Source organism: Xanthomonas sp. 3307, assembly GCF_014199735.1.
GTDB lineage: Bacteria > Pseudomonadota > Gammaproteobacteria > Xanthomonadales > Xanthomonadaceae > Xanthomonas_A > Xanthomonas_A rydalmerensis.
In genome coordinates this window covers 782668-874132 of the sequence record NZ_JACHOG010000002.1, presented here as the reverse complement: position 1 = coordinate 874132, position 91465 = coordinate 782668, and the positions used below count along the sequence as shown (strand labels likewise).

Annotated in this window: 69 protein-coding genes and 1 pseudogene; 39 read left to right on the top strand and 31 right to left on the bottom strand. The window is 69.8% G+C overall.

Annotation, left to right across the window (positions count from 1 at the left end; genetic code table 11):
• Nucleotides 1–476 precede the first annotated feature (476 nt).
• Entirely contained in the window at nucleotides 477–2291 is a 1815-nt protein-coding gene (locus GGR64_RS08695; protein ID WP_184645165.1) for a DUF885 family protein, read from the top strand.
• 57 nt (nucleotides 2292–2348) lie between these two features.
• Here the strand turns inward: GGR64_RS08695 and GGR64_RS08690 are convergent, their stop codons facing one another.
• Genes GGR64_RS08690 through GGR64_RS08675 form a run of 4 tightly spaced genes read right to left on the bottom strand, consistent with a single transcriptional unit; the run spans nucleotide 2349 to nucleotide 8413 of the window.
• Nucleotides 2349–5558: a CusA/CzcA family heavy metal efflux RND transporter gene (locus tag GGR64_RS08690; RefSeq protein WP_184645163.1), complete on the bottom strand. Its 3210-nt coding sequence runs from the start codon at nucleotides 5556–5558 to the stop codon at nucleotides 2349–2351.
• A gap of 10 nt (nucleotides 5559–5568) precedes the next feature.
• Nucleotides 5569–6771: an efflux RND transporter periplasmic adaptor subunit gene (locus GGR64_RS08685; RefSeq protein WP_184645161.1), complete on the bottom strand. Its 1203-nt coding sequence runs from the start codon at nucleotides 6769–6771 to the stop codon at nucleotides 5569–5571.
• On the bottom strand, nucleotides 6768–8021 hold the full coding sequence (locus GGR64_RS08680; protein WP_184645159.1) for a TolC family protein: 1254 nt from the start codon (nucleotides 8019–8021) through the stop codon (nucleotides 6768–6770). The genes GGR64_RS08685 and GGR64_RS08680 overlap by 4 nt, the downstream gene beginning before the upstream one ends.
• Before the next feature lie 56 nt (nucleotides 8022–8077).
• Nucleotides 8078–8413, bottom strand: coding sequence for a hypothetical protein (locus GGR64_RS08675; protein WP_184645157.1), 336 nt, complete (start codon nucleotides 8411–8413; stop codon nucleotides 8078–8080).
• Between the two features lie 301 nt (nucleotides 8414–8714).
• Between GGR64_RS08675 and rpmB the strand changes: the two genes are divergently transcribed.
• The 4 genes from rpmB (at nucleotide 8715) to GGR64_RS08655 (ending at nucleotide 12246) form a co-directional block, all read left to right on the top strand.
• Nucleotides 8715–8951 (top strand): 50S ribosomal protein L28, encoded by a 237-nt coding sequence (rpmB, locus tag GGR64_RS08670; RefSeq protein ID WP_160969509.1) that lies wholly within the window; start codon nucleotides 8715–8717, stop codon nucleotides 8949–8951.
• A 10-nt stretch (nucleotides 8952–8961) separates the two neighbouring features.
• Nucleotides 8962–9129, top strand: coding sequence for a 50S ribosomal protein L33 (gene rpmG / locus GGR64_RS08665; protein WP_169411268.1), 168 nt, complete (start codon nucleotides 8962–8964; stop codon nucleotides 9127–9129).
• A gap of 160 nt (nucleotides 9130–9289) precedes the next feature.
• A complete protein-coding gene (gene cls / locus GGR64_RS08660; RefSeq protein WP_160969507.1) occupies nucleotides 9290–10708 on the top strand; it encodes a cardiolipin synthase in 1419 nt (472 codons plus the stop codon).
• 113 nt (nucleotides 10709–10821) lie between these two features.
• Nucleotides 10822–12246 (top strand): FAD/NAD(P)-binding protein, encoded by a 1425-nt coding sequence (locus GGR64_RS08655; protein WP_184645155.1) that lies wholly within the window; start codon nucleotides 10822–10824, stop codon nucleotides 12244–12246.
• 185 nt (nucleotides 12247–12431) lie between these two features.
• On the opposite strand, the gene GGR64_RS08650 is transcribed toward GGR64_RS08655, so the two are convergent.
• Nucleotides 12432–13925: an MFS transporter gene (locus GGR64_RS08650; RefSeq protein ID WP_326520319.1), complete on the bottom strand. Its 1494-nt coding sequence runs from the start codon at nucleotides 13923–13925 to the stop codon at nucleotides 12432–12434.
• 171 nt (nucleotides 13926–14096) lie between these two features.
• Between GGR64_RS08650 and GGR64_RS08645 the strand changes: the two genes are divergently transcribed.
• Both GGR64_RS08645 and uvrD read left to right on the top strand, forming a co-directional pair.
• Nucleotides 14097–14978, top strand: a complete 882-nt coding sequence (locus GGR64_RS08645) for a LysR substrate-binding domain-containing protein (protein WP_184645152.1) — start codon at nucleotides 14097–14099, stop codon at nucleotides 14976–14978.
• A gap of 70 nt (nucleotides 14979–15048) precedes the next feature.
• Nucleotides 15049–17250, top strand: coding sequence for a DNA helicase II (gene uvrD, locus GGR64_RS08640; RefSeq protein WP_160969499.1), 2202 nt, complete (start codon nucleotides 15049–15051; stop codon nucleotides 17248–17250).
• A gap of 262 nt (nucleotides 17251–17512) precedes the next feature.
• Here the strand turns inward: uvrD and GGR64_RS08635 are convergent, their stop codons facing one another.
• The 5 genes from GGR64_RS08635 to GGR64_RS08615 form a co-directional block, all read right to left on the bottom strand.
• Entirely contained in the window at nucleotides 17513–18475 is a 963-nt protein-coding gene (locus tag GGR64_RS08635) for a UPF0104 family protein (RefSeq protein WP_202394914.1), read from the bottom strand.
• Complete coding sequence (clsB, locus tag GGR64_RS08630; protein ID WP_184645148.1) at nucleotides 18472–19677, bottom strand: cardiolipin synthase ClsB; 1206 nt, start codon at nucleotides 19675–19677, stop codon at nucleotides 18472–18474. Before clsB ends, GGR64_RS08635 begins: the two co-directional genes overlap by 4 nt.
• Nucleotides 19674–20414, bottom strand: a complete 741-nt coding sequence (locus GGR64_RS08625) for an endonuclease/exonuclease/phosphatase family protein (RefSeq protein WP_160969493.1) — start codon at nucleotides 20412–20414, stop codon at nucleotides 19674–19676. Before GGR64_RS08625 ends, clsB begins: the two co-directional genes overlap by 4 nt.
• Before the next feature lie 119 nt (nucleotides 20415–20533).
• Entirely contained in the window at nucleotides 20534–22471 is a 1938-nt protein-coding gene (locus tag GGR64_RS08620) for a M61 family metallopeptidase (RefSeq protein ID WP_184645146.1), read from the bottom strand.
• Between the two features lie 471 nt (nucleotides 22472–22942).
• A complete protein-coding gene (locus GGR64_RS08615; protein WP_260302953.1) occupies nucleotides 22943–23239 on the bottom strand; it encodes a hypothetical protein in 297 nt (98 codons plus the stop codon).
• Nucleotides 23240–23445: 206 nt separating this feature from the next.
• Here GGR64_RS08615 and GGR64_RS08610 point away from each other — a divergent pair, with 206 nt between their 5' ends.
• From GGR64_RS08610 to GGR64_RS08600, 3 genes are all read left to right on the top strand, one after another.
• A complete protein-coding gene (locus tag GGR64_RS08610) occupies nucleotides 23446–24006 on the top strand; it encodes a sugar O-acetyltransferase (RefSeq protein ID WP_184645144.1) in 561 nt (186 codons plus the stop codon).
• 84 nt (nucleotides 24007–24090) lie between these two features.
• The gene (locus tag GGR64_RS08605; RefSeq protein WP_184645142.1) at nucleotides 24091–24537 is read left to right on the top strand and encodes a universal stress protein; all 447 of its coding nucleotides are present in this window, start codon (nucleotides 24091–24093) and stop codon (nucleotides 24535–24537) included.
• Between the two features lie 600 nt (nucleotides 24538–25137).
• Nucleotides 25138–25527 (top strand): hypothetical protein, encoded by a 390-nt coding sequence (locus GGR64_RS08600; RefSeq protein ID WP_160969485.1) that lies wholly within the window; start codon nucleotides 25138–25140, stop codon nucleotides 25525–25527.
• Between the two features lie 155 nt (nucleotides 25528–25682).
• Here the strand turns inward: GGR64_RS08600 and GGR64_RS08595 are convergent, their stop codons facing one another.
• The gene (locus GGR64_RS08595; protein WP_160946949.1) at nucleotides 25683–25976 is read right to left on the bottom strand and encodes a DUF2782 domain-containing protein; all 294 of its coding nucleotides are present in this window, start codon (nucleotides 25974–25976) and stop codon (nucleotides 25683–25685) included.
• A gap of 875 nt (nucleotides 25977–26851) precedes the next feature.
• Here GGR64_RS08595 and polA point away from each other — a divergent pair.
• Nucleotides 26852–29623 carry a DNA polymerase I gene (polA, locus tag GGR64_RS08590; protein WP_184645140.1) on the top strand — a complete coding sequence of 924 codons (2772 nt, stop codon included), beginning with the start codon at nucleotides 26852–26854 and terminating at the stop codon, nucleotides 29621–29623.
• A gap of 520 nt (nucleotides 29624–30143) precedes the next feature.
• Here polA and GGR64_RS08585 read toward each other — a convergent pair.
• The 5 genes from GGR64_RS08585 to GGR64_RS08565 form a co-directional block, all read right to left on the bottom strand.
• The gene (locus tag GGR64_RS08585) at nucleotides 30144–30410 is read right to left on the bottom strand and encodes a DUF2164 domain-containing protein (RefSeq protein ID WP_160969481.1); all 267 of its coding nucleotides are present in this window, start codon (nucleotides 30408–30410) and stop codon (nucleotides 30144–30146) included.
• The gene (hemF, locus tag GGR64_RS08580; protein WP_160969479.1) at nucleotides 30407–31306 is read right to left on the bottom strand and encodes an oxygen-dependent coproporphyrinogen oxidase; all 900 of its coding nucleotides are present in this window, start codon (nucleotides 31304–31306) and stop codon (nucleotides 30407–30409) included. Before hemF ends, GGR64_RS08585 begins: the two co-directional genes overlap by 4 nt.
• A 75-nt stretch (nucleotides 31307–31381) precedes the next feature.
• Nucleotides 31382–31942 carry a hypothetical protein gene (locus GGR64_RS08575; RefSeq protein WP_184645138.1) on the bottom strand — a complete coding sequence of 187 codons (561 nt, stop codon included), beginning with the start codon at nucleotides 31940–31942 and terminating at the stop codon, nucleotides 31382–31384.
• A 528-nt stretch (nucleotides 31943–32470) separates the two neighbouring features.
• A complete protein-coding gene (locus tag GGR64_RS08570; protein WP_184645136.1) occupies nucleotides 32471–34855 on the bottom strand; it encodes a S9 family peptidase in 2385 nt (794 codons plus the stop codon).
• A gap of 403 nt (nucleotides 34856–35258) precedes the next feature.
• A complete protein-coding gene (locus GGR64_RS08565) occupies nucleotides 35259–36983 on the bottom strand; it encodes a wall associated protein (protein WP_184645134.1) in 1725 nt (574 codons plus the stop codon).
• 386 nt (nucleotides 36984–37369) lie between these two features.
• Here GGR64_RS08565 and GGR64_RS08560 point away from each other — a divergent pair, with 386 nt between their 5' ends.
• The 7 genes from GGR64_RS08560 (at nucleotide 37370) to GGR64_RS08530 (ending at nucleotide 46308) form a co-directional block, all read left to right on the top strand.
• The gene (locus tag GGR64_RS08560; protein WP_184645132.1) at nucleotides 37370–39874 is read left to right on the top strand and encodes an RHS repeat protein; all 2505 of its coding nucleotides are present in this window, start codon (nucleotides 37370–37372) and stop codon (nucleotides 39872–39874) included.
• 95 nt (nucleotides 39875–39969) lie between these two features.
• Complete coding sequence (locus tag GGR64_RS08555) at nucleotides 39970–40314, top strand: hypothetical protein (protein WP_184645130.1); 345 nt, start codon at nucleotides 39970–39972, stop codon at nucleotides 40312–40314.
• Nucleotides 40315–40344: 30 nt separating this feature from the next.
• Nucleotides 40345–40689 (top strand): hypothetical protein, encoded by a 345-nt coding sequence (locus tag GGR64_RS08550; protein WP_184645128.1) that lies wholly within the window; start codon nucleotides 40345–40347, stop codon nucleotides 40687–40689.
• A 144-nt stretch (nucleotides 40690–40833) separates the two neighbouring features.
• Nucleotides 40834–41742: an RHS repeat-associated core domain-containing protein gene (locus GGR64_RS08545; protein ID WP_184645126.1), complete on the top strand. Its 909-nt coding sequence runs from the start codon at nucleotides 40834–40836 to the stop codon at nucleotides 41740–41742.
• Nucleotides 41743–42420: 678 nt separating this feature from the next.
• Nucleotides 42421–43821: a cytochrome ubiquinol oxidase subunit I gene (locus tag GGR64_RS08540; RefSeq protein WP_184645124.1), complete on the top strand. Its 1401-nt coding sequence runs from the start codon at nucleotides 42421–42423 to the stop codon at nucleotides 43819–43821.
• Nucleotides 43821–44837: a cytochrome d ubiquinol oxidase subunit II gene (gene cydB, locus GGR64_RS08535; RefSeq protein WP_184645122.1), complete on the top strand. Its 1017-nt coding sequence runs from the start codon at nucleotides 43821–43823 to the stop codon at nucleotides 44835–44837. The genes GGR64_RS08540 and cydB overlap by 1 nt, the downstream gene beginning before the upstream one ends.
• Before the next feature lie 106 nt (nucleotides 44838–44943).
• The gene (locus GGR64_RS08530) at nucleotides 44944–46308 is read left to right on the top strand and encodes an AMP-binding protein (RefSeq protein WP_184645120.1); all 1365 of its coding nucleotides are present in this window, start codon (nucleotides 44944–44946) and stop codon (nucleotides 46306–46308) included.
• Nucleotides 46309–46427: 119 nt separating this feature from the next.
• Here GGR64_RS08530 and GGR64_RS08525 read toward each other — a convergent pair whose 3' ends face one another.
• The 3 genes from GGR64_RS08525 to GGR64_RS08515 form a co-directional block, all read right to left on the bottom strand.
• Nucleotides 46428–46964 (bottom strand): AAA family ATPase, encoded by a 537-nt coding sequence (locus tag GGR64_RS08525; RefSeq protein ID WP_184645118.1) that lies wholly within the window; start codon nucleotides 46962–46964, stop codon nucleotides 46428–46430.
• Nucleotides 46965–47161: 197 nt separating this feature from the next.
• Nucleotides 47162–48178, bottom strand: a complete 1017-nt coding sequence (locus tag GGR64_RS08520; RefSeq protein ID WP_184645116.1) for a pteridine-dependent deoxygenase — start codon at nucleotides 48176–48178, stop codon at nucleotides 47162–47164.
• Nucleotides 48175–49536 (bottom strand): NAD(P)/FAD-dependent oxidoreductase, encoded by a 1362-nt coding sequence (locus tag GGR64_RS08515; RefSeq protein ID WP_184645114.1) that lies wholly within the window; start codon nucleotides 49534–49536, stop codon nucleotides 48175–48177. The genes GGR64_RS08520 and GGR64_RS08515 overlap by 4 nt, the downstream gene beginning before the upstream one ends.
• A 131-nt stretch (nucleotides 49537–49667) precedes the next feature.
• Between GGR64_RS08515 and xanC the strand changes: the two genes are divergently transcribed.
• The 10 genes from xanC (at nucleotide 49668) to fabG (ending at nucleotide 57922) form a co-directional block, all read left to right on the top strand.
• Nucleotides 49668–49937: a xanthomonadin biosynthesis acyl carrier protein XanC gene (gene xanC, locus GGR64_RS08510; RefSeq protein ID WP_003470209.1), complete on the top strand. Its 270-nt coding sequence runs from the start codon at nucleotides 49668–49670 to the stop codon at nucleotides 49935–49937.
• Nucleotides 49912–50643, top strand: coding sequence for a ketosynthase (locus GGR64_RS08505; RefSeq protein ID WP_184645113.1), 732 nt, complete (start codon nucleotides 49912–49914; stop codon nucleotides 50641–50643). Before xanC ends, GGR64_RS08505 begins: the two co-directional genes overlap by 26 nt.
• A 55-nt stretch (nucleotides 50644–50698) precedes the next feature.
• A complete protein-coding gene (locus GGR64_RS08500) occupies nucleotides 50699–51448 on the top strand; it encodes a lysophospholipid acyltransferase family protein (protein ID WP_184645262.1) in 750 nt (249 codons plus the stop codon).
• Between the two features lie 9 nt (nucleotides 51449–51457).
• Complete coding sequence (locus GGR64_RS08495; RefSeq protein WP_184645111.1) at nucleotides 51458–51745, top strand: hypothetical protein; 288 nt, start codon at nucleotides 51458–51460, stop codon at nucleotides 51743–51745.
• Nucleotides 51742–52716 (top strand): acyltransferase, encoded by a 975-nt coding sequence (locus GGR64_RS08490; RefSeq protein ID WP_160970505.1) that lies wholly within the window; start codon nucleotides 51742–51744, stop codon nucleotides 52714–52716. Before GGR64_RS08495 ends, GGR64_RS08490 begins: the two co-directional genes overlap by 4 nt.
• Nucleotides 52640–53287: a LolA-related protein gene (locus GGR64_RS08485; RefSeq protein WP_326520318.1), complete on the top strand. Its 648-nt coding sequence runs from the start codon at nucleotides 52640–52642 to the stop codon at nucleotides 53285–53287. The genes GGR64_RS08490 and GGR64_RS08485 overlap by 77 nt, the downstream gene beginning before the upstream one ends.
• A 100-nt stretch (nucleotides 53288–53387) precedes the next feature.
• Nucleotides 53388–55745 carry an MMPL family transporter gene (locus GGR64_RS08480; RefSeq protein ID WP_184448958.1) on the top strand — a complete coding sequence of 786 codons (2358 nt, stop codon included), beginning with the start codon at nucleotides 53388–53390 and terminating at the stop codon, nucleotides 55743–55745.
• A 4-nt stretch (nucleotides 55746–55749) separates the two neighbouring features.
• A complete protein-coding gene (locus GGR64_RS08475) occupies nucleotides 55750–56184 on the top strand; it encodes a phosphotransferase (RefSeq protein ID WP_184449021.1) in 435 nt (144 codons plus the stop codon).
• 96 nt (nucleotides 56185–56280) lie between these two features.
• A complete protein-coding gene (locus GGR64_RS08470; protein WP_184645109.1) occupies nucleotides 56281–56997 on the top strand; it encodes an MgtC/SapB family protein in 717 nt (238 codons plus the stop codon).
• Nucleotides 56998–57184: 187 nt separating this feature from the next.
• Nucleotides 57185–57922: a 3-oxoacyl-ACP reductase FabG gene (gene fabG / locus GGR64_RS08465; protein WP_184645107.1), complete on the top strand. Its 738-nt coding sequence runs from the start codon at nucleotides 57185–57187 to the stop codon at nucleotides 57920–57922.
• Between the two features lie 61 nt (nucleotides 57923–57983).
• Here fabG and GGR64_RS08460 read toward each other — a convergent pair whose 3' ends face one another.
• From GGR64_RS08460 to GGR64_RS08440, 5 genes and pseudogenes are all read right to left on the bottom strand, one after another.
• A complete protein-coding gene (locus tag GGR64_RS08460; RefSeq protein ID WP_184645105.1) occupies nucleotides 57984–59660 on the bottom strand; it encodes a tannase/feruloyl esterase family alpha/beta hydrolase in 1677 nt (558 codons plus the stop codon).
• A 281-nt stretch (nucleotides 59661–59941) separates the two neighbouring features.
• Nucleotides 59942–61492 (bottom strand): annotated as a pseudogene (locus tag GGR64_RS08455) (tryptophan 7-halogenase); the annotation flags it as partial.
• A complete protein-coding gene (locus tag GGR64_RS08450) occupies nucleotides 61489–62310 on the bottom strand; it encodes a glycosyltransferase family 2 protein (protein ID WP_184645103.1) in 822 nt (273 codons plus the stop codon). The gene GGR64_RS08450 and the pseudogene GGR64_RS08455, both read right to left, overlap by 4 nt.
• Nucleotides 62307–63083, bottom strand: a complete 777-nt coding sequence (locus tag GGR64_RS08445) for a beta-ketoacyl synthase chain length factor (protein ID WP_160970534.1) — start codon at nucleotides 63081–63083, stop codon at nucleotides 62307–62309. Before GGR64_RS08445 ends, GGR64_RS08450 begins: the two co-directional genes overlap by 4 nt.
• An 8-nt stretch (nucleotides 63084–63091) precedes the next feature.
• Nucleotides 63092–64291 carry a beta-ketoacyl-[acyl-carrier-protein] synthase family protein gene (locus GGR64_RS08440; RefSeq protein ID WP_184645101.1) on the bottom strand — a complete coding sequence of 400 codons (1200 nt, stop codon included), beginning with the start codon at nucleotides 64289–64291 and terminating at the stop codon, nucleotides 63092–63094.
• Nucleotides 64292–64508: 217 nt separating this feature from the next.
• Between GGR64_RS08440 and GGR64_RS08435 the strand changes: the two genes are divergently transcribed.
• Together GGR64_RS08435 and GGR64_RS08430 are read left to right on the top strand one after the other, a co-directional pair.
• The gene (locus GGR64_RS08435) at nucleotides 64509–64769 is read left to right on the top strand and encodes a YcgL domain-containing protein (protein ID WP_160970521.1); all 261 of its coding nucleotides are present in this window, start codon (nucleotides 64509–64511) and stop codon (nucleotides 64767–64769) included.
• A complete protein-coding gene (locus GGR64_RS08430; protein WP_184645099.1) occupies nucleotides 64762–68079 on the top strand; it encodes an ankyrin repeat domain-containing protein in 3318 nt (1105 codons plus the stop codon). Before GGR64_RS08435 ends, GGR64_RS08430 begins: the two co-directional genes overlap by 8 nt.
• 290 nt (nucleotides 68080–68369) lie before the next feature.
• On the opposite strand, the gene GGR64_RS08425 is transcribed toward GGR64_RS08430, so the two are convergent.
• Both GGR64_RS08425 and GGR64_RS08420 read right to left on the bottom strand, forming a co-directional pair.
• Complete coding sequence (locus GGR64_RS08425) at nucleotides 68370–70259, bottom strand: S8 family peptidase (RefSeq protein WP_184645098.1); 1890 nt, start codon at nucleotides 70257–70259, stop codon at nucleotides 68370–68372.
• Nucleotides 70260–70323: 64 nt separating this feature from the next.
• Nucleotides 70324–72678: a YadA-like family protein gene (locus tag GGR64_RS08420; RefSeq protein ID WP_184645097.1), complete on the bottom strand. Its 2355-nt coding sequence runs from the start codon at nucleotides 72676–72678 to the stop codon at nucleotides 70324–70326.
• Nucleotides 72679–72888: 210 nt separating this feature from the next.
• Between GGR64_RS08420 and GGR64_RS08415 the strand changes: the two genes are divergently transcribed.
• Nucleotides 72889–74244 carry a HAMP domain-containing sensor histidine kinase gene (locus tag GGR64_RS08415; RefSeq protein WP_184448978.1) on the top strand — a complete coding sequence of 452 codons (1356 nt, stop codon included), beginning with the start codon at nucleotides 72889–72891 and terminating at the stop codon, nucleotides 74242–74244.
• Between the two features lie 51 nt (nucleotides 74245–74295).
• On the opposite strand, the gene GGR64_RS08410 is transcribed toward GGR64_RS08415, so the two are convergent.
• The gene (locus GGR64_RS08410) at nucleotides 74296–75006 is read right to left on the bottom strand and encodes a response regulator transcription factor (protein ID WP_160968389.1); all 711 of its coding nucleotides are present in this window, start codon (nucleotides 75004–75006) and stop codon (nucleotides 74296–74298) included.
• A 121-nt stretch (nucleotides 75007–75127) separates the two neighbouring features.
• On the opposite strand from GGR64_RS08410, the gene GGR64_RS08405 reads away from it, so the two are divergent.
• Both GGR64_RS08405 and zwf read left to right on the top strand, forming a co-directional pair.
• Nucleotides 75128–76918, top strand: coding sequence for a glycoside hydrolase family 15 protein (locus tag GGR64_RS08405; RefSeq protein ID WP_184645096.1), 1791 nt, complete (start codon nucleotides 75128–75130; stop codon nucleotides 76916–76918).
• Nucleotides 76915–78693, top strand: a complete 1779-nt coding sequence (gene zwf / locus GGR64_RS08400; protein ID WP_184645095.1) for a glucose-6-phosphate dehydrogenase — start codon at nucleotides 76915–76917, stop codon at nucleotides 78691–78693. Before GGR64_RS08405 ends, zwf begins: the two co-directional genes overlap by 4 nt.
• 471 nt (nucleotides 78694–79164) lie before the next feature.
• Here zwf and GGR64_RS08395 read toward each other — a convergent pair whose 3' ends face one another.
• Nucleotides 79165–80994, bottom strand: coding sequence for a monovalent cation:proton antiporter-2 (CPA2) family protein (locus GGR64_RS08395; protein WP_160968395.1), 1830 nt, complete (start codon nucleotides 80992–80994; stop codon nucleotides 79165–79167).
• 614 nt (nucleotides 80995–81608) lie between these two features.
• On the opposite strand from GGR64_RS08395, the gene GGR64_RS08390 reads away from it, so the two are divergent.
• The 4 genes from GGR64_RS08390 (at nucleotide 81609) to GGR64_RS08375 (ending at nucleotide 85744) form a co-directional block, all read left to right on the top strand.
• Entirely contained in the window at nucleotides 81609–84305 is a 2697-nt protein-coding gene (locus GGR64_RS08390) for a bifunctional acetate--CoA ligase family protein/GNAT family N-acetyltransferase (RefSeq protein ID WP_184645094.1), read from the top strand.
• A gap of 12 nt (nucleotides 84306–84317) precedes the next feature.
• On the top strand, nucleotides 84318–84728 hold the full coding sequence (locus GGR64_RS08385) for a hypothetical protein (RefSeq protein WP_184645093.1): 411 nt from the start codon (nucleotides 84318–84320) through the stop codon (nucleotides 84726–84728).
• A 199-nt stretch (nucleotides 84729–84927) separates the two neighbouring features.
• Complete coding sequence (locus GGR64_RS20825) at nucleotides 84928–85221, top strand: VOC family protein (protein ID WP_326520317.1); 294 nt, start codon at nucleotides 84928–84930, stop codon at nucleotides 85219–85221.
• A gap of 172 nt (nucleotides 85222–85393) precedes the next feature.
• Nucleotides 85394–85744: a hypothetical protein gene (locus GGR64_RS08375; RefSeq protein ID WP_184645092.1), complete on the top strand. Its 351-nt coding sequence runs from the start codon at nucleotides 85394–85396 to the stop codon at nucleotides 85742–85744.
• Nucleotides 85745–85837: 93 nt separating this feature from the next.
• Here the strand turns inward: GGR64_RS08375 and GGR64_RS08370 are convergent, their stop codons facing one another.
• Entirely contained in the window at nucleotides 85838–86089 is a 252-nt protein-coding gene (locus GGR64_RS08370; RefSeq protein ID WP_260302952.1) for a hypothetical protein, read from the bottom strand.
• 642 nt (nucleotides 86090–86731) lie between these two features.
• Here GGR64_RS08370 and GGR64_RS08365 point away from each other — a divergent pair.
• Complete coding sequence (locus GGR64_RS08365; protein WP_184645091.1) at nucleotides 86732–87295, top strand: excalibur calcium-binding domain-containing protein; 564 nt, start codon at nucleotides 86732–86734, stop codon at nucleotides 87293–87295.
• 85 nt (nucleotides 87296–87380) lie between these two features.
• A complete protein-coding gene (locus GGR64_RS08360) occupies nucleotides 87381–87761 on the top strand; it encodes a hypothetical protein (protein WP_160968402.1) in 381 nt (126 codons plus the stop codon).
• Between the two features lie 7 nt (nucleotides 87762–87768).
• On the opposite strand, the gene GGR64_RS08355 is transcribed toward GGR64_RS08360, so the two are convergent.
• Nucleotides 87769–88509, bottom strand: a complete 741-nt coding sequence (locus GGR64_RS08355) for a DUF6065 family protein (protein ID WP_184645090.1) — start codon at nucleotides 88507–88509, stop codon at nucleotides 87769–87771.
• 79 nt (nucleotides 88510–88588) lie between these two features.
• On the bottom strand, nucleotides 88589–90598 hold the full coding sequence (locus GGR64_RS08350; RefSeq protein WP_184645089.1) for an acetyl/propionyl/methylcrotonyl-CoA carboxylase subunit alpha: 2010 nt from the start codon (nucleotides 90596–90598) through the stop codon (nucleotides 88589–88591).
• Nucleotides 90599–91465: the final 867 nt, after the last annotated feature.

The following is a 91465-nucleotide window of genomic DNA, read 5'->3' as shown; positions in this document are numbered from 1 at the left end:
GATGACGGGAGACATACGCGATTCCTCCATCGTGTCAGGGTCATGATCGGCGCTGTGCCCGGTCCTGCCTTGTCGATGCGAGTTCACGCCGGGGGCGGACTCTGGATACCGTTCGGACACCCAAGGGCCAGCATGTGGAGAGGGGAGCCGATCTACGATGCAAGCTCTAAGCTTCAGGAGCGACTGGACTTCCCACACCTCCTCCGATGATCAGTCGGAAGACATGACGCCTGTTTAAGGGCGCCAGGTCCAGATACAAGGAGCGGCTTCAGCCGCGACCGGCATTGTCGGTAACGCCCGTCGCGGCTGAAGCCGCTCCTACGAATGACGACATGCCACGTTGGTTCCGGCAAAGAGCGGGTTATCAGATACCTTACGCCGTCACTGCATCATCGCTCCACACAGGACTTCCGGCCCACCCGCCAAGCAGGGTGGGGATGCGATGATCGACGATCCGTTCCTGCCGTGTGCCGCCCATGCCGATGTTCGCCAAGACCCCACTGGCCGCTTCCCTGCTGCTCGCGCTCGCCGTCGCTGCGCCCGCGCTGGCCGCACCGCCGGCGTCGCCGACGTCCGGCGCAGCGCCGGCCACGGCCGCTGCCAGCGCCGCCGATGCACGCTTCCAGGCCATCTACGAGAAGGAGTGGGCCTGGCGCCAGGCGCAGCTCGGCCAGGCCGACGAGGACAGCGACAGCAGCGGCGACAACCGCCGTCTGCCCGACGTCGGCGCCGCCGCGCAGGCAGCGCGCTTGAAGGTGTGGGAGGACGTGCTGCGGCAGCTGGATACGCTCGATGCGGCCCAGCTTTCGCCGGAGAACCAGGTGAACCTGGCGGTGTACCGGCCGCAGGTGGAGAACCTGGCCGCCTCGGTGCGGCTGCGCGCCTACGAGATGCCGTTCAACTCCGACAGCGCGTTCTGGTCGGACCTGGCGTTCATGGCCCGACGCAATCTGCGCACTGCAGACGAGTACCGCGCCTACATCGCGCGGCTGGAGGACGTGCCGCGCTACTTCGCGCAGCAGACCGACAACATGCGCGCCGGGCTCAAGCGCGGCTTCAGCGTGCCGCGTGCGGTGCTCGATGGCCGCGACGGCGCCATCGCCAATGTGGCCGAACTGAAGGATCCGACCGCGGCGGTGCTGTACACGCCGTTCAAGCAGATGCCGGCGCAGATTCCCGCCGCCGAGCAGGCGCAGCTGCGCGCGCAGGCGCAGGCGGCGCTGCGCGACAAGGTGATCCCGGCCTACGCGCAGCTGCTGACCTTCTATCGCCAGGAGTACATGCCGCAGGCGCGCACCACGCTGGCCGCCGAAGCCCTGCCCGACGGCAAGGCCTTCTACCGCCAGCAGATCCGCGAGTACACCACGCTGGACATGGATCCCGAGCAGATCCACCAGCTCGGCCTGCGCGAGGTGGCGCGGATCCAGAAGGAGATGGACGCGATCATCCAGCAGGTCGGCTTCCAGGCGCCGGCCGGGCAGAAGACCTTCCCGGCGTTCCTGCAGTTCCTGCGCACCGATTCGCAGTTCTACGTGAAGACCCCGCAGGAGCTGCTCGATCGCGCCGCGTGGATCGCCAAGCGGGTGGATGGCGAGGTCGGCAAGTTCATCGGCACGCTGCCGCGCGGGCGCTTCACCATCGTGCCGGTGCCGGCGGACATCGCCCCGTTCTGGACCGCCGGCCGCGGTGGTGTCGGCACCTACTGGCTCAACACCTACGACCTGCCGTCGCGGCCGCTGTACAACCTGCCGGCGCTGACCCTGCACGAATCCTCGCCGGGCCATTCGCTGCAGGGCGCGCTGGCCGAGGAACAGGGCGCGCAGCCGGCGTTCCGCCGCGAGAACTACATCTCCGCCTACGGCGAGGGCTGGGCGCTGTACACCGAGAAGCTGGGCAAGGAGATGGGCATCTACGCCACGCCCTACGAGGACTTCGGCCGGCTCAGCTACGAGATGTGGCGCGCCTGCCGCCTGGTGATCGATACCGGCGTGCACCACAAGGGCTGGACCCGCGCGCAGGCGCAGGCCTATCTGCGCGAGCGCACCGCGCTCAGCGAGCACGAGGTCACCACCGAGGTCGACCGCTACATCTCCTGGCCGGGCCAGGCGCTGAGCTACAAGCTCGGCGAGCTGACCATCCTCGACCTGCGCGCCGAGGCCGAGCGCGAACTCGGCCCGGACTTCGACATCAAGTCCTTCCACGACGCGGTGCTGCAGCAGGGTTCGGTGCCGCTGCCGGTGTTGCAGCAGCAGATCCGCGCCTACATCGCCGCGCGCAAGAAGAAGGCCTGACGGCCGCCGCGCGGGCCGGCGCCGCTTCCCGCGGGAAGCGCGCCAGCCTGTGCGGGATCAGCCGGCCACGCGCGGCCCGGCGATGCGCGCGGCGAACGTCGGCAGCACCAGCAGGGTCAGCGCGGTGGCGGTGAGCAGTCCACCGATCACCACCGTCGCCAGCGGTTTCTGCACCTCCGCCCCGGCGCCGCTGGCGATGGCCATCGGCAGGAAGCCGACGATCGCCACCAGCGCGGTGGTCAGCACCGCGCGCAGGCGGCTGGCCGCGCCGTCGATCGCCGCCTGCCACGGCGCCTCGCCGGCCTGGCGGCGCTCGCCGATGGCCTGCATCAACACCAGCCCGTTCAAGGTCGCCACGCCGGACACGGCAATGAAGCCGACCGCCGCCGAGACCGAGAACGGCATGCCGCGCAGCAGCAGGGCGAGGATGCCGCCGACCAGCGCCAGCGGCACGCAGCCGAACACCAGCAACGCTTCCCTGGCGTTGCGCAGAGCCATGAACAGCAGGCTGCCGATCAGCAGGAACACCACCGGCACCACCATCGCCAGGCGACGTTCGGCGCGCTGCAGGTTCTCGAACTGCCCGCCCCAGCGCAGGTAGGCGCCCGGCGGCAGCGCTACTTCGGCCACCGCCGCCTGCGCTGCGGCGACGAAGCCGCCCAGGTCGCGACCGCGCACGTTGGCCTGCACCACCACGCGGCGGCTGCCGTTGTCGCGGCTGATCTGGTTCGGTCCTTCGCTGACGTCGATCCGCGCCACCGAGGACAACGGAATCACCTGCCCGGCCGGCGTGGCGATCGGCAGTGCGGCCAGCTGGTCCGGATCGTTGCGCGCGGCGTCGTCCAGCCGCACCACCACGTCGAAGCGGCGGTCGCCCTCGAAGATCCGCCCGGCCGCGGCGCCGCCGATGCCGGTGCTCACCGCCTCGCTGACGTCGGCCGCGGTCAGCCCGAGTTGCGCGGCCGCGACGTGGTCGATGCGCACGTTGAGCGTGGGCAGGCCGGCGACCTGTTCCACCCGCACGTCGGCGGCGCCGGGCACCGCACGCAGTTTCAGCGCCACCTGGTCGGCGGTGGCGCGCAGGCGCTGCATGTCGTCGCCGAACACCATCACCGCCAGGTCGGTACGCACGCCGGAGATCAACTCGTTGAAACGCAATTCGATCGGCTGGCTGAATTCCACGCCGTTGCCCAGCTGCTGCCCCGCCAGTTGTTCCAGGCGTTCCACCAGCGCTTCCTTGTGCAATGCCGGATCGGGCCACTGCGCGCGTGGCTTCAGCATGATCACGCTGTCGGAGATGTTGGTCGGCATCGGGTCGATCGCCGCCTCGGCGGTGCCGGTGCGCGAGAACACCGCCGCCACCTCAGGCTGCTGGGCGATGGCCGTCTCCAGTGCCAGCTGCATCGCCAGCGACTGCTCCAGCGAGGTCGAGGGTACGCGCAACGCCTGCATCGCCACGTTGCCTTCGTCCAGCGTCGGCATGAACTCGCGGCCCAGTAGCGTGAATGCGCCGACGCCGAGCACGCCCATCAGCGCCACGCCAGCGGCCACCGTGCGCGGACGCGCGACCGCGCCGCCGATCAGCGGTTGCAGGCGCCGCCGCAGCCGGCCGATCAACCAGGTCTCGTGCTCGCCGGCGTGGTCCGGGGCTGCATCGGCGCGCGGGGTCGGCTCGCGCACCAGCAGCGCGGCCATCGCCGGCACGAAGGTGAAGGAGAACAGGAACGCGCCGACCAGGGCCAGCATGAAGGTCGCCGCCATCGGCTGGAACGTCTTGCCCTCCACGCCCTCCAGGGTGAGGATCGGCGCGAACACCAGCAGGATGATCAACTGCCCGAACGCCGCCGGCCGCGCCATCTTGCGTGCCGCCTCGGCCGCCACGCCCAGGCGCTCGGCCGCGGTGAGGGCGCGGCCCAGCGCGGCGCGGCGCTGGCCCAACAGCAGCAGCGTCGACTCGACCACGATCACCGCGCCGTCGACCAGGATGCCGAAGTCCAGCGCGCCCAGGCTCATCAGGTTGCCGCTGATGCTGAAGCGCTGCATGCCGATCACCGCGAACAGGAACGACAACGGGATCACCAGCGCGGCGATCGCCGCCGCGCGCAGGTTGCCCAGCAGCAGGAACAGCACCACCACCACCAGCAACGCGCCTTCGGTGAGGTTCTTGGCCACCGTGCGGATGGTGGCGTTGACCAGCACGCTGCGGTCCAGCACCGGCATGGCGACGATGTCCGGCGGCAGCGTGGCGTTGACCTGCTGCAAGCGCGCGGCCGCGGCCTGCGCCACGGTGCGGCTGTTGTCGCCGGCGAGCATCAACGCCGTGCCCAGCACCGCCTCGTGGCCGTTGCGGCTGGCCGCGCCCAGGCGCGGTGCGCGGCCGGTTGCGACCTCGGCCACGTCGGCCACACGGATCACCACGCCATTGCGGGTGGCCACCGGCGCCTGCGCGAGATCGTCGGCGCCCAGCGCCAGGCCGTCGGCACGCACCACCAGGCCTTCGCCGGCGCGCTGCACGAAGCCGGCGCCGGCCTGCACGTTGGCGCGCTGCAGGGCCGTCACCAGATCGGCCAGGCCCAGGCCATGCGCGGCCAGCCGCGCGGTGTCCGGATGCACGGCGTATTCCTTGACGTAGCCGCCGATCGTGTCGACCCCGGCCAGGCCCGGGCTGGAGCGCATCTGTGGCGCGATGATCCAGTCCTGTACGGTGCGCAGGTAGGTGGCGCGTTCCTGCGGCGTACGCAGCAGTTCGCCTTCCGGCGTGCAGTAGATTCCGCCGGCCTGCCAGCCCGCGGCGCCCGGCCGCGCCAGCCGGGCCGGGTCGAACGCGGTGAAGTCCACCGTCCACATCAGCACCTCGCCCAGGCCGGTGGTCACCGGCGACAGCCGCGGCGTCACGCCGTCGGGCAGATCCTCGGCCGCCTCGCGCATGCGCTCGGCCACCTGCTGGCGGGCGAAGTACAGATCGGTGGCGTCGCTGAAGATCGCGGTGACCTGCGAGAAGCCGTTGCGCGACAGCGAGCGCGTGGTGACCAAGCCGGGAATGCCGGCCAGCGCCGTCTCCAGCGGATAGGTCACCTGGCGTTCGATCTGCTCGGGGGTCAGCGCCGGGGCGACGGTGTTGAGCTGCACCTGGCGGTTGGTGATGTCCGGGACCGCGTCGATCGGCAGCCGGCCCAACTGGTACAGGCCCCAGCCGGCGATCAGCGCGGCCAGGAACAGCACCAGCCAGCGCAGGCGCACCGCGGTGTCGATGATGAGAGTGAACATGGTCGCCTCCTCAGTGGCCGTGCTCGGCGTCGCCCTTGGCCAGTTCGGCCTTGAGCAGGAAGGCGTTGCGGCCGGCGATGCGTTCGCTGCCGAGCAACCCGTCGAGGATCTCGATGCGGTCGCCGGCGCGGCGTCCGGTCAGCACCGGCTGGGCGCGGAAGCCCTCGGCGACGGCGACGAACACCGCGCTGCGGCCTTCCACGGTCTGCACCGCGTCGGCCGGCACGCTCAGCGCGGTGTCCTGGCCTTCGGTGACGACCACCGCCGACACCGGCGACCCCGCCGGCGGCAGCGGCGCGGTGACCGGCATGGCGCGGATCACCGCGGCACCGCCCGGGGCGCGCAGGTCGGCGGTCGCCGCAGTGACCGTGGCGGCGAAACTGGCGCCTGGCGCGCTCACCTCCAGCGTCGTCCCCGGTGCGACCTGCGCCGCCAGTGCCGGCGGCGCGGCGAACACCAGTTCGTTCATGGCCGGATCGGTGACCTCGGCCACCACGCTGCCGGCCGCGACCACGCTGCCCGGGGTGACCTGCACCGCGCCGACCCGCCCGTCCAGCGGGCTGACGATGCGCACGCGGCCGCTGGCGTCGGGCGCGCCGTTGGCCGCAGCCTGCGCCTGTGCCGCCGCGGCCTGCGCACGCGCCGCCACGGCCCGCGCATGCGAGCTTTCCAGCTCCTGGCGGGCGACCACGCCCTGCGCGACTAAGGTCTGGTCGCGCGCATGCGCCAGCCGCGCGGCCTCGGCCTCGGCGCTGGCGGCCAGCGCATTGGCGCGGAACACCGCGGCCTCGCCGCTGACCACGATCGCCAGCGGCTGCCCACGGCGCACCGTGCTGCCGGGCGCGACCAGCACGCGCTCGACGCGGCCGGTGATGCTCGCCGCCACCGCGGCGCGCGCGCCCACCGCCGGTTCGACCCGGCCGGCCAGGCGGGTCGATGCGCCACCGCCGCGGCCGACCGCGACCACCTCGATCCCGGATGCGGCGCGTTGCTGCGGGGTCAGCCCTACCGTATCGCCGGCATCGGCATCGGCATCGGCATCGGGCGTGTCGGCGCGCTCGCGCGCGGCGTCCTCGCGTTCAGTGCCATGGCCGTGGGCATCGTCGGCCGCCGGGGCGGCCTGCTTGTCGCCGGCGCACGCGGCCAGCAGCAGTGCCAGCAGGAGCCCCAGCAGCAGGCAGCCGGCGCGGAAGATCGGACTGGACAGGTTCATTGGACCTCCATGAACGGCGCGCGCCCTTCCAGGCGGGCCAGCTCGATTTCTGCCGTGACCCGCGCCAGGCGGGCGTCCACGGCGATGCCGCGGGCGGCGATGAGCGCAGCACGGGTGCTGCGCAGTTCCAGTTGTGCGATGCGCCCGGCATCGAAGCCGATGCGGGCCAGGCGATAGGCCTCCTCCGCGGCCGCCACGCCGTCGTCGGCCGCGCGCGTGCGGCTACCGGCGGCCTTCAGCGTGGCGAGCGCGGCCAGGCGGTCGGCGGCGCTGGCGCGGCGTTGCTGGTCCAGCCGCGCCTCGGCCGCGCGCTGTTCGGCGCTGGCGGCACGGATGCCGCCGCGGTTGCGGTCGAACAGCGGCACGCTGAGGCTGACGCCGAGCGTGTAGGCGTGGGCGCGGTCCTCGCGGAAGCGGGTCTGCCCGGCGGTCAGGCTCAGGTCGGGCAGGGCGCGCTTGCGCTCCACCTCGACCAGGCGTGCGGCGGCCTCGGCCTCGGCGCTGGCGATGCGCACCGGCAGCGCCGCCGCCTCACGCGCGCGCGGCAGTGGGGGCGCGCGGTCGAGCAGGCCGGCGTCGATGGACTGCACCGGCGTCTCCAGCAGGGCGATCGCGGCCAGGCGCGCCAGCGCCGCGTCGCGGAATGCCTGCGCCTCGTCCACGGCGGCGCTGGCATCGGCCACCTCGCTGCGCGCCTGCACCGCACGCAGTTGCGGCTCGCGGCCCTGCGCGACCATCGCGGCCATCGCCGCCGCATCGTCGCGGGTCAGCGCCAGCGCCTGTTCGGCCAGGGCGGCGCGGCGCAACGCGGCCTCCGCCTGCGCGTAGGCCAGCGCCAGTTCGCCGGCGGCATCGCTGCGGCTCTGCGCGCCGCGCAACGCAGCGCTGTCGGCCTCGGCGCGTGCCGCGCGCACGCGTGCGCCGCGCTGGCCCCAGAGCTCCAGCGGCTGCGACAGGCTGAGCGTGGTTTCGGCCCGGCCCGTGCCGGCATAGGCGCCGGTGCCCCAGGCGTTTTCGGTGGAGTAGGACAGCGACGGGTTGGGCAGCGCACGGGCCTGTTCGGCGCGTGCGTCTGCGGCCTCGGCCAGCGCCGCGCCCACGCGGGTGCCGGGCAACTGGTCGAGGCGTTCGAGCAAGGTGTCGTAGGAAGGGGCGGTCTGCGCCATCGCCAGCGCGGCCGGGGCCAGGCCCAGCAGCACGGCGACGACCCGCCCGGCCGCGCGCGGCGGCCGACGTGTCGGAGTCGACATGAAGAAATTCCAGAGGTGAGGGAAACGGAAACCCGCGATCGCGGGACACGCTCAACTCACGCCCGGGGAGGTCGCTTCAATCCGTCCTGGACGAGACCGTCGGGTGCGGCCTCGCCGGCCTGCATCCAGCGCGCCGGTCGTGGCGCGCCGAGCATGGCGAGGGTGCTCGCCGGCAGGCTCAGATTCGAGTGGTGGCAATGATTGTGGCTGCAGCTGCCGGCGTGCTTGCCGTCGCTGTCGTCGCCATCGGCATGCGCCGCGGCGGGCGTGTGCACGGCGTCGGCGGACTCCGGCTCCAGCGCGCAGGCCAGCGCATCGGCCACCGGCACGACCACGAATGCCGCCAGCAGCAGCAGCAGGGAGGTACGCAGTGGTCGGAACAGGCGGCGCATGACCGGGGCAGGCTAGCAAGCCGATTCGGCCGGATACAATAGCAACGCCTGCTCGGTCCAGCGGCCCGGACCCGCACATCGTGCCCGGCCCCTGTGGACAACTTGCACAAGTGCTTGATCGCCTGCATAATGCGCGGCTCGCTGTGCCCGGCTCCGGTCGGAACGGCGGCCGGATGCGCGATCTCCGGCCGGCCTCTTGCAGCGTAACCGCTTGATTTCCCACGTCGCGTGGTGGCCGCAAGGCTGCCGGGGCCGCCGTCTCCCAGGCTATGGGCGACTCAAACTACTATCGAGGTGCGCAATGTCCCGCGTATGCCAAGTGTCCGGCAAGCGTGTGCAGACGGGTAACAACGTCTCCCACGCCAACAACAGAACCCGTCGTCGCTTCCTGCCCAACCTGCACGAGCGCCGCTTCTGGGTCGCCAGCGAGAACCGCTGGGTCAAGCTGAAGGTTTCCGCGCACGCGCTGCGCACCATCGACAAGAACGGCATCGACAGCGTTCTGGCTGAGCTGCGTGCGCGCGGCGAAAAGGTCTGAGGAGTAGAGCATCATGGCAGGCAAGCGCGATAAGGTCCGTATGATTTCCTCGGCCGGTACTGGCCACTTCTACACCACGGACAAGAACAAGAAGAACACCCCGGGGAAGATGGAATTCCTCAAGTACGATCCGGTCGTGCGCAAGCACGTCCTGTACAAGGAAGGCAAGATTAAGTGATCGGCTGATCCTCGGATCGCTGCTCACGCTGGACACGGAACCCGCCGCAAGGCGGGTTTCGTGCGTCTGGGGGCATGGAAAAACCCGCCGTTGATGCGGCCATGGTTGCGTTTGTCGGCGCAGTCCGCAGAATCGGGCGACCTGGGTTGCGAGGATCGCGATGCTGCCGGTCTGGTTGGAAGGCACGTGGCTGCTGGCGCTGGACTGGTTGATCCGGCTGGTGGCGCTGTTGTGGATCCCCACCCGCACCACGCCGGGCGCGGCGCGCAGCTGGCTGCTGCTGGTGGGCTTCGTGCCGTTGCTGGGGCTGCCGCTGTACCTGTTGCTCGGTCACCCCTGGCTGTCGCGCGAGCGCATCCGCCGCCAGGCGCTGGCCTCGCAGGTCATCCGCGAGCAGCAGGTGCCGCTGACCGCGCTGCGCTGGGCGCCGCCGGCCGACACCGTGGTCGCCGAGGTGGTGCCGCTGGTCGAGCGCCAGGGCGACTTCATGCCGACCCACGGCAACAGCGTCGAGCTGCTCGACCGCTATGCGTCCTCGCTGCAGGCGCTGATCGACGACATCGACGCGGCGGTCGAGCGCGTGCACCTGCTGTACTACCTGATGTTCGACGACGCGGTCGGCGATGCGGTGAGCGCCGCGTTGCTGCGCGCCGCCGCGCGTGGCGTGCACTGCCGGTTGCTGCTGGATGCGCGCGGCGGTCGTCGTGGCCTGTGCCGCTACCGCAGGCGCCTGCACGCGGCCGGGGTCGAGGTGCAGGCGCTGTTGCCGGGCGGGCTGCGCTGGCGCCGTAGCGGCCGCATGGATCTGCGCAACCATCGCAAGATCGCGGTGATCGACAACCGCGTCGGCTACATCGGTTCGCAGAACCTGGCCGAGCCGCAGTTCGTCCCCGGCCATCCCAATCGCGAACTGGTGGCGCGGGTGCAGGGGCCGGTGGTGGCGCATCTGGAAGCGGTGTTCGCCAGCGACTGGTTCATCGAGACCGGGCAGCGCCTGAGCGTGGTCGCCCCGGCCTCCATCCACGGCGGCGGCGTCGCCACGCAATTGTTGCCCAGCGGGCCGGCGTACCCGTTCGAGAACGCGCGCGACACGGTCAACGCGCTGATCCACCTGGCGCGGCGGCGCATCGTCATGGTCACGCCGTACTTCGTGCCGGACGAGGCCACGCTCAGCGCGCTGCGCATCGCCGCGCTGTCCGGGGTGGACGTGCAATTGATCGTGTCCGAGAGCAACAACCAGCGGCTCACCGCCTGGGCGCAGGAGGCCTATTACGACGAGTTGCTGCGCAGCGGGGTCAAGATCGCGCTGTACCGGCCGTGCTTCCTGCACGCCAAGCACCTGAGCGTGGACGAGGGCATCGCCCTGGTCGGGTCGATTAACCTGGACATCCGTTCGTTCGCGTTGAACGCCGAGGTCGGCATGCTCTGCTACAGCGCCGCGGTGGTGCAGCGGCTGCGCGCGGTGGAAGCCGACTACCTGGCCGATGCGCGGGTGCTGACGCTGCAGGACTGGCGCAAGCGGCCGGCCTGGCGACGCAGCCGCGAAGGTATCGCGCGCCTGGCCGATGCGCTGATGTGAAGCGCATGCCGATGACAGGCGCATGACGCGCTCATGCGCGATCGGTGCCGGCACATGCGCGACGGTTCTCAGCCACGGGCCGGGCCGGTGGGGGCTTCCCTTACAATCGCCGCATGAATGAGCTTGTGCCCAGCGAACCGGCCGACGCCGACTGCGATATCGCCATCGTCGGCGGCGGCGCGGCCGGCGTACTGGTCGCGTTGCAGTTGCTGCGCCGGGCCGGCACCGCGCTGCGCGTGCAACTGATCGAGTCGCAGCCGGCGCTGGCGCAGGGCGTGGCCTATGCGACGCCCTGCGCCGAGCACCTGCTGAACGTGACGGCCGGGCGCATGAGCGCCTTCGTCGAGGCGCCCGACGATTTCCTCGACTGGCTGCAGCAGCAGGCGCTGTATCCGCAGCTGTCGCGCGCCGCACTGGCCGAGGCCTACGTGCAGCGCCGCCATTACGCCGCCTATCTGCGCGCGCGCCTGCTGCAGGCGCAGGCCGCCGGGCCGGCGCGTCTGCAATGGCGCCAGGCGCGGGTGCTGGCGTTGCACCCGCAGCCGACGGGCGGACAACGCCTGCAGTTGCACGAGGGTGGCCAGTTGCATGCCGGCGCCACCGTGCTGGCGCTGGGCAACAGCCTGCGCCCGCTGCCGGCGCGCGGCGCCCCCAGTCTCGATGCGCCGGCGCGAGTGGAGGCGTGGGATTACGCGCAGTTGCAGGCGATTCCGCGTGAGGCGACGGTGTGCATCGTCGGCTCCGGGCTGAGCATGGCCGACAGCGTGCTGACCCTGCTGGCCAACGCGCACCGTGGCCCGGTGCACGTGGTGTCGCGGCATGCGTTGCTGCCGTTGCCGCACGCTGCGCATGGCGCGCCAGCCGACTTCGATGCGCAGGCGCTGCTGGCGATGCCGCTGCGCCAGCGGATGCGCGCGCTGCGCCGCCACGCCGCCGCGGCGCAGGCGCAAGGCCAGCCCTGGCAGAGCGTGATGGACCGGGTGCGGCCGCTGAGCCAGGCGCTGTGGCAATCGCTGTCGGTGGCCGAGCAGCGCCGCTTCCTGCGCCACGTGGTGCGCTACTGGGACGTGCACCGCCATCGCATCGCCGCACCGGTCTTCGCGCAACTGCAGGCGATGCGCCAAGTCGGCCAGTTGCGCCTGCACCGCGCGCGGCTGGACACGGTGTTCCCGGTCGGCGCCTGCGTGCAGGTCAACGGCATGGGCGCCGATGGCGCGCCGCTGCAGCTCGATGCGCACTGCGTGATCAACGCCACTGGCGTGGAACTGCGCGCGCAGACCATGCGCAATCCGCTGCTGCATCAGTTGCTCGGCTGCGGCCATGCGCAGCCGGGGCCGCACGGCATCGGCGTGGGCAGCGCCGCCGACGGGGCGCTGCTCGACGCTGACGGCCGCGCCACGCCACGCATCCGCGTGCTCGGCAGCCTGCGCATCGGCAGCTTGTGGGAAAGCCTGGCGATCCCCGAGCTGCGGGTGCAGGCGCAGCAGACCGCGCAAGCCTTGCTGACGTTGGAGTTGCCGGTCGCCGCCGTGCATTGAGCGCCGCGGCGCATGCCGGCCGCGGTTGCGCGCGGCGCAGCCGCGACCTCCTTTTGTAGGAGCGGCTTCAGCCGCGACCCGGGATTTCGGGAAAGCCCGTCGCGGCTGAAGCCGCTCCTACAGGGACAGGACCTTCGCGTCGTTTCTAGCCGCGACCGGCATTGCCGGTCCTGCAGGCGGGGCTCCTATCGCGATCCGCGGCTTCCCTCCACCGCGTCCTGCGGCGTGCGCCCGAGCAGCCCGCAGATCGCGATCGCCGCCAGCGCGGTGATCGCCGCCAGCACCCGGGTGAGCGTGCCGAAGGCCGCGGCGTAGGCCAAGCGCAGTTGCGCTGCGGACAACGCGCCTTCCTGTAAGGATGCCGGTAGATCGCCGGCGACCAGCCGCTGTGCGGTGTCCGCCAGGGCCGCGTGCGGCAGCAGCGGCGCAAGCGCGGCCAGCCGCACTTGCAGCAACGCCGCCAGCAAGGCCGCCACGCTGGCCAGCGCGATGCCTTCGCCGGCCACGCGCAAGGTGCCGAACAGGCCGGCGGCCATGCCGGCGCGTTCGGTCGGCACCACGCTGACCGACAGTGCATCCATCAGGCCCCAGGGCAGGGCGGTGCCGGCGCCGATCAACAGCAGCGCCGGCAGCGCCTGCGCCGGTGGCCGCGCGCCCAGCCAGCACAGGCCGGCCGCGGCCACCGCCAACCCGGCCGCGGACAGCCAGGCCGGGGCGATGCGCTGCGCCAGTGCGGCGGCCAGGCTCGGCACCAGCAGCATCGGCGCCGACAGCGCCAGCAGCGTCAGGCCGGCGCTGGCGGCCGGCGCGCCATCCACGCCGATCATGCGCAGCGGCAGCAGCACCAACAGCACCACATAGCTGTAGCAGGTGGCGACCGGCAGCAGCTGCACGCCGACGAAGCGCCGGTAGCGGAACAGGCTCAGGTCCAGCAGCGGATGGCGGCGGCGCCGTTCGATCCGCACGAAAGCGAGCAGCAGCAGTGCGGCGGCACCGAGCAGGGCCAGTGTCGCGGCGCTGCCCCAGCCGCTGTGCGGGCCCTGGATCAGGCCAGCGGTGAACAGCGCCAGCGCCGCGCTGAAACACAGCGCGCCGGCACGGTCGGGCGGCCCGGCGGCCGGAGCGCGCGAGGCGGGCAGCCAACGCGCGGCCAGTGCCCACGCCAGCGCCGCGACCACGGCCACGCCGAAGAAGATCGCGCGCCAGCCCAGCCGTTCGCTCAGGGCGCCGGCGGCCAGCGGGCCGAACGCCAGGCCGGTGCCGAAGGTGGTGCCAAGCAGGCTGAACGCGCGCGTGCGCGCCGCGCCGGTGTACAGCTGCGCCAGCGCCGCGGTGCCGGCGGCGAGCGCAGCGGCGGCACCGACGCCTTGCAGCGCCCGCCACAGGTCGATCGCCGCGACCGAGCCGGCCATGGCCACGCCCAGGCTGGCCGTGGCGAACAGCGCCAGGCCGCCGAGGAACACCCGACGACGTCCATGCCGATCGGCGAGCGCGCCGGCGGCCAGCAGCAGGCTGCCGAAGCTGAGCATGAACGCGTTGGTGATCCAGGCCAGGGCCAGCGCGCTGCCGCCCAGGGCCGCGCCGATCGCCGGGCTGGCGACGGCGCCGCCGGAGAAGTTCAGCGGCAGTGCCAGGGCGGCCAGGCACACCGCGGCCAGGGCGGCGCCGCGGCGCGGCACGGGAGTGGAGCGGGAGGGCGAAGCGGAGGTTGAAGCGGAGGTTGAAGCGGAGGTCATCGGAGCGACTCTTGCGGCGAGATCGGGATGCCACTAGAGATACCGATGCGGCAATCCGCGAAAAAGGCTGCAATCCTCCGCGCTTTGCGGAATGGAACGCTCTAATATCCCGGCATGGACCGCCTCACCGGCATCGTTGCCTTCGTCCGCACCGCCGAACAGCGCAGTTTCGTCGGCGCCGGCCGCGTGCTCGGCATCTCGGCCTCGGCGGTGGGCAAGAGCGTGGCCGCGCTGGAGCGCGCGCTCGGCGTGCGCCTGCTGCAGCGAACCACCCGGCGCATCGCGTTGACCGCCGAGGGCGCGCTGTTCCTGGAGCATTGCCAGCGCGTGCTGGCCGAGCTGCGCGAGGCCGAGGACGCGCTGGCGCAGACCCGGCAGGCGCCGCGCGGACGGCTGCGGGTCGGCCTGCCGACCATCGGCTACCGCTTCCTGGTGCCGCTGCTGCCCGAGTTCCGCCAGCGCTATCCGGACGTGGAACTGGACCTGGCGTTCGACGACCGCGTGGTCGACCTGCTCGAACACGGCCTGGACGCGGTGATCCGCAGCGGCGTGCAGGCCGACTCGCGGCTGCTGGCGCGGCGCCTGGGGTCGTTCCGTTTCCACCTGTGTGCCGCGCCGGAGTACCTGCGCCGCCGTGGCGTGCCGCAGACCCCGGCGCAGTTGGCCGCGCACGACGGCGTGCTATTCCGCGTTCCCGGCACCGGCAAGCCGCAGGACTGGCCACTGGCGGAACCGGCGCCGCTGCCGCCGGGGGTGCTCACCTGCAACAACATGGAAGCGGTGCGCGCGGCGGCGATCGCCGGCATGGGCATCGCCTGCATGCCGGCGTTCCTTGCGCAAGATGCACTGGCCGACGGCCGCCTGCAGTCGGTCCTGGACGCGCACCTGGCCGACGGGGGCGCGTTCTTCGTGGTGTGGCCCTCGAGCCGGCAACTGTCGCCGAAGCTGCGCGTGTTCGTGGATTTCCTCGCCGAGCGGCTGTTCCGCGCCGACTGAGGCGATGCCGCACGCCGATCGGCGCGCGCTGTCGCAGCCGCTGCGCCGCCGCACCGGCTAAAATGCGCGGGTGGATGTCTCTCATTTGCTCGACGATCTGAACCCCGCCCAGCGCGAGGCCGTTTCCGCACCGCCCGGCCATTACCTGGTCCTGGCCGGCGCCGGGTCCGGCAAGACGCGCGTGCTCATTCACCGCATCGCCTGGCTCAACGAAGTCCAGCGCGTGCCGGTGCACGGCATCTTTGCGGTCACCTTCACCAACAAAGCGGCCGGCGAGATGCGCCAGCGCACCGACCTGCAATTGCGCAACGGCAGCCGCGGCATGTGGATCGGCACCTTCCACGGCCTGGCGCACCGGCTGCTGCGCCTGCACTGGCAGGACGCGAAGCTGCCCGAGAGCTTCCAGGTGCTCGATTCGGATGACCAGCTGCGGCTAGTCAAGCGCGTGGTGCAGCAGCTGGAACTGGACGAGGGCAAGTTCCCGCCCAAGCAGATCGTGTGGTGGATCAACCAGCAGAAGGACGAGGGCCGCCGCGCCCAGCACATCCAGCCGGAGCCGCGCGACGAGTGGGTCACCACCCTGCGCAGCGCCTACGCGCTGTACCAGGAGCGCTGCGACCGTGCCGGCCTGGTCGACTTCGCCGAACTGCTGCTGCGCGCGCACGAACTGCTGCGCGACACCCCGGCGCTGCTGGCGCACTACCGCGCCCGCTTCGGCGAGATCCTGGTCGACGAGTTCCAGGACACCAACGCCATCCAGTACGCGTTCGTGCGCGTGCTTGCCGGCGACAGCGGCCACGTGTTCGTGGTCGGCGACGACGACCAGGCGATCTATGGCTGGCGCGGCGCCAAGGTCGAGAACGTGCAGCGCTTCCTCACCGATTTCCCCAGCGCGCAGACCATCCGCCTGGAGCAGAACTACCGCTCCAGCGCCAACATCCTCAACGCCGCCAATGCGGTGATCGCGCACAACCCCGACCGCATCGGCAAGCAGCTGTGGACCGATTCGGGCGACGGCGAGCCGATCGACCTGTACGCGGCCTACAACGAGGTGGACGAGGCGCGTTACGTGGTCGAGCGCGTGCGCCAGTGGGTACGCGACGGCGGCAGCTACAGCGAGGCGGCGGTGCTCTACCGCAGCAACGCGCAGTCGCGCGCGTTCGAAGAGGCGCTGATCGCCGAACAGGTGCCGTACCGCGTCTATGGCGGCATGCGCTTCTTCGAGCGCGCCGAAATCAAGGACACCCTGGCCTACCTGCGCCTGGTCGCCAACCGTGCCGACGATGCGGCGTTCGAGCGCGCGGTGAACACGCCGGCGCGCGGCATCGGCGACCGCACGCTCGACGAGGTGCGGCGGCTGGCGCGCGCGCAGTCGCTGTCGCTGTGGGCGGCGGCGCAACAGGCCGCGCAGCAGGGCGGCGAACTGGCCGCACGCGCGCGCAACGCGCTGGGCCAGTTCCTGGGCCTGATCGAGCAACTGGCCGCGGAAGTGGCCGGGCTACCGCTGCCCGAGCAGATCGACCAGGTGCTGGCGCGCTCCACCCTGCGCGAGCACTGGAGCAAGGAGAGCCGCGGCGGGCTGGATTCGGAATCGCGCACCGACAACCTCGACGAACTGGTGTCGGTGGCCTCGCGCTTCGTCCGCGCCGACGGCGACGAGGACGCCGACGAAGGCCGCCAGGCGATGACCGAACTGGTCGCGTTCCTGGCCTACGCCTCGCTGGAGGCCGGCGAAGGCCAGGCCCAGGCCGGCGAGGAGGGCGTGCAGCTGATGACCCTGCACTCGGCCAAGGGCCTGGAATTCCCGATCGTGTTCCTGGCCGGCATGGAAGACGGCCTGTTCCCCAGTGCGCGTTCGCTGGAAGAGAGCGGGCGCCTGGAGGAAGAGCGGCGCCTGGCCTACGTCGGCATCACCCGCGCCCGCCACAAGCTGGTGCTGAGCTATGCCGAATCGCGGCGCATCCACGGCCAGGACAACTACAACGTGCCCTCGCGCTTCCTGCGCGAGATCCCGCGCGAGCTGCTGCACGAAGTACGGCCGAAGGTGCAGGTCTCGCGCAGCGCATCGCTGGGCGCGCCGCGCAGCATGGGGCATGGCGTGATCGAGGCGCCGGCGGTCAAGCTCGGTGCCAACGTGCAGCATCCCAAGTTCGGCGGCGGCGTGGTCATCGACTACGAAGGCAGCGGCGCCCACGCCCGCGTGCAGGTGCAGTTCGACGAGGCCGGCGCCAAGTGGCTGGTGATGGCGTACGCCAATCTGACGGTGCTGTAGGCCGCGGCGATGGTGGTATGCCGGGGGGCGGCGTGGTGCGCAGGTCGCCCGCCGACCGCTCCGGCGCGGACTGCATCATCCCAACGTCGCGGCAGCCACCACGAACTGCGGTGCAGTCTCGAACTGCGCGATGTGGTCGGAAAGGTGCAGATGATCGTAATCGGCACCCACGCGCTCCATCTCCGCGGCACAGTCGAGAAGGAACTGCGCGATCGCCTTCAGCTCGCCGGGGCCGCCGCTAACGCGATTGGCCGCAGCCGTGTCAGTCGGTGCCCGCTGCGTGTGGTGGCGCCTGAGCGCCGCGCCGTCGCCGCGCCTCCAACACTGCGTAGCCGGCGCAGGCGAGCAGCAACGGGCCGAGGTAGTAGAAGGCGCGGTAGGCCAGCAACGCCGCCAGCAGTTCCGCTTGCGGCGCTTGCGACCCCAGCAGCGGCAGCACCACCGCTTCCAGCACGCCGATACCGGCCGGCACGTGCGCGATGGCGGTGGCCACGGCCGCCGCCAGCAGTGCGCCGAGCACCGAGGTATAGCCGACACCGGCCGGCATCAGCACGTACAGCAGGGCGCCCATCAGCGCCCAGTTGCCCGTGCCCAGGCCGAGTTGCAGCAGGGCCAGCGGCAACGGCGGCAGGTGCAGGACATGGCCGCGCACCTGCAGGGTGTGCCCATGCGCACGCTGGCAGCCGATCAGATACGCCAGCACTGCGGCCAGCATCGCCGCGCCGATCCACGGCAGCGCCGCACCACTCAGTGACCACTGCGCTGGCATGCGCAGGCGGCCACTGACCAGCAGCACACCAGTCAGCAGCAGATAGCCCATCCAGTTGGTGGCGATGGCGAAGCCGATGACGCGACTGATCGTCGCCAGGCCCAACCCGGCGCGGCCGTACAGGCGGTAGCGGATCGCGGTGCCGCCGATCAGCGCACCGATGTTCAGGCTGAAGGCGTAGGCGATGTCCGCGATCGCCATGACCCGCGGCGTCGCCACCGCATGCGCCGCGTAGCGACGCGCGGCCAGGTCGTAGCCGCCGTACAGCAGGTAGCTGGCCAGGCTCAGGCCGGCCGCGGCGGCCAGGGTGCCGGTACCGTAGCCGGCCAGGGTGGTGCCGACCTGCGCCCAGTCCACCGTGCGCGCCGCGCGGACCAGCAATACCGTCACCAGCACCAGGAAGGCCAGATAGGCGAAGCGGCGCAGCATGCGCCAGCGCGGACGCGCACGGCTCATGGTGCGTGCCGATTGCGTCGCAGCACCGCGGTGCGCGGCGTGCGCGCTGGCAATCGGCTGGCCCACTGCGGCACGTTGCGCAGCACGTGGAACAGCAGCGGCCGCAGCAGCGGTTGCCAGAAGCGCCCGCGCGGTACCTGTGCCGGCACGACTTGCCGGCAATGCCGCTGCATCAGCCGCTGCAGGCGCCCATGCAGGTCGCGCGCGAAGGCGGCGTCGCGGATCACCAGGTTGGCCTCCAGGTTCAGCGCCAGGCTCAGCGGATCCAGGTTGCTCGATCCCACCGTGCTCCAGTGGCCGTCGATCACCGCGACCTTGCCGTGGAACGGGCGCTCGCAGTATTCGAAGATCTGCACGCCGGCGTCGACCAGATGCCGGTACAGCGCGCGTGCGGCGAACAGCGCCAGCGGCGTGTCCGGTTGTCCCTGGAAGATCAGTTTCACCGCCACCCCGCGGCGCGCGGCCGCGCACAGGTCGCGCAGGAAGCCGTAGCCGGGGAAGAAGTACGCATTTGCGACCACGATCTCCTGCCGGGCGCCGCGGAACGCCTGCCGGTAAGCGCGCTCGATGCTACGCGAGCGGCCGGCATTGTCGCGCGGCAGGAAGCACACTTCGGCCTCGCCGGCGGGCGGCACATCGACCTGCGCCTGCGGCGCCCAGCCCGCGCCGGTGCCGTGGGTGGCCAGAGTCCGGCGCACGAACGCGACCATGTCCGCCACCACCGGGCCGTGCACCTCCACCGCGTAGTCCTGCTTGGCCTCCGGTCCGAAATCGGCCAGGTGATCGGCCGACCAGTTGATGCCGCCGATCATGCCGATCCGCCCGTCCACCACCAGCAGCTTGCGGTGCATGCGCCGGAACACGTTCAGGCGCACGCCGAGCAGGGTCGGCTGATGGTCGAACAGGCGCAGCTCGGCGCCGGCTTCGGTCAGTTCGCGCACGAACCCGGGCGAGAGATCCGGCGAGCCGAACGCGTCCACCAGCAGGTGCACGCGCACGCCGCGGCGTGCGGCGGCGACCAGGTGGTCCTTCAGCGCCAGGCCGACCTTGTCCTCGAACCAGATGAAGGTCTCCAGCAACACCTCGCGCCGGGCCGCGTCGATCGCGGCGAAGGCGCGCGGGAAATACGCATCGCCGTTCTCCAGCAACTGCAGGCGGTGGCCCTGGCGCCAGCACGTGTCGCGGTTCGCCGCGCGGTTCACAGCACGATCCTGGCATGCAGTGGGGCGTGGTCGGACAGGTGCGACCACGGGCGGCCGGTCAGCACCCGCGCGGCCTCGATGCGCACATTGCGCAGGTAGATGCGGTCCAGCGGCAGCAGCGGCCAACGCGCCGGGAAGCTGCGCGCCACGCGTCCGTGCAGGTGCGCGAAGGCCTCGGTCAGGCCATGCCGCTGCAGCAGCGGATGCCCGCGCTGGCGCCAGTCGTTGAAGTCGCCGGCGACGATCAGCGGCGCCTGTGCCGGCAGTTCGGCGATCAGCGCGCCGAGCAGGCCGATCTGCCGACGCCGGTGCGCCTCGCGCAGGCCCAGGTGCACGCAGATCGCATGCAGCGCCACGGCATGCCCGGGGATTTCCAGCACCGCATGCAGCAGTCCGCGGTGCTCGTGGCCGGCGATGGAGACATCGCGGTTGACGAAGGAGGCGATCGGGAAGCGCGACAGCAGCGCGTTGCCGTGGTGCCCGTGCGGATACACCGCATTGCGGCCGTAGGCGAACTGCGGCCACAGCGTATCGGCGAGGAATTCGTACTGGCTCTGCGCCGGCCAGTCGGCGTGGCGGCCAGCATGCACCTGATGCTCGCCCAGCACCTCCTGCAGGAACACCAGGTCCGCGGGCAGGGCACGGATCGCCGCGCGCAACTCCGGCAGCATGAAGCGCTGCTTCAGCACGCTGAAGCCCATGTGCGCATTGATGGTCAGCAACTCGATCGCAGGCATGCCGGGGCAGGACGGAAATTACGCCTGCCATTGTCGCCAGCGTCCGCGTGCGGCGTGTGACGGTGTCACCTCGCGCACCTGCCGCCGCTGCATTGCCAGCAGCGGCGGCGAGCGTGTGCTCAGCGCCGTGCGGCGATGATCTTGCTCAGGTAGTCCGGCGTGCCCTCGACCCGCACCAGGTGCGGATACTGCAGGCCGTCGTGATAGTTCACCGGCACGTCGCGCACGCCGCCCTGGTACTTGAGCGTCAGCACGATCGGCGCGCTGCCGCCCTTGGCGTCGGCGATGGCCTGCTTGAGCGTGTCGCGGGAGTAGTCCTGGCCGTTGACCGCGAGCACCGTGGCGCCACTGCTGACCCCGGCCTTGAACGCCGGGCCGTCCCACAGCACGTCGTTGATGCTGGCGTCGTCGTTCATCACCAGGCCGATCGACCAGGCGAAGTTGTAGCGGTGCCGCGCCGACTGGTGGCGGCCGTCGTACTGCTTCTCGAATACGCTGGGCTGGTCGGTGTACACCAGCTTCCAACCGCTGGCCTGCAGGCCTTCCAGCAGCGGCGGATCCACCTGGTACACGCGTCGGTTGATGTAGTCGGCCCAGTCGTAGTGGACCACGCCGTCGAGCGCGGCGACGACGTCGTCGAAGGTATAGGTCTTGACCGCGAAGCTGCCGTCGTCGACGCCGAAGAACGCCTTGGCCACGTCGTCCAGCGACTTGCGCCCGCCGCTTATCGCGCGCAGCTTGGCGTCCACCGCCAGCCACACCATCTGCCCGCCGCTGTAGTAGTCCTCGCTCATCTGCCAGCTGCGGTAGGGCAGCGGTGCGCGGTGCGCGGCGGTGGGATCGTTGGTGGTGTCCTCCAGCGAGCGCCAGCGGAAGCCGGCGCGGTTGCGGTCGTAGTTGGCCGCGGTCATCGCCAGCGCGTCGCGGAACTGCTGCGGCGTCCACATCCCGGCGCGCGCGGTCAGCACATAGCCCCAGTATTGGGTCTGGCCCTCGTACACCCACAGCAGCGAGTCGCCCATCGGCACGTTGAAGGTGGGCGTCCACAGGTCGGCCGGGCGCCGGAACTTGCCGTTCCACGAGTGCGTGTACTCGTGCGCCAGCAGGTCGCGGTCGGGTGCGTTCTCGTCCCAGGCGCTGAAGTAATCGTCGCCCAGCCCGTTCTCGCTGGACTGGTGGTGCTCCAGGCCGTTGCCGCCGAGCACGTCGGACAGCGAGAACAGGAAGTCGTAATGCGCGTAGTGGTGCGAGCCGAACAGCTTGATCGCCTGCACCGGCAGGTTGCGGTGCACCTGCAGCTGCTCGGCGCTGATGTCCAGGAACCGCGGCGCGTCGGCGACCACGTCCAGATGCACCGGCGCGCCGCCGGCCGGGGTCAGGTCCACGCGCTTGAAGTAGCGCCCGGCGTAGATCGGCGAGTCGACCAGCGTGGTGAAGTCCACCGGCTTGAAGGTGGTGGTGGCGCCGTCGCGGCTGGCGGTCTCCAGCGCCGTGCCGAACTCCCAGCCGGCCGGCAGGGTCACGCTGGGCGCCACGGTGATGCCGCGGGTGTCGTGGCCGGCCGGGTACAGCGCCACCTTGTTCCACTCCAGCTGCAGCATCTTGTCGGTCATCTCGAAACCGTCGTCGCGCGGCGACAGATACTGGAAGCTGGCGTCGATCGCGCTCACGCCCTGCGGCACGTCGACGTGGAAGCTGTACACGTCGAAGGTGTCGCGGCGCCACGGCAGGGGCTTGCCGTTGGCGGTGAGGGTGAGGCCGGCCAGCATCGCCACCGGGCCGCTCGGCGAATGATCGCCGGGGATCCACTGCGGGTACTGCAGGGTCAGCCGCCCGGCGCTGACCGGGATGGTCTCGTGCACGCGGTAGATGCCCTGGCGCACGTCGCCGGCGTCCACCTGCAAGGTCAGGGTGCCGGAGTAGGGCGTGTCCTGCGGCGTCGGCACGTCGGGCGCGCGCACCACCTGCGCCTGCGCGGCGCCGGCGAGCGCCAGGCCGATGCCGAGGACCAGCGCCCGATCGGCGCGACGGGAGGCGGGGAAAGCGGTGGCGGACATGCGCGGCTCCGAAGGCAAGATGAGGTACGGAAGCGCGGAACGTTAGCACTTGCCGGCATCGCCGGCGTACCGGGTCTGCCTGGCCGCGGAAGCGCCAGGCGATGCCGTTCATGCGGGCACCGGGTGGGCTGATGGCGGTCGGGGCGCGGGGTGCAAAAATGACCTCGGCGACCTGTTGCATCGCCAGCGACTGAGTTGTTCTTGATCCGCCGCGGCCACAGCGGCGCCCGCGGGCGATCGGTCGTCCGGATCGCGCCGAAAGGCGTCCTCCATGCCGACCGTGGTCTTGTGAGAGCGGCTGCAGCCGCGCCGCGCGGTGATTGAACCTGCGATCAGGCCCTCAGCGATCACACCCTCAATGGAACCGGCGTTTTGCTCGAGGACACAGGCATGCCCCGGCAAGGGCATGCGTTCGATGCCAGGCGGCGCGGTCGATCGTCTGTACGCCGCCGTGTCCGTGTCGCCGCACGACTAGTCCTTCAGCGCCCCGTCGCTCGGATCGCTGGCGGCATAGGTCGAGGTCGGCAGTTCCGCAGCGTGCGGATGCCGCAGCGCCTCGCGCAGCGGCGCCGGCAGATGTTCGACCGCCAGGATCACCTTGCCGAAATGCACGTCGCGCACCGCGCTCGACGGCACCACGAAATCGCCGCCATTCTCGATGTTGACGACGAACGTCGCACCGCCGTCGCGCACTTCGCGCACCGCGCCGACACCGACCTCGCCGTCGGCGACGAAGACCATCTGACCTGCTTCCACACGCTCGGACATCGCGCACCGCCTTGTCTGGGAGAGAGCCCGCGCGGCCAGGCATGGGCGGCACGGTCGTTCGATGATCGGCCGCGTATGTGTTGCTGGACGGTGAATGCGGCGTGGCCTGCAGGTCACGACGTCGCCGCGGCCCGTGTGACCAGGCTACGCGCCGTTACGCAGCGCGATGCGATCATGCCGGCTCGACCGATGCCTGGGAGGGCAGGATGCGAAGCGAGAAAGAGAAGATGCTGGCCGGCGAGGCCTATCGGCCTAACGATGCGCAGCTGCAGGCCGAGCAGGACGCGGCCAGTGCCTGGATGCTGCGCTACAACGCGGCGTTGGCCGAGCCGCCGGCGCGTCGGCACGCGCTGCTGGTCGAGGGGCTGGGTTCGGTCGGACACGGCGCGGTGGTCCGGCCACCGTTCCATTGCGACTACGGCTACAACATCCATCTCGGCGAGGACGTGTTCCTCAACTTCAACTGTGTGATCCTGGACGTGGCGCCGGTGCACATCGGTGCCGGCACCCAGATCGGGCCGGCGGTGCAATTCTATGCCGCCGATCACCCGCGCGATGCCGCGCAGCGCGCCGAGGGGCTGGAACTGGGGCGGTCGGTGACGATCGGGCGCAACGTCTGGATCGGTGGCGGCGCGATCGTACTGCCGGGCGTGCGCATCGGCGACGACGCGGTGATCGGCGCCGGCAGCGTGGTCACCCGCGACGTGCCCGCCGGCGCGCGCGTGGCCGGCAATCCGGCACGCCTGCTGAAGCCGCACAGCGACTGAATTTGATCCGGGTCAAGGAAGGCGCTGCGGATCGGGTGTGCAATGCTCTCCCAGCCGCCGCGCGCGGCGTCACCGGAGCATCCCATGTACCAGCGCATCCTGATCGCCATCGATGGTTCCGAGTTGTCCGCCAAGGGCTTGCAGCAGGGACTGGCGCTCGCCGCCACGCTCGGCGCGCAGGTGGATATCGTCACCGTGTCCGAGCCGTGGGCGATGGGCATGTACGACGCCATGGGCTGGAGCGTGGGCTACGAGGCCAGCCCCGAATACCGCCAGGACCGCGAAGCCGGCGCGCAGAAGATCCTGGCGCCGGCGCTGGCCGCCGCCGCGGCCACCGGAGTGACCGCGCACGGCCGCCACGTGCTCGACCGCTACGCCGCCGAGGGCATCATCGACATGGCCGTGGCCTGCAAGAGCGACCTGATCGTGATGACCTCGCACGGCCGCCGCGGCATGAGCCGGGTCCTGCTCGGCAGCCAGACCGCGGAAGTGCTCGCCAACAGCCAGGTGCCGGTGCTGGTGATCCGCTGAGGCATTGACCGGCCCACGCCGGGGGCGGTGCGGGCGCTGAAAGTTCGAGGCCCGCGTTCGGTGGTTGCCGGCACGGCGCGCTGCGGCGCCGTCGCGCACCGTGCACAGCGATCAGGTGGTGGTTGACCAGGCCGGCGACCGCTACCGCGAATGACGCCTCGCGGCGTGGCGCAAGCCGCCGCGATGCAATTGCCCACGCATGGCTTCCGCCGCGTCCGGCCTCCTGTCGTCGCCGAGCACCGATCGCGTTGCTTCCGGCGCGCATCATGCTGCTGCCCAGGGACGTCGATTGCGTGCGTCGCGGCCATGGCGCGACCGCGACCCAGTCGCGCCGTAGCGCGTCTTCTCTCGGCCGCGTTTCCCTGCGAGCGCGTGTCATCGCGCCCTCCCCGCAGGATCAGGCTTGCGCCGATGGTCCGCTGTGCCGCGCGCGGCGACGCTGTTCCCGCCGGTTCCGCCGCGACCATTCACAGGCCTGGATCCGCACGCGTTCGAAGGGAAGCGTGGCGGTTGTCATGCGCCCACGAACGCGGCGGACGACGGCGCATGGATCGGCGCGGCGCCGCCGGCGCTCACCACACACGACTGAGGAGAACGTGCATGACCATCAACACCGAAGGCTATTACGTCAACGGCGGCAAGTGGAAACTCGGCGCCGAAGGCCAGATCACCGGCCAGGGCAAGCAGCAGCATTCGGAGATCGGCGTCTACAACGCGCTCGGCAAGAAGGCGGCCGCGGGCCCGTACCTGATCGTGCAGGATGCGTTTCCCTGCGCCGTCTGCGATGCCACCTTCAAGAAGCAGGCGCTGCCGGTGCTGGTCAAGGTGACAGCCAACAACGGTTCCTACTCGGCCGACCAGGGCCTGGGCCTGAGCCCGCCGGCCAGCATCTATCCGTACTACCTCTGGTACCACAAGGGCACCAAGACCGCCGGCACCGCGACCGCACCGGCCGGGTTCCCGGCGATTCCGGCCTTCGCCGACGTCTAGGAGGCGGCTGTCGGGCTGCGGCCAGCGCATACGCCTGGCCGCGCCGGGTTTGGGCTGTCGGCGGGCTTGCGACGTGTGCGGTTGTCATCCGGCCGTTCGTCGGATGCGCACGCATGCCGCCTCGCGCTGTCGTTCTGCAGCGCGCTTGGCATGTGTCACCAGCTGTAGAGCTTCCAGTACACCGGCGATACGTTGTCCTTGCTGCCGTCCACTTCCATATGGCCGTCGCCGTTGCGGTCGTACAGGTAATAGGCCGGGCCGCGCGCCGGGGTCACCTTGACCATGCGCAACTGGCCGCCCACCCGGTACTCGTCGACGGTGTCGCCGTTCTCCATCTTGCGTTGGGTCGTCTCCGCGCCGCGTACGTCCACCGGCGCGCCATCCGGGCCAAGGCCGGTGGAGGCGCAGCCCGCCAGCAGCAACAACGGGACCAGGATCAGGGCTTTCATGACGGTGTTCTCCACGGGCAGGACATGACGCAGAGTATGCGCCGAGTAGTCGCATGCGGTGTGCGAATGGCAAGGGCGGATGGCAGGCTTGTGGGTCAAGTCAGCGAGTCGCTTTGCGCCGGACCCTCACCCCAACCCCTCTCCCGGTGGGAGAGGGGCTTTGGCTTGTCCTTCTCCCCTCTGGAGAAGGTGCCCCGCAGGGGCGGATGAGGGTACGGGCGCAGCCGCGTGGACCAAGTCAGCGAGTCGCTTCGCGCCGACCCTCACCCCAACCCCTCTCCCGGTGGGAGAGGGGCTTTGGCTCTCCCTTCTCCCGTCGGGAGAAGGTGCCCCGCAGGGGCGGATGAGGGTACGGGCGCAGCCGCGTGGACCAAGTCAACGCGTCGCTGCGCGCCGGACCCTCACCCCAACCCCTCTCCCGGTGGGAGAGGGGCTCTGGCTTGTCCTTCTCCCGTCGGGAGAAGGTGCCCCGCAGGGGCGGATGAGGGTACGGGCGCAGCCGCGTGGACCAAGTCAGCGCGTCGCTTCGCGCCGGACCCTCACCCCAACCCCTCTCCCGGTGGGAGAGGGGCTGTGGCTCTCCCTTCTCCCGTCGGGAGAAGGTGCCCCGAAGGGGCGGATGAGGGTACGGGCGCAGCCGCGTGGACCAGGTCAGCGCGTCGCTTCGCGCCGGACCCTCACCCCAACCCCTCTCCCGGTGGGAGAGGGGCTTTGGCTCTCCCTTCTCCCCATTGGGAGAAGGTGCCCCGAAGGGGCCGATGAGGGTACGGGCGCAGCCGCGTGGACCAAGTCAGCGCGTCGCTTCGCGCCGGACCCTCACCCCAACCCCTCTCCCGGTGGGAGAGGGGCTACACGCCACAGCGTAGAATTGGCCGATGAGCCGATTAGTCCTGATCGACGGGTCCAGTTACCTGTATCGCGCGTTCCACGCGCTTCCGCCGCTGACCAATGCCGCCGGCGAGCCCACCGGCGCGCTGTTCGGCGTGGTCAACATGTTGCGCGCCACCCTCAAGGAGCGCCCCGAGTACGTGGCCTTCGTGGTCGATGCGCCGGGCAAGACCTTCCGCGACGACCTGTACCCGCTGTACAAGGCCAACCGGCCGCCGATGCCCGACGAACTGCGCGCGCAGGTCGAGCCGATGTGCCAGATCGTGCATGCGCTGGGCATCACCATCCTGCGCCAGGACGGGGTCGAGGCCGACGACGTGATCGGCACGTTGGCCCTGCAGGGCGCCGGCGACGGCCTGGACGTCACCATCTCCACCGGCGACAAGGATTTCGCCCAGCTGGTGCGCCCGGGCGTGCAACTGGTCAACACCATGAGCGGCAGCCGCATGGATTCGGACGCGGCGGTGATGGAGAAGTTCGGGGTCTGGCCGCACCAGATCGTCGACCTGCTGGCACTGATGGGCGATGCCATCGACAACGTGCCCGGGGTGGAGAAGTGCGGCCCCAAGACCGCCGCCAAGTGGCTGGCCGAATACGGCTCGCTGGACGGGGTGATCGCCCACGCCGACAGCATCAAGGGCAAGATCGGCGAGAACCTGCGCGCGGCGCTGGAGCGCCTGCCGCTGAACCGCGAACTGGTCACCATCAAGACCGACGTGGCGCTGGCCGGCGGGCCGCGCACCCTGGGCCTGCGCGAACAGGAGCCCGAGCAGTTGCGCGGCCTGTACCAGCGTTACGGCTTCACCCAGGCGTTGCGCGACCTGGATGGCGGCGTGGCCGCGCCGGAAGCCGCCAGCGAGGCCACGCCCAGCCTGCGCGGCACCGCCGCCGGCTATGCCCGGGCCGCGGCGCCTGCCGCCGATACGGCGCTGGACCCGGCATTGGCCGCCAAGGGCGACTACACCGCGGTGACCACTCCCGAGCAGTTCGAGGAACTGCTGGTGCGCCTGCGCGCCGCCGACGGCTTCGCCTTCGACACCGAGACCGACGCGCTGGACGCGATGCGCGCCAACCTGGTCGGCCTCAGCTTCGCCACCGAGCCGGGCCGCGCCGACTACCTGCCGCTGGGCCACGACTATCCCGGTGCGCCGGTGCAACTGGACCGCGCGCTGGCGCTGGCGCTGCTCAAGCCGCTGCTGGAAGACCCGGCCAAGGCCAAGGTCGGCCAGCACGGCAAGTACGACCTGCACGTGCTGCGCCGCCACGGCGTGGAGGTGCGCGGCTATGCCGACGACACCATGCTGGAGAGCTTCGTGCTCAACTCCACCGCCAGCCGCCACGACATGGACTCGCTGGCCAGGCGCTACCTGGGCTACGACACGGTCAAGTACGAGGACGTGGCCGGCAAGGGGGCCAAGCAGATCGCCTTCTCGCAGGTGGCCATCGACGATGCCACCCGCTACGCCGCCGAGGACGCCGACATCACCCTGCGCCTGCACCGCACCCTGTCGGCGCAGCTGGACGCCGAGCCGGCGCTGGCGCAGGTCTACCGCGACATCGAGATGCCGCTGGTGCCGGTGCTGGCGCGGGTCGAGGCCAACGGCGTGTGCGTGGACATCGCCGAGCTGCGCAAGCAGAGCCAGGACCTGAGCCAGCGCATGCTGGCCGCGCAGCAGAAGGCCACCGCGCTGGCCGGGCGCAGCTTCAACATGGATTCGCCCAAGCAGCTGCAGGCGGTGCTGTTCGACGAACTGAAGCTGCCGGCGGTGTTGAAGACCCCCAAGGGCCAGCCCAGCACCAACGAGGAGGCGCTGGAGGCGATCGCCGACCAGCACGAGCTGCCGCGGGTGATCCTGGAGTACCGCGGCCTGGCCAAGCTGCGCAGCACCTACACCGACAAGCTGCCGGAGATGCTCAATCCCGACACCGGCCGCGTGCACACCAGCTACCACCAGGCGGGCGCCGCCACCGGCCGGCTGTCCTCCTCCGATCCCAACCTGCAGAACATCCCGATCCGCACCGACGACGGCCGCCGCATCCGCCGCGCCTTCGTCGCCCCGCCCGGGCGCAAGCTGATCGCCTGCGACTATTCGCAGATCGAGCTGCGGATCATGGCCCACCTGTCCGAGGATCCGGGCCTGCTGCGCGCCTTCGGCAGCGGCGTGGACGTGCATCGCGCCACCGCCGCCGAGGTGTTCGGGCGCAAGCTCGAAGAGGTCACCGGCAACGAGCGCCGCGCCGCCAAGGCGATCAACTTCGGCCTGATGTACGGCATGAGCGCGTTCGGCCTGGCCCGCAACCTGGGCATCGGCCGCGGCGAGGCGCAGGACTACGTGGCGCTGTACTTCAGCCGCTACCCGGGTGTGCGCGACTTCATGGAGCGCATGCGCGAGCAGGCCCGCACTCAGGGCTACGTGGAGACCCTGTTCGGCCGCCGCCTGTACCTGAACGACATCAACGCCCGCCAGCAAGGCCTGCGCGCCGGTGCCGAGCGCGCTGCGATCAACGCGCCGATGCAGGGTACCGCCGCCGACATCATCAAGCGCGCCATGGTCGGCGTGGACGCCTGGCTGCAGGACCACCGCGACCGCGCGCTGATGATCCTGCAGGTGCACGACGAACTGGTGTTCGAAGCCGATGCCGACTTCGTCGACACCTTGCTGCCGGAAGTGACGGGGCGGATGTCCGCCGCGGCGGAGCTGAAGGTCCCGCTGGTGGTGGACAGCGGCGTGGGCGACAACTGGGACGAGGCGCATTGACCGCCCGGGTCCTGGACATGCTCCAGGGCCCGGCCTGGTGTTGCGGTGTGTTGCGTAGACAGCGTGCGCGTCGCCCGCTGCGAATGGAATCCGGTTTTCGGACGGATTATCCCGCCAGTGATTTTCGCTTTCCCATTCGCGTTGTTTTTTTGACCCGATCGCGCGCTGAAAGCCCTGAAATGCCAACTGGCGTCACACCCTGAAACACCCGGCACTGCAGCGTTTGAACGGAATTTTGACGCGGTGTATTTCGGGCGAAGTTTTGGGAATGAATCCGTCCTTAATCTGACAAATTTTTAACTTAAATCTTCACGAACGAGCAAGGTGGGAAATGTTCTTATATCCCTCGACAGGCGCAATACCTGTCGCGGATCTCCTCCCATCCCCTGGAGCAGATCCAGGAACGGCGACTCCTCCCCAAGTCTCCGTTCCCTGGCCCCGCCGACCTCCCCCTGGTCCGCGGGGCTTTTTTATGCCCGCAGTTTTATTGACGCCGCGCCGGCGGCGTGCGCTGCCGTGCTCAGCGGCGCGCGTCGGTGGGCTGTTGCAACTGGTAGAGCGCGTCGTCCAGGGTATCCAGCTGCGTGGCCAGCAGCGCGCGGGCATCGTGCAGGCCGCGGTTGTAGTAATGCGCGCCGATGCGCTCGGCGACGAAGTCGAGCAGGAATTCGGCCTCGAACGCGCCGACCTGCTGCTGCAGCTCGGTGCGCAGGTAGGCCTGCAGTTGTTCGGCGATGGCGCGCTTGTCCTCGCGGCCCAAAACGGCAGTGCGCGCTGGCGTGCTCATGCCAGCCAGTCGCGCGGCACCAGGTACTCGGCCAGGCGCGCCTCGGCGCTGCCCGGTTCGGGCTGGAAGCCGTATTCCCAGCGCACCCGCGGCGGCAGGCTCATCAGGATGCTCTCGCTGCGGCCGCCGCTCTGCAGGCCGAACAGGGTGCCGCGGTCGTAGACCAGGTTGAATTCGACGTAGCGGCCGCGCCGGTACAGCTGGAACTCGCGCTCGCGCTCGCCCCAGGGCAGGCCGCGGCGGCGTTCGACGATCGGCAGGTAGGCGTCGAGGAAGCCGTCGCCGACCGCGCGCTGGTAGGCGAAGTCGCGCTCGAAATCGGCATGCAGGTCGTCGAAGAACAGGCCGCCGACGCCGCGGGTCTCGTTGCGGTGCTTGAGGAAGAAGTACTCGTCGCACCAGCGCTTGTGCGCCGGATAGCGGTCTTCGCCGAACGGCGCGCACAGGTCGTGCGCGGTCTGGTGCCAGTGGCGGGCGTCCTCGTCGAACGGGTAGTACGGGGTCAGGTCGAAGCCGCCGCCGAACCACCAGGCCACTGTGGCGCCGTCGCGCTGCGCTTCGAAGTAGCGCACGTTGGCGTGGGTGGTGGGGATGTACGGGCTGAGCGGGTGGAACACCAGCGACACCCCGACCGCGCGCCAGGAGGCGCCGGCCAGTTCCGGGCGGTTGGCGCTGGCCGAGGGCGGCAGGCGGGTGCCGGCGACGTCGGAGAAGCCGATGCCGGCCTGCTCGAACAGCGCGCCATCGCGCAGGATGCGGGTGCGGCCGCCGCCGCCCTCCGCGCGCTGCCACAGGTCTTCGGCGAAACGGGCCTGGCCGTCGGCGGCCTCGACCGCCGCGCAGATGCGGTCTTGCAGGTCAGTGAGATAGTCGCGGACACGGTCGAAGGTATGCATGCCGCCATTCTAGAAGCTGCCTGTGTCAGGCGTCAGCGCCGGGCTGCGCGGACCGCGCAGCCCGGTCGGCGTGCGTCAGCGGTGGAACTCGGCGCGGATCGCGGGGCGGCACAACTGGTAGACCAGCCAGCCGTGCAGGCCGGCGAAGACCAGGGCGGTCAGCGCGCCGCTGACCATGAGGGTGATGCGGCTCAGGGCCAGGTCGTGCTGGAGCTGTTGCGGGTCGAAGGCGTGCTGCGGCGCCCAGGCCTGCAGCAGGTCGAGCAGTTGCCACAGCAGCGGCAGCACCGCGAAGTTGGCTGCGGCGGTGACCACCAGGAACACGATGAAGGCCCGCCGCGCCCAGTCGCGCCGCTGCAGCAGCGCCCACGACGCCGCAGACAGGCCCGCGGAAAGCAGCGCCGACAGCCAGGACAGCGCCAGCGCATGGGCCACGCACCATTGCAGCAGCGGCGGCAACGGCAGGCCGGCCTCGCGCAGCACGCCCTCGATCGCCCCGTTTGGCAGCGCCATCAGCAGCAGCGCCTGGCCCAGCGAATACAACAGCGACAGCACCCCCAGCAGCAGCGAGAGCTTGGCCATCGCATCGATGGTCTGGTTGCGGGCGGCGGTCAGGGGCAGCGGCGGGGGCGGCATCGGCGGTCCTTCGGGGAGGGGCGGCGCTGGTGCCATCGCGCCGGCGGCCGTCCGGCAAGGATAGGGACGACGGACCAGGGCGCAAGCCGGGTGGTGCGCGAGGGGGGGGGGCACGCCTGTGCCGGTGCGCGGCCTCTGGTCAGGGCACGGCCGATGCGGTGGTCGCCAGGAGCGGGGCGACGCGAAGGTCGTGCCGATGCCGTCCGCGTGCGGACGGCCTGGCTGCGAGCGCTCGCGTAGCAGCGGCTTCAGCCGCGACGGGCCTTACCGGGAAGGCCTCGTCGCGACTGAAGTCGCGCCCACAGGGGCGTGCGGCGAGTCCGCCGGGTGCACTGTGGGAGGGACTTCAGTCCCGACGCATTGCGCCATCGGAAGGCTCACCACGTCGCGCGTCGCGGCTGCATGGCAGTTGACCCTACGGAACGGCGCGATGCGTGACGGACACCGGTGGTCGGCGCTGTCCCGCAGGCGCCCCGCGGGACAGCGCCTGCCGCACGTCGACGGCAGGCGCCTCGGCGTGCGGCCGGCTCAGCGCAGCTCGCGCTCGAACAGCTTGAGGATGCGCTTGTACTCGTCCAGCCAGGAATCGGCGCGGGTGAAGCCGTGCTTCTCCAGCGGGTACGGCGCGATCTCCCAGTTGTCCTTGTGCAGCTCGATCAGCTTCTGGGTCATGTCCACCGAGTCCTTGAAGAACACGTTGTCGTCGACCATGCCGTGGGCGATCAGCAGGTGGTCGCGCAGCCCGCTGGCGTACTCGATCGGCGAGGAGGTGCGGTAGGCCTCCGGGTCCAGGTCCGGGGTGTTGAGGATGTTGGAGGTGTATTCGTGGTTGTACTGGCTCCAGTCGGCCACCGGGCGCAGTGCGGCGCCGGCCTTGAACGTGCCGGGGCTGCGGAACAGCGCCATGTAGGTCATGAAGCCGCCGTAGGAGCCGCCGTAGATGCCGGCGCGGCCGCGGTCGCCCTGCTTGCTGTCGACCAGCCAGTCCAGGCCGTCCAGGTAGTCCTCCAGCTCCGGATGGCCCATGTCGCGGTAGATCGCGGTGCGCCAGTCGCGGCCGTAGCCGGCGCTGGCGCGGTAGTCCAGGTCCAGCACGATGTAGCCCTTCTGCACCAGCAGGTTGTGGAACATCTGCTCACGGAAGTACGGGGTGTAGCGCGACGACACGTTCTGCAGGTAGCCGGCGCCGTGCACGAACATCACCACCGGATAGCGCTTGCCCGGCTCCGGCTGCGCCGGACCGTAGTACTTGCCCCAGACGGTGCCGGCGCCGTGCTTGGACGGCACCTGCACGAACTGCGGCTGCACCCACTGGCGTGCCTTGAACGCGGCGCTGCGGGTGTCGGTGAGCACGCGCGCGTTGCCGCCGGCGGCCGGCAGCACCGCCAGTTGCGGCGGCAGGTAGGGGCCGGAGTAGTGCACCAGCAGCTGCTGGCCGTCCGGCGACAGCGCGAAGTCTTCCACGCCGTCCAGCGAGGTCAGCTCGGCGACGCTGTCGTTGCGCAGATCGAGCTTGCACACCTCGTAGTCGCCCGGCCACTTGCGGTTGCACAGAAACAGGAAGCCCTGGCCGTCGGCGCTGACCACCGGCGCGGACACTTCCCACTTGCCGGAGGTGCGCTGGCGCGGCTTCTCGTTGCCGCGCTGGGTGTACAGGTGCGAATACCCTGACTGCTCGGACAGCAGCCACAGCGTCTGGTTGTCCGGCATCCAGCCGAAATCGTTGAAGCTCCAGTTGATCCAGGCCGGATCGGTCAGGCGGTGGCGCGGCTGCAGCACCGCCTTGTCCAGGTCGACGCTGGCGATCCAGCGGTCCTTGTTGTCCACCGCGCGCAGCAGCACGGCGACGTTGCGGCCGTCCTCGCTCCAGTGCATCGAGGCGCCGCTGCCGTCGCCGTCGGTTTCCACGCGCACCGCGCGCGGGCCCTGCAGCGGCTCCTGCTTGGCCGCCTTGCGCAGCGCCGCCAGCGGATCGGTGCCGATGCCGGGCAGCACCGACAGGTCGAGCTTGCGCGCGCTGCCGGCCACCGCATCGACCAGCCACAGGGTCTGTGCCACCGGCGAGTTGCGGCCGACCAGGGTGCGCGCTTCCTGGAACTCGGCGTAGCCGGATTCGGTCACGTAGCGCGGCATCTTGCTGTCGCGGCCTTCCTCGGCGCCCTTGGCGTGGGTCACCACCAGCAGGTGGCGGCCGTCCGGCGACAGCGCGCTGTCGTCGACCACCACGTCGTCGCCCAGGTACACCGGCGCCGGCGCGCGGCTGCTGTCGGCGCGGCGCCAGGCCTGCTCCTGCTGGCGCAGCAGTTCGCGCTGCGCGCGATCGCGGGTCAGGGTTTCCAGGGTGCGCAGCTGCTGGTCGCGCAGCACGTCGGGCTTGGGCGCAGCGTCGGGATCGCGCTCGGCCTTCAGCACCGCGGCCTGCTGCACGCCGCCGCCGGGGCTCCAGCGGTACCAGTCGTTGCCGACCCGCCACAGCGCGCCGCCATCGGTGGTGAACTGCGGCCGCGCGGCGGCCTGATTGCTGCGGGTCAGCTGGGTCAGCGCGCCACTGCGCAGGTCGCGCAGGAACACGTCGCCGTTGCGCACGAACAGCATGCGCTGGCGGCGTGCGTCGTAGACCGGATTGGCCGCGTCCAGGGCGCTGCGCTGGGCGTCCTCGACCCGCTGCGCGGCGCCGCCGTCGACGCCCTGGCGGTAGGTGTCGCGCACCGGGCTGCCGGTGCGCTTGAGCTGGTACTGCACCTGGTGCCCGTCCCAGGCCCACCAGGCGTCCTCGACCGGCGGCCCGATCCAGTCCGGATCGGCCATGGCCTGCTCGATGGTCAGCGGGGCGGGGGCATCCTGGGCCGCGGCCAGCGGCGGCAGGCAGGACAGGGACAGCAACGCAACAGCGCTCAGGGCGAGACGACGCATCTGGAATTCCGGGCGAACGGCAAACCGCAAGCGTAGCAGCCGCCAGGGCGGCGGCGATTGCGCCGTTGGTCATGGGCGGGGTCTTGCATCTTTTGGTGCCCAGCGATTTTGATACCAAAAGAGCATGCTTTTCGTCATGACCATTCTTCTTGGACTAGACTTTTGTAATCGTTCAATTGTTCCTGAAATGAAAATTTTCGCGACAAGCAAAGCACAAATCGGCTTGCAGGGTGGGTAGTCGCGCCTGACATTCATGGGAATTCAATCCATCCGTGCGCGAAGCGCACGGATGGATCTTTAGTTGAAGTTTCGGGTTACTTGGAGAACGGGTCCCGCTTGAGTGTCCTGATCAAAGAATAGGCATTGCCGGGAAATTATTGTCTGATGAAAAGGTTCATAAAAGCTACTGCTGAGGCGTACTGCTCTTCGTAACAGACAGCGGTCGCGCCATCTTATCGTACGCAGTAACAGTCCACTCGAACCTTTCGCCGTCCTGTATTATTACCTTCTTCTTAATGGGCGAAATAAGGCCCATCAGTCCACCTGGGTTACTCCGAGATGGCATCGCCAAAATGCCCGCCCAACCTAGAAATCCCTCTTCATTAGCGTGGCTATACTCCTGGGTAACCTCTCTTCCTGGTTGCACTGTATTGAGAAGAAATCCTTCGTTAACTGAATACTGGTTTCCAAATGTGTAGCGCGTCACAACGCCGCTGGGGTCAGTGACGTCCACCCATTTGGTGGTGGGCGAACTGTTTGTGCAGGTATTAGTCCCCATCTGGTTGGGACTTTTATAGCATCCGTTGGCGGGGCTATAACCGTAAGTCCAGGTCAACGGTGCAGAAAGGCCAGGGCCTGAAATGCTTTTTGATGTTACTGACCAAAGATAATAAGTCGCTGGATAGGCTTCAGAGGAGTTGTCCCAAAAGTTGGTATTAGGATCATATTTTGTGCCGCAACTGTCGGGAGTCTGCGAACGTCCGTGCAGCGTTGGCGCTGCATCAAACGTCGCAATAGCGCCGCTAGGATGTCGCATCACTGCATGCATTTTCTTGGTGGTTGGATCACCCGGATAATAGCAATGCGAATGATTGCCCGGGACACTGCCTTCATCATAAGATGCTGCACTGAGGTCCACGCTCGTGAAATCCCAATACGATTTGTCAGGATAAATGATCCTGTTTTCCGAATAGCTCCATACTTTGTCGCCACTGCGCACTTCAGTAACCTGGCCGCCAGACCAGCTAAGGTCCAGTCGTCGTCCGTCGCTTGCACGAATGCTGTTTAATTGCCACGGATTTGAAGAATCCCAATCGTATGTGACGGTATTGCCGAACCGGTCTCGTGCGCTGGTAACTAAAAGAGCATACTCTTGCCTCCTCATGACCCATTGCACGAGTTGCTGCGATCCTTGAGTGACCCAATATTCGGATTTTAGCAATGGAACCATGGGTCGGATAGCCATATGATTAATGCGATAAACAACGCCATCTGTGGTATGCACTTCAAACCCTTCACTGGTGCCGTCTTCTGAGGGTATACAGCTAATTACATAGCCGTCTTTGGTGCGGAGTGGATAGTTTGCGCCATCTGTAGGCCTCGGCCATCCGAAATCAGTTCCATCGTAGTTATAGGAGTTGAATATAGGTTGATCCCCGGAAGATGGGAGGTATAGAAATGTTCCGAACCAGAACTCCTCAGGCAAAAATACTTTTGTTGATGCTATGCCACTAGTAGCTTTAACGACTTCGGCAGCAGGCCACCAAAAATTTGAGCACCGTTTGCTTGGATCATTTCCTTTGCTAGTTGACCAGCCGCGTGCCTCAGAAAAAACTCCGTGAATACTAGGAATGGCCAACTGCCAGCCGCGATAAAAATTATCGGCTAGCGGTCGTTCGCCCATTTTCAACTTCCTTCTGATCGCGACATCTAACACATTATTGCCGGGTAAAATCGCATCAGTCTGAAGGAACTCCAGTGATCCCGTGTATAGACCAATGCTGTCACCAAACATTTCATCAGGATCGAGCCTCGTTACATCAGAGCGGGCAGTTAAAGCCTTTGAATACTCATCTTGAACTTTCGGGAAATTTTGCGCAGAAGCTGCAAAGCTCGCAATAAACGTCACCGAAAAAGCTATCCTAGTTCTCACGCATGACCCCCTTAAGCAATAAATTCCAGTGTCAACTTGCAAGCGCCATTGCCTGCAAGCTTTTTGATTGGCCCCAAATGCTTTATAAGCATAGCATGGCATTGGAGTGCTGATGGAGGGGCGTTACTTTAGCGATCAATGGTAATGACGCGATTGGCCCCGGCTTCTCATCGTTGATCGGCAAGCGCCTAAAGTGGAGGGGCCGCACTAGGCATGTCGACGGCAAAGGGGTATGCTGCTCAAGGCGCTGAGGGGAATTTTCTGTGCGTGAGGTGATATACCGCTGTCACCATGATTGTTGACGCGATGATTTATACGCCCGTTGGTGGGTTGTAGATTATTGTGGAACTTAGGGGGGGTATATGCGAGTAATTTCTACTTTTATCGTGCTGACTGTTGGGGCATGCGGATTTGCATGCGCCGCGAGCAAGCAGGAAAAAACGACGTACTACGACAATCTATCGTCGTGGGTATTGGGCCAAGTTGCCGATGTCACCGATGTCCAAACCTCCATCGTGGAGGTAAAGTACATCTATGATCCGGCATCGTCTTTGCTAGTCCAAGAATATCGCTTTGGCAAATTGCTCAGTACATCGAGCTACAACGCAGATGGCACATTGGCGTCGTTGAAAGACGGAAACGGCAATGTCACCGCAATGTCCGGCTGGAAGCGTGGCGTGCCACAAACTATCGCCTTTGCCGATGGGACGAGGCTTTCGGCCTCGGTCGACGACAATGGCTGGATTCGGTCGGTGGCCGATCAGCTCGGGAACGTCACGACCTACGACTACGATGCGGTCGGGCGGCTGACGAACATCGCTTACCCTTCTGGCGACAATGTGGCATGGAACGCCACCGCATTGTCGTTCTCACAAGTCAATGCAACGGAGTACGGCCTTGCTCCCGGCCACTGGAAGCAAACCGTGTCGACAGGCAATGCGCGCAAGGAGACCTACTTCGATGCGCTCTGGCGACCGATCGTCACGCTCGAATACGATGCCGGTGCAGGCGCGACACAGCGGTTCCAACGCTTCGCTTACGACCAGGATGGCAGGCAGATCTTCGCTTCCTACGTCGGAGTGACGGATAACCTGAGCACCGGTAAATGGACGACCTACGACACATTGGGGCGCATCGTGTCGGTGTCGCAGGATTCGGAACAGCAGTTGCTCACAACGCTGACGGAGTATCTGCAGGGCAATCAGACACGTGTCACCGATCCGCGTGGCAACCAGACGGTAACTGGCTACCAGGTCTTCGACAAGCCCGATTACAGCGCACCGATCTGGATCCAGCATCCGGAAGGCGCTTACACCGACATCAACCGCGACATCTTCGGCAAGCCCTTGTCCATCCGCCGCCGCGACGCCAATGGCACCGTGTCGGTGACCCGCAGCTATGTCTACGATGGCTATCAGCAGCTGTGCAAAACGGTGGAACCGGAAACCGGCGCCACCGCCAACGGCTACGACGCTGCTGGCAACCTGGTATGGAGTGCGTCTGGCCTCTCGCTGCCCAGTAGCACGTCGTGCGATGCGGATTCAGCCTTCGCCTCCGGCCGTCGGGTCGATCGTAGCTACGACGTGCGCAACCGGATCAAGGCGCTGAGCTTCCCGGACGGCAATGGCAACCAGTCCTGGAGCTATTGGCCCGATGGCGCGGTCAAGCAGATCACCACGCTTAACAACGGGATTGCCACCTACAACAGCTACGCCTACAACAAGCGTCGCCTGCTGATCGCTGAAAGCCAGGGCCAGGCCGATGGCGAAACCTGGGCAATGGGCTATGGCTATAACGCCAATGGTCATCTGGCGGTGCATCGCTATCCGTCGGGGCAGACGGTGGACTACGCGCCCAATGCCCTGGGCCAGCCCACCCAGGCTGGTGGCTACGCCACCGGCGTGAGCTACTACCCGAATGGCGCGATCAAGCAGTTCACCTACGGCAACGGTATTGTCCATACCCTGACGCAAAACGCGCGCCAGCTGCCCGAGACCAGCCAGGATGCCTATAACGGCGTCGCGTTCCTCAGCGATAGCTATAAGTATGACGTCAATGGCAACGTGGCCAGCATCAGCGACGGCGCCACCGGGCGGGGGGGTCGCGGCAATCGCAGCATGACCTACGACGGTCTGGATCGCTTGGTTAAGGCTGAGTCCCCGATGTTCAGCGTCGCGACCTACAGCTACGACGTCCTCGACAATCTGAGCCACGTCGTCGCGCCGGGGCGGGATCACTATTACTGCTATGACGTCAATTGGCAGCTCACCAACGTCAAAACCAGTGGTTGCGGCGGCAGCACGGTCATCGGCATGAGCTACGACCCGCAAGGTAACCTCAGCAACAAGAACGGCCAGGCCTTCGTGTTCGACTACGGCAACCGTTTGCGCCAAGCGACCGGCAAGGAGACCTACCGCTACGACGGCAACGGCCGCCGCACGCTGGCGCTGCAGAGCGCCGGCAACATCGGCTCGCTGTACGACCAGTCCGGGGCACTGCGTTTCCAGAAGAACCAGCGTCAGTCAAAGTCCACCGACTACATCCTGTTGGGCGGCAGCCTGGTTGCCGAAGCCGACTGGCCGCTGGGCCAGCTCGCTTCCGTCAAGGACTACGTGAGCTGGAACCCGGTCTCCGGCGCGACCCGCTACGTGGTCGAAGAGAGCGTGGATGGCGTCACCTGGACCGCGGTGTATGACGGCAGCCAGGGCAACTGGACCTCACTGGCCAGGCCGGCGGGCACCTACTCGTATCGGGTGACGGCATGCACGGCGGACGGCAACTGCACCACGGCTTCGAACGTGACCCATGACCAGCGGCCTACGGTGGATATCGTGCCGTTGCTGTATCAGCTGCTGTTGAACGGCTAAGTCCAGCCGGGTGACGGTTGAAGCTCTTTGCTGTTGCGGCCTGAAGGGCCGTAGACATTAAAAACGACGAACAACGGATTAAAAAAGGGGATGAAATGAACTTGAAGATGATGGGGCTGCTGTTGGCAATCGCAGCATCATGTTTTTCTTACGAGGCGCACGCTGCCATGCAGGTGGTCTGGACGGGGAAAATTACTTATGTCGAGAATGGTTGGGATGGCGAAGGGATGGCGATCCATACCTCAATCGATGGCCCATCTGGATGTTCCGCTCCCCTGAATGACTTCGCGATTGACAAGAATCATCTAGCTTACAAAGAGCTGACGGCGTTGGCGCTGGCTGCTTACACCAGCAATACGGATGTCGAACTTCTGGTCGACTCGGGTGTATGCCTTTTCGGCAATCGCACCAAAGTTATTTCCATACGGCTGAAGAAGTAAGGAGTTACGAGGGTGGTCAAGCCTCGGTGTATGGCAAAGATCGATTCCAATTTCGGGAAGAAAAGAAATATGAAATATGAAAGAGGCTTGCTATTGATGCTCGCTTTGCTAAGTTGGCAAGCATCGGCAAACGAATCGATGCAGAACCTCGATGTCGTGCAATTGGGCACATACCAAGCCCACGCCGACCATTTTGTCTGGCTGTCAGACACGCCAGCGGAATGCAAGGCTACCGGAAACCCCGTCCTGCATTTTCAAGATGATCAGCCGGGTGGCAAGGCCTTGCTGGCCGTCTTGATGACGGCATTGGTGAACAAGCGTAAGATTGATGTACAGACTAGTGGCTGCGATCTCGTTGAGGTCTATTTGAAGTAAGCCTACTTTGGCGGAGTCTGCACCGTAGATTTCGTTGGGTATGCTGCACCGCAATGTTGCTAGAGGAAGCGTTGTCGATCCGACTTCCATGAGAAAAGTCGACTCTACATCGCACATCTATAGTTCCAACCCGCAGGACGAGTGATGTCAAATTTCCAAGGGATTCGTGCGGCACTGAGTGTTATGGCTGTAGTCGCCCTGCCATTGCTCGTTGCCTTCAGCGCTTCAGCGCAGACTGTTCGCTATGTTCATACTGACGGCCTGGGATCTCCCGTGTTGATGATGGATAAGGATCGCAATGTTGTCGAGCGTAGCGAGTATGAGCCGTATGGAAGTTTGTTGAATCATCCGATCATGGATGGCCCTGGTTATACCGGGCATGTCATGGATACTTCGACTGGAGTCGCATACATGCAGCAGCGCTATTATGACCCAGGCGTTGGCAGGTTCTTGAGCGTTGATCCGGTTGAGGCAAATGGCAAAACGGGCGCAAACTTCAATCGGTACAAGTACGCGCTGAATAACCCTTATCGTTTTACCGATCCAGATGGACGTTGCGAGAGTATTGCAACATGTCAAATGATGCGTGACGACTTGGACTTAATGTCGGGGCGCATGACTCAGCAAGAAGCTGCTGATCGAAGGGATGCACGTGGAGTTGGTGCGCTTATCGCTGCTCCGATTGGGTTCGCAACTCTGGCAGCACCGGAAGTGGCGGCTGGTAGCGGTTTTATGGCAACAGTCAAAGCTCTGTTCGGCTTTGGTGAACGTAAAGCCGCACAGCAGGTTCTTCAGACGACTGCACATGGTGCAGAGCGGCTTGCTGGACAGGCCGCTACTCGAGGAGGAGTTCTGTCGGCCCAGGAAGTGCGAGTTGTTATGCAGACGGGGCGCACTATGACTCAGGCAGATGGTGCGGCAGTCCGAATTGTGACTAACGAGGCTGGCCGTTCAAGCGTTGTCGTTAGCGGAGAACGCGGTGTAATCACAACGTTCAAGAACATTTCTGAGAAATCCCTCAATAGATTGGCGAAACGTTATGGCTGGGAATAACCCCGAACGAGAGGTCTTGTGTTGCTTTTGCGGAATTTGGCTGGCAGAAGCCAAGGCTATAAGGCTTGATCTTATGTTCGATATGGAGTCGCAAGAGTTGTTTGCGCACAGGTACTGCTTGGTTTCGCGGGTTCATCCATCCATTCCACTACATCCAGATCTATTGGATGATTAGAAGTTGCATAATTAACCAGAATCGGTCAATGCAGGGATTTGACAAGGCAAAGACTATTGTAGAGTTTGGAAAAATAAAGATATTTATGGTAATCGCTGCTAAGTAGTTGAAGTATAGGGTTATTTGATGCCCGTAAGCAGCGCGGCTTTATCACACTTGCCATACATAGAAACGAACAGAATCGACATTAGCGGACTTGTCTTCTTTCATGCTTGGCGGCTGCGGTCGGCAATCGGTGCCGAATGGCGAGCCGAACACTTCATTGACGGCGCGCTGTCTTGCTTGGATAACGCTTTACCTGTTCAAGTTTTAGTTTCGGTGCCGGCTATGCTTGGCAGCGACCTCGCTTATGCACTCGACGCATCCACTCTGGCCCCTAGGTCACGATGTAGCGTGAATCTCGGCACTGCCCTGACCGCCCGCCGCTGCGACAAACCGTCACATCCCATTTCGCCGCGGCGCACCAACAATAGGCATCGTTTCCGCTGCCTCAGGCGCTACCCATGGACGCCCTGCTGCTGTCGCGCATCCAGTTCGGATTCGTCATCAGTTTCCACGTGCTGTTCCCGGCCTTCACCATCGGCCTGTCGAGCTGGCTGGCGTTCCTTGAGTGGCGCTGGCTGCGCACCCGCGACACGGTGTGGCGCGACCTGTACTTCTTCTGGCTGAAGATCTTCGCCGTGTCCTTCGGCATGGGCGTGGTCAGCGGCATCGTGATGAGCTTCCAGTTCGGCACCAACTGGGCGGTGCTCAGCGAACGTGCCGGCAACATCCTCGGCCCACTGCTGAGCTACGAGGTGCTGACCGCGTTCTTCCTTGAGGCTTCGTTCCTCGGAGTGATGCTGTTCGGCTGGCACAAGGTGCCGGAGAAGCTGCACTTCCTGGCCACCTGCCTGGTCGCGATCGGCACGCTGATCTCCACGTTCTGGATCCTGTCGGCCAACAGCTGGCTGCAGACGCCGGCCGGCTACGCCGTGGTCGAGGGCGTGTTCTACCCGGCCAATTGGCGCGAGGTGATCTTCAACCCGTCGTTCCCGTACCGGCTCACGCACATGGTGCTAGCCGCGTTCATCACCACCTGCTTCGTGATCGGCGGTGTCAGCGGCTGGTACCTGCGCCGTGGCGAGCACCTGGACGCGGCCGGACGCATGCTCAAGCTGGCGGTGGCCTTCGCCGCGATCGCGCTGCCGCTGCAGATCGCCGCTGGCGATGCGCATGGCCTGAACACGCTCGAGCACCAGCCGATCAAGGTGGCGGCGATGGAAGGGCACTGGCACGGCGAGGCGCCGGGGCAGGGCGTGCCGCTGGTGGTGTTCGCGGTCCCCAACGAGACGGCGGAGCGCAACGATTACGAGGTGACCATCCCGCGCCTGGGCAGCGTGATCCTGACCCATACGCTGGATGGCGAGATCACCCCGCTGACCGCGGTGCCGGCGGACGAGCGGCCGCCGGTGAAGCCGGTGTTCTACGCGTTCCGGGTGATGGTCGGGCTGGGCATGGCGATGCTGCTGCTGGCGCTGGTGTCGCTGTTCTTCTGGTGGCGCGGCACGCTGCTGCGCCGGCGCGCCCTGCACCTGGCCTGGAACGCAATGCTGCCAGCCGGGTTCGTGGCGCTGGTCGCCGGCTGGTTCGTCACCGAGATCGGGCGCCAGCCGTACGTGATCTACGGCCTGCTGCATACCCGCGACGCGGTCAGCCCGGTCAGCCCGGCGATGGTGTGGATCTCGCTGAGCGTGTACGTGCTCGCCTATGCGCTGGTGTTCGGTTTCGGCAGTTGGTACATCCTGCGCATGCTGCGCCACGGGCCGCTGCCGCACGAGCCGGCGCCGCGGATGCAGGAGGGCGACAAGACCCCGGCGCGGCCGCTGTCGGCGGCCGACGACGACATCGAGGAGACCCGCTGATGGACATGGCGACCGTATTGCCGGTGATCTGGTTCGGCGTGATTGGCTTCGGCGTGCTGATGTACGTGCTGCTGGACGGCTTCGTGCTCGGCCTGGGCATCCTGGCGCCGTTCGCCGAGGACGAGGACCAGCTCGACCTGATGATGAACACCGCCGCGCCGATCTGGGACGGCAACGAGACCTGGCTGGTGCTGGGTGGTGCCGGCCTGCTGGCGGCGTTCCCGAAGGCCTATGCGGTGGTGCTGTCGGCGCTGTACCTGCCGGTGCTGATGATGCTGATCGCACTGGTGTTCCGCGGCGTGGCTTTCGAGTTCCGCTTCAAGGCGCGCACTTCCAAATATTTATGGGGTTGGGCGTTCGCGCTGGGCTCGCTGTGCGCGGCGTTCTGGCAGGGCGTGATCCTGGGCGCGCTGGTGGAAGGCATGCCGCTGCAGGACGGCAAGTACCTGGGCGGGGTGCTGGGCTGGTTCAGCCCGTTCTCGATGCTCACCGGCGCGGCGGTGGTGTTCGGCTACGCGCTGCTCGGCGGCAGCTGGCTGATCCTCAAGACCGAAGGCGCGATGCAGCACATCGCCCGTACCCTGACCCGGCCGCTGGTGCTGGTGGTGGTGGTGTTCATGGGCCTGGTCAGCGCCTGGCTGCCGTTCCTGGACTCGCGGATCATGGCGCGCTGGTTCCACGACGGGAACTTCTGGTGGTTGTCGCCGGTGCCGCTGCTGGTGCTGGTCAACGCGGTGGCGCTGTGGCGCGCGGCGATGGCGCAGGGTCGCGATGCGCGCCCGTTCGTGTTGACCCTGTGCTTCTTCGTGCTCGGCTTCTTCGGCCTGGTATTGGGCATCTGGCCGAACATCGTGCCGCCCGGGCTGACCATCTGGGAAGCGGCCTCGCCGCCGTCCTCGCAGGGTTTCGTGCTGGTCGGGCTGGCGGTGCTGCTGCCGGTGATCCTGGGCTACACCGCGTGGTCGTACCGGGTGTTCCGCGGCAAGATCACCGCCGACACCGGCTACCACCACTGACGGCGGCCGCCGCGGCGGCCAGCCGGCTTGCCAGCGGCGGCGGTGGCGGCCAAGCTACGGGCTTCCCGCGCCGTGCGGGTCATCGCCCGCCGAGCCGCCGCCCCGCATGTCCGCCGTTTCCTCCGAGATTCCCGCCGCGCCCCTGCTGCATCCGCTCGCCGTCGGCGACATGCACCGTCCGCTGGCCTTCGCCAACGGCGAGCACATCGACCTGGCCACCTTCCTCGGCCACGTGCGCGGCCTGGCCGCGGTGCTGCCGGCCGGCCGGCATGCGCTGAACCTGTGCGAGGACCGCTACCGTTTCATGGTCGCGTTCTGCGCGGTGGCGCTGCGCGGGCAGACCTCGCTGCTGCCGTCCTCGCGCGCACCGGCGGTGGTGGCCGAGGTGCAGCGCACCCATGCCGACTGCTATTGCCTGGGCGACCTGGCGCTGGCCGAGCCGCCGCCGCGCTACTGGCAGTTGCCGGACACGCTGCCGTCGCTGGACGGGCCGATGCCGCAGCTGGCCGACGATGCGCTGGTCGCGATCGGCTTCACCTCCGGCAGCACCGGCGCGCCCAAGCCCAATCCCAAGACCTGGGGCAGCTTCCTCACCAGCACCCGCCAGGACCTGCTGGCGCTGGTCGGGCTGTGGCCGGACACCGCAGTGCCGCAGGTGGTGGCGACGGTGCCGCCGCAGCACATGTACGGCATGGAGCTGTCGATCCTGCTGCCGCTGGTGACGCCGCTGGCGGTGCACGCCGGGCGCCCGTTCTTTCCCGAGGACGTGGCACGGGCGCTGGCGCAACTGCCGGCGCCGCGGCTGCTGGTGACCACGCCGGTGCATCTGCGCGCGCTGGTCGAATCCGGCGTCGCCCTGCCGCCGCTGGCCGGCATCGTCTCGGCCACCGCGCCGCTGGCGCAGGAGCTGGCCGCCGCCGCCGAGGCGCGCTTCGGCGGGCAGGTGCGCGAGATGTTCGGCTCCACCGAGACCTGCGTGTTCGCCAGCCGCCGCACCGCCTGCGACCTGCCGTGGACGCCGCTGCCCGGCGTGCGCGTGGCGCCGCAGCCGGACGGCACCCTGGTGCACGCGCCCCATCTGCCGCAGCCGGTGCTGCTGGCCGACCTGATGGAAGTGGACGCCGACGGCCGCTTCCAGGTGCGCGGGCGCCAGGCCGACCTGCTGGAGATCGCCGGCAAGCGCGCCTCGCTGGCCGACCTCACCCGGCGCCTGCTGGCCCTGCCGGGCGTGGTCGACGGCGCGATGCTGCAGCTGGAACCGGAACCCGGTCAGAGCGTTGGCCGCATCGCGGCCGTGGTGGTGGCGCCGACCCTGGACGAGGCCGCCATCCTCGCCGCCCTGCGCCGCGAGCTGGATCCGGTGTTCCTGCCGCGGCGCCTGCGCCTGCTCGACGCCCTGCCGCGCAACGAGACCGGCAAGCTGCCGCGCGATCGCATGCTGGCGCTGTTGGCTGGGGACCGCGACGGCTGAGTCGCGGCCTGGCAGGTTGCACCGCTCACCAGGCCCGGCCGGTGATCGACGCGTCAGGGCTGCGCATGATTGCGCCTGTGTGTTCCCGGCGTCGTTCGCGTTCGAAGCGACGGCGCGCGTCACTCGGACAAGCGTTTCGACACCTCGGCGACGAGGCGCTCCACGTCCACCGGCACGCGCGTATCCACCGTGACGACGGCTCCAAGTCCCACCGGTCCGGCGTACTCGGCAAGCATGTCCGGCGTCAGTTCTTTCAACGGGTGCGCAGCGTGATGCGCGCTGGCCGCCGCGCGTTCCCGAAAACGTCGGGCGGTTTCGTCGGGGCCGCAGTCGCAGTGCACTTCGACGATGACGGCGTCGAGGCTGGCCAGTTTGCCGCGTTCGTACGCGCTGCGGGGCCGGAAATTGGCTTCCAGCACGGCGTGCGGCGCGTGGCGTGCCAGCGACCAGAGCAGTTCCATCGCCGCGCCGCCAATCCGGCGCGATGCGGCGAGATCGCCGCCGCTGTCGCCGAGGGCGTCGGTCAGGGTTTCCTTGATGACATCCTTGCAGAACAACGGAAATCCGAGCCGTGTGGCGAGCGGCACCGCCAAGGTGGTTTTCCCTGCGCCGGGCGCGCCGGACACGATCACGATCTTGCGGGGACTGTCGGACATGGCAGGCCAGTGCGAAGGTCTGGAACGGGCGCCACCGATCACCGGGCGACGCGACTTGGGAATCGGCAAGCGTGTCTGCAAGCGGCGAACCGGGGCAGCCGTGGTGGCCTGCCGTCCTGCATCGCTCGACGCCTGCTCGAACGAACCGCACCGCCGTCGCGGCGATGGCGAGCTGGTGCGTTCAGTTACGCAGGTGCTCAGCCATGCACCCCGTCGATCTCCACCGCCAGTTCGTCGCGGCAGATCACCGCGTGCAGCAGCAGGCGCGGGACGCGGCCGCCGAAGCGGGTATCGAGGGCGGCGGCGACCAGCGGCAGGTCTGCGGGCTCGCGCACGTAGACCTTGAGGCGGGTGCCGTCGCCGAACTGCGGCGGCAGGTCCGGGGCGTGTTCGCGCGCGGCCGCTAGCAGGGCGTCGAAGTTGGCGAAGGTTTCCTCCAGCTGCGCCAGCAACTGGCCCTGGTGCATGGAGGCGTGGCCGACCACGCTGGCGGTGCCGGACAGCAGCAGCGGCATGTCGCTGCCGGCCGGCGGCAGCATGGCGCGGGCGAAGCTGGGCGGTTGCGGGCCGTACTGGCGCGGGTAGCGGTAGGCGCTGACCTGACGCGGGTTCTCCAGCGGGGTGCCGGCCTGCGCGGCGGCCAGCCAGTAGATCTGCATCACCCGCGCGTCGTCGCAACGGCCGACCGCGGTCGCCGCGGGCAGCTGGGTGGCGTCGAAATCGCCCAGCCCGCGCGCGCGGCCGACGCAGAAGCGCCGGTAGCGCTCGCGGTCGCCGCTGCCCAGGGTGATCGCGTCGAGGTAGTTCCAGATGCGCAGCAGGCGCGGGGTGGCGCTGCCGGACACGAAGGCAGTGATCTGCGCGTAGGCGAGCGCGGCGGCTTCCTCGATGTCCAGGTCGACCTGGCGTTCGTCGATCTCGATGACGCCGAACTGCAGGCGGCCGTCGCTGGCCCAGGCGATGTCGCCGTCGCGGCCGCTGTGCACCGGGGCGTCGGTACGCCATACCTCGAGCATGCGCTGACCGTGCGGCTGCAACGGCACGCGCAGGTAGCGTGGGTCGTCGTGATAGGGCGCAGTCTCGCCGAAGCCGAACACCGCCAGCACCCGGTCCTCGCCCAGCAACGGGCTCGGGTCGGTCTCGGCGATGTAGTCCACCTGCAACTGCGGATGGCCCTGCGTGTGGTGCGGAAACTGCAGGTGCGGGCGGCTCATGGGGTGGTGTCTCCGTGCAAGGTGTCGCCGTGGAACTGTTCGCGGGCCTGGCGGCGGCGGTGGCGCCAGGCGCGCCATGCCCGTGGCAGCATCGCCACCGCGGACAGCGCATAGATGGCGCGGAACACGCGCAGGCGGCGCAGCACCGCGCGGTTGTCGAAGACGTCGCCGGCGAGCATCGCCACCACGGCCTGTTCCACCTGCAGCACGTTGCGCGGCTGTGCGAACAGCTCGCGCATGGTCGGCGAGGTGAAGCGGTAGATGAACCACTTGAACTCGTCCAGGCCGCCGCGCAGGTGCCGTTCCAGGCGCCGCTGCAGCCGCGCCTCGCTGGCCGGCTCGCGCAGCACCGCGTCGACCATGGCCGCGCCGCGCTCGGCGCTGTGCATGGCCAGGTACACGCCGGAAGAGAACATCGGGTCGACGAAGGCGTAGGCGTCGCCGAGCATCAGCCAGCGCGGCCCGCTCATGCGCGTGCATTCGTAGGCGTAGTTGCCGGTGGCGTGCACCGGCGCCACGCGCTGCGCGCCGGCCATGCGCTCCACCACGTCCGGATTCAGCGCCAGGGTGCGCAGCAGGAACGCCTCGCTGTCGCAGCCCTGGCGGGTCTTCATGTACTCCGGGTCGCACACCGCGCCGACGCTCATCACATCGTCGGGCAGCGGGATCAGCCACATCCAGCCATGCGCGTGGCGGTAGATGCTGATGTTGCCGGCGTCCTCGCCCGGGCGCCGCGCCACGCCGCGGAAATGGCTGAACAGCGCCGCCGACTGGTGCCGCGGGTTGGACCGCTTGAGCTTGAGCTTGTTGCCGAGGAAGGTGTCGCGGCCGCTGGCGTCGATCAGGTAGCGCGGCCGGTAGTGGCGCACGCCATCGGCGCTGCGCGCCTGCACCGTCGGCGTCTCGCCGTCCAGCTGCACTGCCTCGACCCGGACGCCCTCGTGCACGTCGGCGCCGACTGCGCGCGCATGCGCGAACAGCACGCGGTCGAAGTCGGCGCGCGGCACCTGCAGCGCGAAGTCGGACTGCGCGCCCAGCGCGTGGGCGAAACGGAAGGTGTTGTAGCCGCCGGCATCGTTGGGGAAGTCGGCGCCGAGCTTGAGCACGCCGATCGCCCGCACCTGCTCGAGCACGCCCAGCCGCTGCAGGATCGGCATGTTCATCGGCAGCAGCGATTCGCCGATGTGGAAGCGCGGGTGGTGGTCCTTTTCCAGCACCGTCACCCGCCAGCCGCGTTGCGCCAGGACGATCGCCGCCGCGCAGCCGGCCGGCCCCCCGCCGATCACAAGCACGTCGGGCGTGTCTGCCGCGGCGGCGCTTGCGGTGGGGAGAAGGGAAGCAACAGCGGGGGACGTCATCCTGAGGGAACCTGCGGGCGCAACGGCGGGGCGAAACGGCATGATAGCGTGCTGTTCGCGGGCCGATGGTTGCGCCGCAGCGCCCGATGCACCATCTTGTCGCACCCGTCCTTTCGCCTGGAAGCCCCTGGATGTCTTCGCAAACCGCCGCCGAACGTGAACTGGCCGAGCTGCTGGTCGAGAGCCTGAACCTGGAAGACGTCCAGCCCGGCGACATCGATCCGGAGGCGCCGCTGTTCAATACCGGCCTGGGGCTGGACTCGATCGACGCTCTGGAACTGGCGCTGGCGATCAGCAAGCGCTACGGCTTCCAACTGCGCTCGGACAACGACGAGAACCGCCGCATCTTCGCCTCGCTGCGCGCGCTGTCGGCGCATGTCGAAGCCAACAAGACCAGCTGAGCCGGCCGACGCCGCGCCCTGGGCGCTGGCCCTGGGCGTGCTGCTGGCGCTGGCCTACTCGCCGCTGGCGCACTGGGCCAACGCCGTGCACCGCCCGGATCTGGCGGTGCTGGCCGGGGCGGCGCTGGTGCTGATGGTGCTGGTGGAGCCGATGGCGCGCTGGCGGCCCTGGGCCTGGGCGTTGGCCATCGCCGCGACGGCGGCGCTGGTGCCGCTGTGGCGCTCGCCGCACGCCCTGCTGCTGCTGGCCGCGCCGCCGGTGCTGTTCACCGCCTGGGTGGCCTGGTTCTTCGGGCGCAGCCTGCAGCGCGGGCGCACGCCGCTGATCACCCGCATCGTCGAGGCCCTGTACCGGCAGGCCGGCATGCCGATCACCCCGGAGCAGTTGCGCTACACCCGCCGCCTGACCTTGGCCTGGACCCTGCTGCTGGTGGGGCTGACCCTGCTCAACCTGCTGCTGGCGCTGTGCGCCCAGCCCAGCGGGGTGCTGGCGCAGTTGGGCCTGGCCGCGCCGCTGCCGATCAGCGATGCGCGCGCCTCGCTGTTCGCCAACCTGCTGGGCTACGGGGTCATCGGCGGCTTCTTCGTCGGCGAGTACCTGATGCGCGGGCGCTGGTTTCCGCAGCGTCCCTACCGTAATCTGCCCGACTTCCTGCACCAGCTGGCGCGGCTGGGGCCGGTTTTTTGGCGCGATCTATTGCGCTGACGCGCGAAGTGCAGGGGATGCAAGGGTCGTGCAGATCATCAAGGAAAACACCAAGTTGCCGCAGGCAGGGATGCCCTCGCGCATGGCCTGGGCCGTGTGGAACACCCTGCAGCTGGTATTCACCCTGGCGTTCACCGCGCTGGGCATCGTCGTCGCGCTGGTCCTGCTATGGCTGACCGGGCCGCGCCTGCCGTTGCGCATGGGCGCGCGCTTCTGGGCGCCGGTGCTGCTGTTCGGCGCCGGGGCGCGGCTGCAGGTGGAGGGCCAGGAGCGGGTGGACTGGTCGCGCAACCACCTGTTCGTCAGCAACCACCAGTCGATCATCGACATCTGCGCGCTGTTCATGGCGCTGCCGGTGCCGCTGCGCTTCCTGCTCAAGGACGAGATGCTGAAGGTGCCGTTCGTGAACTGGTATGCGCGTGCGACCGGCATGCTCTTCCTGGACCGCGACAGCCGCCGCGCCGGGGCGATGATGCGGCGCGAGGCGGCGGCGCTGCTGCGCCGCGGCCAGGACCTGTGCCTGTTCCCGGAAGGCACCCGCAGCCGCAGCGGCGCACTGGCCGACTTCAAGGCCGGGCTGCTGCAGGCCGCGATCGACGCGGGGGTGGATGTGGTGCCGGTGGCGCTGGATGGGGCGGGCAAGGTGCTGCCGCCGACCAGCCTGTTCCGGGTCCGGCCCGGCGTCATCCGGGTGCGGATCGGCGTGCCGATCCGGGTGAACGGCGAGGATGGCCCGCTGAACCGCCAGGAATTGACCCAGCGCGCGCACCAGGCCGTCCGTGCGATGCTCGAACCCAGGATATGAGTCGCCCGTATGCAATTCGTCGTACCGCATGATCATCCCAGCCTGCCCGGCCACTTCCCGGGCCGCCCGGTGGTGCCCGGCGTCGTGGTGCTGGACCACGTGCTGCAGGCCCTCGAGGCGGCGCACGGCGCGCGCGCGCCGCTGCGCCTGCCGCAGGTGAAGTTCGTGCAGCCGCTGTTTCCCGGCCAGCCGGCGCGGGTGGAACTGGACGGCGCCGCGCCGCGCTGGCGCTTCCGCGTGCTGCGCGGCGAGGACCTGCTGGTCAGTGGCGAACTCAACGCCGAGGCGGCGCCGTGAGCGCCGGCTGGAAGCAGCGCCCGGAAGGCGGCGGCCGCTTCGCCCTGTGGCTGATCCGCAGCATCGCCCGCTACGGCGGCCGCGCCGTCGGGCGCCTGCTGCTGTATCCGATCACCCTGTACTTCCTGCTGGTGCGCGGCCCGGAGCGGCGCGATTCACGGCACTACCTCAGCCGCGTGTTCGACCGCCCGGCCACCTTGCTGGAGGTGGCGCGGCACATCCACACCTTCGCCTCGACCATCCTCGACCGGGTGTTCATGCTGTGCGGGCAGATGCACCGGTTCCGGGTGGACATCCGCGGCCTGGACCAGTTGCACACGCAGATGGACCGCGGCCGCGGCGTGCTGATCTTCGGTTCGCACCTGGGCAGCTTCGACGCGCTGCGGGTGCTGGCCACCGAGCGCCCGGACGTGCAGGTTAAGGTAGTGCTGGACAAGGCGCACAATCCGGCGATGACCGACCTGCTGGGCGCGCTGAACCCGCAGCTGGCCGCCAACATCATCGACGCCGGCATGGACAGCACCTCGATCGTCATGGCGATCAAGCAGGCCGCCGACGAGGGCGCGCTGGTCGCGCTGCTGGTGGACCGGCCACGCCCGGAGGATCCGGCGTTGCCGGCCGCGTTCATCGGCCAGGGCGCGCTGTTCCCGACCTCGCCGTGGCTGATCGCCGCCGCGCTCAAGGTGCCGGTGGTGCTGGCGTTCGGCCTGTACCGCGGCGGCAACCGCTACGAGCTGGTGTTCGAGACCTTCAGCGAAGGCCTGGACCTGCCGCGCCGGCAGCGCGCGCCGGTGCTGGCCGCGCTCATCCGCGATTACGCCGCCAGGCTGGAGCATTACACCCGCTCCGCGCCCTACAACTGGTTCAACTTCTACGACTTCTGGAACAACCGCCATGCCGATGCGCCGCACCTTGCCGTGGATGCTGATACTGCTGTGCAGCGCCGCACCGCTGTGCGCCGCATCGCCTGAGGCGCCGGACGCCGACTGGATCCTGCAGAAGCTGGCGCGGCCGGCGCCGGTCAGCACCGCTTTCGTCGAACTGCGCGGCTCGGCGCTGCTGAAGACCCCGCTGCGCGTGCAGGGCGAGTACCGCCGCCCGGACGCGCAGACCCTGGTGCGCGAGGTCACCGCGCCGTACCACGAGACCACCACCCTGCGCGGCGGCGAAGCCACGCTGGAGCGCGACGGCAAGCCGCCGCGGCGCTTCTCGCTGGCGCGGGTGCCGGAACTGGCCGGCCTGCAGAGCGGCTTCGGCGCGCTGCTGTCCGGCGACCGCGCGCTGCTGCAGCAGCAGTACACCATCGGCAGCACCGGCACCCGCGAACGCTGGCAACTGGAGCTGCAGCCCAAGGACCCGGCCGTGGCCGCGCACGTGCGCAGCCTGCGCCTGTACGGCCGTGGCGCCGAACTGCGCTGCATCGAGACCATCCCGGCCAAGGGCGATGTCCAGCGCACCCTGCTGGCCGGTGCTGCGCAGGCTGCCGGTACACTCGTCGACGGGGCTGCACTGACCGCGCTGTGCCACGGCGACGCGGCGTGAACCACGCATCAGGTGATGGGCGCCGGCAGCGCGCTGCCGGGCTGACGGCTGCGCGTGCCGCCGCTGATCGCGCAGGACGGGCATGCATGGGAACGCGGCAATGAAGCGTGCCCTCAGTTCGAAGATGCGCATCTCGCTGGCGCTGCTATGGCTGGCGCTGCTGACCGTGGCCGGGATCTGGCTGGGCAATGCGCTGCAGGTGTCGGGGGACTTGCGCAAGTTCATGCCGGAAGCCCGCACCCCCGCGCAAAAACTCCTGCTCGACGAACTCGGCGAAGGCCCTGGCTCGCGGCTGCTGCTGATGTCGCTGTCCGGGGCCGATCCGGCCACGCTGGCGCAGCAATCGCAGGCGCTGCACGCCGAACTGGTCGCGCAACACGATGTGTTCGAACTGGTCGCCAATGGCGCCGATGCCGGCCTGGACGCGATCCCCGCGCGCCTGCTGCCGTACCGCTACCTGCTCAGCGACAGCTTCGACGCCAGGCCGCTGGATGCGCCGACCCTGCGCGATGCGCTGCAGGCGCGGCTGCAGGACCTGGGCTCGCCGGCGGCGGCGATGGTGGAGCCGCTGCTGCCGCGCGACCCGACCCTGGAGGTGCTGCACCTGGCCGAGAGCCTGCAGCCGGCCGGCGGCCCGCAGCAGCGCGAGGGCGTCTGGTTCGACCGCGCCGGCAAGGACGCGCTGCTGGTGGCGCAGACCCGCGCCGCCGGCTTCGATCCCACCGGCCAGCAGCGTGCGGTGGACGCGATCCATGCCGCCTTCGCCAAGGTCTCCGCGGGTAGCGCGAGCAAGCTGACCCTGACCGGTCCGGGCGCGTTCTCGGTGGAGATCGGCGGGCGCACCCAGAACGAGGCGCAGTGGATCGGCACCCTGGATACGGTGGGGCTGATCGTGCTGCTGCTGGTCGCCTACCGCAGCTGGAAGATCCCGGTGCTGGGCGTGCTGCCGCTGGCCAGCGCCGGCCTGGCCGGGCTCGGTGCGGTGGCGCTGCTGTTCGATGGCGTGCACGGCATCACCGTGGCGTTCGGCTTCACCCTGATCGGCGTGGTCCAGGACTATCCGATCCACCTGTTCAGCCACCAGCGCCCGGGCCTGGATCCGCGCGAGAACGCGCGCCATCTGTGGCCGACCCTGGCCACCGGTGTGGTCTCCACCTGCATCGCCTACGTCACCTTCCTGTTCTCCGGCGTGGACGGCCTGCGCCAGCTGGCGGTGTTCACCATCGCTGGCCTGCTGGTGGCGGCGCTGACCACGCGCCTGTTGCTGCCGGCGCTGATCGATCCCTCGCCGCGCGACCATGCCGATTCGCCGATGCTGGAGCGGCTGTGGCGCGGCATCGCGCGGCTGCCGCGGCCGCGCTGGTCGCTGCTGCCGCTGGCCCTGCTGGCGGCCGCGATCATCGTGTTCGCGCCGGGGCCGTTCTGGCAGAACGACCTGTCCAAGCTGACCCCGGTGCCGGCCGATGGCCTGGCCCGCGACGCGCACCTGCGCCAGGAACTGGGCGCGCCCGACGTGCGCTACGTGCTGGCCCTGCCGGCCGCGTCCGCCGACGCGGCGCTGGTCGCCTCCGAACGCCTGCGCCCGCGCTTGGACGCGTTGGTGGCGCAGGGCGAGCTGGCCGGCTACGACATGGCCGCGCGCTACCTGCCCAGCGCCGCCACCCAGCGCCGGCGCCAGGCCGCCTTGCCCGATCCGGCGCAGGCGCAGGCGATCACCGCCGCCGCGGTGGCCGCCACGCCGTTCCGCGCCGACGCCTTTGCGCCGTTCCTGGCCGACCTGCAGGTCGCGCGCACGGCGCCGCTGCTGACCGCGCGCGCGCTGCATGGCACGCCGCTGGCGACCCCCGTCGGTGGCCTGCTGCTGGAGCGACCGGATCGCACCACCGCACTGGTGTCGCTGACCGGGCTGCGCGATCCGGCGCAGCTGGCGCGCGCGGTGCAGGGCAGCGGTGCGCAACTGCTGGACCTCAAGGATGCCTCCGAATCGCTGGTCGCCGCCTACCGCGGCCGTGTGCTGGCCGCGCTGGGCGTGGCCGCGGTGCTGCTGGCGCTGACCGTGGCGATCGCCTTGCGCACGCCGCGGCGGATCGTGCGCGTGCTGCTGCCGATGGCGCTGACCACGCTGCTGATCCTGGCGATCCTGCGCGGCTGCGGCGTCGAACTGAACCTGTTCCACCTGATCGCGCTGATCCTGGCCGCCGGGCTGGGCCTGGACTACGCGCTGTTCTTCGACCACGCCGGCGACGATCGCGCCGACCAGTTGCGGACCCTGCATGCGCTGATCGTGTGCAGCCTGATGACCTTGCTGGTGTTTGCGCTGCTGGCCGCTTCCAGCATCCCGGTGTTGCGCGCGATCGGCAGCACCGTGGCGTTGGGCGTGCTGTTCAATTTCGTGCTGGCGCTGCTGATTTCGCGCGAGACCGCCAGCGAAGCCGAGGAGACCCGCCATGCACACTGAGCCATTGCACGGACGCGACGCCATCGCCGCCCTCGTCCCGCACCAGGGCCTGATGTGCCTGTGGGAGGAGGTGGTGGCCTGGGACGCGCAGCGCGTGCGGCTGCGCAGCGGCGCGCATCGCCAGGCCACGCATCCGCTACGCAGCGGCGAACGCCTGCGCGCGTTGCACCTGTGCGAGTACGGCGCGCAGGCGATGGCGGTGCACGGCGGCCTGCTCGGCCGTGCCGCCGGCACGCCGGTGCGGCCGGGCATGCTGGTGGCGCTGCGCGGGGTGCAATTGCACGTCAGCGAGCTGCAGGACCTGGCCGGGCCGATCGAAGGCGAGGCCGAGGTGCTGCTGCAGGCCGACGACAGCCAGCAGTACGCCTTCCGCATCACCCATGCCGGGCAACTGCTGGCCGAGGGCCGCGCCACGGTGGTGCTGGGCGCGGCCGGCTGAGCCGGCGCCTGCCGCCGGCGTCAGGGCGCCGCAGCACGGGTGTGGCAAGGTAGCGCCACGTCGATCGCGACGGGATGGGAACAACGGAGCTTGTTGATGCGGTCCATCGAAACCTTCCATGCCGCCGCGTTCCTGGACACGGTGGTCAGCCTGGTGGCGGCATTCCTGCTCGGCACCCTGATCGGCGCCGAACGCCAGTACCGCCAGCGCACCGCCGGCCTGCGCACCAACGTGCTGGTGGCGCTGGGCGCGGCGGCGTTCGTCGATCTGGGCATGAGCATCGCCGGCAGCGCCGAGGCGGTGCGGGTGATCTCCTACGTGGTCTCCGGCATCGGCTTCCTCGGCGCCGGCGTGATCATGAAGGAGGGCATGAACGTGCGCGGGCTCAACACCGCCGCCACGCTGTGGTGTTCGGGCGCGGTCGGCTGCTGCGCCGGCGCGGACATGCTGGCCGAGGCCGCGCTGCTCACGGTCATGGTGATCGGCGGCAACACCCTGCTGCGGCCGCTGGTCAACGCGATCAACCGCATCCCAATCACCGCCCAAGCCACCGAGATGCACTATGCGGTGCGCCTCACCGTGGCGACCTCCGCCGTGCCCGAACTGCGCGAGCGCCTGGTCGAGGAACTGGAGGCGGCCCACTACCCGGTGAGCGCGGTGGACCTGATCGAGCGCGGCGACGAGCAGACCGAGCTGGTGGCCTCGCTGGTCAGCAGCGCGGCGCATCCGGACGAACTGGATGCGGTGATCGCGCGGCTGGAACGCAAGGGCGAGGTCGTGCACGGCACCTGGGAAACCAGCACCCGCGACTGAGTCGAACGGCCGCGGGGCGGCCGCAGGCGCTGGCTGTACCGGTGCGACATCGCGATCGATGCGCGCAGCGCCGCAGCGCCGCCGTCGGCTGCGGCAGCGAGTCCGCATGGCGCAACGCGTCCGGGTTTGCTCTACGATGGCGGCCCCTTGTCGGCGGCCGACGCCGGCCGCCAGCGGAGCCTTGCCGATGACAGCTTCCTCTTCCCCGCGTCGTGCCCTGGTCACCGGCGGCAGCGGCGATCTCGGTGGCGCGATCTGCCACGCCCTGGCCGCGCAGGGCCTGCACGTGATCGTGCACGCCAATGCCAACGTCGCGCGGGCCGCGGCGGTGGTGGAGGCGATCGTTGCCGCCGGCGGCAGCGCCGAGGCGGTGGCGTTCGACGTGGCCGACGCGCAGGCCAGCGCGCAGGCGCTGGCGACGTTGCTGGAGGCCGGGCCGATCCAGGTGCTGGTCAACAACGCCGGCATCCACGACGACGCGCCGATGGCGGGCATGACCGCGGCGCAGTGGCACACCGTCATCGACGTGTCGTTGCACGGCTTCTTCCATGTCACCCAGCCGCTGCTGCTGCCGATGGCGCGCACGCGTTGGGGCCGCATCGTCAGCGTGTCCTCGGTGGCGGCGGTGCTGGGCAACCGCGGGCAGACCAACTACGCCGCGGCCAAGGCCGCGCTGCACGGCGCCAGCATGTCGCTGGCGCGGGAAATGGCCAGCCGCGGCATCAGCGTCAACGTGGTCGCGCCGGGCGTGATCCAGGGCGCGATGGCCGAGAGCGCGTTCCCGCCGGAGACGATCAAGCAGATGGTCCCCGCCGGGCGCACCGGCAAGCCGGAGGAAGTGGCCGCGCTGGTCGCCTTCCTGTGCTCGGACGCGGCCGCCTACATCAACGGCCAGGTCATCGGCATCAACGGCGGCATGGGCTGACCGCGCCAAAGACGACGCGGCCGTCGCGCCGCCACGCCGGCGGCGCAACGGCGGTCGGCGCTCAGCGGCAGACGAAGCTGGACGCCGCCTCCACGTCGCCGCCGACGTAGCGCGCCACCTGCGGATACGGACACAGCGGCCGGCTGCGCTGGCTGCTCCAACTGGCCGGCACCTCGTTGTTGGGCGCGGCGCTGCCGCTGCCGCGTGCGTTGGCGACGATCGCAGTCGGCGCCTGGCCCTGCTCGACCCAGGCCACCAGCGGGGTCAGCGCATCGAACTGGTCGGTGGCCGGTCCGCCGGCGCAATGGGCCATCGCCGGCACCGCGAACAGGCGCGCGTAGCTGGCGGCGTCGGCATCGGCCGTGCGCAGGCGGTCGTACCAGGCCGCGGTGTCGGCGAAGGAGAAGATGCCGTCGCCGGTGCCGTGGTAGATCAGCAGCTTGCCGCCGCGCGCCTTCAGCGTGGTCAGCCGGGTCTCGTTCGGCGGGGTCATGTACGACCAGGCGGATTCGCGAAAGGCGCCGGACGTGGCGAAGATCTTCGGCGCGTCGCGGTCCATGTCGAACTGCAGCGCGTACCGCTTCAGGTCTTGCAGCATCGCCGGGTCCTCCGGCGGGGTGACGAAGCCGAAGGCCACCGATCCGGGCACCAGGGTCAGCGAGGCGTCCTGCCGCCAGCCGGCCCAGTCGCCGCTGGCGATGCCCGGGTCGTAGGGGAAGGGTGCGTACAGCGGCGTTCCGGCGCTGTTGCGCACGCCGGCGTGGATGGCGACCAGCGCGCGCTTCTGCGCCAGAGTCAGGCATTGGCCGGTGCGCCCGGCGCTGCCGCAGGTGGCGACGTCGCGGTTCAGGTCGAAGCGGCGCTGGCAGGCGAGCACGTCCTGCACCATGCCGTCGCGCACGCCGTCCAGCGCATCGCAGGTGGCGACGATGCGCTCGGCCACCAGGCTGCGCTCGGCCGCGTTCAGGCCGCTGCGCGTGTCGCTGCCGCCGGCCAGCGCCGCCAATTGTTGGGCCGCGGCCAGGTCCGCGATCGCCGCCTTGGGCAGGTGGAAACCGGGGTCGCCGACCAGGATGCCGTCGTAGTCCTGCGCATCGCGCGCGGCGGCGACCATGCCGTGGCGGCCGCCGTTGGAGCAGCCGCCGAAGTAGCTGTAGTCCGGCGCCTTGCCGTAGGCGATCTGCACCACGCGCTTGGCCATCGGGGTCAGCGCCTGCACCGCCTGGTAGCCGTAGTCCAGCCGCGCCTGCGGATCGCGGCCGAACAGCGGGTTCTGCGCATTGCTGTGCCCGGCGTCGGAACTGATGACCGCAAAGCCCATGCGCAGCGGGTTATCGCGCTGGCCGCCGCCGCCGATGTCGCCGAGCGCGGGGACCACGTTGCCGTCCAGGCCGCCATTGGCCTGGTAGAAGAAGCGTCCGTTCCATGCGACCGGCAGGCGCATCTCGAAGCCGATCGCATAGGACTGGCCGTCCGTGCCGACGCGTTCGTGCATCAGCCCGGTGATCTGGCAATGCGCGCCGATCGGTTGGCCGCCTACCTGCAGGGCGCCGGCGGCCACGCTGCGCACCGCGGTGAAGCGGGTGCCGGGATAGGCGAGCCGGCCCGCCAGCGCGTCGCACGACTGCTGCAGCGGTGCCGGCGACGCCGGAGCACGCTCGGTCGTCTGCGCGTGTGCGGTGGAAGCGGTGGCCAGAGCGGCCAGGGGAAGGGCCAAGGCGAGCAGCGTGGAGCGCATGCGGTTCTCTCCTGAAAGGCGCGGGCGCGGCGGGCCTGTGTCGCGCCGGCGGCGCGGGGCGTCAACCGCGGTGCGTGCGAAAACGCGAATGTACGGGCGATATTCGCCCCATGTGACGCAGGCCGCGTAATTGTGGCGCCCGCTGGCGGCGCGCGGCGCTGTGCGGAGCGCGCGTTGTTGCAGGGCCGCACGGCCCTGCGCGTGGATCAGGCGGCGTCCGCGTACCAGTCCGGCGACAGCACCGGCAGCGGCGTCTGCGCCTCGCGGCAGGCGTCCAGCAGGCCGTGGTCGGCCAGCGCCGGATGCTGCTGGCGGGCGCGGGCCAGGATCTCCCCGGCCAGCTCCGCCATGCGCGCGACATTGCCATGCAGGCGGGCGACGAAGGCGGCGTCGTCCAGCCGGTCGCTCAGGGCGCGGTTGAGTTCGTGGAACCAGCCGATCAGGTATTGGTCCAGCAGGCGCCCGTCGGCCACCGCCGCGGCCTGCGCGCGGTTGGCCGCGCCCCAGTCGCGCAGCAGCGCCTGCACGCCAAGGTTGAGCGCGCTGGCGTGCTGCAGCGCCGGGCGCAGCCGGCCCAGCACCGCCAGGTCGGCGATGCGGTCGGTGCAGTACAGCGGCGCCAGCAGCGACCAGTAGTAGGTGTAGTCCCAGATCACCTTGACCGGCATCACCTGGGCGTCGCCGAACAAGGGGTACTGGTCCTGGTAGAGGGTCAGGGTGTTCTCGTAGAACGAGAAGTACAGCTGTTGGTACAGCTCGGCGTAGGGCGCGATGTCGCGCCCGGCACGCTCGCGCCCGATCAGCTCGCAGATATAGGTATTGCTGATGGCGATGAAGTCGCTGCCCGGCGAATAGAACGGGTCCAGGAACACGCCGGCTTCGCCGGTCAGCGCCCAGCGCTGCGCCGAGAACACCTGCTTGCAGCCGTAGGAGAAGTCGCGCAGGAACAGGAAGTCCTGCACCGTGTGCTCGCTGCGCTCCAGCGTGCTGGCCACCTGCGGCTGGTGCGTGCGCAGCCAGTCCATCGCCTTGGCATGGGTGTTCATGGTCTCCAGCGGATGCATGGCGGCATCGCAGACGATGCCCAGCGAATGCGCGCCGGAGGACAGCGGGATCAGCCAGAACCAGTAGCCGGGGCCGCACATGTGATTGGTCGAGCGCCAGCGGTCCGGCGGCGTGCAGCGCTGCAGCCAGGCGCTGTCCTGCGACCAGCCGTTGGGATCGACCAGCCCGTCCACCCGCCACCACACCGCATTGGCCTGGTGCGCGTTGTCCTGCGCCAGGCCGAGCTTGCGCTTGAGCAGGCCGGCGCGGCCGCTGGCGTCGATCACCCAGCGCGCCTGCAGGCGGGTCTCGGCGCCGTCGCGGCCGTAGCGCACGCAGTGCTCGCCGTCGTCCTCGGCCAGGTCGACGCCGCGCACCGTGCTGCCGTCGAGGAACTCCACCCCCAGGGCACGTGCGCGTTCGCCGAGGAAGTTCTCGAAGCGGCCGCGGTCGATCTGCCACGACGGGGTAGGCAGCAACTGGCTCACCCCCAGCTCGGTGCACTGGTCGATGTCGGCGCGCCCGTCGGAGAAGAAGAAGCGGAAGCCGAACTTGCGGATCTGTTCGGCGTCCAGGTGCTCGCGCAGGCCCAGCACCTCGGCGAAGTAGTGCGCGCCGATCTCCACCGAGGATTCGCCGACCTTGAAGGCGGCCTCGCGCACGGGATGCGCGCGCCGTTCCAGCACGTGGATGCGCAGCTGCGGGTCGCGCTGGCGCAACTGCAGCGCCAGGGTCAGTCCGGCCAGTCCGCCGCCCAGAATCGCCACATCCGCCTGCGCTGCATTCATGTCGTCTTTTCCTTGCCGACGGCCAGGGGTGCCGTGTCGAGGGTGCCGTCGACGTCGTCGATCAGCACCGGGTTGGCGCGGGTGCGCCGGTACTCGCGCACCACGTGCCCGTAGGTCCACACCTGCACGATCACGTGCGAGGTGATCTTCCACAGATCGCGCACCAGCCGGAAGTGGCTCTTGCGGAACGTGCCGGGGGTCTGGCTGGCGTAGCGGGTCTCGATCGGCACCGCCACCACCCGCGCGCCGGCCTGGCGCGCGGCCGAGATCAGCAGCTGTGCCTCGAACACGAAGCCTTCGCCGGGCACGTCGGGCAGGGTGTAGACCGACTGCGGGTACAGGCGCTGGCCGCTCTGGCTGTCGACCAGGCGGAAGCCGCAGCCCCAGGCGATGCCCCAGTCGCCGAAGTCGTTGCCGATGCGGCGGATCGGCGGCTGGCTGGCGCGCTTGCGCAGGCGCGCACCGACGATCACGCAGCCGGGGTGGCGGTTGGCCGCGGCCAGCAGCCGCGGGAAGTCGGCGGCGCTGTGCTGGCCGTCGCCGTCCATGGTCATCACCGCGCGCGCGCCCTGGCGCTGCGCCTCGGCGAAACCGCTGCGCAGCGCCGCGCCCTTGCCGCGGCGCTGCGGGTGGCGCAGCAGGGTCACCGGCAGGTCGGCGATGCAGTCGCTGGTGCCGTCGTCGGAGCCGTCGTCGACCACGATCACCCGCGGGCAGTGCGCCAGCGCGTCGCTGACCACCTCGCGGATGCGCAGCCGTTCGTTGAGGGCCGGAATCAGGATCGCGGCGTCGGCGGCGGTCAGTGGCGTGCGGCTCATGCGCGCAGCTCCACCTGCAGGCAGCGGCCGCCGCCGGCATCGAGCACGCAGCCGCTGCCACCCAGCGCCAGCGCGTCGAACAGCGGCAGCATCGGTGCCATCGCATTGCCCGCGGCATGCCGTGCCAGCGGGCCGTCGCCGATCGGTGCGGTGCCGTCGCGCAGTTGCACCTGCAGCTGCGGCTTGTCGTCGCGCGTGCCGGCGCTCAGCACCAGCGCGCCGCCGAGCAGGCCCTCGCTGCGCGCGATGCGGCCCAGCGCGCCCACCGAGCGGCTGTCGTAGCCGACCAGCAGCACCGCGTCCTCGCCCGCGGCCAGCTGCGACAGCGCTTCCAGCAGGCCCTGCGCGAAGCTGCCGCTGTGCGCGCTGATCGCGGTCGCCGCGGCGGTGGCGCCGGCGCCGATGGTCCAGTAGCCGGCGGCGGCGTTGTGCACCGAGTTGTGGAACTTGGTCGGCGAGATCGCCAGCGGCTCGCTGGCCAGGGTGGTGCACATGTAGTCGGTGATCGCCAGGTCGCCGTGGGTGGAGGTGAACACCGACGGCAGCGTGGCCGGGTCGCGGCCGGCGTCCTGGCAGGCGGCCAGCGCCGCGTCCAGCGACACCGCCACCGTGTCCGGCGCACGGCGGCGCTCGTTGGGCGCCAGCAACTGCGGCGACGGCCGTGCCGGCGTCTCCAGCAGCGCGCCGTCGCCGCGCGCGAACGCCTGCGCCAGCGCCCACCCGGGCAGCCCGGGCGCCCAGAAACCGATGCCTTCGATCGTCGCGCGCAGCATGGGCGTGCTCATGCGCGGCCGAACAGCAGCGAGCAGTTGTTGCCGCCGAAGCCGAAGGAGTTGTTCATCGCGTAGCGGACCTGTGCATGGGCGGTGGCGAAGCGGATCTGCGGGCCGCAGGCGGGATCGGGCAGTTCGCTGTTGAGGGTGCCGGGCAGCAGGCCGTCGCGCAGCGCCAGCAGCGCGAACACCGACTCGACGATGCCGGCGGCGCCGAGCGTGTGCCCGGTCCAGGCCTTGGTCGAACTGGCGTGCAGGGTCGGCGGGAACAGCGCTGCCACCGCGGCGGCCTCGACGCTGTCGTTGGCCGGGGTCGCGGTGCCGTGCAGGTTGAGATAGCCGACTTCGGCCGGGTCCACCCCGGCGCGCTGCAGCGCACCGCGCATCGCCAGGCCGGCGCCCAGCCCCTGCGGATGCGGCGCGGACATGTGGTGGGCATCGCTGGATTCGCCGTAGCCGCACAGCAGCGCCTGCGCCGGCGGCGCATCGGCGGCATCGGCGCGTTCCAGCAGCGCGTAGCCGCCGGCCTCGCCCAGCGACAGCCCGACCCGGCGCACGTCGAATGGCCGGCATGGTTCCGGCGACACCACCTGCAACGAGTTGAAGCCGAACAGCACGCTGCCGCACAGCGTGTCCACACCACCGACCAGCGCCGCGTCGACCACGCCGGCGGCGATCAGCCGTGCCGCCTGGGCGAATACCTTGGCGCTGGACGAGCAGGCGGTGGCGACGGTGATGCACGGCCCGCGCAGGCCGGTGGCGGCGCGCACGAAATCGCCGAGCGAATGCGGGGTGTGCACGATCGGCCGGTCCAGGTCGGCAGGCAGGCGCGGGCCGTCCGCGTCGTGCTCGAGCCGGGTATAGGCCTCCTCGCTGGCACCGATGCTCGAAGTGGAGGTGCCCATCACCACCGCCACCCGTTCGGCGCCATGCCGCTGCGCCGCGGCGGCCACGGCGGCGGCCATGCCGTCCTGCTGCAGGGCCAGCCAGGCCAGGCGGTTGTTGCGGCATTCCCACGCGGCCAGGGCGTCCGGCAGCGCGGCGGTTTCCAGCCCGTCCACCCGGCCGATCCAGCATTCCAGCGGTTGCGGACCGAAGTCGTTGCGGCGCAGCCCGCTGCGGCCCTCGCGCAGCGCCGCGGCCTGGGCCTGCAGTCCGCTGCCGAGCGCGTTGGTCGCGGTGTAGGCACGGATTGCCACGGGAGCCATGCGGGGCGACGGGGACGCTTCGGTCACGCGGTATTCCATACAAGGTCAATCAACGGAGTATATCGACGCATTCGGTCATGCCGTGAAACGCCCGCAATGCGAACGTGAATAGCGCTCCGGCCCGGATCCGTTCAGCGCAGGGCCGGCGTGCGCTTTCGCCGCTGGCGCATTTCCTCCACAATCGCTTGCCTTTCCACGCCAGGCGCACGCCACGGGCATGCAAGCCTACGTCTACAAAAGCCAACGCAAGCCGGACACCTATCTGTATCTCGCCGCCCGCGACGACTTCGGCCGTCTGCCGTCGGACCTGCTGGCGTCGCTGCAGCCGCTGGCGTTCGTGCTCGAGGTGGCCTTGACCGCCGAGCGCACGCTGGCCCGCGCCGATCCGGCCGCGGTGCGCGCCAACCTCGCCGGCTGCGGCTTCCATCTGCAATTGCCGCCGCGACTGCCCGGCACCACCGATCGACACGATGACTGACTCCTTTCTCCGCGCGCGTGCGCCGATGCTCGCCGCCGCGCTCGGCGCGGTGCTGGCGCTGGCCGCCGGATTCGGCCCGCTGGCCGCCGCGCTGGGCGCATGGCTGGCGCAGCCGGCGTTCGCGCTGGCGCTGTCCTGGCACCGCGGCAGCCGGCCGCGTCCGCACGCTGCGCGCGAGCTGATCGTCGCGGCGGCGCCGCTGCTGGTGCTGTGGGCCGGCGGCATGGCGCTGGTCGCGGTGCTGGTGGCCTGGCCGCTGGCGGCGCTGCACGACAGCGGCAGCCTGGCCGCGGCGCTGGCGCTGAGCGTGGCCGCCAGTGCCGCGTTGCTCGGCCTGTGGCGGACCTGGCCGCTGTGGCACGGCAGCGACAGCGAAGGCGGCCCGCTGGGCGCGCGCTGGCACGCGCTGGCGCAGCAGGACGTGCAGGCCTGGCGCGGGCTGGCGGTGGCCGCGCTGGTGCTGGTGCTGGCCGGGCTCGGCGTGGTGCTGGCCTGGCCGGGACTGCTTGCCGACGCCGCGCGCTGGCCGCTGGCGCTGGCCTATGCGCTGCTGTCGCCGCTGCTGCATGCCGGCCTGCAACGGGTGGCGCCGCCGCAGGCGCTGACCCCGCCGGTGTCCTCCGCCGACCTGTTCGCCGAACTCAGCGCCACCGCCGCGCCGCGCGCGGACGAGCCGCCGCCGGCGCAGGACGAACTGCATGCGGCGCTGTACGACGCCGCCCGCGGTGGCCGCGTCGATCGCGCGCTGCAGTTGCTGCAGGCCGGTGCCGATCCGCATGCGCTGCCCGCCGCCGAGTGGCGCGACCAGCGCAGCCTGCCGGTACTGGCCGCGGTGCTGCCGGACCTGCGCCTGCTGCGCGAACTGATCGTGCGCGGCGTCGACGTCAATCGCCCGCACCTGGGCATGACGCCGCTGCTGGCCGCCACCCGCGACAGCTGGCATGGCCGCCCGGAGGCGGTGATGACCCTGCTCGCCAACGGCGCCGACCCGCGCGCCAGCGACGGCGACGGCAACACCCCCCTGCATCACGCCGCGCGCAGTTCCGACCCGGGCGTGGCCGCGCTGCTGCGCGACGCCGCCGCCGAACTGGACGCGGCCAACCGCGACGGCCTGACCCCGCTGGCGGTGGCCTGCCAGGTCGGCAACTGGCGCATGGCCAAGTTCCTGCTCGAGCGCGGCGCCAAGCCCGAACCGGCCGAGGCCAGCCCGGTGCTGCTGGCCGCGGCCGGCACCGAGGAGGACGATCCGGCCGGCGTGCAGTTGTTGCTCAAGCACAAGGCGCGGGTCGACGCGCGCGACCGCCAGCGCCGCAGCGCGCTGCACGAGGCCGCGCAGGCCGGCCACGTGGAGATCGTGCAGGCCCTGCTCGGTGCCGGCGCCAACCTGGAAGCGCGCGACGCGCTGGGCCGCACGCCGTGGCTGGAAGCCGCCCGCCACGGCCGCGTGGCGGTCCTAGAACGGTTGCTGCCGCACAAGCCCGACCTCACTGCGGTCGATGGCGACGGCCGCAACGCGATCCTGCTGGCCTGCACTGCCGACCACGTCGCCCCCGGCCTGATCCGGCGCCTGCTCGACCTGGGCGTGGCGCCGGCGCAGCCGGACCACAGCGGCCGCCGCGCGGTCGACCTGGCGGCCGAGGCCGGGCGCTGGGCGATCGTGTCCGCGCTGGACCCGGACTACCCGCTGCCGGCCGCGGTCAGCGACGGCCAGGGCGAGACCGGCCCCGCCGGCCTGCCCGACCGGCCACCGCTGGAATTGCTGCGCGAGGGCCTGCAACTGGGCCAGCCGCGCGACGGCCTGGCCGCGCTGGCGCGGCTGTGCGCGGCCGAGGAACTGGGCGCGCTGCTGCACGACGCGCCGCTGGCGCTGAACGCGCAGGCGGTGGACTGGCTGCTGGCGCACGGCGCCGAGCCGGAAGTCCTCGATGCCTGCGGCGACACCCCGATGTTCGCGCTGCTCTCGCGCGGCGTGGAGGCGGTGCCCAGCCTGCAGGCGATGCTGCGCCACGGCGTGTCGCCGGCCGGCCGCGGCGGCCTGACCCGGCTGCTCGCCGCCTGCGCGCAGCACGATCACGCCTCGCGCGCGCTGGAACAGTTCGCCCTGGAACTGCTCGAGCGCGGCGCCGATCCGTTCGCGCCGTCGCCGGCCGGCGACCCGCCGCTGTCGCTGGCGGTGCGGCTGGGCTGGCTGCGGCTGCAGTTGCAGTTGCTCGAACGCGGCGCCGACCGCGAGGCGCGCGACAGCCACGGCATGACCGCGCTGCACCTGGCCGCCGCGCTGGGCCGCGAGGCCTCGCTGAAACTGCTGATCCAGCAGGGCGCCTCGCCGGATGCGCGCGCCGCCGACGGCCAGACCCCGCTCGGCGTGGCCCTGGCCAGTGGCCGCCGCGACCTGGCCGACTGGCTGGACTGGCGCACCTGGCCGCTGCCGCGGCGCCCGCTGCGCGAGGCCGACGTGCCGGCCGCGGCGATGGTCGGCGACGCCGAGGCGATCCGCCGGCTGATCGATCTGGGTCTGCCGGTGGATGCGGTGGACGCGCAGGGCTGCACCGCGCTGCTGCGCGCCGCCGGCGGTGGCCATGCCGCGGCCGTGAAGCTGCTGCTGTCGCGCGGCGCCGATCTGCAGCACGCTGCGGCCAGCGGCGCCACGCCGCTGTCGGCGGCGGTGAGCATGCGCCAGACCGAGATCGTCGCCGCCCTGCTGCAGGCCGGCGCGCAGATCGAACACCGCCTGCCGGGCGGCGTCACCGTGCTGATGCTGGCCTGCGCGCTGGGCCTGCCGGACATCGCCGCGCGGCTGCTGGCCGCCGGCGCCGATGTGCATGCCGGCGACGCGCAGCAACTGGCGCCGCTGCACTGCGCCGCGCTGTACGGCTTCACCGCGCGCGACAAGACACGCCTGCTGGCCCTGCTGGACACGCTGCTGCTGGCCGGTGCCGAGGCCGACCGCGGCTCCGCCGGCGGGGTGACGCCGCTGCTGTTGCTGCTGGGCGCGCGCGCCGAGCCGGGCACGGCCTGCGAGGAGCCGGTGGTGCTGGCCGGCGTCGAGCGCCTGCTCGACGAGGAGGTCAGCCTGGAGGTGCAGGATCCGCGCGGCTTCGGCCCGCTGCACCTGGCCGCGCTGCACGGCCTGCCGCTGCTGGTGCAGCGCCTGCTGCGCGCCGGTGCCGATCCGGAACTGCGCGATACCTTGAACCGCACCCCGCGCGAGATCGCGGTGATGCGCGGCTTCGTCGACGTCGCCGGGCAGTTCCAGCCGGCGCTGCCGGGGGTGTCGTCGATGGCCCGCTTCCTGCGCGAAAGCCGCTAGCGCTCTTCCTTCTCCCACCGGGGAGAAGGTGGCCCGAAGGGCCGGATGAGGGTAGGGCGTCGCCTCGTGTCGCCCTTGCACCGCGCCTTGTGCCGCACCCTCACCCCAACCCGGAGAGGGGCTTGCGGCATCGCGCGGCATCGGCGTGCGCCACCAAGCAAAAAAATGCCCGCCGGAGGGCGGGCGAATTGCGTCATGGTGGGCACGTCGCTGCTTTCGGAACCGCTGCGGGAGGATGTCCTCCCGCGCACGGTGCGCGGCGGCGAACGGCGCCGCCGCGCGATCGGGCCTTACTGCCGGCCGACCACGGTCAGGCCGCTGTAGCTGCCGCTCAGACGCACGTAGTAGGTCGTGGCGCTGGACGGGGTGAGGCGGACCGTCTGGGTGGTGGTGCCGGGGCGGGTGGAGCGGGCGTCGGCGCTGCTGCTGGTCGGCACCTTGCCGGCCGACACGTACATCGCCACGTTGCCGGTGCCGCCGAAGGTCATGAAGCTGACCGTGCTCCCGGCCGCGGCCTGGAAGCTGTACAGCGCGTCGCCGCCCTGGCTGCTGAGGCCGCGCATCTCGACCTTGTTGGTCATCGTCTTGGTCGGCGGCACGCAGCTGCTGTCCGACGGATCGCACGGCGGGTTGGTGACCATCTGCAGCAGCATGTCCACGTCCAGGATGCCGGTGCCGATGGGGGTATTGGTGGCGATGGCGACCGGGAACGGCCGCGCACTGGCGCGCAGCAGCTCGCGCATGCCGGTCCAGGTGAACGGGGTCTTGGCGATGCTCTGCACCAGCGCCACCGCCGCGGCCACGTGCGGGGAGGCCATCGAGGTGCCGGCCATGCCGCCGATCTGCCAGTCACTGGTCGGGCTCTGCGTGCCGCCGTTGATCACCTGGAAGATGTAGCCGCCGGGGTTGCCGTCGACGTCGCCGCCGCCGCCCGGCGCGGCGAGGTCCACGCGGGTGCCGTAGTTGGAGTAGCTGGCGCGGCCGCCGTTGATGCGCGAGGCGCCGACGCTGATGACGCCGCTGCACGAGGACATGGTGTAGGTGCCGGCATCGGCATTGGAGTTGCCTGCGGCGACCACGATGATGGTGCCCTTGGCGTTGATCTTGTCGATCGCGTCCTGGTAGAGCTGCGGGCAGCTGTCCGGGCCGCTGCTGCCCAGGCTCATGTTGATCACTTCGGCCGGGTTCGGGTTGGTCGGCAGGCCGTCCACCGGCAGGCCGGCGGCCCACAGCATGCCGTCGGCGATGTCGCTGCCGAAGCCGCCGCAGGAACCGAGCACGCGCACCGGCAGGATCTTGGCGTCGTAGGCCAGGCCGGCGGTGGCCAGGTTGTTGTTGGTGACCTGGGCGATGGTGCCGGAGACGTGGCTGCCGTGCCAGGAGCTGTTTTCCGGCGCATTGCCGCTGGCGCCCAGCGGGACGCAGTAGTCGGCCTCCACCCAGTCGCCCAGGTCGTCGCCGCCGGGCGCGCGGCCATCGGTGGCGCGGCGCGAGACGCGGTGGTCGGTGATCATGTCGTAGCCCGGCAGCACGTTGGCGGCCAGGTCGGGGTTGTTCTTGACCACGCCGGTGTCGACCACCGCCACCACCACGCCCTTGCCGGTGGAGCGGGTCCAGCCCTGCTCGGCGTTGACCCCGCCGACCGCGTTGTTGAAGTTCCACTGCAGCTTGGCGTAGGCCGGATCGTTGGGGGTGGTGGCGGCGGCGGCCGCGGCGACGGCCGGTCCGCGCACGCTGGCCTCGTCCAGGCGCTGGTACAGGCGGTCGACCTGCACCGATTCCACCGACGGGTCGGCCTTGAGTTCGTTGATGAAGGCGGCGCGCTCGCTGTCGCTGAGGTGGCGCGAGGTCTGCACCACGTGCCAGCCCGGTACCGCCATGTCACGCAGCACCTTGGCGCTGACCGCGCTGCGCAGGGTCAGGCCATTGCTGCTGATCTGGGCGCGCTGCATGCCGCTGCGCGCCACCGCGCTGCTCAGGGTGGTGGCGAGCATGCTGCGCGCCTGGGTGCCGCCATCGCGGGTCTTGACGATGAAGCGCTGGCCCAGGTCGTTGGCGCTGGCCGATTGCGGCACCGGGCCCTGCACGCCGCCCAGGGGGATGGTGGGAGTGGCCGCCTGCGCGCCACCGGCGAACAGGATGGCGGCGAGGGCAGCGGCGAGGGTGTTGGAAGACATCATCTGCGGATCCTGGAAGAGAGAGGAGAGAAGGAGAAAACCGCGGCGCACGCGGCGCCGCGGTACGTCACAGATCGATACCCACGCCGATGCCGGCCGAGGACTCGCCGCTGCTGAAGGCGCCGCCCAGGCTGAACGAGGCGCGCTCGCCGATCTTGCGGGCGTAGCCGACCGACAGCGCCTGCTGCCCGCCCTGGAAGCCGGCACCGACCGACACGCGCCCGCGCGGGCTCTGCGTGCCGGCGGCGTTGACCGCCATGTTGAGCATCGCCGCGCTCATCGCGCCGAGCTTGTCCATGCGCCGGTCCATGCCGTCCAGGCGATGCTCGGTGTCGGTGCGCAGCTGGTTGAAGCTGTCGTCCAGCGCGGTGATGCGGGTGTTGGTGTAGGCGTTGGCGCTGCTCAGGGTGGCGTTGTTGCCGGCGCGCATCTGCGCCACGTTGACCGCGTCGGTGTCGGCGCTGCCGGCGGCGACGTTGGCGACCTGACGCTCGTTGCCGGCGCTGCCCACCGACACCGTGTTGGCGCGATCGGCGACCGAGCCCTGGCCCAGTGCCACGGAGTTGGCGGCACTGGCCGAGGCGCCCTGGCCGAGCGCGGTGGCCGAGGCGGCCGAGGCACTGGCGCTCTCGCCGACCGCCACCGCATTGGTCGCCACCGCGGCAACGCGGGCGTTGGCGCCGACCGCGGTGCTGCCGTCGGCATTGACCTGGGCATTGCCGCCGATGGCGGTGTCGTTGGGGCCGTAGGCCAGGGCCTGCGCGCCCATCGCCAGGCCGTTGTTGCCGTTGGCGATGGCCCCGGAGCCCACGGCCACGGCGTTGGTGCCGGCACCGGTGCTGGGGGCGCTGGCCGCCCCGCCGCCGTCGCCGATGCTGATGCCGCCCGACCCGCCGATGGTGTTGAGGCGGTTGCCGAAGCCGGTCAGGGCGGTGTCGAGCGCGCCCATCGCCGAACCCAGGTCGGTGTAGTGATTGCCCTGCACCAGATAGTTGCCGCCGATCAGGTTGCCGTTGGCGTCGACCACGCTGCCGGCGCCGAACGCGGCGGCGACGTTGCGCAGCTGCGCCAGGTTGACCGCATCGGTATCCATGGTGCCGGCAGCCAGGTTGGTGAGCTGGCGCTCGGCGCCCGCCGCGCCGATGGACACGGTGTTGTCGCGTTCGGTGATCGAGCCGGCGCCCAGCGCCACGCTGTTGTTGGTGATGGTCAGCTTGCCGTCGACGAACTGCGAGTTGCCCACGCGCGCGCCGGCGCCGATCGCGATCGAATGGTCGCCGAACACGTCGGCCTTGGTGCCCATGGCGATGCTGTCGTAGAACATCACCGGCGTATCGAGGAAGAAGTTGCCGTTCCACACCGTCGCCGCGCCGAGCGCCAGGCTGCGGGTGCCGCCGGCCCAGGAGCCGTTGCCGAGCGCGGTGGAGCCGGTGCCGAGGGCTAACGCGGCCGGCCCGACCGCGGTGGCGTCGTCGTTCTGCGCGAACGCGCTGGGGCCGAGGGCCACGCTGTGGGTGCCCCAGGCGCGGGCAGCGTTGCCGAAGGCGGTCGCCCACTCGGCGGTGGCCTGGCTCTGCGCGCCCACTGCCACGGCGGCGTACTGGTTGGCCAGCGCGGTGGAGCCCACGGCGAGGGTGCGGTTCGCGCTGGCCTCGGCCAGTGCGCCGACTGCGGTCGCGTTGTAGGCGGTGGCCAGCGCGCCGCCGCCCAGCGCGGTGGACAGCGGACCGGTGGCCTGGGTGGCCTGCAACTGCATGCCTTCACTGCTCAAGCTGTCTTCGCCCACGTCGACGATGCCGCCGACGGCGACGCTGGAGCGGTCGCTGGCGATCGCGCCGGCGCCGGCGGCCACGTTGAACTTGCCGCTGGCCTGGGCGCCGGCGCCCAGCGCGGTGGCGGCCATGCCGGTGGCGGAGGTCTGCTGCAGGATCTTTACGCCGCCGGACAGGTACGAGTAGTCCACGTCGAGCATGCCGCCGACGGCGGTGGTGGAGATCTCGGTGGCCAGGCTGTTGTGGCCCACCGCCAGTGCGTGGTCGGCATAGCCGACCGCACCGCCGCCCAGCGCCATGGCGCCGGTGCCGACCGCCGAAGCGGATTCGCCGGCGGCCAGCGCTTCGTCGCCTTCGGCATCGGCGCCGGCATTGCTGTTGGCGCTGCCGGTGGCCTTGAAGTAGACGCTGGGGTCGTAGGTGACCGCGGTCGGGGTCGCGTTGGCGTTGGCGTCGGTGGCCGTGGCGTCGGTGCCGGTGGTGGTGGTGGCGGGCTGGGCGGTGCCGGCCGCCGCGGTCGCCGCGGCGGTGGGCGTCTGCGCCATGGCCGTCGAGGTCAGGCACAGCGCGCAGGCCAGGGCCAGGGTGCTGTAGGCGCGGGGAATCGGATGACGGGCGGCGGTGCCAAGGGGGGAAGTACAATCGTTCATGGCGATCTCGGGCTGGGAAACGGCAGGGCAGAAGGCGACGTCGGCGGCGCGTGTGCGCCTCCGTATCGGTCAGGAGTGGTCTGGATGTCGCGCCGTCGTCCCCGGGCGCGCTCCGTCATGTGAACTTAGGCCCGCCGTCACCGGCTTGTCACCCGCAAGTTCTCGCATGATCATCACAGGATTCTCACTGAACGGGCTGGGCACCGGGGCATGAAGGCGTTCTGGAACTGGCTGGGCCGCGCGCCGCTACTGGACGAGGTGGATCGGCGCAATGCGCGGGTGATCCAGTTGCTGCTGCTGTTCCTGGCGGTGACCATTCCCGCCACGATCGCGGTCGCGGTGGTGCTTGCTTGGCCGCAGTTGCGCGGGCAGCCGCTGCCGCCGGGCATGCTGATCTCGTTGGGCATGAGCCTGCTGATCGGCGTCTGCGCGGCGATCGGCTTCGTGCGCGTGCGCCATGGCGCCTTGCGCGGCGGCGTGCGGCTGTTGCTTGGGGCGATGCTCGGCTCGCTGCTGGTCAATGCCGCCATCAATGGGTTCCAGCGACAACTACCGGACCAACTGGCGCAGATACTGGCGCTGATCCTGGCCGGCCTGGTGCTCGGGCGCCGCGCGCTATGGGTGACGTTCGCCGCCCTGCTGCTGATGCTTGGCGTCGGCGTCGGCCATGACGCACTGCTGGAACTCGCCGATGCGCCCGCACAGGCGTTCTTCAACGTGCTGCCGGTGCTGTTCAGTTACCTGCTGGTGGCGCTGCTGCTGGACCGCACCACCGAGGCGCTGCGCGAAAGCCTGCGCGAGTCCAACGCGCGCGGCCAGCGCCTGCAGCAGGAAATGCAGGAGCGCGAACGCGCGCAGACTCAGTTGATCCACGCGCAGAAGCGCGAGATCACCGAGCGCATGGCCAGCGGCCTGGCCCACGACTTCAACAACATCCTGGCGGTGATGTCCGGCTTCGCCGCCGCGCGCCACGACGACGACCTCGCCAGCGACGCGCAGCGCATCGCGCAACTGGAGGACAGCCTGGCAGCGGTGGAGACATCGGCCGAGCGCGGCATGACCATCGTGCGCCGGCTGCTGCGCTTCAGCCGCCGCGATGCCGAGCATGTCGAACGCTTCGACGCGGCGGTGGCGGTGGAGGCCCTGCAGCCGATGCTGCGGCAGTTGCTGGAAGCGCGGATCGTGCTGCGCTGTGCGCTACCGGCGACGCCGGCGCCGATCCGCTTCGAGCGCAGCCAGTTCGATTTGATGCTGTTGAACCTGGCGTCCAACAGCCGCGATGCGATCGCCGACCGTGGTCATTTCGACATCGCTGTGTCCAGCGAGGACGACACCACCGTCATCGAAGTCGCCGACGACGGCCACGGCATGCCGGCGGAGGTGGCCGCGCAGGTGTTCGAGCCGTTCTACAGCACCAAGCCTGCCGACAGCGGCACCGGCCTGGGCCTGGCGGTGGTGCGCGACCTGGTGGTGCGCGCTGGCGGCCGCATCCAGGTGGACAGCACGGTGGGCGTGGGCACGCGTTTCCGCATCGTGCTGCCGCATGCCGATGCGGCGTCGGCGTAGCGCCTGGCTCCACTGCCCGTGCAACGTGGCGCGCGCCAGCGAGGGTGCGCGCTAACCGGCGGGATCGAAGATGTAGCCCTTGCCGTGCACCGCCGCCAGCGGCAGCGGCTCGCCGCAGCGGCGCTGCACCTTGCTGCGCAGGCGGTGCACCATCGAATCCAGGCGGTGCGCGTCGAAGTCGTAGACGCGGTCCGTCAGGGCGGCGATCAATGCCTCGCGCGCCACCAATAGCCCCGGTTGCTCGAGCAGGCGCAGGCACAACCGGCGTTCGCTGCCGGTCAATGCGGCGGCGGCGCCGGCCGGCGACAGCAGGCACCAGCCGTCTTCGCTCACCTGCCAGCGCCCGCGCGCCGGCGCCGTGGGCGGGCGCCCGCTCACGCGCCGCGCCAGGCTGTGCAGGGTCGCGGCCAGCAGGTCGATTTCCACCGGTTTGGACAGGTAGGCATCGGCGCCGCCGGTCAGGCCGCGGATGCGGTCCTCGGTCTGGCCGAGGCTGGTCAGCATGACGATGCCGATGTCCGGGTACTGCTGGCGCAGCGCACCGGCCAGGGTGAAGCCATCGGTGTCGGGCAGGCCGACATCCAGCACCACGATCTCGGCGCCGTCGCGCTGCACCCGCTGCTGCAGTTCCGCGCCGGTGCCGCAGCCATCGGCGGCGAAGCCGAAGCGGCGCAGGCCCGGTACCAGGATGCGATCGCGCAGTATCGGATCGTCCTCCAGGACCAGAGTGCGCAGGGCGGCGGCAGCGGGATCGGAAGTCATGCGCAGGCGCAGTGTAGCGGCAGCCGGCTGCTTGCGCGCGCCTGAACGGCACCGCGCGGCGATTACGCAACGCAAACACCGGCGCTGGCAGACTCGCCGCTCCCCCGTCCCGGCGCCCACGATGGCCTCGCGAATCGAAGACTACGCCATGCTCGGCAATTGCCGCAGCGCGGCCCTGGTGGACCGTTGCGGCTCGATCGACTGGCTGTGTCTGCCGCGCTTCGATTCCGATGCCCTGTTCGCCGCCCTGCTCGGCGAACCCGACCACGGCCGTTGGGCGATCGCGCCACAGGGCGCTTTCACCAGCACCCGCGCCTACCGCGACGGCAGCCTGGTGCTGGAGACGCGGTTCGAGACCGACACCGGTGCGGTGGCGCTGCTCGACTTCATGGTCGCCAGCCACGACGAGGTGACGCACAACCACGTGGTGCGGATCGTGCGCGGCCTGCATGGCAAGGTGCCGCTGCGCATGCAGCTGCAGCTGCGCTTCAACTACGGCCGCACCATCCCCTGGGTCTCGCAGATCGACGGCGGCCTGCAGGCGGTGGCCGGGCCGGACCAGATCGCGTTGCGCAGCCCACAGACCATGCAAGGCCACGGCTTCGCCACCGAGTCCGAGTTCGTGCTGGAGGCCGGCGAGAGCACCTGGTTCGTGCTCAGCCACGGCGCCTCGCACCTGGAACTGCCGCCGTTGCTGGAACCGGAACAGGCGCTGGCGCAGACCGAGGCGTTCTGGCATGGCTGGTCGCACCGCTGCCTGGATGCCGGCCCGTGGACCGAGGCAGTGCGGCGCTCGCTGGTGGTGCTGAAGGGCCTGAGCTACCTGCCCACCGGCGCGATCGTCGCCGCGCCGACCACCTCGCTGCCCGAACGCCTGGGTGGCGAGCGCAACTGGGACTACCGTTTCTGCTGGCTGCGCGATGCGGTGTTCACCCTGACCGCCTTGCGCGCGGCCGGCTACTTCGACGAAGCCGCCGCCTTCCATGGCTGGCTGCAGCGCACCGTGGCCGGGTCGCCGGACCAGTTGCAGGCGCTGTACGGCATCGGCGGCGAGCGGCGCATGTCCGAATGGGAGGTGGATTGGCTGCCCGGTTATGAAGGCGCCTTGCCGGTGCGTGTGGGCAATGCCGCGGTCGGCCAGTTCCAGCTCGACGTCTATGGCGAGGTGATCGCCGCGTTCCACCGCGGTCACCACGAGGGCATGGCCTCGGCGGTGCATGGCCGCTCGCTGGCGCGGCAACTGCTGGAGGTGCTGGAAGAGCGCTGGCGAGATCCGGACGAAGGCATCTGGGAAATCCGCGACAAGCGCCAGCACTTCGTGCATTCCAAGGTGATGGCGTGGCTGGCCTTCGACTGCGGCGCGCGCGATGGCGTCACCGATGCCGATGCCGCGCAACGCGCGCACTGGCGCGTGCTGGCCGACGAGATCCATGCGCAGGTGCTGGCGCAGGGCGTGCACCGCGACGGCTATTTCGTGCAGAGCTACGGCAGCGAGCGCCTGGACGCGGCGACCCTGCTGATCCCGCTGGTCGGCTTCCTGCCGCCGGACGATCCGCGCGTGGCCGCCACCGCAGACGCCATCGCCGAACGCCTGAGCATCGACGGCCTGGTCGAACGCTACCGCGCCGATGACGACAGCGGCGACGGCCTGCCGGCCGGCGAGGGCACCTTCATCGCCTGCAGTTTCTGGCTGGTGGAGAACTATGCGCTGCTCGGCCGCCGCGAGCAGGCGCAGGCGCTGTTCGAACGCTTGCTCGGCCTGTGCAACGACGTCGGCCTGCTGGCCGAGGAGTACGACCCGCGCAGCGGCCGCATGCTCGGCAATTTTCCGCAGGGCTATTCGCACGTGGCGCTGGTCCACGCGGCGCTGCGCCTGCATGGCTTGATCGGCGAACAGGACACCCATCCATGAGCGATGCTTCCCAGACCACTCCTCCCTGCCTGATCGTGGTGTTCGGCGCCCGCGGCGACCTGACCCGCCGCCTGGTGCTGCCGGCGTTGTACAACCTGCGCCACAGCGGCGCGCTGCCCGAGGAGTTCGCGGTGATCGGCGTGGACCACGGCGCGGTCAGCGAAGTGGCGTGGCGGCGCATGCTCGGCGATGCGATGCGCGGCCTGATGGCCGACCGCGACGCCGAGTTCAAGGCCGACGGCCTGGACGAGGAGGTATGGGGCTGGCTGCGTTCGCGCCTGCACTACCTGCGCGGCGACTTCAACGATGCCGGCACCTACCGCTCGCTGGGCGCGTTGCTGGACAAGATCGGTGCGCAGTACCGCACCGGCGGCAACGTGCTGTTCTACCTGGCCACCGCAGCGCGCTTCTTCGCCCCGGTGATCGAGCAACTGGGCGCGGCCGGGCTGGTCAAGCAGAGCGCCACCGGCGGCTGGCGCCGGGTGATCGTGGAGAAGCCGTTCGGCCACGACCTGCAGAGCGCGCGCGAGCTCAATGCCATCGTCGGCCGCGTACTCGACGAGGACCAGGTGTTCCGCATCGATCATTTCCTGGGCAAGGAAACGGTGCAGAACATCCTCGCGTTCCGCTTCGCCAACGGCCTGTTCGAGCCGGTGTGGAACCGCGACCGCATCGACCACGTGCAGATCACCGCGGCCGAGACCATCGGCGTGGAAGGCCGCGGCGGTTTCTACGATCCCACCGGCTGCCTGCGCGACATGGTGCCCAACCACCTGTTCCAACTGTTGGCGATGATCGCGATGGAACCGCCGGCAGCGTTCACCCCCGCCGCGATGCTGCGTAGGCGTGCCGAGGTGATCGAGGCGGTACGGCCACTGAGTCCTGCCGACGTGGTGCGTGGCCAGTACGCCGCCGGCGCGATCGGCCGCAACGCCGTGCCCGGCTACCGCGAGGAGGACACGGTGCCGCCGGATTCCAATACCGAGACCTACGTGGCGATGAAGCTGCAGGTCGATACCTGGCGCTGGGCCGGCGTGCCGTTCTACCTGCGCACCGGCAAGCGCCTGCGCGAGCGCACCACCGAGATCGCGATCCGCTTCAAGCCGGCACCGCTGGCCCCGCTGCGCAGCGCCGAGATCGGCGGCTATGGCCCCGACTGGCTGGTGCTGCACATCCAGCCCGACGAGGGCATCTCGCTGCAGTTCGACGTCAAGCGTCCGGGCGCGCGGGTCAGCCTGGCGCCGGTGCGCATGGATTTCCGCTACCGCGACTGGTTCCCCAAGGAATACACGGTGGGCTACGAGCGCCTGCTGCAGGACTGCATGCACGGCGAGGCCGGCTTGTTCCAGGACGCGACCATGGTCGAGGCGGCCTGGACCATCGTGCAGCCCATCCTCGACGCGTGGCAGACCTCGGCCGACGAAACCCCGCAGTACCCGGCCGGCAGCGCCGGCCCGGCTGCGGCCGATGCGCTGCTGGCGCTCAACGGCGGCCACACCTGGCGCACCCTGACCGCCGGGCGTCGCCCACCGCCGCGTCGCCCGCCGGAGGCCGGCGCCACCACCGAAACCCGGCCGGTGACGCCGGCGCCGAAGCGCAGCGCGGCCAAGCCGGCCAATGCCTCAGCCTCTGCCGCGCCGCGCAAGGCAAGCAGGAGCGAGGCCGCCTCGGCGCCGGCGAAGAAGGTGGCCAAGAAGGCCGCGAAGAAAGTTGCGAAAAAAGCCGTCAAGCGCGCGGCCAGCAGCACCGCGCAGCGTCCGGCGCGCCAGCGTTGAGGCGGTGCCCCGGGCGCTGGCGTGAGCGCCAGTGCTCGGGGATGCCTCCATCTCAGCAGGAGCGGCACAGCGACGGCGGCTGGAGCCTGCAGTCGGGGCTGAAGCCCCTCCCACAAGGGAAGGATTGGTGGCGTGCGGACACAGCGCGCTTACCGAGCATTGGCCTTGGCGAACCGGCACACCCTGCCTGGTCCTAGCGTCCCTTTGTCGCCAGCAAAAGCGTCACCGCCGCGGACGCGTTCGACTGTCATCGTGGGAGGGGCTTCAGCCCCGACGCGACCATGCCGGATGACGCCCGCACCATGTCGCAATCCGGGTGCAGCTTGTCGATTGGTCAGTCTCCCCATCGCGACCCGGTCGCGCACGGCGGTGGCGTGTGCGCGGTGATCGGCCGCGACGCGACCGCACACCGCATCGCACGCCAGCAACACTGCAGACCCTGCAGCCCTGGTCACGCCCAAACCGCCAACCTCAACCGCGCGGCTGCCCCGCGCCGGTCGCATCCGCCGGCCCGGCCGTGGGATCGTTGACGTCGGCCTCGAACAGCTTGGTCAGATCGGCGCGCGCCGCGCGTGCGGTCTGCACCAACGCGGCATCGTCGTCGTAGACCAGGTGCTGGGCGCGCAGCAGTTGCGTGTCGTGCTCGCGGAAGCGGGCGATGCGGTCGCGCGCGGTCGCCGGGTCCAGGCCGAGACCGAGCAGCACCTGCTCGCTCAGTTCCAGACTGGAGGCGAACACCTCGCGGAACGGTTCGGCGCCCAGGTCCATCAGCCGCCAGGCGTGCTGGCGGTTGCGTGCGCGCGCCAGCACCTTGGCGGTGGGGTAGAGCCGGCGGATCAGCCGCGTGGTCTTGATGTTGGTCTCCGGGTCGTCCATCGCCACCACGAAGATGCGGATGCCGTCGCTGCCGGCCGCGCGCAGCAGGTCCGCGCGGCTGGGGTCGCCGTAGTAGATCTTGTTGCCGAAGCGGCGCAGGTCCTCCACCGTGTCCGGATTGTGTTCCAGCGCCACGAACGGGATGCGCTGCGCAGTCAGCAGGCGCGCCACGATCTGGCCGAAGCGGCCCATACCGGCGATCAGCACCTGCGCGCGCTGCGCATCCACGGTGTCGTACTGTTCCGCCGGCAGCTGCGGACGCTTGCCCTTGCCGGCCTCGCTGGCGCCGAGCAGGCGCTGCATGCCGATCAGCAGCAGCGGCGTCAGCGCCATCGACACGCCGACCACCGCGACCAGGCGGTCGTGGGTGGCGTCGTCGAGCAGGCGCACCCGCTGCGCCTCGGTGAACACCACGAAGGCGAACTCGCCGCCCAGCCACAGCAGGCTGCCCAGCAGCAGCGCGCTGCGCCAGGGCAGGCGCAGCACGCGGGCGATGCCGGCCAGCAGCGCGAACTTGACCAGCAGCAGCGTGGCCACGGCACCCGCGATCAGCCACGGCTCGGCGACGATACGGTCCAGGTCGATGCCCATGCCCACGGCGATGAAAAACACGCCCAGCAGCAGGCCCTGGAACGGCTCGATCTGCGCCTCCAGCTCGTGGCGGAACTCCGAATCGGCCAGCAGCACGCCGGCCAGGAACGCCCCCAGGCTGGGGCTGAGCCCGGCCTTCTGCAGGAACCAGGCATTGCCCAGCACCACCAGCAGCGCGCTGGCGGTGAACACCTCGGGCATGCGCGTGCGCGCCACCGTGCGGAACAGGTGGCGCAGCACGAAGCGCCCGCACAGCACCACCACCGCCAGCGCGCCCAGCGCCTGGCCCACTTCCGACCAGGTCAGCGTGTCGTTCTTGGCGCCGCCGAGCAGCGGCACCGCCGCCAGCAGCGGGATCGCGATCAGGTCCTGGAACAGCAGGATGGCGAAGCCGAGCCGGCCGTAGTCGCTGTTGAGCGCCTTGCGCTCGGCCAGCAGCTGCAGGCCCACCGCCGTGGACGACAGCGCCAGCGCCAGGCCGATCACCAGCGCGCTCTTCCAGTTCAGGCCCATGCACAGCGCCAGCGCGCCCAGCGGCAACGCGGTCAGCGCGACCTGGGCGCTGCCGGCGCCGAACACCGCGTGCCGCATCAGCTTCAACCGTGCCGGCGACAGCTCCAGGCCGATCAGGAACAGCAGCATCACCACGCCGATTTCGGCCGCGTTGAGGATGCGCTCGGTGTCCTGCACGAAGCCCAGCCCGTCCGGCCCCAGCACCACGCCCGCGGCCAGGTAGGCCAGCACGGCGCCTAGGCCCAGGCGCTTGAACACCGGCACCGCGATCACCGCGGCCAGCAGCAGCACCAGCGCCAGTTCCAGGCCGCCGCTATGCACGAGTCGTCTCCATCGCCGCATTATGCGGCCGCCAATGCGACCGTCTGCTGACCCGGGCTGCGTGCGGGGTGCCCGATGGGCTCTGCGAATCCTTGGAGGTCGAGGCCGGGTGCGTGACGGTGCTGCTGGCCTTCCTGTGGGGGAGGGGATCGCCGCCCGATCAGGGCGCTGCGCTTGCGCGGTCGCCTCGCCTGAGGCTCGGTCGCGTCGCGACTGAAGGACACCTCGAATAAGGACGAGAGGCACACGCGTAGGAGCGGCTTCAGCCGCGACCGTGTCTTACCGGTAGAGCCTCGTCGCGGCTGAAGCCGCTCCTACGAGACAGCGCGATGCGCCGCAGAAACGGTGATTCGAGGTGTCCTGAAACGCTCCCCCCAAGGAGGTCTGCTGCCGGCGGTGCCGCTCCTGATCCAGCAGCACACGCGAGCCATGAGCACCGGGCGGCCGACCGGAGTCCTTGTGGGAGGGGCTTCAGCCCCGACGCGCGAACGCCGGAATCGCGACGGTGCGCACTGTCGCCGAACGCGCGGTACGGTGCGCCGCAAGACCCGGATCATCCCCGCGCCGCGGCCAGCCGTGTACCGTTAGCGCATTCGCTCGCCTCTGCCGCCGCCATGAGCACCTATCACCTGCAGTCCGTGTTCCGCCCCGCCTCGGTCGCCATCGTCGGCGGCAGCCCGCGCGAGCGCTCCGCCGGGCGCGCGGTGGTGCGCAGCCTGCGCGCGGCCGGGTTTCCCGGGCAGATCGGCTGGGTCAGCCCGCGCTACCGCGAGATCGACGGCGTGCCCACGGTGCGTCGGCTCACCGACCTGCCATGGGTACCGGACCTGGTGGTGATCACCGCACCGGCGCGGATGGTGCCGCGCATCGTGTCGATCGCCGCCCGGCGCGGTGTGGCCGCGGCGATCATCCTCACCGCCGGGCTCGGCAGCGGACCGGGGTCGGCCGCGGCGCGGGTGGAGAGCGCCGCGCGCGCCAAGGGCCTGCGTATCCTCGGCCCGCACTGCCTGGGCGTGATCGCGCCGCATGCGCGGCTCAACGCCAGCATCGCCGCGCACTGCCCGCAGCCAGGCGACCTGGCGCTGATCTCCGAATCCAGCGCCATCGCCGCGGCGCTGGTGGAATGGGGCGTGGCGCGCGCGGTCGGCTTCTCCGCGGTGGTCTCGCTGGGCGACGCGCTGGACGTGGACTTCGCCGACCTGCTCGACTACTTCGCCACCGACTACCGCACCCGCGCGATCCTGCTCTACGTCGAACACATCCGCGACGCGCGCAAGTTCATGTCCGCCGCGCGTGCCGCCGCGCGCGCCAAACCCGTCGTCGTGGTGAAGTCGGGCCGGCAGTTGCGCATCGATCCCAACGCCGACACCCACGTGCAGGCACTGGCCAGTTCCGATGCGGTATACGGCGCCGCGTTCGCCCGCGCCGGCCTGCTGCGGGTGCGCGCGCTGGACGAACTGTTCGCCGCAGCGGAGACGCTGGGCCGGCTCAGCACCTTCCCGGGGCGACGCCTGGCCATCCTCAGCAACGGCGGCGGCGTCGGCCGCCTGGCGGTGGATACGCTGTCCGATCTCGGCGGCACCCTGGCGGCGCTGTCGGCGCCCACCCAGCAGCGGCTGGAGCAGGCACTGCCGCAGGAGTGGTCGCACAGCAACCCGGTGGACATCGTGGTGGACGCCGACGGCGAGCGCTACGCCGCCGCCGCCGGCGCGCTGCTGGACGATCCGGAGAACGACGCGGTGCTGGTGGTCAACGTGCCGACCGCGTTCACCTCCTCCGCCGACGCGGCGCAGGCGCTGACCCGCATTCTCGGCCAGCGCCCGCGCCATCATCGCGACAAGCCGGTGTTCGCGGTGTGGCTGGGCAACGACGAGAGCGCCACCGCCACGCTCAATGCCGCGCGCATCCCCACCTACGCCACCGAGGCCGACGCGGTGCGCGGCTTCATGCACCTGGTGCGCTACCGCGAGGCGCAGGCGGCGCTGATGGAAACGCCGCCGAGCCTGCCCGACGATTTCGCCTTCGACGCCGTCGCCGCGCGCGGCATCGTCGACGCCGCGCTGGCCGCCGGGCAGACCTGGCTGGACCCGCTGGCGACCACGCGGCTGCTGGCCGCCTACGGCATTCCCACCGCGGCGGTGGCACACGCCGCCGATGCCGAGGCCGCGGCGCAGGTGGCCGCACCGATGCTGGCGCAGGGATCGGCGGTGGCGGTGAAGATCCATTCGGCCGACATTCCGCACAAGTCCGACGTGGACGGCGTGCGCCTCAACCTGGTGAGCGTGGAGGCGGTGCGCGACGCGGCCGAGGGCATCCTCGCCCGCGCGCGCGCCGCGCGTCCGGAGGCGCGCATCGACGGCGTACTGGTGCAGCCCTCGCTGCTGCGGCCGAAGGCGCGCGAGCTGATCGCCGGCATCGCCGACGATCCCACCTTCGGCCCGGTGATCGTGTTCGGCCGCGGCGGCACCGCGGTGGAGGTGATCGACGACAAGGCGCTGGCGCTGCCGCCGCTGGACCTGCGCCTGGCCCACGAACTGATCGGCCGCACCCGCGTCAGCCGCATCCTCAAGGCCTACCGCGACGTGCCCGCCGCCGACGAACGCGCGGTGGCGATGGTGCTGGTGAAGCTGGCGCAACTGGCCGCCGATCTGCCGGAGATCCGCGAACTGGACATCAACCCGCTGCTGGCCGACCGCGACGGGGTGATCGCGGTCGACGCGCGGGTGGCGGTGGCGCCGTCGCGGCGCCTGCACAAGGGCCGCGGCCATCCGCGCTTCGCGATCTTCCCGTACCCCAAGGAGTGGGAGCGGCGCATCGTCCTCAACGACGGCAGCGCCGCGCTCGTGCGCCCGGTGCGGCCGGAGGACGACGCCCTATTCCGCAGCTTCTTCGCCCGCGTCACCGACGAGGACCTGCGCCTGCGCTTCTTCCAGGCGGTCAAGCATTTCAGCCACGAATTCATCGCGCGCCTGACCCAGCTCGACTATGCGCGCTCGATCGCGCTGGTGGCGATCGAACCGCGCAGCGGCGACATGCTCGGCGCCGTGCGCCTGCACGCCGACGCCGATTACGACCGCGGCGAATACGGCATCCTGATCCGCTCCGACCTCAAGGGCCACGGCATCGGCTGGCAGCTGATGCGGATCATGATCGAGTACGCCGGCTGGCTCGGCCTGAAGATGGTCGAAGGCCAGGTGCTGCGCGAGAACCGCACCATGTTGGCGATGTGCCAGCAACTCGGTTTCAAGGCCACGCCGGATCCGGACGACGCCACGCTGATGGACGTGGTGTTGCCGGTGACGCAACACTGAAGGGCGGCCGCGATGTCGACGTTCTCGCCCAGCGTCCTGAAGCCGCGCCACGCGATCCTGTCCGGCCTGACGGACGCTGCCTCGCTGGAGATCCTGCTGCGCCCGTTCCTGCGTGCCGGCGAGATCGTGGACACGTCGATCCGCCTGGACGGCATCGCGCTGCCCTCGCTCAGGCTCGGCGACCTGGCCGGCAAGCGCTTCGACTTCCCGCGCAACCCGCAGGACGGCTATATCGACGGCTCGCTCTACCTGGCCGGCGCGCACCACCCCGTCGACGTCGAGACGCTGACCTTCAACCTCGCGCGCGACGGGCAACTGACGCTCGTGGTCAAGGGCATGTACGCGTTCGACGTCGAAGGCCTGGATGACCTCGGCGCGGTGCCCTTTACCCTGGCGGCACGGGTGAGTTCGTGCGCGTTGTGAGTGGGTCTGCACGCGCCTTTCCAGCTTCATCCTGATATCACCGCCCATCGCATGAAACGCTTCATCGCCGAAAGCATTGGTCCCCGTCCGATAGCCAATCTCAGGAGCCTTCCATGTCGTTCAAGCCAGAACGCTACACCTCGGTCTCGCCGTATCTCATCGTCGACGGTGCACAGCGGACCATCGATTTCCTGGTCGCGTGTTCGATGCCGAAAAGTTGCGGCAGATTCCCGGCGAGGGCGGCCTGCTCGCCCACGGCGAGGTGCGCATCGACGACACCGTGCTGATGTTCTGCGATGCGGTGGACGGTTGGCCGCCGGTACCGGCACATGTGCACGTCTATGTGCACGACGTCGACGCGACCTACCAGCGTGCGCTGGCCGCCGGTGCCACGGCGGTGCAGGCGCCGATGCAGAAGGACGATCCCGACCGGCGCGGCGGTTTCCGCGACGCCGGCGGCACGATCTGGTGGGTCGGGCAGCAGATCGACTGAACGAGCGTGACGCGCCAGGACGAGGTCGCTCGCAGTGCGCACTCCGCCGCGTGCGGTCAGCCCCTCGGCACGCCATCGCCATGAGCGCACCGCGTTGCTCTGTTGGTGCTGCTATTGCATGCTGCTGCGATCACCGATCGCAGGCGCCGCGTTGGTGCCCAGGGAGTCCACCATGAACCATCTGCGACGCGCCATCGTCTACATCACCTTCGTGTTGCTGGTGATGGTCAATTTCCATGCGTATTCGTCGTCGATGTTCCTGTACAAGGGCATCAACCACTTTCTCCAGCGGGACGCGGTGATCGTGTACGAGACGCGGGATCGGTCCAGTGGCGACGCGGTCCCAGTGCTGGACCGGCGTGGTTCGCCTACGGGCCGGGCCGTGGAAGTCCTGGTGCACAACAGTACCTACGACTCCCTGCGCTCGCTGCCGATCCTCAATGTGCAGGTGGTGCTGGCGGCGTTCCTGGCCTATGGCCTGATCGATGCGGTGACCTGGTGGCGCAGGCAGCAGAGCGCCTGACGCCCGTCCATCGGCACCAGTTTTGTCGCGTTCGGTGAAGGCCTTGCCCGCCGGCGCCGTGGGCGGTGCGCGGCAGGCAGGGCATTGCCGCGCTTATTGCTGGTCCTGGTTGCTCGGCCCGCGCTCGACCGGGTACACCGTCGGCGGCGGCGTGGTGGACTGCATCAGCTTCAGCGGCGTCTTGCTCTGCTCGCACAGGTTGCCGTCGCGGACGAACACGCCGTCCTGGGTGCATTTCCATTCGTAGAAGTTGGCGATGCCGCCGGCCAGCTGCAGGCTGTAGTCGGTGCTCTTTGCCGCCGCGTCGAACGGCTGCCCGGCCGGAATGTTCTGGAACCAGCGCATCCTGCGCGGCCGCGCTGAAGGACTCCCGCCGTGCCACAGGCACGCGCATGCATCCGGCTGCGCGCGCAGACGAAGCGAGAGATGCATTGGGAGGTGCAGCGTCCACTTCCGCCGCGCGGACGCGGCGGCGAAGCTGTGGAAGCGGCGATGCGGTGGAAACGGCCTAGCGGACCGAAGACATGTCCATGTCGCTCTCCTGACCCCGTGTGGAAGGCAACTGCGCTGAAGGATCGTGTTGCGTCGAGCGTGGGGGAAACGCGCGGGCCCGGCAGGCAGCATCGGGGGACGAATGCTGCGGGGGCGGCGCCATGCGGCGGCCGCGATGCCGGGTTGCGCGTCGATCGCCAGCGCCGCGCGGTGTGCGGGCGTCGGCGTTGCTCGACGCTTCGGACTCTAGCGAGCGCCGCGCAGCCGGTGGTAGACAGTTGCGCGCGCCGACGCTGCGGCAGCAAGCGGGCGGCGGGTCATGCCGACGCAGCCGGGCCTGCATGCAGCGGTCGCGGCAGGCCAGCGCGGATACTCCGGCCGTGGCATGCTGCGCGCGGGGCTGCGCTGGCGGGAGCGGGCAGGCGCGGTGGGGACGGTGGACGCACCGGGCACGGCGGCGTCCACCGCGGCGATGCACTTTCTTGCGGTGACGCCATGCGTACGCACGGGACCTTGATTCAGTGGGACGAGGAGCGCGGCTGCGGCCGGGTGCGCCTGGCGCATCGCGAGACCGAAGCCGAGGTGCAACGCGCGGCGTTTCCCGACGACGGCGTGCCCCCGCGGGTGGGCGAGCTGATCTCCTTCGACCTGGAGCACGACGCGCAGGGGCGGCCGCGGGCGTTGCGGGTGATGCGGCCCGGCCGTGCGCCGGCGGTGCAGGCGCGCGCTGTGGCCGCACCGCGCACGCGTCGCGGCCACTGGCTCGGCGTGCTGATGCTGCTGGCGGTGCTCGCGCTCGCCGCCTACGCGGCGCTGCGCTTCGTGACGGCACCGCAGGCGACCGCCACAGCGCCACCATCACCCGCTGCGCCAGCCGCCACTGCGCACGCCTCGCCGGCGACAGCGCCCGCGTTCCAGTGCGACGGTCGCACGCATTGCGCGCAGATGACGTCCTGCGCCGAAGCGATGTACTTCCTGCAGCACTGCCCGGGCGTGGAGATGGACGGCAACCGCGATGGCGTGCCGTGCGAGCGGCAGTGGTGCCGCACCGCGCATTGAGCGCCTGCAGCCGAGCGCTGCGCGCAGTCTTGACCGGGCCGTGATCCGCCCTCGGCTACGGTCGACGATTGCCCGCAGGTGACGCATGACCGAGCCACGCCTTCCCCCCGCCAAGACCCGCGCGCTGTCGCTGGGCCTGTTCGTCTTCGTCGCGGTGTTCGCCGCCATCGTCTGGTCGCTGCTGCGGCCTTACGGTTCGGTCTACTTCTTCCCGGTGCATTTCCTGGTCGGGCTGGGCCTGCCGTTCCTGTTCTATGCGCTGGGCGCCAATCGCGCCGCGTTCCTGGCCGGGTTGGGGCTCACCGCTATCGTCCTGGTGCTGTTCAACCTGTGGGGCGACCAGGCCGGCGGCCTCGGCCCGCGCGTGTTCGACTGGGCGCACGCCGTTGCCGGCGGCCTGGGCATGCTGTTGGCCTACGGCGTGTTCCGCCTGTCCACGCGCGTGCGCCAGCGCCACCCGCGCTGAGCCGCCCTCACGCCGCGTCGTCGCCGCGGGTGAACGGTGCCAGCCGCAGCTTCACCCGGTGCTCCACGCCGACCGGGCACTGCCCCGGCGCCGGTCCGCGGAAGTAGCTGCGCTGCCAGCCTTCGCGGCTGGCGTTGGAGTCGGGCTGTTCCAGCTCGTGCAGGAACCGCCCGCGGCTGCGCATCCATTCCTGGTGCTCGCGTTCCAGTTCCGGCGTTTGCGACAGCGGCTGCCAGCGCGGCTCGGTCTCGGCCAAGACGCGGCGCTGCACCGGGAAAAAGTGGCAGAACGGCTCGCCGGCCTCGAACCGCACCCGGCCGGGGCGGGTGAACTGCCAGTTCATGGTGAAGGTGTATGGGCTCCAATCGGTCTCGATCAGCCCGGTGAGCCCGGCGATGCCGTCCTTGGGCCGGTTCACCGGCGCGGTGACGTACAGGTCCACGCCTGCCTCGGTGCGGAACAGGCAGGGCACGTGGAAGGTGAGTACGCCGTAGCCGAAGTGGCTGACTGCCGGTGCGTGCGTGCCCGGCGCCGGCTGCACGCGCAGGTCGTCGAGCGCGTTGCCGCCGTTCCACTCGGCCTCGAACGCGGTCTGGCACAGCAATTCCCAGCCGTGCGCGTTGGCGATGTCCAGCGGCAGGCAGCGGTAGGCGTAGCGCTCGGCGGTCTGGTCCATCCACGGTCGCTCGCGCGGCGCCGGGCGCACGTCCAGGGTGTGGCCGTCGAGGACGTGGGCAGTGAGCTTCATGGCGCAGGCACGGCGAGGGACCAGCGCCGAGTGTGACGCCTCGCCGCGGCCTTGGCGACCGCGGCCTGGCGCGTGCCGCTTAGGCCGCGTCGAAATCCAGCAGCGCCACGCCGTCGCCGACCAGCTCGCCCTCGCGCACGCGGAAGCCCTGCACCGTGCCGTCGGCCGGCGCCTGCAGGGTGTGCTCCATTTTCATCGCCTCCAGCACCAGCAGCGGCGTACCGCGGCTCACCTGGGTGCCGGGCGCGACCAGCAGGGCGACGATGCGCCCCGGCATCGGCGCGGTCAGGCCACCACTCTCCACCGCCGGCTGGTCGGCCTCGGCGACCGGGTCGTGGCGTTCGAACAGGTAGCCGTGGCCGTCGACGAACAGGTGCAGCTGCGTGCCGGCGAACACCGCCTCGGCCTGTACCCGCTGCGTGCCGAGAAACGCGGACAGGCGGCCGTCGCGCAACTGGCCGCTGGCCTCGTGCGCGTGCTGCGCCTGCGCGTCGTGGATCCGCCAGCCGCCTGCGTGCGCGGTCAGGTGCAGCGTGCGTTGCGTCTCGTCATGCTGCAAGGTCAGCGCACGCGGCGCCGGCGCACCCAGCCGCCAGCCGTCGCGCAGGTCCCACGGCGACTGCGGATCGGCAGCCTGCGCGGCCGGCGCTGGCTCGTGCAGTTGCCAGGCCAGTGCCGCCAGGCTCCACAGCGCATCGGTGGTCGGGGTGGGGATATCGAACAGGGCAGTGTGCTCGCGCTCGATCAGCGCGGTGTCCAGATCCGCCTGCGCGAATGCCGTGGTGCCGACCAGGCGCTGCAGGAACGCGGCATTGGTCGATACGCCCACCACCTGGCACGCGGCCAGCGCCGCCTGCATGCGCCGCAGCGCGCGCTCGCGGGTCGCATCCCAGACGATCAGCTTGGCGATCATCGGATCGTAGTGCGGGCCGATCGTGTCGCCCTGCTCGACGCCGGCATCGACGCGGGTATGCGCATCGGCGGCGGGCAGGCGCAGGTGCTGCAGCGTGCCGATCGAGGGCAGGAAGCCGCGCGCCGGGTCTTCGGCGTACAGCCGCGCTTCCAGCGCATGGCCGCGGATCGCCAGTTCGTGCTGGCGCTGCGGCAGCGGCTGGCCGGCGGCCACGCGCAACTGCCACTCGACCAGATCGGTGCCGGTGATGCACTCGGTGACGGGATGCTCCACCTGCAGGCGGGTGTTCATTTCCATGAAGTAGAACGCACCATCGGGCGCGACGATGAACTCCACCGTGCCGGCACCGACATAGCCGACCGCGCGCGCGGCCTCCACCGCGGCCTGGCCCATCGCCGCACGCCGCGTTTCGTCCATGCCTGGCGCAGGCGCTTCCTCCAGCACCTTCTGGTGGCGGCGCTGCACCGAGCAGTCGCGCTCGAACAGATACACCAGCTCGCCGTGGCTGTCGCCGAACACCTGGATCTCGATGTGCCGCGGCCGCAGCACGTACTTCTCCACCAGCACGTGCGCATTGCCGAACGCGGCCTGCGCCTCGCGCTGGCAGGCGGCGAGCGCGGCGGCGAAGTCTTCGTCGCGATCGACCCGGCGCATACCCTTGCCGCCGCCGCCGGCGCTGGCCTTGATCAGCACCGGGTAGCCGATGGCCGCGGCCTGTTCGCGCAGGAACTCCGGATCCTGCTGCTCGCCGTGATAACCGGGCGTCAGCGGCACCCCGGCCGCCTGCATCAGCGCCTTGGCCGCGCTCTTGTCGCCCATGGCGCGGATCGCCGCCGGCGGCGGCCCGATGAACACCAGCCCGCGCGCGGCGCAGGCCTCGGCGAACTCGGCGTTCTCGGACAGGAAGCCGTAGCCGGGATGGATGGCCTGCGCGCCACTGCGCTGCGCGGCCTCGAGGATGCGCTCGCCGCGCAGGTAGCTCTCGCGTGCCGGCGCCGCACCGATGTGCACGGCCTCGTCGGCCAGGCGCACGTGGCGGGCATCGCGGTCGGCATCGGAGTACACGGCCACGGTGGCGATGCCGAGCTTGCGGCAGGTGGCGATCACCCGGCAGGCGATCTCGCCGCGATTGGCGATGAGGATCTTGTCGAAGGTCGGCAGGTCGGGGGTGGCCATGGTCGGGTGCCTGGAAAAGGGTTAGAGGTGTTGCGCTTGCGGTGCGCAGACGCGCGCAAGAGTTGCGTTGGAGGTGCTCAACCGGAGCAGCTTCAGCGGTTGCCGTTGCCGTTGCCGTTGCTGTGCTTTGGCTGTTGCTCGGGCTTTTGATTCACCGGGTTCCCTTCCGAAGCGGCGGCCAGCGCGGGGAAAAACCCCGAAGGGGCGGCGCACAGGGACGTGCGCCGTCCGCGGCAGGGGCAGGATGCCCCTTCCGCGGATCCCCGGGCTGGACGCGGACCCGGAGCGCGCAGCGCGGAGGGCGCGAGGCAGGGCGCGCTTTCTTTTGGTTACCTTTTCTTTGCGCGAGCAAAGAAAAGTAACTCGCCCGCAAGGGCGAAAGCCTTTGCTTTTGACTGATGTATCAGACGAAGTGATCTGTAGGAGCGGCTTCAGCCGCGACCCACATGATCGGTATAGCCTGTCGCGGCTGAAGCCGCTCCTACAATCAAACTGCCGCAGCAGCAGCAAGTGCAAGAGCAAAGCTTTCGCCTTGCGGCGAGTTACTTTTCTTTGCTTGTGCAAAGAAAAGTAACCAAAAGAAAGCACACCCCGCAGCGCGCCCTCCGCGCTACGCGCTCCGGGTTCGCAGCCACGTCGGGGATTCGCGGAAGGGGCATCCTGCCCCTGCCGCGAACGGCGCACGTCCATGTGCGCCGCCCTTCGGGTTTTTCCCCGCCGTGTCTGCCGCGCCGAGGGGGCCCGGTAAGTCAAAGGCAGAGCGGGAGCAAAAGCGGGAGCAAAAGCGGGAGCAAAAGCGGGAGCAAAAGCGGGAGCAAAAGCGGGAGCAAAAGCGGGAGCAAAAGCGGGAGCAAAAGCGGGAGCAAA

What these genes read in the sequence shown, in the direction of transcription:
- GGR64_RS08695 (WP_184645165.1), top strand. Translation starts at nt 477, where the DNA reads ATGCCGATGTTCGCCAAGACCCCACTGGCCGCTTCCCTGCTGCTCGCG.
- GGR64_RS08690 (WP_184645163.1), bottom strand. Translation starts at nt 5,558, where the DNA reads ATGTTCACTCTCATCATCGACACCGCGGTGCGCCTGCGCTGGCTGGTG.
- GGR64_RS08685 (WP_184645161.1), bottom strand. Translation starts at nt 6,771, where the DNA reads ATGAACCTGTCCAGTCCGATCTTCCGCGCCGGCTGCCTGCTGCTGGGG.
- GGR64_RS08680 (WP_184645159.1), bottom strand. Translation starts at nt 8,021, where the DNA reads ATGTCGACTCCGACACGTCGGCCGCCGCGCGCGGCCGGGCGGGTCGTC.
- GGR64_RS08675 (WP_184645157.1), bottom strand. Translation starts at nt 8,413, where the DNA reads ATGCGCCGCCTGTTCCGACCACTGCGTACCTCCCTGCTGCTGCTGCTG.
- rpmB (WP_160969509.1), top strand. Translation starts at nt 8,715, where the DNA reads ATGTCCCGCGTATGCCAAGTGTCCGGCAAGCGTGTGCAGACGGGTAAC.
- cls (WP_160969507.1), top strand. Translation starts at nt 9,290, where the DNA reads ATGCTGCCGGTCTGGTTGGAAGGCACGTGGCTGCTGGCGCTGGACTGG.
- GGR64_RS08655 (WP_184645155.1), top strand. Translation starts at nt 10,822, where the DNA reads ATGAATGAGCTTGTGCCCAGCGAACCGGCCGACGCCGACTGCGATATC.
- GGR64_RS08645 (WP_184645152.1), top strand. Translation starts at nt 14,097, where the DNA reads ATGGACCGCCTCACCGGCATCGTTGCCTTCGTCCGCACCGCCGAACAG.
- GGR64_RS08635 (WP_202394914.1), bottom strand. Translation starts at nt 18,475, where the DNA reads ATGAGCCGTGCGCGTCCGCGCTGGCGCATGCTGCGCCGCTTCGCCTAT.
- GGR64_RS08625 (WP_160969493.1), bottom strand. Translation starts at nt 20,414, where the DNA reads ATGCCTGCGATCGAGTTGCTGACCATCAATGCGCACATGGGCTTCAGC.
- GGR64_RS08620 (WP_184645146.1), bottom strand. Translation starts at nt 22,471, where the DNA reads ATGTCCGCCACCGCTTTCCCCGCCTCCCGTCGCGCCGATCGGGCGCTG.
- GGR64_RS08615 (WP_260302953.1), bottom strand. Translation starts at nt 23,239, where the DNA reads ATGTCCGAGCGTGTGGAAGCAGGTCAGATGGTCTTCGTCGCCGACGGC.
- GGR64_RS08610 (WP_184645144.1), top strand. Translation starts at nt 23,446, where the DNA reads ATGCGAAGCGAGAAAGAGAAGATGCTGGCCGGCGAGGCCTATCGGCCT.
- GGR64_RS08605 (WP_184645142.1), top strand. Translation starts at nt 24,091, where the DNA reads ATGTACCAGCGCATCCTGATCGCCATCGATGGTTCCGAGTTGTCCGCC.
- GGR64_RS08600 (WP_160969485.1), top strand. Translation starts at nt 25,138, where the DNA reads ATGACCATCAACACCGAAGGCTATTACGTCAACGGCGGCAAGTGGAAA.
- GGR64_RS08595 (WP_160946949.1), bottom strand. Translation starts at nt 25,976, where the DNA reads ATGAAAGCCCTGATCCTGGTCCCGTTGTTGCTGCTGGCGGGCTGCGCC.
- polA (WP_184645140.1), top strand. Translation starts at nt 26,852, where the DNA reads ATGAGCCGATTAGTCCTGATCGACGGGTCCAGTTACCTGTATCGCGCG.
- GGR64_RS08585 (WP_160969481.1), bottom strand. Translation starts at nt 30,410, where the DNA reads ATGAGCACGCCAGCGCGCACTGCCGTTTTGGGCCGCGAGGACAAGCGC.
- hemF (WP_160969479.1), bottom strand. Translation starts at nt 31,306, where the DNA reads ATGCATACCTTCGACCGTGTCCGCGACTATCTCACTGACCTGCAAGAC.
- GGR64_RS08575 (WP_184645138.1), bottom strand. Translation starts at nt 31,942, where the DNA reads ATGCCGCCCCCGCCGCTGCCCCTGACCGCCGCCCGCAACCAGACCATC.
- GGR64_RS08570 (WP_184645136.1), bottom strand. Translation starts at nt 34,855, where the DNA reads ATGCGTCGTCTCGCCCTGAGCGCTGTTGCGTTGCTGTCCCTGTCCTGC.
- GGR64_RS08560 (WP_184645132.1), top strand. Translation starts at nt 37,370, where the DNA reads ATGCGAGTAATTTCTACTTTTATCGTGCTGACTGTTGGGGCATGCGGA.
- GGR64_RS08555 (WP_184645130.1), top strand. Translation starts at nt 39,970, where the DNA reads ATGAACTTGAAGATGATGGGGCTGCTGTTGGCAATCGCAGCATCATGT.
- GGR64_RS08550 (WP_184645128.1), top strand. Translation starts at nt 40,345, where the DNA reads ATGGCAAAGATCGATTCCAATTTCGGGAAGAAAAGAAATATGAAATAT.
- GGR64_RS08545 (WP_184645126.1), top strand. Translation starts at nt 40,834, where the DNA reads ATGTCAAATTTCCAAGGGATTCGTGCGGCACTGAGTGTTATGGCTGTA.
- GGR64_RS08540 (WP_184645124.1), top strand. Translation starts at nt 42,421, where the DNA reads ATGGACGCCCTGCTGCTGTCGCGCATCCAGTTCGGATTCGTCATCAGT.
- cydB (WP_184645122.1), top strand. Translation starts at nt 43,821, where the DNA reads ATGGACATGGCGACCGTATTGCCGGTGATCTGGTTCGGCGTGATTGGC.
- GGR64_RS08530 (WP_184645120.1), top strand. Translation starts at nt 44,944, where the DNA reads ATGTCCGCCGTTTCCTCCGAGATTCCCGCCGCGCCCCTGCTGCATCCG.
- GGR64_RS08525 (WP_184645118.1), bottom strand. Translation starts at nt 46,964, where the DNA reads ATGTCCGACAGTCCCCGCAAGATCGTGATCGTGTCCGGCGCGCCCGGC.
- GGR64_RS08520 (WP_184645116.1), bottom strand. Translation starts at nt 48,178, where the DNA reads ATGAGCCGCCCGCACCTGCAGTTTCCGCACCACACGCAGGGCCATCCG.
- GGR64_RS08515 (WP_184645114.1), bottom strand. Translation starts at nt 49,536, where the DNA reads ATGACGTCCCCCGCTGTTGCTTCCCTTCTCCCCACCGCAAGCGCCGCC.
- xanC (WP_003470209.1), top strand. Translation starts at nt 49,668, where the DNA reads ATGTCTTCGCAAACCGCCGCCGAACGTGAACTGGCCGAGCTGCTGGTC.
- GGR64_RS08505 (WP_184645113.1), top strand. Translation starts at nt 49,912, where the DNA reads ATGTCGAAGCCAACAAGACCAGCTGAGCCGGCCGACGCCGCGCCCTGG.
- GGR64_RS08495 (WP_184645111.1), top strand. Translation starts at nt 51,458, where the DNA reads ATGCAATTCGTCGTACCGCATGATCATCCCAGCCTGCCCGGCCACTTC.
- GGR64_RS08485 (WP_326520318.1), top strand. Translation starts at nt 52,640, where the DNA reads ATGCCGATGCGCCGCACCTTGCCGTGGATGCTGATACTGCTGTGCAGC.
- GGR64_RS08480 (WP_184448958.1), top strand. Translation starts at nt 53,388, where the DNA reads ATGAAGCGTGCCCTCAGTTCGAAGATGCGCATCTCGCTGGCGCTGCTA.
- GGR64_RS08470 (WP_184645109.1), top strand. Translation starts at nt 56,281, where the DNA reads ATGCGGTCCATCGAAACCTTCCATGCCGCCGCGTTCCTGGACACGGTG.
- fabG (WP_184645107.1), top strand. Translation starts at nt 57,185, where the DNA reads ATGACAGCTTCCTCTTCCCCGCGTCGTGCCCTGGTCACCGGCGGCAGC.
- GGR64_RS08460 (WP_184645105.1), bottom strand. Translation starts at nt 59,660, where the DNA reads ATGCGCTCCACGCTGCTCGCCTTGGCCCTTCCCCTGGCCGCTCTGGCC.
- GGR64_RS08450 (WP_184645103.1), bottom strand. Translation starts at nt 62,310, where the DNA reads ATGAGCCGCACGCCACTGACCGCCGCCGACGCCGCGATCCTGATTCCG.
- GGR64_RS08445 (WP_160970534.1), bottom strand. Translation starts at nt 63,083, where the DNA reads ATGCTGCGCGCGACGATCGAAGGCATCGGTTTCTGGGCGCCCGGGCTG.
- GGR64_RS08440 (WP_184645101.1), bottom strand. Translation starts at nt 64,291, where the DNA reads ATGGCTCCCGTGGCAATCCGTGCCTACACCGCGACCAACGCGCTCGGC.
- GGR64_RS08435 (WP_160970521.1), top strand. Translation starts at nt 64,509, where the DNA reads ATGCAAGCCTACGTCTACAAAAGCCAACGCAAGCCGGACACCTATCTG.
- GGR64_RS08430 (WP_184645099.1), top strand. Translation starts at nt 64,762, where the DNA reads ATGACTGACTCCTTTCTCCGCGCGCGTGCGCCGATGCTCGCCGCCGCG.
- GGR64_RS08425 (WP_184645098.1), bottom strand. Translation starts at nt 70,259, where the DNA reads ATGATGTCTTCCAACACCCTCGCCGCTGCCCTCGCCGCCATCCTGTTC.
- GGR64_RS08420 (WP_184645097.1), bottom strand. Translation starts at nt 72,678, where the DNA reads ATGAACGATTGTACTTCCCCCCTTGGCACCGCCGCCCGTCATCCGATT.
- GGR64_RS08415 (WP_184448978.1), top strand. Translation starts at nt 72,889, where the DNA reads ATGAAGGCGTTCTGGAACTGGCTGGGCCGCGCGCCGCTACTGGACGAG.
- GGR64_RS08410 (WP_160968389.1), bottom strand. Translation starts at nt 75,006, where the DNA reads ATGACTTCCGATCCCGCTGCCGCCGCCCTGCGCACTCTGGTCCTGGAG.
- GGR64_RS08405 (WP_184645096.1), top strand. Translation starts at nt 75,128, where the DNA reads ATGGCCTCGCGAATCGAAGACTACGCCATGCTCGGCAATTGCCGCAGC.
- zwf (WP_184645095.1), top strand. Translation starts at nt 76,915, where the DNA reads ATGAGCGATGCTTCCCAGACCACTCCTCCCTGCCTGATCGTGGTGTTC.
- GGR64_RS08390 (WP_184645094.1), top strand. Translation starts at nt 81,609, where the DNA reads ATGAGCACCTATCACCTGCAGTCCGTGTTCCGCCCCGCCTCGGTCGCC.
- GGR64_RS08385 (WP_184645093.1), top strand. Translation starts at nt 84,318, where the DNA reads ATGTCGACGTTCTCGCCCAGCGTCCTGAAGCCGCGCCACGCGATCCTG.
- GGR64_RS08375 (WP_184645092.1), top strand. Translation starts at nt 85,394, where the DNA reads ATGAACCATCTGCGACGCGCCATCGTCTACATCACCTTCGTGTTGCTG.
- GGR64_RS08370 (WP_260302952.1), bottom strand. Translation starts at nt 86,089, where the DNA reads ATGCGCTGGTTCCAGAACATTCCGGCCGGGCAGCCGTTCGACGCGGCG.
- GGR64_RS08365 (WP_184645091.1), top strand. Translation starts at nt 86,732, where the DNA reads ATGCGTACGCACGGGACCTTGATTCAGTGGGACGAGGAGCGCGGCTGC.
- GGR64_RS08360 (WP_160968402.1), top strand. Translation starts at nt 87,381, where the DNA reads ATGACCGAGCCACGCCTTCCCCCCGCCAAGACCCGCGCGCTGTCGCTG.
- GGR64_RS08355 (WP_184645090.1), bottom strand. Translation starts at nt 88,509, where the DNA reads ATGAAGCTCACTGCCCACGTCCTCGACGGCCACACCCTGGACGTGCGC.
- GGR64_RS08350 (WP_184645089.1), bottom strand. Translation starts at nt 90,598, where the DNA reads ATGGCCACCCCCGACCTGCCGACCTTCGACAAGATCCTCATCGCCAAT.